This window comes from Marinobacterium aestuarii (genome assembly GCF_001651805.1).
GTDB lineage: Bacteria > Pseudomonadota > Gammaproteobacteria > Pseudomonadales > Balneatricaceae > Marinobacterium_A > Marinobacterium_A aestuarii.
This window is the reverse complement of the sequence record NZ_CP015839.1, coordinates 1,322,937-1,438,279: the sequence shown is the minus strand read 5'-3', so window position 1 is coordinate 1,438,279 and position 115,343 is coordinate 1,322,937. Positions and strand designations below refer to the sequence as shown.

Here is a 115,343-nt window from a genome sequence, read left to right as displayed (position 1 = left end):
CGAAAACAAGGAACTGTTGCGGTTCCTGACCTGCGGCAGCGTGGACGACGGCAAATCCACCCTTATCGGCCGCCTGCTACACGACTCCAAGATGATCTACGAAGATCAGCTGGCCGCCATCACCGCCGACAGCAAGAAATCCGGCACCACGGGCGATGAGATCGACCTGGCACTGCTGGTCGACGGCCTGCAGGCCGAGCGTGAACAGGGCATCACCATTGATGTAGCCTACCGCTATTTTTCGACGTCCAGGCGCAAGTTCATCATCGCCGACACCCCGGGGCATGAGCAGTACACCCGTAACATGGCCACCGGCGCCTCCACCTGCGACCTGGCCATCATCCTGGTCGATGCCCGCCACGGCGTGCAGGTGCAAACCAAGCGCCACAGCTTTATCGTCTCCCTGCTGGGCATCAAGCACACCATCGTCGCCATCAACAAGATGGACCTGGTGGGCTTTAGCGAAGAGCGCTTTGAAGAGATCAAGGCTGAGTACCTGGCATTCGCCAAGGAGCTGGATCTGCCGGATCTGCAGTTCATACCACTGTCGGCCCTCAAGGGCGACAACGTGGTCACCGCATCGGAGCAGTCCCCCTGGTACAAGGGCGAGCCGCTGATGGGCCTGCTGGAATCGGTTGAGCTTGCCAACGACGCCAACTTCGACGACCTGCGCTTCCCGGTGCAGTACGTTAACCGCCCGCACCTGGATTTCCGCGGCTATTGCGGCACCCTGAGCTCCGGTATCGTGCGCCCGGGCGATGCCGTTACCGTGCTGCCGTCCGGCAAGTCGAGCCGCGTCAAATCCATCGTCACCTTCGATGGCGAACTGGCCGAGGCCTACCCGCCGATGTCCGTGACCCTGACGCTGGAAGATGAGATCGACATCTCCCGCGGCGACATCCTGGTGCACAGCGACAAGCTGCCCGACGTCACCAGCCGTTTCGACGCCATGGTGGTATGGATGGCCGAAGCCGAACTGGTGCCGGGCCGCACCTACGACGTCAAGCTCGCAACCCAGACCGTGGCCGGCAGTATCAGCCACATCCGTCACCGTATCGACGTCAACACCCACGAACAGCTTCCGGCTTCCAACCTGAGCCTGAACGAAATCGCCCGCTGCGAACTCAATATCGAGCGCTCCATCATCGCCGATGACTACCGTGACCATCGCGGCACCGGCTCCTTTATTATTGTCGATCGTCTGAGCAACGCCACTGTGGCCGCCGGCATGATTATCAACGAAGGCGACCAGGCACAGCAGGACGACATCGACACCATCAGTGCCGACTCCCGCGTGAGCCGCAGTGACAAGGAACGCCGTTATGGTCAGCGTGCCGGCATCGTCAGCGTCAGCGGCGGTGACGCAACAGCCCGCGACCAGCTGCTGTACAGCACCGAGAAGCGCCTGTTTGACGCCGGGCGCGCCGTCGCCGTACTGACGCCCCGCAATCTGCCAGCTGCTCTGCAGGCAAATCTCGAGGCCACCGCAGCGGTACTGGCCGACAATGGCCTGGTGGTCCTGGTCGACAGCGACAGCGTCCTGCCCGGCGCCCTGAGCGTCAACCTGGATGGCCAGGCCGGTGATCTGCGCCTGAACAGCGATGCCCAGAGCCCGCAGGAACAGGTAAAAGCGCTGCTGGCACTGCTCAAGGCTCACGCTCTGGCCTAACCGCCAGCGCCGACCTGCCGTCATGGCACCCTCGGGCCCGGCACAGATATCTGTGACCGGGCCCGATGCGTTAATAAGATCGCTTAATCCGGACTCAAGCCTGTACCGAGGCGGGGTCAATCCGGTAAAATTCGCCGCTCGATTTCCAGCGGACCCGGGCTATCCGCATAAACCCCGGTAGATTTTTTGGCGGGCGCACAGCGACAAGCGCGCCCCTTGAGCGGTGAAAATGCCGCGCCCCCTGCAACTTGAGCATCGCGATGACGGAATTTCTGCTTATTCTGATCAGCACAGTGCTGGTGAATAACTTCGTACTGGTGCAGTTTCTTGGCCTGTGCCCCTTCATGGGCGTTTCCAACAAGCTGGAAACCGCCATGGGCATGTCCCTGGCGACCACCTTCGTACTGACGCTGTCATCCCTGTGCAGCTACCTGGTCTACACCTACCTGCTGGCACCCCTGGAGATGGCCTTCCTCAAGACCATCGCCTTCATCCTGGTTATCGCCGTGGTGGTGCAGTTCACCGAAATGGTGGTGCGCAAGACCAGCCCGCTGCTGTACCGGGTGCTGGGCATCTTCCTGCCCCTGATCACCACCAACTGCGCCGTGCTCGGCGTGGCGCTGCTCAACATCAAGAAGATGAACGGCTTCATGGAATCCATTGTCTACGGCTTTGGTGCCGCGGTGGGCTTTTCCCTGGCCCTGATCCTGTTTTCAGCGATTCGTGAGCGCGTCGCCGTGGCCGACGTGCCAACCCCCTTCCGGGGGGCTGCCATCGGCATGATCACCGCCGGCTTGATGTCACTGGCTTTCATGGGCTTCACCGGCCTGGTGTCATTCTGAGCGGAGAGTACGCATGAGCGCAGTCATTATCGCCATCCTGGTCCTGCTCGGACTCGCCGTTGTTTTCGGCATAGTGCTGGGGTTCGCCTCGGTGCGCTTCAAGGTTGAAGGCAACCCCATCGTCGAGCAGATCGACGCCCTGCTGCCCCAGACGCAGTGCGGTCAGTGCGGCTATCCGGGCTGCCGCCCCTACGCTGAGGCCATCGCCGGCGGCGACACCATCAACAAGTGCCCGCCCGGTGGCCAGTCCACCATAGAGGCGCTGGCCGATCTGCTGGACGTCGACGTCATTCCGCTGGACGACGAGCACGGCGAAGAAAAACCCCGCTCCATCGCCTATATCCGCGAAGCCGAATGCATCGGCTGCACCAAGTGTATCCAGGCCTGCCCGGTAGACGCCATCCTCGGCGCCGCCAAGCAGATGCATACCGTGATCATGTCCGAGTGCACCGGCTGTGATCTCTGCGTTGAACCCTGCCCGGTTGACTGTATCGACATGATCCCGATTGAAACCACTCTCAGTACCTGGAAATGGCCCGCGCCCACACCCGGCATCCAGCTGATCGCCACCGACGCCGGCCGCGGCAGCGCCCAGCCGGGAGGCCTCGCCTGATGGGTCATGTATTTGCCTTCCACGGCGGTGTACACCCGCCGGAAAACAAGCGCCAGTCGACCCGCACGCCGATTCGCCAGGCGCCGCTACCCGATCAGCTGGTACTGCCACTGTCGCAGCATATAGGCGCGCCGGCAGAACCCCTGGTCAAGGTAGGCGACAAGGTACTCAAGGGACAGCGCATCGCCGACCCTGTAGGCCGCATCAGCGCCGCCCTGCATGCCCCCACCTCGGGCATCGTAACGGCCATAGGCCCGCATCCAATCCCCCATGCCTCTGGCATGCAGGCCAACTGCATCATTATCGGCAGCGACGGTGAAGACCACTGGATCGAGCACGCAGGCCTCGCGGATTACCGCGCCCTGGGCAAGGCGGCGCTGACCGACTATATCCGCAACAGCGGCATTACCGGCATGGGCGGCGCAGGCTTCCCCACCGATGTGAAGCTGCATCTGGGCGACCACCATATTGTCAACACCCTGATTATCAACGCCGCCGAATGCGAGCCCTATATCACCGCCGATGACATGCTGATGCGTGAGCGCGCCGACGATATAGTGGCCGGCATCGAAATCATCGATCATCTGCTCAAGCCCAGTCATATTCTGATCGGCATCGAGGACAACAAGCCCCAGGCCATTCGCGCCCTGGAAAAGGCGCTGGCCGGCTGCAGCCTGAATATTGATCTGCGCGTGGTGCCGACCAAGTACCCGTCCGGTGGCGAAAAGCAGCTGATCAAGCTGCTGACCAATGTCGAGGTTCCCAGTGGCCGCATCCCCGCCGATGTCGGCATCGTCTGCCAGAACGTCGGCACCGCCTACGCCACCGCCCGCGCGGTCCACCAGGGTGAACCGCTGATTTCGCGCATCGTTACCCTGACCGGCGAAGCCGTGGCCCAGCCGCAGAATTTCGAAGCCCTGATCGGTACGCCCTACTCGTTGCTGCTGCGCGCAGCGCGGGTCAGCCCGAACGATCTGTACCGCCTGGTCGTCGGCGGCCCGATGATGGGCTTTAGCGTCGATAATGACCAGATCCCGGTGATCAAAACCACCAACTGCCTTATCGCCGCCAGCCCCGACGAGATGCCAGCAGCCCCGCCGGCACAGGAATGCATTCGCTGCGGCCTGTGCGAGCAGGTCTGCCCGGCCGAGCTGCTGCCCCAGCAGCTGTACTGGTTCGCCAAGGGCCGCGAGCTGGACAAGGCCAAGCACCACAACCTGTTCGATTGCATCGAATGCGGCGCCTGCTCCTATGTCTGTTCCAGCGCCATTCCCCTGGTGCAGTACTACCGCAATGCCAAGGCGGAAATCCGCAGCGACGACGCCGAGCAGCGCAAGGCCGAACATGCCCGCGTGCGCTTCGAAGCGCGTCAGGCACGCCTCGAAGCCGAGCAGGCCGAAAAGGAAGCCCGCCGCAAGGCCCGCGCCGAGGAAGCCGCTCGCAACCAGGCCGCCCGCAAGGACAAGCCCCTGGCAGCGGTATCCCTCGCCAGTACCGCAGCAACTACAACGCCGGCGGCAGAACCCGACCTGAAGCAACTGAAAACCGCAGCATCGGTGGCCCGCACCAAGCTCAAGCAGGCCCAGAAGGCGCTCAAGAACGCCGAAGACAAGGGACAGGAGGGCATCGATGCCCTGCGCGATACCGTCAACGCATTGAACGCCAAGGCCGATGCCGCCCAGCAGGCCTACGACCAGGCCCTGAACGCCGACAGTGCCGCCAGCGCCGCGCCCGATGCCAAGCAGCTAAAAACCAACGCCGCCGTGGCCCGCACCAAGCTCAAGCAGGCCGAGAAGGCCCTGGCCAGCGCCCGTGATGCCGGCAGCGACGATATTGCCGCGCTGGAATCTCGCGTACGCGAACTCGAGCTGCGCGCCCGCGATGCACAACAGGCCTATGGCGGCGCCGACGCCGGTGCCCCGGGCATTGACCCCGCCAAGCTTGCCGAACTGCAGGCCGATATGGATGCCGCCAAAGCCAAGGTCGACAAGGCCCAGACTGCACTGGAGGGCGCCATCGCCTCCGGCAGCCCCGCAGTCGAGAAAATGACCGCAGGCGTCGAGAAGCTGCGTGGCAAGTACCTTGACGCCAAGGCCGCCTTTGACGCCGCCGGCACCCCCGCCGACACCCAGGCCGTGAACCCGGCCAAGCTCGCCGAACTCCAGGCCGACATGGAGGCCGCCAAAGCCAAGGTCGACAAGGCCCAGGCCGCACTGGAGAGCGCCATCGCCTCCGGCAGCCCGGCAGTCGAGAAAATGACCGCCGGCGTCGAGAAGCTTCGCGGCAAGTACCTCGAAGCCAAAACCGCCTTTGACGAAGCCAGCGGCACTGCACCGCACACAGGACAAGATGCAATTCAAGCAGCAGGGCCAGACACTGCCAAAGCAGCCGAGACTGTCGTGGATATCAAGGCACTGAAACAACAGGTATCCATCATGCGTACCAAGCTGAAAAAGGCCGAAAAAGCCCTGCAGGATGCCGATGCCGATAGCCAAGCTAGCCTCAGTACTGAGGTGCAGGAGCTGAGCGGTCGCTTTGAGAACGCCAAAGCCCAGCTCACTACGGCCGAGCAGGCACGCATCGAAGTTGCCGCCGCCGCCGGCGTCGACCTCAAGCAGCTGCAGATCGATGCCGCCCTGGCCCGCGCCCAGGTTACCAAGACCGAGCGCGCCCTGAGCACAGCCGACAGCACCGCTGCCACGGAACTTGAGCAGGCTCTGCTCCAGGCCCGCAGCCACGCCGATGAATTAAGCAAAACGCTGAGCCGTTTTGAATAAGGATTGACCGAAGATGGCACTGATTCGTTCCAGTTCACCCCACCTGCGCCGGGCCGGCAGCTCTGCCCACCTGATGCGCCTGCTGATGTTCGCCACCTTGCCGGGCCTGGCGGCCATGACCTTCTTTTTCGGCTGGGGCACCCTGTTGCAGGTCGGCTGGGCCATGCTGCTGGCGCTGGGCTTTGAAGCCGCGGTCATGAAACTGCGCGGGCGCCCCGCCAGCTTCTACCTGCGCGACTACAGCGCCCTGGTCACCGCCGTACTGCTGGGGCTAGCGCTGCCACCCTTCGCGCCCTGGTGGCTGATGGTGGTGGGCATCTTCGTTGCCATCGTCATTGCCAAGCACCTCTATGGCGGCATGGGCAATAACCCGTTCAATCCGGCGATGGTGGCCTATGCCCTGCTGCTGGTGTCCTTTCCCGTCGACATGACACGCTGGAGCGCCCCCTTCGTGCTGCAGGGCGAGGACGGCTGGCATGTCCTCGGTTTTCTGGACACCTTCAAACTGATTTTCGGCGCGCTCGAACACAGCACCCTGGATGCCTTCACCTCGGCCACACCCCTGGATGAACTGCGCCACCGCGGCGGCCTGACCACGGAAGAAGCCTTTCGCAATTCAACCGTACTGTCCAACGGCGTGGGCGCCTGGCATGCGGTCAGCGCGGCCTACTTTATGGGCGGTGTCTTCCTGCTGTACCGCAAGGTTTTTACCTGGCATACGCCCGTAGCGGTACTCGGCAGCCTGGCGGTATTCTCGACGCTGTTCTACATTTTCTCACCCGATACCTATGCCGATCCGTTCTTTCACCTGACCATGGGTGCCACCATGCTCGGCGCCTTCTTTATTGCCACGGATCCGGTCACCGCCGCCACCAGCAACCGTGGCAAGCTCTATTACGGCGCCGGCATCGGCCTGCTGATCTTCATTATCCGCACCTGGGGCAGCTATCCCGATGCCGTGGCCTTCGCCGTACTGCTGATGAACCTGTGTGCCCCCTTTATTGATCAGTACACCCAACCGCGCACCTACGGCCACGCCAAGCCCAAGCACGGCCAGAAGGAGAGCACCTGATGCAAATGCTCAGCGCCATTAGCCGCAGCACCACCGGCATTGCCATCTTCGCCGTGGTCACCGCCGGCCTGATCGCCATTACCCAGGTCGGCACAGCCGATCGCATCAAGCAAAATGAACGCGAGCAACAGGCCCGGTCGCTATATGAAATCGTGCCCCGCGAGGGTCTGGACAGCGATCTGCTGGAAAACGGCATCGAGTTTGTTGCCCCTGACCTGCTCGGCCACAACCGCCCCGAAACCGCCTACCGCGCCATGCGCAACGGCGAAGCCGTGATGGTCATACTGCCGGTGGTGGCACCCGATGGCTATACCGGAGAAATCAGTATGATCGTGGGCATCAACAGCGATGCAAGCGTTGCCGGCGTGCGCGTACTGGCCCACAAGGAAACCCCGGGCCTGGGCGACAAGGTGGATATCAAGAAATCCCGCTGGGTGCTGGGCTTTGCCAACCAGAGCAAAACCGAAATAGACCCCAGCTGGGGGGTGCGCAAAGATGGCGGACGCTTCGACCAGTTCACCGGGGCTACCATCACCCCCCGCGCGGTCGTTAATGCGGTCGGACGCACGGTAGATTACTTTCGTCTGCACCGCGGCGAACTGCTCGGCCTGAGCGACGACGCGCAACAGGAGACTCGCAACAATGGCTGATTACAAAAAGATCACCCTCGACGGCCTCTGGCACAACAACCCGGCCCTGGTGCAGCTGCTGGGGCTGTGCCCGCTGCTGGCCGTGACGGGCTCTGTCGTCAACGCCATTGGTCTGGGCGTTGCCAGCACCCTGGTGCTGACGGGCTCCAACCTGACCGTGTCTCTGTTTCGCCACTTCGTGCCGGAGTCCGTACGCCTGCCGATCTTCGTCATGATCATCGCCTCCTTCGTGACCTCGATCGAGCTGTTGATGCAGGCCTTTACCTATGAGCTGTATCAGATTCTGGGCATCTTTATCCCGCTGATCGTCACCAACTGCGCCATCATGGGGCGTGCCGATGCCTTCGCCTGCAAGAACCCGGTGGGCGCTTCGGTGCTGGACGGTCTGATGATGGGCCTGGGCTTTACCCTGGTGCTGATGATCCTCGGCGCCATGCGCGAGGTGCTGGGTCTGGGCACACTCTTTGCCGACATGCAGCTGCTGTTTGGCCCCATGGCCGAGAACTGGAAGATCACCCTGATCGGCGACTACTCCGGCTTTCTGTTTGCGATTCTGCCCCCCGGCGCCTTCGTCGGCATGGGACTGCTTATCGCCGTGAAAAACATTGTCGACGCCAGGCTGGAAGAGCGCCGCAAGGCCCGCAAGCCCAAGAGCGACGGCGGCAGCCGGCGCGTACGTGTGACCGGCACCATCAACTAGGCGGATATGTATCGATGAATGCGGCAAAGCGGCTGGAGATTTTCACGCGCCTGCGTGACGACAACCCCCATCCGGTGACCGAGCTGGAGTACAGCTCGCCGTTCGAACTGCTGGTGGCGGTGACGCTTTCGGCACAGGCGACGGATGTGGGTGTCAACAAGGCGACCCGCAAGCTGTTCCCTGTCGCCAACACCCCGGAAGCCATACTGGCGCTGGGCGTCGACGGGCTCAAAAGCTACATCAAGACCATCGGGCTTTATAACAGCAAAGCCGAGAATATTATCAAAGCCTGCCGCATGCTCATTGAACTGCACGGCTCTGAAGTTCCAGAGACTCGCGAGGCACTCGAAGCCCTGCCCGGCGTGGGCCGCAAAACCGCCAATGTGGTGCTCAATACCGCCTTCGGCCAAGCCGTCATGGCGGTCGACACGCACATTTTTCGCGTCTCCAACCGTACCGGCATAGCGCCCGGCAAGACGGTGCTGGACGTCGAAAAAAAGCTGATGCGCTTTATCCCCAAGGAATTCCTGCTGGATGCCCACCACTGGCTGATTCTGCACGGACGCTATGTCTGCATCGCCCGCAAGCCACGCTGCATGTCCTGCCTGATTGAAGACCTGTGCGACTATAGGGACAAGACCGACAGCACCTGAGTCGCCCCCTACAGACTCTGCTATTGTTTAGCCACAGCCCCACAAGACACACGGGAAGACGACTCTGATGCGTAAGCGCGATGAGTGAGAACGCCAGCGATCAGCCAGGCCTGGCTGCCATTAGCCCCGAAGTACGCGCCCTGCACACCGAGCTGCTCTGGTCCGAATACCGTTACCGCCATGACCATATCTGGAAGGTACTGTTCCAGCTCACCGCCGCCACCGTACTGCTGGCCATCGCACCCTATATACAAACGCAGATCACCCGGGTGGTGTCCTACTGGGTGCTGGCACTGCCCATACTCGGCATCTTCCTGCTGCTATTCGGCACCCTGCTGCTGCGCGAAGAGCTGTTGCTGTTCAGTCAGATCAAGGCGCGCTTTCGCGCCGAGCAAAGCGCACTGCTGGGCATTGAGCACCCTCCGGGCTTTGGCTTTGATCGTTTCGTCTATCTCTACCTGGGTGCGCTCTGCGTACTGGGCCAGAGCAATCTCTACGTGCTCTGGCAGGTGTGGATACCAGCCGCCATCAGCGCTGCCTGACACAGCGCCCAACCCCAAACGCTATCCAGCGTTTAGGCCCTGCCCGCCTGGCCCGCCTTGCCCAGCTATACACAGGACCAGCACCAAAGCCCCCCCCAAAAAAACAGGATTACGCAGAGAAAATGATCGCTGGGTCCCAGAGTGCATCAGCACTGCAACACAGGCAGCCGAGCTGTCGAACAAAAAACATACAGCCACGCTTGAAATAACACTGAATATGACCGTCAACACTCTTGATCACTTGGTCAGTTTATGTCCGTTTGATTGAAGAATGTTGATAATTCAGTTACCCCCACTTTCTGTGGATAAAACTGTTGGTAAAGTTTGGGCAGATGCCCCCAGCCCCCACCATTCAAGGGCTCACCTTGGATTGATCAAAATATAACCACATGATATTTATCCTTTAAAAACATATAGTTACTTAAGTCAACAGAGTTTATTCACGAATTATCGGCATCGCTTCAACAACACCAAAGATGCATCTCAGAGGTGTGGATGATCAACAGAGAGGGAGGCTGTCAAGACCGATTTCTCTGCTCTTTTTCATGTCTGCTACTTGTTCTTTATTCATCTTTCTGAAAAGACAGCGCAGGACACTCGCACCTGTGCACAGGCTTGAAAATACCCCCAGGGCTGTGGGTAACTCGGCCCTAACAGGACCAGCCCCCTGCCACAATCATGCCGAACATATACTGCTTTTTTATCCCCTCAGGACGGCGCCGCTAGCCAGGCGGGCAGAGGCAAGCCCTTTGCCTGCAGGAAAGCCGGATTGAACAGCTTGCTTTGATAGCGCGAGCCAACATCACACAGAATCGTCACCACCGTATGACCCGGCCCCAGGGTGCGGGCAATCTGTACCGCACCCGCCACATTGATGGCGCTGGAGCCCCCGAGGCAAAGCCCCTCGTACTGCAACAGGTCATACAGATAGGGCAAGGCTTCGCCATCACTGATCTCCAGCGCATCATCCACTTTCAGCCCTTCCAGGTTAGCGGTAATGCGGCTCTGCCCAATCCCCTCCATCACCGAGGATCCCTGGGCGCGCAGCTCACCCCCGCGATAGTAATTGCACAACGAAGCCCCCTGCGCGTCCGACAGCACAATGCTCACGCTTTTATCCTGCTCGCGCAGCGCTCTGGCGACCCCCGCCAAAGTGCCGCCCGTGCCAACCGCGCAGCAGAAAGCATCGAGCTGCCCGCCACACTGGCGCCAGATTTCAGCCCCTGTGGTCTGATAATGAATCTCGCGATTGGCAGTATTGTCGAACTGATTGGCCCAGATGGCACTGCGACCCTGCTGCTGCATCTCCATTGCGATACGGCTCGAGACACGGGTGTAATGATTTTCATCGGCATAGGGCACCGCGGGCACCAGGCGCAAATCGGCACCATAGAGACGCAAAAGATCCTTCTTCTCCTGGCTCTGGGTCTCTGGCATAACGATGATAGTGCGATACCCCAGCGCATTGGCCACCAGGCAGAGACCGATACCGGTATTGCCGGCGGTGCCCTCGACGACGGTACCGCCGGGCTCAAGCAGGCCTCTGCGTTCTGCATCCCGGATAATGCCCAGTGCTGTACGGTCTTTCACCGAGCCGCCGGGGTTAAGAAACTCGGCCTTGCCAAGAATGGTACAGCCGGTCAGCTCCGACACCTGACGCAACTCGATCAGCGGCGTATTGCCTATCAGGGAGACCAGCGCGGGTTGATGCTCAAACATGACGATTCTCCGAATCCGTTATTGCCAAAAGTATGGCAGTAACGGCTGCGAACCGTCGCTTATACAGGCGCTTATAGGGGTGCATTGATCGCCTGGGGCTTACTCACACAATCTGTGCATAAGTTACTGCATAACTATTGCGTATATAGCTGAAAAGCAGCGCCTGCGCGGCTTTCAGAAAGTCGCACAATATTCGAACAACTCAGGATAAGTGTTATTTTTCAGTAAGTTATACCACACAAAAAACCATAAACTTTAGCTTGGAGAGCCAAAGTCAATATTGACAGATCACTATCTTCAGCTGTGCAAAAGATTTTTATGACGCCGAATTGAGGGATCTAAAAAGCAGAAAAAAGGGCGAGGTGCGACGTGAAAGGTGAAAGGTGAAAGGTGAAAGGTGAAAGGCATGATGTGACCCTACAAAAGTGGACACAGGGTTAGATCGCCTGCTCGAACACCACAGCTTTACCCTGCTTCCCGGAATTCACAGGTTACCCGTAGCGAATTCCGACATCCGCAGCGGACTGTGGAGGACAGTTCAAAGGCGCGAGCGCTGATGCTCGCGACGAATAACGAATAACGAATAACGGCTTTTTAACAGATGCTCAGCGGCGTTGCACCTGCACCTCGCCACTGACGCTCCCTTGTACCTTGCATCTCGCAACTTTCCACTGCCTATTCCGACGGAAGCTCTATCTCGATATGCGTTTTGGGCTTGCAGCAGCAGGTGAGGATTTCATCGTCGTGCAGATCGACCAAACAATCCTGTACCGTTTCCACTTCGCCATCGAGCAGACGCACCTTGCAGGTTCCGCAGTACCCGCCCCTGCAGCTGTACGGCGCCGGGATCGCCTGCGCCTCCAGTGCATCCAGCAGCGAAAACTCGTACTGGAAATAGAAGGTGGGATAGTTGCTGACCTTGATGCGTGGAATCCCGGCCATGGCTTGCTCCTTGTCTGCAGGCATAACGCGGTTAGAAGTCAAAGTCGTCGAAATCGCCGTCTCCCACCTCATTGTCAATCTGACCGACCAGGTAGGAGCTGATTTCCGACTCCTGAGGCGCTACCTGTACGTTGTCACTCACCAGCCAGGCATTCATCCAGGGCAACGGGTTCTGCTGAGTCTTGAACATTTCCTCAAAGCCCAGCGCTTTCATCCGCACATTGGTGATGTACTCGACATAGTCGCTGAGAATCTTGGCGTTCAAACCAATCATGGAACCGTCACGGAACAGATACTGCGCCCAGTCTTTCTCCTGCTGCGCCGCTTCTGCGAAGATTTTCAGCGCTTCTTCACGACACTCGGCCGCCACTATCTTCATTTCCGGATCATCGGCGCCACTGGCCATCAGGTTCAGCATATGCTGAGTGCCTGTCAGGTGCAGCGCCTCATCCCGTGCGATCAGCTTGATGATCTTGGCGTTGCCTTCCATGATAGCCCGCTCGGCAAAGGCGAAGGAGCAGGCAAAGCTGACGTAGAAGCGGATCGCCTCCAGCACGTTGACAGACACCAGTGTCAGGTACAGGGTGCGCTTGAGGTTGCGCAGCGTGGCATCCACCTTCTTGCCGTTGATCTCATGCTCACCTGGGCCATAAATGCCATAGACCTGCACCAGGGCGATGAACTGGTCGTACAGCCGGGTAACAGACTCGGCGCGCTTGACGATCTCCTGGTTGGTGACGATCTGATCGAACACCAGGGACGGCTCGGTGATGATATTACGGATGATATGGGTGTAGGAGCGGCTGTGAATGGTTTCACTGAAGGCCCAGGTTTCGAACCAGGTCTCCAGCTCCGGCAAGGACACCACCGGCAGGAAGGCGATGTTGGGTGAACGCCCCTGTACCGAATCCAGCAGCGTCTGGTATTTCAGGTTACTCAGGAAGATATGCTTCTCATGCTCCGGCATCGCCATGAAGTCCTTGCGGTCAGACGACAGGTCGACTTCCTCGGGACGCCAGAAAAACGACAGCTGCTTCTCAATCAGTTTTTCGAAGATGGGAAACTTCTGCTTGTCGTAACGGGCAACGTTAACACTGCGACCGAAGAACATGGGTTCGAGCGTGGCATCATGGGTAGACGGGTTGAACGTGGAATAAGCCATTAATTCCTTAAAGCTCCGAAAAACTGCAACCGGACAGGCGAAGCCGCCGTCAGGGGACGGCGGCCTTGCAGCCTGTCGGACTTAACACGATCTACTGTGGAAAGCCCGACAGGCTGCTAGCCCGAATTATCTGAACGCTGTTGTTACAGCTTGCAGGCGCCGCCTTCACAGCCATCATCCTGGCCGTCGGAGGCACCATCACGGGTGTTGTGGTAGTAGAGCGTCTTGACGCCGTATTTGTACGCGGTGAGCAGATCCTTGAGCAGCTGTTTCATCGGCACCTTGTCACCCGGGAACTTGCCGGGGTCGTAGTTGGTGTTGGATGAAATCGCCTGGTCGACGAACTTCTGCATGATACCCACCAGCTGCAGGTAGCCTTCGTTGTTCGGGATGGTCCAGAGCAGCTCATAGTGCTGCTTGAGCTCCAGATACTCCGGCACCACCTGCTTCATGATGCCGTCCTTGCTCGCCTTCACCGACACATAGCCACGGGGCGGCTCAATGCCGTTGGTGGAGTTGGTGATCTGTGACGAGGTTTCGCAGGGCATCAGCGCCGTCAGGGTGCTGTTGCGCAGACCGAATTCCTTGATGTCTTCGCGCAGCGTTTCCCAGAAATAGTGCAGCGGCTCGTCGCAGAACTCGTCGATTTCGCGCTTGTAGGTGTCGATCGGCAGCAGACCCTTGGAATAGGTCGTCTCATCGAATTTCGGGCAGGCGCCACGCTCCTTGGCCAGCTGATTGGAAGCCTTGAGCAGGTAGTACTGGATCGCCTCAAAAGTACGGTGTACCAGACCATTGGCCGAGCCATCGGAATAGCGCACACCGTTCTTGGCCAGATAGTAGGCAAAGTTGGTGACGCCCACACCCAGGGTACGGCGCCAGTTGGTGGCATTGTGGGCCGCCAGAATCGGGTAGTCCTGGTAATCCAGCAGGTTATCCAGCGCCCGCACGATCAGATCGGACAGGTTTTCCAGCTCGTCGAGGTTGGCCAGGGCACCGAGGTTGAAGGCCGACAGGGTGCAGAGCGCAATCTCGCCATTCGGATCGTTCACATCACGCAACGGCTTGGTGGGCAGCGCAATTTCCAGACAGAGGTTGGACTGCTTGACAGGGGCAACCTTGGGATCAAACGGGCTGTGGGTATTGCAGTGATCGACGTTCTGGATATAGATGCGGCCGGTGGAGGCACGCTCCGATGCCAGCAGACCAAACAGCTCGACCGCCTTGATGGTCTTCTTGCGGATCGACGGGTCCTGCTCGTACTGCACGTACAGACGTTCAAATTCGACCTGGTCGGCAAAGAAGGCATCGTACAGGCCAGGCACTTCGTGCGGGCTGAACAGGGTCAGATTTTCACCCTTGATCAGGCGCTGATACATCAGCTTGTTGAGCTGCACGCCGTAGTCGATATGACGCACGCGGTTCTCTTCCACGCCACGGTTGTTCTTGAGAACCAGCAGGGACTCCACTTCCAGGTGCCACAGCGGGTAGAACAGCGTCGCCGCGCCGCCGCGGACGCCACCCTGGGAGCAGGACTTCACCGCAGTCTGGAAATGCTTGTAGAACGGAATGCAGCCGGTGTGGAAAGCTTCACCGTTGCGAATCGGGCTGCCAATGGCGCGAATCTGACCGGCGTTGATACCGATCCCGGCACGCTGGGAGACATACTTGACGATGGCACCGGCCGTGGCGTTGATCGAGTCCAGGCTGTCATCGCACTCGATCAGTACACAGGAGCTGAACTGGCGCGTGGGGGTGCGCACACCGGCCATGATCGGCGTCGGCAGGGACAGCTTGAACAGCGAGGTGGCATCATAGAAACGACGCACGTAGTCCAGGCGTGTTTCTGCCGGGTAGTTGGCGAACAGGCAGGCGGCCACCAGCATGTACAGAATCTGCGGGCTTTCGTAGATATCGCCGGTGACACGATTCTGCACCAGGTACTTGCCTTCCAGCTGCTTGACAGCCACGTAGCTGAAGTTCATATCACGGTCGTGCACCAGGTAGCCGTTCAGCGTATCCCAGTCTTCTGCACTGTAGTCTTCCAGCAGGTGACGGTCGTAGCGCTTGCTGTCCACCATGCGGGCAACATGTTCTTGCAGGTGCGGCGGTTCGAAAACGCCAAAGGCGCGCTTGCGCAGATGGAAGATGGCCAGGCGTGCCGCCAGATACTGATAGTCCGGAGCCGTTTCCGAAATAAGATCGGCCGCCGACTTGATCAGCGTCTCGTGAATATCGGAGGTTTTGATGCCATCATAAAACTGCAGATGGGCCTTGAGCTCGACTTCGGACGGAGACACATTGTCCAGGCCCTGGGCAGCCCAGATTACGACACGGTGAATTTTCTCAAGATCGATTTTTTCACGTCGACCATCCCGTTTTGTAACCATCAAATCTTGCTGCATCCGTCGCCTACTCCTGGATGTTATGTCTGTCGTCTGAGCGCCAGTTCGTCGCACAAAAGCCACTGCCAATACAACCTGGAGGACAAGCCTCAAAGGTGAATTCAGGCAACAGCAAAGCCAGTTTCAACTGTGGGATCGCCGCAGATGAAACACTACATATAGTGGACGCTGGATTAATTGGCACTAAATATAGATACAAACCGTTTTTTTTCAACTCTTGATTTAGCCCAGTATTCTGTGTAGCCGGGGCCGCTGAAGGCCCCAAAAGCCGCTACTCCGGGAGCTGTGCTCAAATTGCCGAGTCGGTAAATTTATATAAAAAAACTGCTTTACAATACGGCCAGTTATGCAGCTCACCGGCCCAATGAACGACTGGTCAAATAACACTCAAAGATTACGCATTTGCACAATTCGCGCCGCGGCCAAAACTGTACAAATAACAACCAGAACCCACCCGTTAAAGGTCACCGCCGGCATAAATATTCGCCGTGCCCTCTGTACAAAAAATACAGCCCAAGGCGGTTAGCGCCTGTCCACCTTGCCAGCCAATTGCGAGTGATCCGCCTCGGGCTGTCTGAACGGAATCAGCACCAGCTGCATCAGACCGATCTGGTCTTCTCGCTGATATTCACGCAGACCAATTGTCATGCCCAGGTGCCCGGCAGAGGGTTGACCGCAGTAGCTACCCAGCAGACGATCCCACAGCGATATAAAGAAGCCGTAGTTGCTGTTGGTTTCTGCTGGAATCACCGAATGGTGAACCCGATGCATATCCGGTGTCACCAGCAGCCAGCGCAGAGCCGCATCCAGTTTCGTGGGCAAACGCAGGTTGGCATGATTAAACAGCGCCGCGGCACTAAGCGTCGCCTCGAACACCAGCACCACAACCGGGCTGATCCCCAGCACCGCCACCAGCGCGACCTTGTACAGCAGCGACAGCAGGATTTCCAGCGGGTGGAACCGAAAACCGCTGGACAGGTCAAGGTCCAGATCCGTGTGGTGTACACGGTGCAGGCGCCAGAACAGGGGGACGACATGAAACAGCCTGTGCTGCAGATAGATCGCCAGATCCAGCAACAGGAAGCCCGCCACCGCGCTCAGCCAGGCGGGCCAGGCCTGCAAATTGAACAGCCCGCAGCCCTGGGCCTGGGCGTAGACGGCCATCCCCAGGGCTGCAGCCCCCAGAGTAAGGCGCTGCGCCAGTATATCGATGCCCAGGAGGCCCAGGTTGATGCCCCAGCGTGTACCTCTGGACTGTCGCCGGGCGCGCCTGGGCCAGGCATGTTCACACAGTGCCACCAGCGCAAAGACAGCCACAAAAATCAGCAGACGCAGCCCTGACTCGGGCATAGGGTTTCTCCCTTTAAAGTGATACTCAGCCCCGCAGGCCTGCCACTGAACCGCGCCAGTCTCGCAAACTCACGCACGCCGATGCAACGGCTTGAAAAAATAATTGCGGCCCCTGGGAATAAAAACATCGTTCAGCTGTTTATGAAAGTGAAGACCCAACCACTGAAGGAATCGTTCAACATGCGTAAACTCACACTGGCGACTGTACTCTCCATGCTCATCAGCGCCCCCCTGTTCGCGGCACCTGCCATGACCGGCGACAGCACCAAGGGCGAGATCCTCACCGATGCGCAGGGCATGAGCCTCTATACCTTTGACAAGGACAGCAACGGCCTGTCTGCCTGCTATGACGCCTGCGCCCAGAACTGGCCGCCGCTGCTGGCTGAAGCCGGCGCCGAAGCGGACGGCGACTTCGCCATTAGCGAACGTAGCGACGGCGGCTTGCAGTGGACCTACAAAGGCGCCCCCCTGTATGGTTTCGTCAAGGATCAGCAGGCCGGCGACATCACCGGTGACGGCGTCAAGGATGTCTGGCACCTGGCTCGCCCCTGATCCGTCGGCCTACAGTGCCTGACTGATCGCGCCAGCGGCAGGTTCCGGCGACACTGGCGACCTGCCGCTCCAAGGACCGTACTGCGTGAACAAGAATGACCTTGTAGAACATTTGCCAGACCTGCGCCGCTACGCCCGCTCGCTGCTCTACGCCCCCAGCGATGCCGAGGATCTGGTGCAGGAAACCCTGCTGTCGGCCCTGAGCAACATGCCGCTGTGGCTGCGGCGCAGCAAGCGCCGCCCCTGGCTTTTCAGCATTATGCACAACAATTTCATCAACTTGGTGCAGCAGGGCAAAACCCGTGAGAAGCACTTCCCAAGCCTGGTTTCACTCTATGGCGACCCGGTGGAGCAGCCCCCCGCCGAGCCCTGCGCCGGTCTGCACCGGGCACTGCAATACCTGTCGGTGGATGATCGTTCACTACTGCTGCTCGTGGCCCAGGCGGGCTTCAGTTACGCGCAGGTTGCCCAGATTCTGGACCTGCCGCTGGGCACCCTGATGTCCCGGCTGCATCGGGCACGCCAAAAACTGCGAAAACTGCTCGAGCAGGCCGACGACCACCGTTACCGGGAACAGCAATGAGTACCTCAAATGAAAGCCCGCGCACTGGCCTGCCCTTCGATGCCGATCAAATGGAGCTCTGGCTGACGGCACGCCTGCCAGAGGCACAAAAGCGCAGGATCGATGACTGGCTGAGCCAGCATCCGCAGCAGGCGGCCTACTGGCAGGCACTGCAACAGGATCAACGGCTGCTGGCGCAGCTCGACCCGGTGCACGATGAGCGCAACCTCGACGACTACGCGCTGGCGTCCCGTCACACGCAGCCTGCCCGGCCCTGGCGGCGCTGGCCAGCACTGCCCACCCTGGCAGCCTTTGCCCTGGGTTCACTCTGCAGCGCGCTGCTGATCCCCCTCTGGACGACCGTTCCCACTGAGCCTGCAAATCGGCCCGCCTTTGTGCAGAGCGCCCTGCAGGCCCATGCGCTTTACAGCGTGGAGGTACGCCACCCCGTCGAGGTCGGCGAGCAGGAGCAGGCGCACCTGCTCAAATGGCTTTCCAAACGACTGGACCGCCCGCTGGCAGCACCTGACCTAAGCGGTCTTGGCTTTCAGTTGCTCGGCGGGCGCCTGCTACCCGCCCCGGACGGCCCTGCGGCCCAGTTGATGTATCAGGATACCGGGGGTGAACGCATTACCCTGTACATTGCCGCGGCGGCCGACAGCCAGCCCAGCAGCTTCCTGTTCAGTGAACACCGGGGCGTCTCGACCTTCTACTGGGTGGACGGACACTGGGGCTACAGCCTGAGCGGGCGCATCGATCAGGCTCGCCTGTCACAGCTATCAAGCCAGGTGTACCAGGCACTGGTGCTCTAGCAGCCGGTTGCCGACACTTCTCAAAGCCCCTAAGCTGGCACTTGCCGATGGCGGGGGCAGCCCCCGCCACCTCAACCGCCAACAGCACCGAGTCGTCCCATGATCTTTGACTTCGACACCCTGTCGCCCAACCGCCGCTATCACCTGATAACGCAGAGTCTGGTACCGCGTCCCATCGCCTGGATTCTGAGCCGCAACGACAACGACAGCCTGAACCTGGCCCCGTTTTCGTTTTTCAATGCTGTCTGCTCCGACCCGCCCCTGCTGATGCTGTCGATCGGGCGCAAGGAGGGCGGCGAGATCAAGGACTCGCGCCGCAACATCCTCAGCAAGCGCGATTTTGTCATCCAGATACCGTCCCGCCACCACGCCGCCGCCGTGACCGCCAGCGCAGCCAGCCTCGAGTACGGCGAGTCTGAACTGGCATCGCTGAATCTGGCACTGGCGGACTTTCCCGGCTGCAGCGTGCCGCGCATCAGTGATAGTGGCATTGCCATGCACTGTGAATTCCACGAGGTGCATTATCTGGGCCCGGCCGAACAGGCAATCGTCTACGCCCGCGTACGCCAGTTCTATGTCAGTGACGACATTCTGAGCGAGACCAACGGTCGCCACAGCATCGATGCCGCCGCACTGGATCCGCTGGCACGCCTGGGGGGCGCTCAGTACGCAAGTCTGGGTGAGCTGTTTGCCATAGCCCGCCCATCCTGAACGAGCGCCGGCCAGCCTCCTAGCCTGGCCGGTGCAACAGCCAGCGCCAGCGGTTGATCAGCAGAGACAGAAAGATCAGCGAGCAGCCGATCAGCTGCTGCAGGCTCATCGTCTCATCCAGCCAGAGCATGGCCAGCACAGCGGTCCACACTGGCTCAAGTGTCATGATGATGGCCGCATGACTGGCAGATGCCATGCCCTGGGCCTTGATCTGCAGGAAAAACCGCAGGCTGGTCGCGATCAGAATGCTCGCCAGCAACCAGCCAATCCCGACCCCGCTGATGGGCACAGCCCAGGTCTCGGTCAAGCCGGACGCCAGTAACGCCATCAGGCCAACGACGCCGAGCTGAATCCCGGTCAGCGCCACCGGCGGAATACTCAGCGCATAGCGACTGTTAAGATTGAAATGCAACGCCAGTATCACCGCTGCCGCCGCAAAATAGCCATCGGAGGGTGCAAAATTCAGCCCCGTCTCCAGCGACAAACTGCCAAGGCCCAGGGTCGCCACCAGCAGGGCGATCCAGGTGCTGGTCGAGGGCGTCTGACGAAAAAACAGCCATCCCACCACCGGTACCAGCACCACACTCAAACTGGAAATAAAGGCACCAACCCCCAGCTGAGTGGCCTTGGACAGCCCCAGTATCCAGCACAGCATGGCCAGCCCCATCACCACACCGGTGGCACAGGCGCGCCGCCAGGCCTGCCGATGCAAAGGCCGTACCTGATGCCAGCCCAGAGCTCCCACCAGCAATCCTGCCAGTAGAAATCGCACACCAATAAACCCCAGCGGCGGCATCTCGTTCAACGCTTCGTGGGAAAACATCCAGCCCATGGCTGCCAGAAAGGTGACCAGCAGCATCAGCAGGTCAGCCTGCAGGTTCTTCGCCATCATTGAATGTCCATCCCTGACCCGTTACCTCGTTCACTATATTTAAAGCACTCGCGTCCCGTACCGATAGCGCTATCACTCAAAGTGAGACGCCCGCAACGACACTTGATCCCTTATAATAAGCCCATCGTTCAGGTCACAAGAGTTCGCAGGCATGCAGTTTGAAGTCAATGCTCACAGCGCAGACAAACCCGCCGGTCGCATTCGGCAGCAAAACGAAAAGCTGATTATCAGCGCAGCTGAGCAGGAGTTTTCCTGTCATGGCTTCAAGGGTACCAGCATGCAGCGGGTCGCTGATCGCGCCGGCCTGCCAAAAGCCAATATCCACTACTACTTCAGCAACAAACTTGGCCTCTACTACGCGGTGCTGGCGAACATTATCGACCTCTGGGACAGTACCTTCAATGAGCTAAGCGCAGAAGATGACCCGGCCATCGTATTGCCGCGCTATATCGCCGCCAAAATCGAATTCTCCCGTCAGTACCCCCTGGCCTCACGCATTTTTGCCATGGAAATACTGAGCGGCGGCCCGCATCTGAGCAAATTTTTCAAACAGGATTATCGCAGCTGGTTCAAGCAAAGGGCCGCGGTGTTCGAGCACTGGATTGCCGCTGGCAAGATGAAAGCCGTTGATCCGGCCCATCTGATCTTCCTGCTCTGGGGCTCCACCCAGCACTATGCCGATTTCGCCGTTCAGATTGAAGCCGCTCTCGGGGAAGAATCACTGGGGCAAGAAGTGTACGACACGGCAACCCGAACCCTAACCGACATTATTCTGCGCGGCTGTGGCATCGCCGTCGACTAACCCGGCGCGGCCCCACCGGCAAGCCAGGCATTAAACGGCACCAGCGCTGACCACCTGGTTGCGCCCCTGGTGCTTGGCCCTATAGAGCGCTTCATCCGCGTGGCGCAGTAGCCCCTCGGCCTGGGCCTCCTGACTCGGGATAGTACAGGCCACCCCCATACTGATAGTCACCCGCTCACTGACCTTTGACGCGGCATGCATAATGCCCAGCGCCAATACCGCCTCGCGCATCTGCTCGGCCAGCAGGCACGCCTCCTTCAGCCCAATACCGGGCAGAATGATCGCAAACTCCTCGCCCCCAAACCGGGTCACGGCATCCCCCGCCCGCCGCGCATGCAGATCCAGGGTGCTGGCGACCGCCCGCAGGCAATCGTCGCCCATCAGGTGACCGTAGCTGTCATTAAAATCCTTGAAGTAGTCGATATCACATATGATCAGCGACAGCACCGATTGCGCACGCAGGGCGCGGCTCCACTCTTCGGCAAAGTGCTCATCAAAATAGCGCCGATTCGGGATTTCCGTCAGACCGTCGATCGACGAAAGCGCGTACAGTTTTTCAGCCAGCGACTCTGCGCGCTGCTTTTGCGCCCTTAGCTGCAACTCGGTCTGGCTGCGTATCTCGATGTCCTCACGCAACTGCTCATTCAGCTTGAGCACCTGACGCTGCTCCTGACGCAGTTCACGCAACAGCTGCTCATTGACTACACCACTGGCCACGAAGCCCTCAAAAATATCCGCGATACGGTAAATAGAACGCAATGAAAAGACGAAGAAACCCACGCAGACCAGCCCCATCGCCATCTTCTGTGGCTCAAGCGAAATCAACAGCACCAGCGCCACCGGCAGCAAGGTAATCGCAGAAAAGATCAGAAACATGCGGGGCGATACTGAAGCCGTACTCACCACGCTGCCCGCCACCATTCCGGCCAGGCACACATAGATAAAGGCCGCATCAGCAAAGGGCTGGCTGTATTCAACATAGAGGCCGATCGTCGCCCAGCTCAAGGCTGCGGCAACGAAGCCTGCGACATGCAGGTGTCGCCAGTTGGCAGACTCGAGCGCCTTGCCGTTCTGGCTCCGGCGCCAGGCCGCAAAACACAGATACAGCGACAGACGTGACAGAATCACCAGGGCGGTGACCAGCAACCAATAGACGTAAAACGCCTGCTGCGTTAACCACCAGTAGTAACCGCCGGCACAGGCAGACACAAAAGCCCCCCCGCACAATGCAACCGGCGTTTGCTCATGCTGAGCCTCCAGTAGCTTCCTGCGCAGATAGCGGGCGTCCAGCGGACTCATCGGGTATTAGCCTCCGGATGGGTACGGGCAAAGTCCCAAAACCAAAGTCTAACAATAGATGATCTTCAGGGACCGAGCGCTCTGTTGACCATAGACCTTTATCTATACGGCTGTCAGCTTATTGCGACAAATTGAACGACAAACACTCAGGCCGACTACCTCTGTTGACTTTCATTTACATATATAGATAATACATCTTTAAACATGTAAACAAATAGCACTTTAAAGGAAACCCCTCCCATGCTGCAGCCCCACCACATCGCGACCGTTCAGGCCACTCTGCCACTGCTGGAGTCGGCGGGCCCCGCCCTCACCGAACACTTTTATGCCCGCATGTTCCGCGACAACCCGGAACTCAAGGACGTATTCAACCTCGCCCACCAGACATCGGGCGCCCAGCCCGTCGCGCTGTTCAACGCCATCCTTGCCTATGCGCGTCATCTGAACAACCCGGCGGTCTTGAGCCAGGCGGTTGAGCGCATTGCCCAGAAACATACCGGTTTCCTGATCCGCCCCGAACAGTACAGCATTGTCGGCCATCACCTGCTCGAAACCATCCGTGAACTCGCGCCCGATGCCGCCACCCCCGAAGTGCTCAAAGCCTGGGAGCTCGCCTACGGTCAGCTGGCCCAGATATTCATCGGCCGCGAGGCAGAAATCTATGATCAGGCTGCGAATGCCGATGGCGGATGGCGTGGCACGCGGCGCTTTCGCCTGGCCAGCAAAACCAGGGAAACCGACTTAATTACCTCGTTTGAGTTTGAGCCACTGGACGGTGCGCCTGTCAGCCTGTTCAAGCCCGGCCAGTACCTGACGCTCTCCATCAGCCACCCAAGCCTGGCCCAGCATGAGTATCGACAGTACTCGCTGTCCGATGCCCCCAATGGCTGCAGTTACCGTATCAGCGTCAAGCGTGAAGCTGTGCCCGTCCCCGGAGAGGTGTCCACCTATCTGCACAATGAGCTTCAGGTGGGTGACGAGATTGACCTGCTGCCGCCTGCCGGAGACTTCTACCTGGACGTCACCCGCGACACGCCGGTGGTCCTGCTCAGTGGCGGTGTGGGCCTGACACCCATGCTCAGCATGTTCAACAGCCTGGCAGAGGCCGACCACAGCGCGCCTGTGTACTATCTGCATGGCTGCGAGAATGGTCGCCAGCACGCCTTTGCAGAACACGTGGCTGCACTCTGTGCCAGCCATGAGTCACTGCACAGCTTCAGCTGGTATCAGGCTCCGCTGACAAGCGATATTGCCGACCAGGACTATCAGGCCTCCGGTCTGATGGATCTGGCACCGCTGCGTGCAGCCATTGAGCGGGACAACACGGAATATTACTTCTGTGGTCCCCTGCCCTTTATGCAAGCCATCCACCGCCAGTTAAAAGCCTGGGGTGTGGCCGACAGCCGCCTGCACTACGAACTCTTTGGCCCGCACCAGGCGCTCTGACGCACAGTAGCACTCGACTAGACAGACCCGGCCAGCGGCCGGGTTTGGTTTTTCAGGGATATGAGTTACTCAGCATGCCGAGTCGCGGGTCTTTACGACAAGAAGGACCCGTTCAGGCCCGTACTCTACAAGCCGCACTTTGTTAGCGCGCAGTGGTGCTGGACTGATACGCCTGCCATTCGTTTTTCCAGTGTGCATCCAGCTGCCCCAGAAACGGCCGCAGCACCTGCTTGTCGGCCTCCGATACCTTGGCAACTTCCTGCGCCATCACGCCAATCTGGGCAACCCGGCTCTGAAACTGCGGCGGCATCATGGCCTGCAGGGCAGGGTCCATGGTCTGCATGCTGCGAGCCAGTTCCAGTATCTGCGGGTAGGCAGCCTCGGCCTTGAGCGCCGCGTAGCCTATCAGTACCCGATCCCCCACCCAGGCCCAGGACTGGGCATCAACGAAACGGCCACCGCGCGCCAGCTGATCCAGTTGCTGCAACTGACCCGGCTGCTGCTGTTGCAGAATGCTCAGCCCCCGCGCATGGGGCCGGAAGTCCTCACCGGCCACGGGCTGCAACTCGGTGCGCAGGCGCTGCCCCAGGGCCGGGTCGATCTGGTTGGCGAAGGTCTTCACCTCAGGCATGAGCGCGATATAGGCCTCGACCTGCTGCGTCGACAAATCCTGCGCCTGGGCCGGTACGCCCGGCATCAATAACAAGCCCAGCATCAAAGACGCCAGCGCCGTGAAACCCTTGAGTGAATAGCGGCACAACATAGAATGCAACTCCGGCAGAAAATCAGCAGTATCGGGGCCCCAGTATGAATGGCGCCTGAGCCATCTGTACAGAGGGTCCGCACGCAGCCTGATTGAATCTCTACTGGCCCATCGACCGGCACCCCAGACTTGCCGCCCAGCGCCCGGCATCGCATAATGCGCACCATCAAACTTCTTTTTGTATACAGATATTCTGTGTATTGCAACGCCTCCGAGCGGCGCCTGGCGCCAGCTCCGGGGCAGTGGCGAAGGGTTCACGCCTAAAACAACCCGACCGGACCGACAGCGCAACCGATGCGTGTTGTCGACGATCTAACTGTTTGAGGAAGTCACCATGAACCCGCGTCTCTGGATCAAATCTCCGCTGGCCATCTACACTGGCACCGACAAGGATGCCCGCGGCGGCCTTGTCGTCCAAGGCAATCGCATTGTTGAAATACTGGCCGCCGGGCAGCAACCGGCCCAGCCCTGCCTAAATACCTATGACGCCCGAGAGCATGTCGTCATACCCGGGCTGATCAATACCCACCACCACTTTTACCAGACACTGACCCGCGCCTATCCGGATGCCCTCAACAAGGAGCTGTTTCCCTGGCTCAAGAGCCTGTACGGCGTCTGGGCGCATCTGGAACCGGAAATGCACGCCCTGGCCACCCGGCTGGCCCTCACCGAGCTGCTGCTATCGGGCTGCACCACCGCCGCCGACCACCATTATCTGTTTCCCGCCGGCATGGAACAGGCCATCGATATCCAGGTTGAGGAAGCCCAAACGCTGGGCATCCGTGCCGTGCTGACCCGCGGCTCCATGAGCCTGGGGGAAAAAGACGGCGGCCTGCCGCCCCAGAGCACAGTACAAACCGAAGAACAGATTCTGCTCGACAGCGAACGCCTGATAAACCGCTACCACGAGCGTGGCGAGGGCGCCAAAATCCAGATCGCCCTGGCGCCCTGCTCACCCTTCTCGGTCACGACCGACATCATGCGCGAGAGCGCAGTCCTGGCCGAGCGCCTGGATGTACGGCTGCATACCCACCTGGCCGAAACCCTGGACGAAGAAGCCTTCTGCCAGCAGCGCTTTGGCATGCGCACCGTGGATTACCTCGAAAGCGTCGGCTGGCTGTCGCCGCGCACCTGGCTGGCCCACGGCATTCATTTCGATGACCAGGAAATCCAGCGCCTGGGCCAGGCCGGCGTTGGCATCTGCCACTGCCCCAGCTCCAACATGATGCTGGCCTCGGGTATCTGCCGTAATCGCGAGCTGGAAGCCGCGGGTTCTCCCATTGGTCTGGGCGTCGATGGCTCGGCCTCCAACGATGGCTCCAACATGATCAACGAAGTCCGTCAGGCCCTCTATCTGCAGCGCCTGCGCTACGGCGCATCCAAGGTGACCCACTTTGATGCCTACCGCTGGGCCACCGCCGGGTCGGCCCGGGTGCTGGGGCGGGATGATATAGGCACCCTCGATATCGGCAAGCAGGCCGATGTCGCCCTGTTCCGCCTCGACGAGCTGCGGTTTTCCGGCAGCCATGACCCGCTGGCGGCCCTGCTGCTGTGTGGCGCGCAACAGGCCGATCGTGTGATGGTGGCGGGCGAGTGGAAAGTGATCGACGGCACTCTGCCGGGTCAGGACCTGCAACAGCTGATGGCCCAGCACCGCCAGGCCGCCAAGCGACTGGCAGCAAAGGCCATGGCCAGTCACTAAACCCTCCTTTATCCTGTGACATTGCCTGTAGCATTCGCTGAGGCATCTGGGGGCGGCGCCGCCGCTCCCGACTTAGCAAAGTCTGACTAATCGGTTATGATTCCGCATCGCCGCGTTCACGCAGCCCCGAATCGATCAGGAGAACAGACCCATGGCTTCAGTGCCTTATCGCAAAGACTTTCCGGTTTCCTGGGAGGAATTGCATCGCAATGCCCGCGCCCTGTCCTGGCGCCTGCTTGAACTGGGCCCCTGGAAGGGCATTATTGCCATCACCCGTGGCGGCATGGTGCCGGCGGCCATTCTGGCCCGCGAACTCGATATACGCCTGATTGATACCATCTGCGTCACCAGCTACGACAAGAGCGCAGACAACGACGGTGCCGCCATGGTGCGCGGTGACCTCAACATTATCAAAAGCGTCGAGGGTGACGGCGAGGGCATGATCCTGATCGACGATCTGGTCGATACCGGCAAAACCGCCCAGTGCGTGCGCGACCTGCTGCCCAAGGCCCATTTCGCCACCATCTACGCCAAACCCGCCGGCAAGCCCCTGGTGGATACCTTTATTACCGAAGTCAGCCAGGACACCTGGATCCGCTTCCCCTGGGACATGGACTACGCCTTCGCGCCCCCTATGGCCGACCGCTAAGCCCCCTTCTCCTTCCCGCATTTTGCCCCAACGCCAGTGCGGCGACATCCTTTGGTGTCACCGCACTGGCGTCTCGACTTCTTTTCGGTTTAACTCAGGGAGTGATTCGCTCGCTCATGGCGGCGGATAACCGGACCTGCGCAAAGGAGATCACGGCCATGGAACACTTTCTCAACAGCCTGCCCAAAGCCGAACTGCACATGCACCTGGAGGGCAGCCTCGAGCCCGAGCTCATGTTCGAACTGGCACGGCGCAATAACATTGAACTGCCCTACGATACCGTTGACCAGATCCGCGCGGCCTACAATTTTGGCAATTTGCAGGACTTTCTCGACCTCTACTATCAGGGCGCCGCAGTCCTGCAAACCGAGCAGGACTTCTACGACCTGACCTGGGCCTACCTGAAGCAGTGCGAAACCCAGAATGTGATCCACACCGAGCCCTTTTTCGATCCGCAGACCCACACAGCCCGCGGCATCGATATAGGCACCGTTATCCGCGGCATAGACCAGGCCCTGCAGCATGGCCGTGAACAGCTGGGCATCAGCAGCCGGCTCATCCTGTGCTTCCTGCGCCACCTGAGTGAAGACGATGCCGCTCTCACCCTGGAGCAGGCGCTGCCCTATCGGCAGCACTTCGTCGCCGTCGGCCTGGACAGCTCTGAAGCGGGCCATCCGCCGGCCAAGTTCCAGCGGGTGTTTGACAAGGCCCGCAGCCTGGGGCTGCTCACCGTAGCCCACGCCGGCGAGGAAGGTCCGCCGGAGTACATCTGGCAGGCACTGGACCTGCTGCAGGTGGCACGTATCGATCATGGTGTCAGGGCCAGCGAAGACCCGGCCCTGATTGAGCGCCTGGTGCGCGAGCAGACCCCCCTCACCGTCTGCCCGCTGTCCAATGTACGCCTGCGGGTGTTTGACAAAATGTCGGATCACAATGTACTGGAGCTGCTGCAACAGGGGCTGCGCATCACCATCAACTCCGATGATCCGGCCTACTTTGGCGGCTATATGGGGGAGAATTTCCTGGCGCTGCACCAGGGCCTGTCACTGACCCGCGCCCAGGCGATCCAGCTCAGTCGCAATGCCTTTGACAGTGCCTTCGTCAGCGATGACGAAAAGGCGGCGCTGCAGGCCCGGCTCGACAATTTTGTCGCCCATTACCGCAAGTAGCCCGCGACAGGATAGCCATTAGATCAAGACAGCCGGCGCTTCAGAAGAGCCCGAACTGGGGTGCCACCAGGCCATCGAAGTCCTGCCCCAGAAACGGCAGCAGGGTATCGACCACCGGCTTAAGCTGACGATCAATGTAGTGCTGATAGTCCAGCGGTGAGCGCACCCAGCCCAGCGGCTCCGGGCCGCTCAGCGTAATCAGATACTCCACATGGCTGCCGGGGCGAAACGGACTGCGCCGTCCCTGGCGCTGCATTTCCTGCTCCACCTTCAGCGCCGCCTGTACATGGGGCGGGCGGTTGCGCTGATACTGATCCAGCGGCCGACGCAGCCGCTTGCGATACACCAGCTCCTCATCCAGTTCTCCGGCCAGCACCCTGGCCACGGTATCGTGTATCAGGTCTTCATAGGGCTGATCGTGGAAGACCCGCTCGTACAGCTCCAGCTGCAGTCGCCGCGCCAGCGGCGTCCAGTCGGTGCGCACATTTTCCAGCCCCTTGAACACCAGCTCCTCGCCACCATCCCCCAGGCGCTTGAGGCCGGCGTAACGCTTCTTGCTGCCCTTGTCGGAATGGCGCATGCGCGGCATCAGAAAGCGGTGGTAATGGGTTTCGTATTCAATTTCCAGATGGCACTCAAGGCCAAAACGCTGCATCAGCTGATCCTGCCACCAGCCATTCAGATGCAACGCCAGCGCCTCGCCACTGCGCTGGGCGTCTGCATCGCTGCAGCTGTCACCCAGCCAGACAAACACCGAATCGGTATCACCGTAGATCACCTTGTAGCCAAAGCGCCGCTCGATTTCGTCCCGGGTACGGTTAAGAATTTCGTGGCCGCGCAGGGTAATGGAGCCCGCCAGGCGTTGATCAAAAAAACGACAAACAGTGGACCCCAGCACGCCGTAGAAGGAGTTCATGATGATCTTGATGGCCTGGGACAGGGGCGCGTTGCGCGCCTGCTTCGCCTCATCGCGGGCCTGCCACAGACGCTCGATAATGCGCGGCAGAATGGTCTGGCTGCGGGAAAAAATAGCGCCGTTAAAGCCCGGCACCAGGTCATCCGGCTCGGCACCCTCGCGCAGGCCCCGGGCCATACCGTAGGGATCGACACAGAAGGTACGGATAATGCTGGGATACAGGCTCTTGAAGTCGAGCACCAGCACCTGGCGATAGAGCCCCGGCACCGACTCCATCACAAAGCCGCCGGGAATCGACAGGCCCGACTGGCCCGATGCATATTCGGAAGCAACATAGCCGCGGCGGTGTAACTGCGGCAGATACTGGTTATCAAAAGCCGCCGCCGAGCCACCGATCTTGTCCAGTGGCAGACCGGTAAGACGGGCGCGCTCGACCAGATAATGCAGCAGCTGTGCCTTGGCAAAGATATCCCACACCAGCACGCAGTCTTCCAGGTTATAGCGCGCCAGTGCCTGCGGATCCTCACGGAACAGACGCTGAATCTCCTCCCCCCGCGTATCCACCTTGTCGACCAGCTTGCCGCGCTGCAAAAACACCCGCGCCACATGCTCCAGCGAAAAGCTTTCAAAACTGAAGGTGGCACCGCGCAGGGTATCAATGCCATCGACCACCAACCGTCCAGTGAGGCGTACAAAACCCTTGCCTGCGGCGGAGTCAATCAGCTTTAGCGGGCTGGTGTCGCGTCCCAGGCAGAGCTTTACACCCAGCGCCCGGGCGCGCTGCGACAGCACCTTAAAGTCGAAATCGATAACATTCCAGCCAATAAAAATATCGGGGTCGAATGCCCGCACCAATTCCATCAGCCGTTGCAGCAGAGCGCACTCATCGGGCAAAAACTCGAGCCAGTCGGAATCTTCGCCCTGACCGCGCATCAGCACCCGGCGTATACCCTCGCCATAGAGCCCGATGGAATGAATGCGGTCGGCGTTAAGGGTCGTTTCCAGATCGATGGACAACATGCGCAGCTGCGCACTGTAGTCGGACGGGCGCAGCAGAGGCGTCGCGTCACTGCGGCTCAGCACGCTGACACCGCCCTGAATGAAGCGCTCCATCAGGTAGCGATCCACCGGGCGTATATCCTCCTCCAGCAGTGCAACGCCACCCTGGGTCAGGCGCTCAATCAGGCTGCGCTGCAGTTTCAGGCTCTGGCTGTAGAGCGCCGACACCGCCTCACCGGTAAGGTCCTGCAGCTCAAGCTCGGTCAGGGTCCAGCCCGACAGGTCCTGCAGCAGCTGTTCTACCTGATCGGTCTGGCTGCGACGGACAAAGAAGACGGCCTTTTGCCCGGCAATGCGCACTTCCTGCGCGCCCGTGTCGGTGCTGAGCCAGTAGCTCAGCTCGATACCCTCGCGGGTGTCGCGCTGCTGCCGGCTCAGTACAAAGCCCGTCAGCTCAGGTAGCGCACTCAAGCGCGAAAAGGCGCCACAACTTCAAGCCCCGGGAATGCCTGCTCGATTGACGCCTGATCGGCGGCCTCGAACAGCAGCTTGAGGTTGGGGCCTGCGTCCATGGTGAAATAGACCGCCAGGCCCTGCTGGCGCAACTGCCAGACCTGCTGCATGGCCGCCACCGAATCCGGTGTCCAGTACAGCAGCGGCGGCCAGGAGGCGATCATGGTGGCGTGCATCGATAGCGAGTTTTGCTCGGCCGTCTGGCCCAGCAGCGCAAAATCCTTGTCGCCGATGGCCTGGTGCAGCCGGGTCAGATCGGCGGCGGCCTGCAACGGCCAGCTCTGATAAAGATGGGCCGTTTCGATGGTGCGCTTCATACCGGCGCGGCTGTCGACGGCCTTTGCACCGGTCGCCACCTTCACCAGACCTATGCGCAACTCGGGCCAGGTCGCCTGGAGCCGTACACCGTGGGAATCCATGCCATCATCGCGGACGCCATCATCCCACTGCACAAAGCCCTCGAACAGCGAACGACAGGCACTGCCACTGCCCATGCGGGCAAAGGCCGACAGCACGGCCGGCTCCAGCTGCAGGTCCAGCCACTGATCCAGCGCCAGCGTCAGGGCAGCAAAGCCCGAGGCCGACGACGCCAGGCCGGCGGCCGTGGGGATATTATTCTGCGTCTGTACATGCACCGGCAGGGTGCGGCCAGCGCGAAACAGCTCGACAAAGGCCAGCAGCTTGCGACTGAAGGCCGTGTCCGGCGCCTGTTCGGAGCCGTTCAGCCAGACGCGGTCACGGCCATCGTCGGCGTGGGTCAGGCGAGTGCGGGTGCCCAGGTGTGCCAGCGACACCGACAGGCTCGCATTGATCGGCAGGTTCAATTCGGCATCGCGCTTGCCCCAGTATTTGCACAATGCAATATTGCTCGGCGCAAAGGCCTCGGCTTCGAGCCCTGGCGTCAGCGTTGCCGCAAGATGTGCCTGTACTACCTGTTGTTTACTGATCATCTGCTGCACGTCTCCTGCCGCCATCTCAAAAAATTCTGCTGCCCGCGAATCGCCTCAGTGACGCTCCAGCCGCAGCCCCTGACCGCTGACCGCCACCTCGATGCGCTGAAAATCCCGCTCAAGCTCGGTATCACTGCCCAGTGCCAGTACACAGTCACCGAGTCCGGAGCCGGATATCTTGCAGCCCAGTACGGCGGGGTTGGCACGCAGGCGATAGATCATCTGCGCCAGTGTCGGGTCGTTAACCCCCAGTGCGTCCATCAGGCCCTGATAGACATTCATCAGTCTGCCCAGCTGCGGCCAGTCCTGCTGTCGGATAGCCTCTTCTGCCGCCACCGTGCTGCGGTGCATCAGCTCATAGAGCCCGCGGTGCAAAGACTCAAGGCCGCTGGCTGCCTGTTGCGCCACGCGCGCCAGAACGTCCGGCGTGCGGGTCTTGTAGCCGGCGTAGTACAGACTGATAGGAGGCAGGCCCGGCAAGCGGTCAACGCGCCGTGGTGACACAGTGTAACCAATCAGGCCGCCATAAACGCTGGCGGCAAGATCGGTACCGGAGCCCCGCCCCTGCACCTGGTGAATGATCGCGAGTGCGTGATCAAACACGTAGTCCGGCTCAGTATTCTGGTTACAACAGGCCAGCAATGCTGCCACCAGTGCGGCGGTTACCGCCGCCGAGGAGCCAAGCCCCACGGTATGGGAAAATTCGGATTGGATATCAAGCTCGAAACCGCACGGCAGGCGCTCGGCGAACAGGCCAATGGTGGCCAGTACAAAGCTGAGGTTTTCATCCTGGGGCAGCGCATCGAGAGTACCGCTGACAGTGCCCAGCGCAGAGCGCACATGCACCTGGCGGTCCTTGCGGCGCACCAGCTGCAGGTGCATGAAACGGTTCACCGCACAGGCGATGGCCCGGTGGCCGAACAGCACCGCGTGCTCGCCCATGACCATAATGCTGCCGGGCGCGCTGACCTTGATGGCTGTCCATTCACTCATGTTCGTGCCTCTGTTCCACTGCGGCTCTGCGTTTCTACGGATTTGCGGCGCTCGCCCGATCGTTGTATTCAAGCTCAGGGCAGCCAGCGCACGCCCTGGCGATCTTCCTTCAGTTTGCCCCAGCGCCAGTCTGGCGCCAGATTCAGCCTGTCCGGCGAACCCTCCGGCAACCACAGCAGCATCAGGCCGCCCTGATCCCCGGATACGGAGCCTGCGCCACACACCTTGGCCGCGCCGCCGCGCTGCTCTACCTGCTCGGCGAGTCGCACCAGAGGGGCCGGCACTACGCCAATACGGGTCAGCAAACGGTGATTTTCCCGCACTGGATCAAGCAGCGACGCCCCCTGCAACAGGGCCTGCTCTACATGATCGGTAACAGCGGCAAAATCCTTCCAGATGGCGGAGCCTGCAAAGTTGCGGCGCACGCGGTCAACACAGGCGCCGGTACTGGCAGCCGGCGTGCCGGTAAACAGCCAGAACCAGCCCTCCCCCAGCCCCTGCTCGGCCAGGGGCAGGCGGCTGACAGCCCCCCCGTGCACCTTCACCAGCCCGCCGTGACACACAGTCGCTGCATCAATGGCACTGCCCTGACCATGCTGCAGACGCTCGCAGTGACGCACCTGCTGCACCAGCGCCTCAATATCGTCGAACTCGCCAAAGAGTTTTAACAGCGAGGCAATCAGCGCCGCGGAGGAGCCCATGCCGGCGCCAATGGGAATATCGGAGTCGATATTCACCCGCCCGCCATGCAGATGTTCCAGGCCCGACAGCAGGCGTGCCATATCCACGGCATAGAACACCAGCTCGGCGGGTTTTTTCAGGATCTGACCGATAGACAGCTCGCCACGCAGATAGCGCTCGAAGTAGGAGTCCAGCCGGGTACGCAGGGAATGGAACTTGTCGAAGCCCAGAACATGGGTCTTCTCATGGGTCTGCCAGCTTAACCTGGGCAGGCGGTCGGGCTCGAAGCTGACGCGCATCTGGCGATCTACCGCCAGTGCCAGCGCTGGCGCCCCGTATACGACAGAGTGTTCACCGCTGATGATGATCTTGCCGGGGGCGCAAACCTGCTTTAGCACACAACGTATTCGCGCTTGTGGTTGGAAATGGCCGCCAGACGGAAGCGTCCGGTAGTGGTGGTCGCCGGGATATCGTGGTGTTCACCGTCACGGGGGTCGGGATAACGATACAGCTGCAGGTATTCTTCGTAGCTGAGTTCCTGACGCGCATCCAGCAACTGGCGGTGCTGATCGCGGTGCAGCCAGCGCTCATACCCGTCCATCACCCGACCGGAGAAAAACTCAGCCACACAGCCAGAACCGTAGCTGAAAAAGCCGATGCGCTGACCCGCCAGATTCTGCTGGCAGTTTTCCAGCAGCGATGCCAGACCAATGTACATGGAAGCGGTATAGCTGTTGCCGATGGCACGGTTATACAACAGCGTGTCCTCGATCTGCCTCTCCAGCTGTTCTGCATTGAGCGCACACTTGTTCAATTTGGCCAGATGCTGATGCGCCTTCTGCGCCATGCGCCCAAACGGCAGGTGGTAGCAGAAATGACCGAAGTCGGTGAACATCAGTGAGCTGGCGGTGCGGAAATTCTCCCAGGCCTTTTTCAGCGACTTGAGATAAATCTTGGTCGAATACTTGCCATCGACCAGCGCCGTATTGCGGTAGTTGGGCCGCCAGAAGTCCATCACGTCCTCGGTGTAGTTACCGACTTCCGGATCAATTTCCACCAGCCGCGGATTGGCGCTGACCATCATGGCCACGGCGCCGCAGCCCTGGGTCGCCTCACCCGGCGTATTCAGGTCGTAGCGCGCAACATCGGACGCGACCACCAGCACCTTGGTGTCGGGCCTGCGTGCCACCAGGGCACAGGCCATCTGGATTGCGGCCGTGGCGCTGTAGCAGGCCTGTTTCAGCTCAACCACGCGACAGTTCGACGACAGCCCCAGCAACCGGTGCACATAGACACCTGCGGCCTTGGACTGGTCGATACCGGTTTCTGTGGCAAACAGCAGCGTTGTTACGCGCTCACCGGCGCCTTCAGCAACCAGGGGCATAGCCGCATTGGCCGCCATGGTGACGATATCTTCGTCCGGCGCCGCCATGCCCATTTTTTCCTGTCCTATACCCACATAGTACTTCTCAGGATCCGTCTGCTGGGCCTCGGCCAGAGTGCGCAGATCCAGGAAATAGTTCGAGGTATAGAAACTGATTTCATCAATACCGACTGACATAAGTGGTTGTGTTCCTCAACGCTCTTCAAGAAGCAGACTTTGATTCCTGAACAACGACGCGATATCCGGAGTTCCCAGCAGAAACATGGCAATTCTAAACTCTTTGCGCAGCTGTTCGATGACAGCAACCACGGCATCCGCAGACTCCATGGCAGGGCGCAGAAAGGGCGCGGCCAGGCCGCACAAAGAGCCGCCGAGTATAACAGATTTCACCATATCAATCCCATCCCTCAGACCGCCACTGGCGATCAGCGTGGCACGGTCTGCATAGGGCTGGGCAAGCTGCAATGCCAGCGGCGTGGGCGTCCCCCAGTCCTGAAAGCGCAGCCCGGTTGGATCTTCCCCGCCCGAACAGCGATGGTACTCGATCCGGCTCCATGAAGTACCGCCACTGCCCGCCACATCAAACAGGCTGACGCCGCTGGCAAGTCCTGCTGCGATATCCTCAGGCGCCAGGCCGCAGCCCACTTCCTTCAGAATCAGCGGCACCGACAGCGAAGTCGTCAGGGCCGCTATGCGCTCACCCAGACCTGCAAAGTTGGTATCGCCCTCCGGCTGTATGGCTTCCTGCAGCGGGTTCAGGTGCAGGTAGAGCGCATCGGCTTCCAGGCAATCCACCGCCTGCTGGCACTGGCGCTGATCAAAGCCGTAGTTCAGCTGTACGGCACCGACATTACCCATCAGCAGTGTGGTCGGCGCCAGGTGGCGCAGCTCGAAGCTGGAGCGCGCTTCAGGCTGGGTGAACATCACCCGCTGTGACCCCACCGCCAGCGCAACCTGGCAACGTTCAGCCGCTTCGGCCAGGTTGCGGTTGATGGTGCGTACCAGCGCATGATCACCACCGGTCATGGAGGAAATCAGCAGCGGAAAGCTCAGTGTCTTGCCAAGCAAAGTAGTCGAGCTGTCGATGGCTGCCAGGTCCAGATTCGGCAGCGCCCGGTGGCGCAGATGAATGCGATCAAACCAGGCCCCACCCCGCTCGATCGCCGGATCCTTCTCGATGGCCCTGATATGCTCTATCTTGCGCTCGTTCGTCGGGTCCGACATTATCGCTCCAGCTTGAGATGTGCTTCCATCAGCTCACCCGGGTTGGTTTGTGCTGCCAGCAATGACAGCTCGCCACAAAGTACAGTCGCGCCACAGATGGCCGCAAGCCGGCGGGCATTGGCACCCGGGTCGCGGTCTTCCTTGCAGCCGAGCAGGCGCAGGTTTTCCTCAACAAAATCGAGCCCTTTACCATTGCCCACGGTACCGACAATCAGGTTGGGCAGTGTACAGGAGAAATACAGGTCACCGTCACGCACTTCGGCATGCACCACCCCCTGAGAACCCTCAATGATATTGGCGGCATCCTGACCGGTGGCCAAGTAGAACGCCAGCAGCATATTGGCGTAGTGCGCATTGGCACTGCGCAAGCCACCCGCGAGCAGGGTGCCGATCAGGTTTTTCTTGATATTAAGGTCGACCACTTTTTCCGGCGTTGTGTGCAGCTTGCGCTCGCACAGCTCCCGCGGAATCAGGATCTCGGTCACCACATACTTGCCGCGCCCCAGGATGCCATTGACCGCCGTCGCCTTCTTGTCGGAGCAGTAATTGGCCGAGATCGAGGAATAACGCAGCCCCGGGTACTCGGACAGAATCCAGGGTATCAGCTTGTCGGCGGCATTGGTGACCATATTGTGACCCGAAGCGTCACCGGTGGTGAATTCGAGGCGCAGGTAGATCAGGTTTGCCACGACCTGGGAATGCATGTCGATCAGCTGAGCAAAGCGGCTGGATAAGCCAACCACCTTATTCATGGCATCACGTCGGCTCTTGATCGACAGCAGCGCCTGGTGCGCGGCCCAGGCATCATCCGCTTCCAGCAAGATGGAGCGGCTCATACGCTCATCAATCACCGACGTTTTAATGCCACCTGCCAGTACAGAAATACGCGCACCACGCCCTACCGAGTGCCACAACGGCGTTTCGTAGGTCGCCAGCGGCACCCACACTTTCTCGTCAAGCAGGTGGCCCGTGAGCCGAATGGGCCCTACCGAACGCATCGGTATGGGGGCCTGTTGGATCTTGTGTGCTTTCATAAAGGGGGATGCCGCACCAATTAAAAAGGGTTGCGCCATGCAACCCTTGAGCTCTAAGAATGTTCAGGCAGCGCGGATTTTATCCAGCCACCTGAGCAGATGCAAACCCGTCCGGCTACGGATTGGTGCCCGCCATCTCGGTAGAGTCCATCATGGCCCCATCCTGCGGCAGGGATACATCAAGAGCACTGAGTAACTGACCGGTACCATTGATGACCCGATACTGAGCAATCAGGTAATCGAAGGTGGAGTCTGTGAGGGTGTTCTTGGCCGAGAAAACCTCATTTTCAGTATCCAGCAAATCGAGCAGGGAGCGCTGGCCGATATCAAACTGTTTCTGGTACGAGTCGCGGGTTTTCTCCGCAGAGGCCACGTACTGTTCGAGGAATTTCACCTGCTGACCCAGAATCTCATAGGCGTTCCAGGAGAGACCCAGGCTCTGCACCACCTGACGATCAGCGCTGTTGCGGATCTCTTCGGCTTCGTGGATCTGATACTGGGTCTTGCGGATGCGGGCATCGTCTGAACCACCGTTATAGAGGTTGTAGCGCAGACGCAGCATGGCGGTGAAGTCTTCGTTATCGCCACCGACACCGTCGATGTCGTTAAACAGGGTGCGCTCCATTTCAAAATGGAAAGTGGGCAAACGACGGCTGTAGGCCGCTTCGTACTGTGCCTTGGCCGCTTCGATATCGGATGCCGCCAGCTGCAGCGTGGGCTGATTCGCCGCCGCCTGCTCCAGCGCCTGATCAAGGCTTGCCGGTACATTCACCCCCATAGGCACTTCGAACTGCGCCGGCGGTTCTGCACCCACCACGCGAACGTAGTTGGCTTTGGCATCACGCAGATTATTGTCCGCGGCCAGCACGTTGACTTCGGCCAGCGCCAGACGGCTCTCTGCCTGCTGAATGGAAGACAGGCTGCCAAGGCCGGATTCGGAGCGCTTGCGAATCTGGTCATAGATACGAACGTGGTTGTAGAGGGTTTCCTTGGACAGGCGCAACAGCTCCTGGCGGCGAATCAGCTCTAGATAGGTACGGGTGGTATCCAGCGCAAACTGTTCAGCCACTTCACGCACACGGGCATCGGCCGAACGCAGCCTCGCTTCCTGACGCTGTACTTCGCTCTCGGTGGCCAGCCCGTCGTACAACATCTGACGGAAATTCAGCGTCGCCTCTTTGCGCCACATGTCCTTGTCGCCATCACCTGTCGCGCCTTCGGCGCTACGGGTCGTCGGGCTGTCGGTCCACTCGTAGCCCACACCCAGCAACAGATCGATATCCGGGTAACGCCCACCCACAGCTTCTCGCACTTCCTCGGCCACGGCGCGTTTGGCATTGATCGCCGCCGCCACTTCAGGATTCTGCAGCATGGAATCAGCCACCACCTGTTCAAGCGGAGCCGCCTGGGCCACCTGAATCGCCGAGGCAATTGCCAAACTCAACAATACACCTGTCCTTTTAATCATCTTCCGAATCTCCCTAGCAGCGACTTACGCCTACCGTTCAATGAATTATATGTCGTTCCTGCGCCATCAAAATCAGCGAAACCCGATCTCCGGCTCCGGTTTTCCTTAATATGGCGCTTATATGCGCTTTTACAGTTCGCTCCGTGATCTGTAGTTCCCTGGCGATCTGCTTGTTAGAGGCCCCGGACATAAGTATATCCAACACCTGCTGCTCCCGCTCACTCAAATTAGCGGCCAGGCCCACCTTTTCAGACTGAACCGACAATAAGGCAGAAGGATGACCATTTAACAGGCGTTTTACCAGTTGCTGCATCACAGAAGGCGTGGCCCAGATATCACCACGCCATACAGTTTCAAGCAGCTGCTGTAAAAGGGAGCCGGTCATAAAAGTACTGGCATAGCCGCGGGCGCCCTGGGCCAGCAACCGAATACCTTCATCATTCTGCGGACGGTCCGCCATAATAACGAACAGCTGCTGCATGGATTCAAACCGCTGTATCAGCTCACGGCGCTGATCCGGCGCCACTGAATCCAAATGCAACAATATCAAACCGCCCGACAGCCCTTCTGCCAATTCTGCAGCCTGCAATTGGCGCACCGGATATTCTGAGAGCAGACGCCCCCACCGACTCGCGACATTCGCCTCTACTGAAAAAAAACCAAGATGCATGTCAGCGTTCCGTGAAGGCCCGATCCCGGGCTTTAAGTATCGGCTTCAAAATGTAATCCATTACTGTTTTTTTCCCTGTCAGAATATCAACACTCACGGTCATGCCGGCAATAAGCGGAAGTTTCTTGTCCGCAGGACCCAAATAGGGCTGTTTCGTTTCAAGACGCACCAGATAATACGCCTGTTTTTCCTCATCAAGGATGGTGCTCGGTGAAACAAACTCCACGATGGCATCCAGCCCACCATAAATAGAGAAATCATAGGCCGAAACCTTGACCGTTGCCGGCAGTCCGACGCTAATCTGGGCAATATCGGCCGGACGCACCCGTGCCTCGACCAGCAGGCGATCCTCCCAGGGCACTATATTCAGCAGCTGATCGCCGGGCTGCACCACACCCGCGACTGTATTGACCAGCAGTTGCTTGACCGTACCCTTGACCGGAGAGCGCACCTCGGTTCGGGTAATTCGATCCTGCATGCCCTGCAGCGTTTCCTTCAGACGGGCCAACTCGCCGCTCATCTCATTCAGCTCGGCACGGGCCTTGGAGCGAAACTGCAACTCGCCTTCATTTAAACGGCTGCGATGCTCGGAAATGGCCGCTTCGATACGAGGCACACTGAGGCGAATACCGGCCAGCTCGCCCTTCATGTCATTAACCTGGCGGCGCAGACGCAGATACTCGACTTCAGAAATCACGCCCTCACCCACCAGCGGCTGCATTATATCAAGTTCCTGCAGCATCAGGCTGTAGCTGCTGCGGATCTGCTCTTCCTTGGATCTAGCCTCACGCAGCTCCTGCTGTCGCTGCTCGAGCTGACGCTGCGTCACGGCAAGGTTCGCACGCAGTTCCTGCTCCCGCGCCTGGTACAGGTTGCGCTCACGTTCCAGCTGCAGCGTGAACTGCACCGGATAATTCTCGGGCGCAACAAAGGGCGCACCGTCCGCTTCGGCCTGCAGCCGCACGACCTTGGCAACCAGTTCGAATTCCCGCACCTGACTCTCGTTAAAGGAACTGGCAAAGCGGGTATCATCGATACGCAGCAGTATCTGCCCACGCTCGACCAGGTCGCCTTCACGCACCAGAATTTCGGATACTATACCGCCCTCCAGATTCTGTATCACCTGCAGCTGGCGCGACGGGATAATTTCGCCCTCTCCCCGACTGATCTCATCGAGTTTGGCCCAGTTGGCCCAGAGCACCGCAAGCAGTACGAACAGAGCCATCACCCAGAGCAGAACCCGGGCACTGCGCGGCGTCTGCTCCAGCATGGCCTCACTGATGCTGGTCATGAACTGGGTGTCTTGCTGTTTGGCGATCCTTTTCATGTCAGCTCCCTAGGTCCGGATCTGCAGGCGGCCCTGCTTGAGCGCATCCAGCACAGCCTGCTTGGGCCCGTCTGCCACTACCTTGCCACCGTCAATCACGATCAGCCGATCCACCAGCGTCAGCAGGGACATCTTGTGCGTGACCAGCAGCAGGGTACGCTCGCTGGCATAACTGGCCAGCTGTTTCTTCAGATACTCTTCAGAGGCGTTATCCATCGCATTGGACGGTTCATCAAGCACCAGCACACGAGGGTCATGAATCAGCGCCCGCGCGACAGCCACGGCCTGACGCTGACCGCCGGACAGAGCCGCGCCGCGCTCGCCGACCTGCATGTCAAAGCCCAGCGGATGACGATTGATAAAATGGTCTGCGCCCGAGAGCTCCGCCACCCGTATCACCTGCTCGTCGGTGGCATGGGGTGAGCCCAGGGTAATATTCTCCCGCAGCTTGCCGGCAAACAGCATGATGTCCTGCGGCACATAGCCCAGGTGACGGCGCAGATCGACCGGGTCAATCTGACTGATATCGATACCATCGATGCGGATGGCGCCCTCGGTCGGACTGTAAAGTCCCATCAGCAGCTTCTCGATCGTGGACTTGCCGGAGCCGATGCGACCGATCAGCGCGACTTTTTCGCCCGCCTGCAGGCGAAAGGACACCTGATCCAGCACTTTTTGCTGCTCACCCGGATAGGCAAAAGATACCTGATTGAATTCGATCGAGCCCTTGAGTACCGGGCGATGCACGAAGTGCCGATCATTCTCCCGTTCCTCCGGCATATCCATGATCTGATTCAGTGTTTTTAGCGCCGTGGAAGCCTGGTGGAAATTGGTGATAAGCCCCGCCAACTGCCCCATGGGCGCGATAACCCGACCGGCCAGAATAACACTGGCGATAAGGGCACCGAGGGTCAGCTCATTTCCACTGATCAGGTAGACACCGAAAATTACCAGCGCGGTGGAGGTCAGCTGCTGCACCAGGCCAGCAAAATTGACCACCGACGACGAGAGCATGCGCGAACGCAGACCCCAGCGCGCTATGTAACCGCCCGCCTGCTCCCAGCGCAGCTGCAGCGGTGATGCAGCTCGCTGTGTCTTTACAGTTTCCATGGCCGTCAGGGTTTCGATCAGAATCGAGTTTTTCTGCGATGCCGATTCAAAGGTCTTTTCGACGGACTCTCGCAGGCGCGGGCGCACAATCAGCGAAAAAATATAAATAATGGGAATAGCTACCACCGGCACAATAACCAATGGGCCGCCGATAAGACCGATGACGGCAAGGAATATAAGCGCAAAGGGGATATCGATCAGCACCGTATTCACGGTGGAACTGAGCATCGAGCGAATGCTTTCAAATTCACGCAGATTATTGGCAAAAGAGCCGACAGAGCGCGGCATGGCGCCATACTTGATGGCCTGCACCTTTTCAAACAGCAGTGCCGACAATAGAATATCGGTCTTCTTGCCCGCCACTTCTATAAAGTAGGCACGCAGCATTTTCAGGCCGAAATCGAAGATATAAACCACGAACAGACCGATCGCCAGCACCCACAGGGTTTCGATCGCAGCGTTCGGCACGACCCGGTCATAGACGTTCATCACGAACAGCGGACTGGCCAGCACAAACAGGTTGATCATCAGAGACGCCAGTAGCACATCCCGATATATAGCCATTGAACGCTTCAGCGTACCCCAGAACCAGTGCCCTTCCCGATCGGCCAGCACCCTGGATACGCGTTCACTGTAGCGATATTCCAGCCGCACGAAAATGGCAAAGCCGGTGTAGTGCTGCTTAAGCTCGCTCAAACCGATGCGATGCTTGCCGCCACTTTCGGGCTGAATGATAAAGGCCGAGCCGTCTTCTGCATCCAGTTCCTGCAGGATGCAGGCCTGGCCGTCGTCCAGTATCAGCACCACAGGCAGCACCAGGGGCGTGATTTCAGCCAGAGGGCGACGCAGCACCCGCGCCGCAAGACCCGCACGCTTGGCGGCCTGCACAAACAGCTTGGGCGTCAACCGACTCTCCTCTAGCGGCAGCCCTGCACTGAGCACTGCAGCCGACAACGGATTGTGATTCTGTTTGCTGAGTTCTACTAGACAACTTAGGAGGGGGTCTTGAATTTCATCCATGTCCTTGACCTGCTCGGAACGCGGCCTACATACTAGCATGCAACCTAACTACCTGATATCCCTGACTCTGATGCTCTATGCCATAAGAAACACGGAGGGCCGAATTATTGGCCTGACCGAATCTGCCCGGCCCGGTTTGCAGGCCGTAGACGTAAAAAACAGGGAGGTTCTTGAGTTCCTGTCGATCAACGACGAAGACTTCTCGGCCGAAGACTTTCTCGACCAGTCCGATGTCGGCACCGTCCGCATTATTGAGGACATAATCGACATTCTGATCGCCAAGAACCTGGTTCTGTTTACCGACTTCCCGCTCGCATCGCAGAAAAAGCTGCTCAGCCGCAAACTGGCGCGCAGCATTATCCAGTCAGAGTCGCCGGAGCCGGACGCCCAGACGACGGGCACCCAAAAAGCCCCATCAATCCTTATCGAAGATGACGAGTCCTGGCTCTGAGACTGCGCCAGCCCTTCCAGCGTCACAACCGGGCCACACCAGCAACACAGACAAACAGTCAGGCACAAAAAATCCGGCAACCTTGTGAGGGTACCGGATTCTGTAAAGCCGCCTAAAACAGGCTTGCTCAGTCCTGCTCTTCTATCCAGGCCATCTGTATGGCTTCAAGGATCTTCTCGCCGCAATGATTCGGGTCATCATCGAACCCTTCAAGCTCCATGACCCAGCGATACAAATCCGGAAAGCTGACCGTGATGGGATCTACATCGGGGAACCGCTCACACAGTTCGATGGCTATATCGTTAACATCTACCCACTTTATTCCCACGCTAGCCCCCTGGATCAGTGCCGTTCAGAAACCTGATTGATGGTGTATTTGGGAATTTCGACGACCAGGTCTTCATCCCCCACCAGTGCCTGACAGCTCAGCCGCGACTCCGGCTCCAGCCCCCAGGCCTTGTCGAGCATATCTTCTTCGAGCTCATCAGCCTCATCCAGAGAGACAAAACCTTCGCGCACAATAATATGGCACGTAGTGCAGGCACAGGATTTCTCGCACGCATGCTCGATTTCCAGGCCATTGGCCAGAGCCGCATCACAGACGGTCACACCCGGTTCCACCTGAATAACCTTGCCTTCCGGGCACAGATCCGCGTGGGGCAGGAATATTATCTGCGGCATTAACGACTCTCCTCGATTTCATCAATATTGTGCCCCTGCAGAGCACGCTGAATACTGGCATCCATCCGGCGCGAGGCGAACTCGTCACTGGCGACTGCCAAGGCTTTTACACCACTCTCAATGGCACGGTGATCAGACCCGGCACGCACCTCCTGCAGCTGCATCATGGCGGCCTGCAGAGCCTCACGCTCTGCCTGCGTCAGCAACGCCGCACCGTCTTCGATCAGCGCCTGCTCCAGCGAGTGCAGCAAACGGTCTGCATCCACCTGCTGTTCGCGCAGACTGCGCAACACCAGATCCTCCTGTGCAAAGCTGTAGGATTCCTTCAGCATGCGCTCGATCTCGGTATCACTCAGACCATAGGACGGCTTGACCTGGATTCGGCTCTCGACACCGGTGGAAAGCTCCTTGGCCTCCACATTCAACAGGCCATCGGCGTCCACCTGAAAGGTCACGCGGATTTTGGCAGCACCGGCCGCCATGGGCGGAATGCCGCGCAGCTCAAAACGTGCCAGTGAGCGGCAATCATCAACCAGTTCGCGCTCACCCTGCAGCACATGAATCGCCATGGCCGTCTGGCCATCCTGGTAGGTGGTAAATTCCTGGGCCTTGGCGACCGGAATCGCGGTATTGCGAGGCACCAGCTTTTCAACCAGCCCACCCATGATTTCAAGCCCCAGGGACAGCGGAATAACGTCCAGCAGCAGCATGTCGCTGTCCGGCTTGTTACCGGCCAGCACATCCGCCTGCAGTGCCGCACCCAGCGCCACCACGCGATCCGGATCTATATCGGTCCGCAGCGCCTTGCCAAAAAACTGCTGTGCCGCTTCACGCACCTGGGGTACTCGCGTCGAGCCCCCCACCATGACGATATCCTGTACCTGCGCCACGCTGACACCGGCATCCTTCAGGGCACGACGACAAGCACGAATGGTACGCGCCACCAGGTCATGGATAAGTTCGCCAAACTGGTCTCGATCGATACAGACACGCTTCTCGACACCGGCGACGGCAAGCAGTGTCTCGACCACGGGCTCATCCGTCAGGCGTTCCTTGATGCTGCGCGCCTGTTCGGTCAGGTAGCGCGCATCCGCCGACCCCAGCCCGGCCCCGATGCCCAGCTGATCAACCAGCCAGTTGGCCAGCGCCAGATCCAGGTCATCTCCGCCCAGAGCGCTGTCGCCACCGGTCGCCATGACCTCGAACACGCCCTTGCTGAGGCGCAGAATGGAGATATCGAAGGTACCGCCGCCCAGATCATAAACAGCGATTACACCTTCCGCTGCCTCATCAAGACCGTAGGCCACGGCCGCCGCGGTCGGCTCGCTCAGCAGACGCAGTACGTTCAGCCCCGCCAGGGTTGCCGCATCCTTGGTCGCCTGTCGCTGGGCATCATCGAAATAGGCCGGCACCGTAATTACGGCACCCGTCAGCTCACCACCCAGGGAGTCTTCAGCTCGGCGTTGCAGCGTGCGCAGAATATCCGCGGAGATCTCCACCGGGCTCTTCACACCGGCGGCGGTCGATAGATAGGGCATGCCCTCGTCCAGACGCTCAAACCGGTAGGGCAGCTCATCACCCAGTTTCTTGATATCAGCAACACCGCGCCCCATGAGGCGCTTAACGGACTGGATGGTATTGAAGGGATCGGTAACCGCCTGGGCATGGGCGTCATGACCCACTACGGGCCCACCTTCGGCAAGATAACGCACGACGGATGGCAGCGTATGCCGCCCCTGCTCATCCGGCAGAGTCACGGATTCGCCACTGCGAACCGTCGCGACCAGTGAATTTGTGGTACCCAGATCAATACCCACCGCGAGCTTGCGCTTGTGGGGATCTGGGCTCTGTCCGGGTTCAGCTATTTGCAACAAGGCCATTTGTTCAACTCAGAATCAGTACAAGTCGTCTTCGAGACGCTCTATTTCACGCCTCAGCTTATCCAGGAATTGCATCTTCCTGACGGCCGCAGCAGCGGCATGGAGCGAGGCTTCGGCGGGGATAGCAATCTGACTGCGAAACTCGGCCTGCAAGGGCGCCATCATCTGCTCGACCCCCTCCCCCAGCGCAGCCAGTTCCGACTCGGGATCTGCATGCTGCGGCGCATCTTCGAGCCGCTCGCGCAGCTCCATCTGCTGCATCAGGAACACGGGATCCATGGGTGCACTGCTCTCGTTATGGGTATCAATACCCTGCAACTTGAGCAGGTACTGAGCCCGTAACAAGGACGCACGCAAGGTGGCATAGCCTTCATTGAGATAGGCTGTGTACTGTGCAGACAGTCGGCGTTCCTGGTCGGAAAGGTGGGCGAAGCGATCGGGATGGAGTTTCTTTTGCAGTTCAAGATGACGCTGCGACAGCAGCCCAAGATCTATATCAAAGACCTCGGGCAGGCCGTAAAACTCAAAGAAGTTTTGCTTGATATCCATGCGACTCCGGACGAACTGGATCAGACGTTAAAGCTTTCGCCACAACCGCATTCGTTACGCACGTTCGGGTTATTGAACTGAAAACCTTCGTTCAACCCTTCGCGTACATAATCCAGCTCTGTACCGTCCAGATAAATCAGACTCTTTGGATCCACTACAACCTTGACACCACTGGCCTCGAACACTTCGTCCTGTGCCTCGACGTCATCGACAAATTCAAGCACGTATGCCATGCCTGAACACCCCGTCGTGCGGACGGCCAGACGAACGCCTTCACCGTGCCCACGTTTTTCAAGATAGCCGACCACATGTTTGACAGCGGCCGGTGTCATGGTAATAGCCATAGGTCAATACTTCCCCGCGCCGCATGTTTCGCGGCGCCACAGCTGAATAGATGAAGCCTTACTTGCCCTGCTTCTGCTTGTAATCGGCAACCGCAGCCTTGATGGCGTCTTCAGCCAGAACCGAGCAGTGAATTTTCACCGGCGGCAATGCCAGCTCATCAGCAATCTGGGTGTTTTTCAGTTCAGCCGCCTGATCCAGCGTCATACCCTTGACCCATTCGGTCACCAGGGAGCTGGACGCGATTGCAGAGCCGCAACCGTAGGTCTTGAACTTGGCATCTTCGATAACACCGGTATCGCTGACCTTGATCTGCAGGCGCATTACATCGCCACAGGCCGGAGCGCCGACCATGCCGGTACCCACACTGTGATCCGCAGCGTCCATTTTGCCGACATTACGTGGATTTTCGTAGTGATCTATAACTTTTTCGCTGTAAGCCATGACTATATCCTCTTATTCGTCCGCAGCTGCCTTAGTGGTGAACCCACTCGACCTTGCTCAAATCAACGCCATCTTTAAACATGTCCCACAGAGGAGACAACTCTCGCAGCTTGCCTACCGCTCCGCGGATGTCCTGGATCACATGATCGACATCGTCTTCGGTGGTAAAGCGCCCGATGGAGAAACGGATTGAGCTATGTGCCATTTCGTCGTTCAGACCCAAAGCACGCAGTACATAGGAAGGCTCCAGGCTCGCCGAGGTGCAGGCAGATCCCGAAGACACCGCCAGATCCTTCAGCGACATCAGCAGAGACTCACCTTCAACAAAAGCGAAGCTGATGTTCAGGTTGCCCGGTACACGCTGAGTCAGAGATCCGTTTACATAAACCTCTTCCATATCCTTGACGCCCGCCAGCAGGCGATCACGCAGGGTGATCAGACGCTCGTTTTCAGCCGCCATTTCCAGCTTGGCGATACGAAACGCCTCGCCCATGCCTACGATCTGATGCGTCGCCAGAGTACCGGAGCGCATGCCACGTTCGTGACCGCCACCGTGCATCTGAGCTTCAATGCGAACACGCGGCTTGCGGCTGACGTATAGAGCGCCGATACCTTTGGGGCCGTAGACCTTGTGCGCCGAGAAGGACATCAGGTCGACCTTCAGCTTGCTCATGTCGATATCGACCTTGCCCGCACTCTGAGCGGCATCTACATGAAAGATGATGCCTTTGGCTCGAGTGATTTCACCAATAGCGGCGATATCCGTCAGGGTACCGACTTCATTATTCACATGCATCAGGGACACCAGAATGGTGTCTTCACGGATGGCGTCCGCAACGACCGAAGGCTCAATAATGCCTTCCTTGTTGGGGTCCAGATAGGTGACCTCGAAACCTTCGCGCTCCAGCTGACGGGCCGTATCCAGTACCGCCTTGTGCTCGATGCGCGAGGTGATGATGTGCTTGCCTTTCTTCTGATAGAAATGCACCGCGCCCTTAATAGCCAGATTGTCGGACTCGGTCGCACCGGAGGTCCAGACGATCTCGCGCGGATCGGCATTGATCAGATCAGCCACCTGGCGACGGGCATTTTCAACCGCTTCTTCGGCCTTCCAGCCAAACAGATGAGAGCGGGATGCAGGGTTACCAAAGTTACCCTCCATCGTCAGACACTCAATCATCTTTTCCGCAACCCGCGGGTCAACCGGGGTGGTGGCGGAATAATCCAGATAAATCGGCAACTTCATTCTCTATCTCCGGTACAAATCGGTTACACCGCCGCCTTGCGATCGGCAGGCGTTTTTTCACCCGTACTCATAATCAGCTGATCTACATAACGACGATCCTGCCGTTTGGCAACCTGCTGTACATCTTTGCGCTGAACCAGGTCCAGCAAAGTGATACTGCTCAGGAATGCATGAATCTGTTCGCTCAGGTCGCACCACAGATGGTGCGTCAGACAGGTTTGGCCCGACTGACAGTCACCGCTGCCGTGGCAACCCGTAGCATCAACCGACTCATTCACCGCGTCGATCACTTCGGCCACATTGATGTGTACCTGATCACGACTCAGCTGATAACCACCGCCGGGCCCTCGCACACTGCGCACCAGCTCGTTGCGTCTCAGCTTGGCAAACAGCTGCTCAAGGTAGGACAGCGAGATACCCTGACGCTCGGAAATATCGGCCAGACTGATCGGGCCTTTCCCTGCGTGCAACGCCAAATCAAGCATCGCTGTAACTGCATAACGGCCTTTGGTGGTCAATCGCATAAGCTTCCTCTCGACACCGGGCGACTCGTGCAAGCATTATGCAATAGCCTACAAAAACGGTCAACTATTTAACCTACTAAAACAGTCGGCTAATACGAACCCGACGCCAACAGCAGCACCACGTTTCAGCCACCGCCGACTTTCTTGTTCACCGCCGTCAGAATGCCACGCAGCACATTGACCTCGACCTTGTCCGGCACCGCACGCAACAAAAGGCGACGCAGCCGGGGCATCAACTGACGGGGATTGTCCGGATTCAGGAACTCGATATCAACCAGAGTGCTCTCCAGATGCTGAAACATCCGCTCAATCTCGCCACTGTCGGCCAGATCGATATCCCAGGGCGTACCCCAGCGCGGCTTCTCGACTGCGGCACCCGACAGCGCCATCATGCGCAACTCATAGGCGATAACCTGCACCGCAGCCGCCAGATTAAGCGAACTGAAACCCTCAACCGATGGGATATGTACATGCTGATGACAGCAATGCAGCTCTTCGTTGGTCAAACCCCGATCTTCGCGCCCGAAAACGATGGCAACACGCAGCTGCGGCTGCACTTCGGACACAATCGCCGCCATTTCCCGCGGGTCTATTACCGGCCAGGGTATGTGACGGCCACGGGCACTGGCTCCGATCACCAGATGACAGTCCGCCACAGCATCGGTGAGCTCAGGCACGATGCGGGCATTATCCAGCAGGTCGGTTGCGCCGGACGCACGCACCACCGCCGCCTCACTGGGAAAGTCATTGGGGGCAACCAGACAGAGGTCAGACAACCCCATATTCTTCATCGCCCTCGCCACGCCGCCAACGTTGCCCGGATGGGAGGTATTGACCAGCACAATGCGGATATTCTCGAGCATTTTTCGCGCCTGATAGGTTCAAGGGGGCGATATTTTAACAGAACAGGCCGTTTTAGGTGAATTAGTGTTCTTCCAGCGCCACAGTTTTTGTATAATGCCGGGTTTTGGCTCGCTACATATTAGGTCCCTACTGATGCAACCGATGGTAAACATTGCCCTGCGCGCTGCGCGTCTTGCAGGAGAGCAAATCGCACGTGCTGTAGAGCGCCTTGATTTGATCAAATCCGAGCAGCAAGGCGTCGCTGAATTCCTGAACGAGACCTGTGTACAGGCCGAGCGGACCATGGTGCACACGATCCAGAAGGCTTACCCGAGCCACACTATCGTCGGTGAATATTCAGGGGAACACGCTCCGCTACAGGAAGGCCCGACCTTCACCTGGAACATCAACCCGATCGACAGCATCACCAACTTCGCCAATGGCCTCCCTGTTTTCGCCATCAGCATGTCTGGTCACAGCACTAGCAAAATCGAGCATGCCATAGTCCTGAACCCGATGGCCGGCGAGGAATTCACCTGCAGCCGCGGCTACGGCGCCCACTTCAACGGCAAGCGCCTGCGCGTCAGTAACCGCAAAACCATCCAGGGCTCACTGATCGGCACCGGCTTTATCGGCCGCACCAGCGACAAGCTCTACCTGAACGAATTTCAGGAAATGTTCCGCAACATCATCCTGGCAGACGGCAAGACCTTCAACGGCGGCTCTCCAGCCCTGAACCTGGCCTACACCGCTGCAGGACGCCTGGACGGATTCTTCCAGATCGGCCTGCAGCAGAATGAAATCGAAGCAGGCATGCTGCTACTGCAGGAAGCCGGCGGCCTGGTCGGCGACTTCACCGGCGGCACCGGCTATCGCACCAGCGGCAACCTGGTGGCCGGCAACCCGAAAATGTTCAAGGCCCTGCTGCAAAGCATTCGCCCTACCCTGAACGAATCACTGAAGTAAGGGCGCCCGCCAACACTTAAAGCTCGCAGCTGCAAAAAATGCCAGCCGGTAACATTCACCGGCTGGCATTTTTTTTGCCCACACCCCCACCTCTGCCACAACATCAATACAGAGCCCACCCAGCCAGGACGCATAAAAAATCCGGAACCCACCAAGTGAGTTCCGGATTCTGTCAAAACTCCAGGCGAGCGACAGGCCTCAGATAACGCACACCTGGACCCGGCCGCGGGCTTTTTGAAGCATCAGACGCCGATCAGTCTTCCAGCAGATTGCGACCCTTGCTTGCCGCAATGCGCATACGCAACGCATTCAGCTTGATAAAGCCCTCTGCATCCTTCTGATCATAGGACCCGGCATCGTCCTCGAAGGTCGCAATGCTTTCATCAAACAGGCTATCGACAGAGCGACGACCCACAACTTCGACATTGCCCTTGTACAATTTCAGGCGCACATCACCGTTCACGTGACGCTGGCTGTAATCGATCAACTGCTGCATCATCTTGCGCTCTTCAGACCACCAGAAACCGTTATAGATGGTCTCTGCATAACGCGGCATCAGTTCGTCTTTCAGGTGCGCAGCTTCACGGTCCAGCGTAATGGACTCAATGGCACGGTGAGCACGCAGCATGATGGTGCCACCCGGCGTCTCGTAACAGCCACGGGACTTCATGCCAACAAAGCGGTTCTCGACGATATCCAGACGACCAATGCCGTTTGCACCACCGATCCGGTTCAGCGTTTCCAGCACAGTCGCTGGAGACATAGCCTCGCCATCGATGGCAACGATATCGCCCTTGGCGTAGGTCAGCTCAATGTAGGTCGCCTCATTCGGCGCCTGCTCAGGCGACACCGACCAGCGCCACATATCATCTTCCGCTTCCGCCCAGGGATCTTCCAGCACACCACCTTCATAGGAGATATGCAGCAGATTGGCGTCCATGGAGTACGGAGACTTTTTCTTCTTGCCTGCGAAATCGACCGGAATATTGCGCTCTTCACAATATTTCATCAGGGTTTCGCGGGACGTCAGATCCCACTCACGCCAGGGCGCGATCACCTTGACGCCCGGCTTGAGCGCATAGGCACCCAGCTCAAAACGCACCTGATCATTACCCTTGCCGGTCGCGCCATGGGAAATGGCATCGGCGCCGGTTGAGTTGGCTATTTCAATCAGTCGCTTGGCAATCAGCGGGCGTGCGATGGAGGTACCCAGCAGGTACTCACCCTCGTACACGGTATTGGCACGAAACATCGGGAATACGAAGTCACGCACGAACTCTTCACGCAGGTCTTCGATGTAAATTTCCTTTACACCCAGAGCCTCTGCCTTGGCACGCGCAGGCTCAACCTCTTCCCCCTGCCCCAGATCGGCAGTAAAGGTGACCACTTCGCAATTATAGGTATCCTGCAACCAGCGGACGATAACAGACGTATCAAGTCCGCCGGAGTAGGCCAGCACAACCTTTTTAATATCCGACATCTATTGGCTCCACATGAAATCACCCGACAGCCGGCAGCGAGCACAAGGACCCACAACGACAGCAACCGGGCAAAGAATCTGTTGGCGAAAAAACGCAGTATTATATCAGCAAAGCACGGGACTCAGAAGGCTATTCACGCTCAAGACGGATAGTGACGCGGCGGTTGCGATCCCGATTCGCCGCCGAATTATTGGGCACCACCGGATAACGCTCGCCATGAAAGCGCATGGTGATCATGGATTCATCCATGCCCTTGGCCTTCAGGTACTCGGTCACAGCCTCGGCCCGCTTCTTCGACAGGTCCCGATTCAGCAGACGCCGCCCCAGATTATCGGAATGACCATCCACATAGACCGACTGCACGCTGTCATCATGCTTGACGTAGAGCGCGATCAGGTCGAGTCGCGCCCGGGCCGAATCAGACAGCACATAAGTTGCCGGCGGAAACAGCACCGCCGTGCGCGCCACCTGACGATAGTTCACCGGCAGCAAGCCTTCGACGCAGCCACTGTAGTCCTGATAGGCCGAACCAAAATTCGCCGCCGACACCCCGACCCGCAGCGCCTCCGCGGTCCCCTGCCAGTCGGTACGGGTAAATGTGGGCACCAGCCCCTTGTACAGAAACGCCAGCATCTGACGGGCGTAGTTCGAGGCGACATCAATATCACCACTGGCGGCATCCACCTTGAGCGTCGCAATCATCTGCGGCGCCGCGCCCGGCCGCCAGGGCGGCGCCTCAGCCACCAGCAACGCCTGCGCCGAGGCATTCACCTGCTCAACCGCACGCAGGCTGAAACGCACATCCTCCCCCGCCTCGCGCTCAAACAGCGCCCGCCCGTAAGCCGGCACAGCCTGACTCAGACGGCAACTGAACTTGGAGGACTCCAGCTCCCAGCGCGAATCGTCAATCGCAGCCCGATAGGTGACCGCCAGGGCAGTCTCGGCACCCAGCCAGACGAGCAATAGCAACGAAAGTCTGCACAGCAAATTTATCACCCCAACCAGGAACCAGAACACACTCAAGTGTATCGACCCGAACCCCATTTCCTTTAACACCCAGCCCGACAAAAGGCCTGCGGCGATACAAACATATACCCTTAACTGCCTCGACTCTACGGGAATATGCGTTCAGCAATGGAGGCTGCGCGCCTGGGTTGCTAGAATAGCGCCTTACTCACCGACTGCACGCGCGGCAATTAAGGACTCCTCTTGAGCAACAGCACCATTCCGCAACTGATGGCAGACCGTTTTCGCGGCTTTCTGCCCGTCGTTATTGACGTTGAAACGGCGGGCTTCAACTCCCGCACCGACGCCCTTCTGGAAGTCGCAGCCGTCACTCTGACGATGGACGAAAACGGCTATCTGATGATCGATCAAAGCTTCGACGAGGCGGTTGATCCGTTTGAGGGTGCCAACCTGGAGCAATCCGCACTGGACTTCACCGGCATCGACCCCTTCGACCCTGAACGCAACGCCATTTCCGAAACCCTGGCGCTGGAAAATATTTTCAAGCCCATCCGCAAGTCGATCAAGGCACACAACTGCAAGCGCGCGATTCTGGTTGGCCATAACGCCGCCTTTGACCACAGCTTTATTCAGGCTGCGGCGAGCCGCACCGACGCCAAACGCAACCCCTTCCACCCCTTTTCCACCTTCGACACCGCCACCCTGGCAGGGCTTGCCTATGGACAGACCGTCCTGGCACGGGCCTGCGACGTGGCGGGCATCGATTTCGATGGCAAGAAAGCCCACTCCGCGCTCTACGATACCGTCAAGACCGCCGAATTGTTCTGCGCCATCATCAACCGCTGGAAGGATCTGGGCGGCTGGGACATGGTACTGGAAAGCCGTCAGTACGACGACTAGACCATCAACAGCAACCCGCGCCCAAACGCAAAAAACCCGTCACGAAGACGGGTTTTTCATATCTGCAGAGGCCAACTCCAGGGAGTCGACCCGCACAGCAGGCAGGCTTACAGCTTGCCGGATTCTTCAGCCAGGTAAGCGGCAACGCCTTCCGGAGAAGCGTTCATACCCTTGTCACCCTTGTTCCAGCCAGCCGGGCAAACTTCGCCATGCTCTTCGTGGAACTGCAGCGCGTCAACCAGACGAATCAGCTCGTCGATGTTGCGACCCAGCGGCAGGTCATTGACGATCTGTGCACGTACGTTACCTTCCTGATCGATCAGGAAAGCGCCGCGGAATGCAACACCGTCAGCGTGCTCAACGTCGTACGCCTGGCAGACTTCGTGCTTGATGTCAGCCACCAGAGTGTACTTAACAGGACCGATACCACCCTGATTAACAGGGGTGTTGCGCCATGCGTTGTGCGAGAACTGGGAATCGATGGAAACACCGATAACCTCAACGTTACGCTCTTTGAATGCCGCAACACGGTGATCCAGTGCGATCAGCTCAGACGGGCAAACGAAAGTGAAATCCAGCGGGTAAAAGAAAACCAGGCCGTATTTACCCTTGATGGCTTCTTTCAGGTTGTAGGAATCAACGATTTCGCCAGTGCCCAGAACAGCCGCTGCGGTAAAGTCCGGTGCTTGCTTGCCAACTAGTACGCCCATTACTTCTCTTCTCCGTTAGTCGTCGTATTTCAACGCTTAAAAACTTCGGCGTGACCACTGTGCGCGATCACGCCGAAAGAATAAATGCTGTATTAACTCAGGCTTCTTCTTCAGGAGCCTGGTTCGCTGCGGCCTGCTTGATCAGCGTTTCCAGCTCACCATTGGCAGCCATCTCGCAGACGATATCGCAACCGCCCACCAGCTCACCATTGACCCACAACTGTGGGAAGGTCGGCCAGTTCGCATACTTGGGCAGCTCGGCACGAATTTCAGGGTTTTCCAGGATGTTCACGAACGCGAAGCGCTCGCCACAATTCATCACAGCTTCGACTGTACGGGATGAAAAACCACATTGCGGGAAACGCGGCGTGCCCTTCATATAAAGCAGGATGGTATTTTTCTCGACCTGCTCTTTGATAGTATCGATCACACTCATTGATACACCTTTAAAACTACAGTGAAACTCTAGTCCGCCGTGCGCGAACGCCTTGTATCAGCCTACCATATATCCGAGCAAAAGAGTCAGGCAAAAAACACCCGCACGCCGACTTCTACCCACCTGACACAGGCCAGTATATTGCGCCAAAGGCGCGGTATTTCAACCCCGGCCGTGAGCGTTTTTTACGCATTAGCCCTCGTCCGCCACTGCCGCGAACGTCTGCCCGCACGACATCCATTGCCAAAATGAATGCCAGTCAATAGAATGCCTTTCTTTTGTTTGGCAGCCAGGGCTGCCTTTTTGCGTTGTAGGGAGCACGAACATGGCAGCTACGCCTATCATGAATACATATAACAGGCTCTCGGTTGCCTTCGACCATGGCGCAGGCGCCTGGCTGTATGACACAGACGGCAACAAGTACCTGGATGCACTGTCCGGCATCGCCGTGTGCGGCCTGGGTCACAGCCACCCGGCCGTCACCCACGCCATCAGCGAACAGGCCTCCCGCCTGATTCACACCTCGAATCTGTACACCATTCCGCTGCAGGAGCGCCTGGCCGAACGCCTGTGCGCCATCGCCGGCATGGACAGCGTGTTCTTTGGCAACTCAGGTGCAGAGGCAAACGAAGCCGCCATCAAGCTGGCACGTCGCTTCGGCCACCAGAAAGGCATCGACAACCCGGCCATTATTGTCATGGAAAACTCCTTTCACGGCCGCACCCTTGCCACCCTGAGCGCCACCGGCAACCGGGCTGTGCAGGTGGGTTTCGAACCCCTGGTCAGCGGTTTCGTACGTGCACCCTACGATGATGTCGACGCCATTCGTACCATCGCCGCCAACAACCCCAATGTGGTTGCCATCCTGGTGGAACCGGTACAGGGCGAAGCCGGCATTCGCATTCCCGCCGACAACTACCTCAACCAGCTGCGCGACATCTGCGATGAGCACGAATGGCTGCTGATGCTGGACGAAGTCCAGACCGGCAACGGCCGTACTGGCAAATATTTTGCGTATCAGCACAACGCCATCCTGCCGGACGTGGTAACAACAGCCAAAGGTCTGGGCAATGGCGTGCCAATTGGTGCTTGTCTGGCTGCTGGCAAAGCTGCCACTATCCTGTCTCCGGGCACCCACGGCTCGACCTACGGCGGCAACCCACTGGCCTGCGCTGCGGCCTTGGCTGTGGTTGATACCATTCAGAGCGAAAACCTCTGCCAGCGCGCCGAGCAACTGGGCCAGCGCATCTGCGACGGTTTTCGCGCCCAGCTGGGCGATTCGGACTACATTCGGGAAATCCGCAACAAGGGCCTGATGATCGGCATTGAGCTGACAGAAGCAGGCACCGAACTTGCGGTGCTGGCCAAGGTCAAGGGCATCCTGCTGAATGTAACCGGCGGTGGCCGCGTTGTACGACTGCTGCCCCCCCTGATTTTGAGCGATAGCGAAGCAGACCTGCTGGTTAACACGCTGTCAAAACTGATCCAGATATATGCGGCTGACGAGCGGGAAATTTAACCTCGACCGCCGCTCTCAGAGGACCTGCTTAAGCAGATACTACCTATGAGCACGAGACATTTTTTAACACTTAAAGACCTGTCCTCCGAAGAGCTGAAACAGCTCATCGTACGGGCCGGCGAACTGAAGAAAATGCGCAATGACGGCGTCGTCTACGAGCCGCTGCAGAACCACGTCATGGCCATGATTTTCGAAAAGGCCTCGACGCGTACACGCGTATCTTTCGAAGCCGGCATGGCACAACTGGGTGGCCACGCCATGTTCCTGTCCTCGCGGGATACGCAGCTTGGCCGTGGCGAGCCGGTCGAAGACAGTGCCCGGGTTATCTCCAGCATGGTCGACGTGGTCATGATCCGCACCTTCAGCCATGAAACCGTGGAAACCTTCGCCCAGTACTCCAGGGTGCCGGTCATCAACGCTCTTACGGATGACTATCACCCGTGCCAGCTGCTGGCTGACATGCAGGCGTACCACGAGCATCGCGGCTCGATTCAAGGCAAGACTGCGGTCTGGATCGGCGATGGCAACAACATGTGCAACTCCTATATCAATGCCGCGGCCCTGCTGGATTTCCGCCTGCACATTTGCTGTCCGGAAGGCTTTGAACCCATGCAGTCACTGCTGCAAGAGCATGGTGACCGCATTCAGCTGTTCCGCGACCCCCAGGAAGCGGTGCGCGGCAGCGACCTGATCGCCACTGACGTTTGGGCATCCATGGGTCAGGAAGACGAGCAGCGCATGCGCGAGCGCAAATTTGTCGGTTTCCAGGTGAGCCCCGCACTGATGGACCTGGCCAACCCCGACGCCGTCTTCCTGCACTGCCTGCCGGCCCACCGGGGCGAGGAAATCAGCGAAGACATGCTGGATGATCCCCGCTCCATTGTTTTCGACGAAGCAGAAAACCGCCTGCACGCCCAAAAGGCGCTGCTGGAATTCCTGCTGGTCAAGTAGGTTTCAAGCGCATCAGTGGGCCGCTGTACACTGTGCCCGCCGATGCGCAATTTCGCGTCCGATACCCTCTATTTGGCTCAGGTTCGCTACCGCGACCCGACGGGCCGTCGCGTTTACCGCTATAATTTCGTTTATTTCATTCAGGATGGGTACCAGGCATGGTGGAACTAAGGCATCTCAAGACTCTGGCGGCCCTGCGCGACGCCGGCAGCCTGGTCGAAGCCGCTGAGCGGGTCCACCTGACCCAATCCGCCCTTTCCCACCAGATCAAGGATCTTGAAGAGCGACTGAGCTGTTCACTGTTCATCCGCAAGACCAAGCCCATCTGCTTTACCTCGTCGGGCCAGCGCCTGCTGGCCCTGGCCGATGATGTGCTGCCCATGATTCGCAATGCCGAACGGGATATTGCCCGCCTGGCAGGTGGCGAGGCCGGGCGACTGAACATCTGCATCGAATGTCACAGCTGTTTTGAATGGCTCATGCCCACCATCGATCACTTTCGCCAGCACTGGCCGGAAGTCGAAATGGACCTGTCGAGCGGCTTCAGTTTTCAGCCGCTGCCGGCCCTGGCCCGCGGCGACCTCGACCTGGTCATCACCTCCGACCCCGAAACCCGCAACGGCATCATCTATATTCCGCTGTTCAGCTACGAATCAGTGCTGGCCATCGCCAAGCAGCATCGCCTGGTGGCACGGCGCTACATACATGCCGAAGACCTGAGCCAGGAAACCCTGATCACCTACCCGGTGGATCACGGCAAGCTGGACATCTTCAACCACTTCCTGGATCCGGCCGGCATTGATCCGGCTGAAATTCGCACCGCCGAACTGACCGTGATGATCCTGCAGCTGGTCGCCAGCGGTCGCGGTGTATCGGCATTGCCCAACTGGGCGATACACGAATACCTGGAGCGCGACTACATCGCCGCCCGTCCGCTGGGCGACAAGGGCGTCTGGTGCACCCTCTACGCCGCCATCCGCGAAGACCAGAAATCATCCGAGTTCATGGTGGACTTCCTCAATACCGCCAAGGAAGTCTCGTTCCGCAACCTCAGCGGCATCAAGACCGCCTGAGGCTGAGGCTGCCCCGTGGGCTAGTTGCCGCCGCTCGACTCCCAATCTTCTATCGCCTCGCGGGCCGCACGAAAGGCCTCCTGTGCCGCCGGCGCACCGCAATAGATCAGGGATTGCAGCAGCACTTCCTGTATTTGCGCCACAGTGCAGCCATTGCGCAACGCGCCCCGCACATGCCCCTTCAGCTCAGTGGGCGCCTTTAGCGCCGCCAGCATCGCAATGGTCACCAGGCTGCGGGTCTGGCGCGGCAAACCCTCGCGCTGCCAGGTCGAGCCCCAGGCATGCTCGTTGAGCCAGTCCTGCATCGGCCGGGTAAAATCACTGGCACCCTCCAGCGCCCGGCTGACAAACTCTTCACCCATGACTTCGGTGCGAACCCGCAAGCCATTTTCCCAATCATCCCTAGACACAGCGCTCTCCCCTGACTGTTGTTAACACTCGATAGCAAAGGCCTGAAGATAGGCCTAGCAAGAAACCAACTCAAGCCTGACAGGTACTCTGCCCCGTTAAACTGTCACCCACGTGCGACGGCTACAAGCACAAAAGAAACGCGGAGAAGGCCCCTGAGAATGCCGCACCAGCAGCGCCAGTACAGGCCCCAGAGCCACGGCGGGCCTTGTTTCTTGTCGATGATCCCGTACACTGTTGCCTTCCTCTAAATTGACATCAGACAGAATCCAATACCATGCAAGACTGGAGCCCCAGCAGCTGGCGCGAAAAGCCCATCGTGCAGCAACCGACCTACACAGATCCTCGTGCCGTTAGTGCCGTGGAAGCCGAACTGAACGCGCTGCCGCCGCTGGTTTTTGCCGGTGAAATCCGCTCACTGCACGCACAGCTGGCCAATGTTGCCGAAGGCCGTGCCTTTTTGCTGCAGGGCGGCGACTGTGCCGAGAGCTTTTCCGAGTTCAACGCCAACAAGATTCGGGATACTTTCCAGCTGCTGCTGCAAATGGCGGTGGTACTGACCTTTGCCGGCAGCTGTCCGGTGGTCAAGATCGGTCGCATGGCCGGCCAGTTTGCCAAGCCCCGCTCCACCGATATGGAAACGCGCGGCGGCATCGAACTGCCAAGCTATCGCGGCGATATCATCAATGATATCGAGTTCACCGCCGAAGCCCGCATTCCGGATCCACAACGCCTGCTGCGCGCCTATCACCAGTCGTCCTCCACCCTGAACCTGCTGCGCGCCTTCGCCCAGGGCGGCTTTGCCGACCTGCACCAGGTACATCGCTGGAATCTGGGCTTCGTGGAAAAAAGCCCGCTGGGTGAAAAATACCAGCACCTCGCCGATCAGATCGACCAGACCCTGGCCTTTATGGAAGCCTGCGGCGTCCACGCCCAGAACACTCCCCAGATCAAGGAAACCTCGCTCTACACCTCCCACGAGGCCTTGCTGCTGGGGTACGAACAGGCACTCACCCGGCGCGACAGCCAAACCAACGACTGGTACGACTGTTCAGCTCACATGCTGTGGATCGGCGATCGCACCCGCCAGCCGGATCATGCCCACGTGGAATTCCTGCGCGGCGTGAAAAACCCAATCGGCATCAAGGTGGGCCCCAGCACCAACACCGATGACCTGCTGCGCCTGCTGGATATTCTCAACCCGCTGAACCTGCCAGGACGCATCACGCTGATCGCCCGCATGGGCGCAGACAAGATCGTCGAAAAACTGCCGCCGCTGGTACGTGCCGTACAACTGGCCGGCCGCGCCGTTGTCTGGAGCTCGGATCCGATGCACGGCAACACCACCACGGCATCAAGCGGTTACAAGACCCGCAGCGTCGAGGCCATACTGCGCGAAATCAAGGGCTTCTTCGAGGTGCATAACGCCGAGGGTACCCATGCCGGCGGCGTGCATTTCGAGATGACCGGGCAGAACGTCACCGAGTGTGTTGGCGGTGCCTTTCAGATCACTGAAGAAGGCCTGGCAGATCGCTACCAGACCCAGTGCGACCCACGCCTCAATGGCGAACAGGCACTGGAACTGGCATTCATGATTGCCGATACCCTCAAGCACGCTCGGAGTTCAAACCGGTGACACGCCAGCAGCAACTGAACCTGCTGCTGCGCCAGCTCGAACAGGAGCTGCAGACACTGCAGCTCTGGCAGCAAAGCGCTCCCAGCAGCGAAGCACTGAACAGCATAGAGCCGTTCTGCGTCGACAGTCTGGCCTTCAGCGAATGGCTGCAGTGGGTCATGATTCCACGCTTCGATGCGATGATTCAGCAGCAGCACGCCCTGCCCAGCAACAGTGACATCGCCGCCATGGCCGAAGAAGCCCTCAGCGGCATCAATGCCGATACCGCAGTGCTGCTCGACCTGATCCGTCAGATCGACAGCACCCTGCGCATAGTGCACTAGCAGCCTGTCGGACATACCTCTGATCTACTGCGGAAAAGCCCGACAGGCTGCTAGCCCCCAAGCTCCGATGCTCAATCAGAACCTGCCGTCATATCAGGCCTATCGCCGGCCTGATATGACTCCTATTCGCTTCCAGTGACGGAACTGCCATCCATGGAACAGGGATTTTTCCATCAGTTTCTGACCATCATTGCCGCCGCCGTGGTGGTCATCAGCCTGTTTCGCCGCATCGGCCTGCCCCCCATACTGGCGTACCTCTGCGTCGGCAGCCTATTGGGTCCCTACGCACTGGGGCTGGTCAGCAACGACAACAGCATTGCCCTGCTCAGCGAGCTGGGCGTCGTCTTTCTGCTGTTCATGCTGGGACTGGAGTTTTCCCTGCCCCGCATGATTGCCATGCGCCGCACGGTATTTGGCCTGGGCTCCATCCAGGTACTGGCCACCAGTGCGCTGATCATGGGGCTGGCCATGCTCGCCGGCCTGCCCTTCGCCGCCAGCCTGGTTGTCGCCGGCGCCCTGGCGCTGTCATCCACGGCTATCGTCACCCGCGAACTGATCCGACGCAGCGAAATCAATGCGCCCCACGGCCGATTATCCGTGGCCATACTCATCTTCCAGGACCTGGCGGCGGTCTTTTTCCTTATTCTGGTGCCGACACTGGCCAGCGATCATGCCTCTATCAACCTGCACAGCCTGATACCCACGCTGCTGCAGGGAGGCGCAATTCTCGTCGCCCTGCTCCTGTTTGGCCGCACCCTGCTGCCGCGCCTGCTCAACGAGGTTGCCAGGTCCCGCTCGGACGAGCTCTTTGTGCTGACCACCCTGGTAGCAGCCCTCACCGCCGCCTGGCTCACCCATGCCGCCGGCCTGTCGATGGCGCTCGGCGGCTTCCTCGCCGGCATGATGCTGGGCGAAAGCCGCTACCGTCATCAGCTTGAAGCCGATATACGCCCGTTCCGCGATGTGCTGCTCGGACTCTTCTTTGTCTCGGTGGGCATGCAGCTGAACCTGGCCGCACTGGTGCACAACGGACACTGGGTACTGTTGCTGACGCTGGGCCTTATGCTGCTCAAGGCCAGCCTGATTGCGCTGGCGGCCTGGCTGTTGCAGCGGGACATGAGCAATGCGCTGCGCGCCGGCATCTGCCTGGCCCAGGGGGGAGAATTCGGCTTCGCCCTGCTCACCCTGGCCTCAAGCCACCAGCTGATCAGCAGCGAACTGAACGCCCAGGTGGTCGCCATTATTATTCTCAGCATGCTGTGCACACCCCTGCTGATTCGCTTTAGCGCCACCCTGAGTCGACGTATCCACAGGCCCGCCAAGGACGCCACAGTGCCGGCCCGCAACGCACCGCTGCCGGAAGACCTGGAAGAGCTGTCCGACCACGTTATCCTTTGCGGCTATGGCCGCGTCGGCCAGGTCATCACTCGCTTCCTGCAACCGCTGCAGATCCCCTACATCACCATCGACAGCGACCCGGTGCGTGTGCAGGAGGCCGCGGCGGCGGGCGAGCGCATCTATTATGGTGACGCCAGGCGCACGGACCTGCTGAAGACCCTGGGCTCAAGCCGGGCCCGGCTGCTGATCCTCACCTTCCCCAGCGACAGCGATGCCCTGATCGCCCTGCATGGCCTCAAGCACCACTTCCCCGACCTGCCGGTGCTGGTGCGCACCCAGGATGACAGTCGCCTGCAGGAGCTGCAGGATGCCGGTGCCACCGAGGTCATTCCCGAAGCCCTGGAGGGCAGCCTGATGCTGGTCTCCCACGTACTGACGCTGCTGGACATTCCCCGCGACGCCATAGAGTCACGCATTAACCGTGTGCGCGAGGAACGCTACCGCCTGCTGCATGGCTACTACCATGGCGGCCAGTCCCGCAAGCTTGATCACCGTGGCGCCCAGGCCGAAGTGCTGCACCCGGTGGTACTGTCGCCCGGTTGCCACGGCGCCGGCCACAGCCTGCGTGAACTGCACATCAAGGCCGAGGTGGAATCCATACGCCGGGGCGATGAGCTACTCAGCGCCGTCGATATAGATACACAACTGCAGGACAACGACATCGTAATTCTGCGCGGCAGCGTCAGTGCGGTGGAGCAAGCCGAAGCGACCCTGCTCGCGGGCTGACAACCCGGCTGTCCTCGCCTGCGCCAGACTGGTAAAATCCGCCCCCTTGATGCACCGGACCCGAGGACAGCACTGTGGACCCTATTCAATCGTTACTGGACCTGATTCACCAGACCGGTGCGCGCTGCCGCCTGTTTGACATGGGCCGACGGGTCAGCAAGGTATCTGCCGAGGTCTTTGGCCGTGTTGAACAGGGGCAGATCGCCTACCCCCAGCCCTATCTGCACCACGCCTGGGTCGGTCTGCTGATGTGGCATCCCAAAGAACCCCAGCGCAATGCCGTCTGGTTTCTCAAGCTGCCGCTGGATGAGCAGGGCTTCCTGATTCAGGCCGTGCGGGACGATCTGCTGCAACGCCTGTTGCAGAACATCAGCGGCCTGCTCGATGGTGGCCCAGACGCACTCAAGGATAATCCCTTTTCGTTCAAGCCCGACGCCGAAAAAATGGCCATCTTTCATGCCCATGCCAAGGTCGTACTGGGGCTGCCCGCGTCCCAGCACTACGAATATGCGCAACATTATTTTGCCGGCCAGCTCGGATTTGATCAGTGGCCCAATCTGGGCCTGCAGGGCATCGCCGACATAGTGGTACGCCTTGAACAGGGCAATAACGAGGCCCTGCTGATCGGCGCCCTGGCGCAGCTGCCCGACGCTCCTCTGCAGGCACTGTGCTGTGCACTGGAACATGTTGAGCCGAGCCACCGCCTGATGCAGGCGCTGCAGCCTCGCCTTGATCAGTGCCTGAAACAGCACGGGGGTGATCAGGGAATGCTGGCAGCGCTGGTACGGGCGCTATCCAACAGCACCAGCGACACCTTCAGGCAGGCCTGGCTGAGCCGGATACTGGCCAGTGAGCGTGCACTGGAAACGGAAGTACTGGTGGCGATTGCAACCCGCTGCTGCGAGAGCCTCAAGGATCCTGCGCTGCTGCAGGCATTTCTGGAACGCCTGGCGGCGGGAGATACGGGTCAGAACGGATTTTCGCGCGTTATGGCCGACCTGATGTTCATGCCGGCACTGCGCCGGCCCATCATGCAGGCGTTTCGCAATCCCGAGCGCAGCGAAACCCTGTCGGCGGCGATCGGCGCCATGTTTGGCAGCAATTTTTCCAGCCACTAGGCCATAGGCCAGCGCTGAGCTAGCCAGTCTCAAGGCGTTACTGGTAATCCAGCGGCAGCTCGAGGCTAAGGCCCAGCTGCTGCACCTTCTTCTCGGACGCATCACGGTACAGGTCTCGTACGCGCGAGCCCTTGGGCTTGGTGAGGTAGTACAGCAGTGACGCGGCCACCTCAGGTGCCAGTTCCTGCTCCTCGCCCCAGCGCTGAATAAAGGCCACCAGCGTATTGCTGCGTCCATCGGGCAGACCCACCGCCACCGCCACGCTCAGGTCTTCACCCTCGCGTACCCGGCGCGACATCACCTCGTAGTTGTAGCGAAAATCGGGCAGTACCCGGCGCTGCTCTTCGGAACGCAGCCGAAACCAGCCGGTCGCACGCCCGGCCTGATAGACCGCCGGATGGGACCACGGGTGCCGCGTCGGACGATCGGCATGCATGCACGCCTCCTCGTAGGCCCGCAACACGCCGGGCAGACCGAAATTCCCTTCCTGCTCGTGCAGAATCTTGAGAAATTCCGAGATGGTGGGCATCCAGGCCAGCTGCTCCTTGCAGTGGTCGATAGCCGACACCAGTTCGCGCTCGCCGTACCCCCGCAGGCTCAAGGCCCACTCGCGCTTGGCGATGCGGATCTCATCCTGGGTTTCAAAGCAGCTCTTGAACTTGTGGCCATAGATCGCCATAAAGCGCGCAAACAGCATGTTCACCAGCGCCTTGGTTTCCAGCGGCAAAGGCCCCGCATCCTTCTCACCGGCGCCGCGATTACCAGTCGGTGTCGCGGATGTCCATGATTGCTGCGGTAACCTGTTTGCGTTTTTCCCGAGTATCTCGGCGGGTGTTTTCATTTTTAAAACCTGTCTGTCGCTCTTTGTCGGCGCCGGAATCCCGGCCATCACGGGTTTGCTTGCGTACCCATTCCCGTTTCACCCAGGCGAGAAATTTTTGATCCCAGTTGGTTTCCTTGCGGTCCTTGTCGAGCCAGTAGAGCACAAACTCATCCAGCAGACCCTCGGCGTACTCAACAGTAATATTGTGCCTTGGCAGCAGCGCAAAGAAGGTTTCCGAGGGCTGCCAGCCGAGCTGCATGGGTTTAAGCTGCTGATTGCGTTCTTCATGCTGCTCGAACAGCACCTGCAGTTCATCCTTGTGCCGCCGCCAGCCACTGGCACCGCCAAAGGTTGGCGCAGGCCCGCGCGCCTGAATGGTTTGCGGCGTCGCGCGCAACGCCTGGCGCGTCAACGGGCGGGGCGGCGTATCGTGTACAGCCAGCCGACTGAGCGCATCAGCCTGGGGGCGGGGCGGGGTCTGGCGACTCGGCTCTGGATACCGCTCGGCATAGGATTCTGCAACCTGCTCTTTTACCGGCTCAGTAGTTTGAGCAGGAAGATCCCAGCGTCGCGCCGGATCAGGATGACGATGGGGCCGCGCTGTGGGTACTGGCGCGTATTGCGGCGCAGACTCAGGCCACTGCGACGGGGTCTGTTCCTCAGAATGCCCGCCATGCACAGAGTCTACATCCGCCAGCCCTGCCGCCTTAGTTTTCTCGGTAACAGGCGCGGCCGTTGCAGCCCTGGCGGCGACAGAATCGACTGACTCATCAGCCTCAATAGCACCCTCGGCTGATTGGGGACGGTCCTGGGGCTCCAGGCTGAGCCGCACCAGTGCACTGTCGACCGAGGCCAGGATACAGCCCTGGCGCACCAGACTCTCGGTGATACTGCGCAGGTAGTCCTCATCCCAGAAGTCGGCGATTTTCAGCCAATGAGCACGGCTCAGCACCAGTTCAGAGGGCTCGGCACGCCCGCCATTGCGAGCCCGGTCGTGATAAATGGCCAGCAGCAAGGCCTCATCACTGCCGATGCGCCTTGCCAGGGAGGGATAGAACAGAATCGGTTGTTCCGGGAAGCGATAACCCATGAGACTCCAGTGTAATAAAGGTGGTCAGACTTGAGCCCGCCTGGTGACGACTGCCGTCCCGACACCCACGCAGCCCAGAGCGCCGCTCAGCCATCCAGGGCAAAGACTTCCACGGCGCGCAATACATCGCACCGGCTGATCTGTCCGATCAGCTTGCCGCGCTGAACCACCGGCAGACGGCGCATGCCATTTTTGATAAAGGTCTCGGCGACCTTGATGATATCGGCATCGTACTCGATGGTACAGATATCCTGCGACATGTACTGCGAGACCTTACCGCCAAACTCCTCCTCGTGATAGGTCAGGGTCAGGATAGCCCTCAGGCAGTCGACCTCCGACAGCACCCCCACCAGCGCACCCTCATCGTTCACCACAGGAGCACCGCTGATCTTGCGCGCTAACAGTTGATGTATGGCCTGAAACAGATCGGTGTCCGGCGTAAAGGTCACCAGGTCCCGAGCCATGTAGTCCGATGCCTTGACGGATCTGAGCATAAGCGTATCTCCTGTGCGGGGAATCAAGGCTGCCGCCGCCATTCAACCCAGGCACAGCCGTCCCTTGAATAGTAGCTCAGGCTGTCGCAACGGGCAGACTGGCGCCCCACGATCGGGTGCTCGGAACAGGCCGGATTCTAACAGCTAAGCCGCTCTGATACAGTAGCAGCGCGTCGGCACTGAGCCTTCCGCAAGCACATAAAGAGCCGCAAGCAAGTAAAAAACGCTACAAATGCCACCCAGGAGCACGGGCATGCACGAGGAGGAAAACACGCAAATAATTCAGGCCCCTGGTGCCGACCTGGTGGTAGTGCGCGGCTTTGTCGATACGCAGCAGAGCAAGCAGCTGATCAGGTGCCTGAGCCTGGAAATCGACTGGCGCCAGGACCGCATCCGGCTGTTCGGCCGTGAACATGCCATTCCGCGCCTGCAGCAGTTTCAGGGTGAACCGGGGCTGCACTACCGCTATTCCGGCCTGTTGCTGGAAGCGAGGCCCTGGCACCCGCTGATCGAACAGTTGCGCCGGCGCATCACGGCGGTGGAGCCCGCCCCCTTCAACTGCGCTCTGCTCAACCTCTATCGCGACGGCGAAGACAGCATGGGCTGGCACAGCGATGATGAGCCGGAACTCGGCCTTGATCCGGTCATAGCGTCTTTGAGCCTGGGCCAGCCGCGGCGCTTTGTTCTGCGCCATCGCACAGACCGGCAGCAGCCCAAGATCGAGCTGCTGCTGGATGATGGTTCTCTGCTGCTGATGCGCGGCAGCACCCAGCATCACTGGCAACACGCCCTGCCACGCACCCGCAGGCACTGCACGCCCCGCCTCAACCTGACATTTCGCTGCATTATCGATTGAAACCCTGTTACACGCCTCATACAGTGACGCCAGCGGGGCCAAGGCGCTAGAATGCCCGCTGCAAAGGAGATCCGCTTACATGAATCAGGTTATCGAATTACTTAAATCCCACCGTTCCATCCGCAAATTTACCGCCGAGCCGATCGACCAGAGCACCGTCGACGAACTGGTACGCGCCGGTCAGGCCGCCGCGACGTCCAGCTTCCTGCAAGCCTGCACCGTGATTCAGGTACAGGACCCCGCCAAGCGTGAGCGCCTCGCGGCCTGCGCCGGTAACCAGGCCTATATTGCCGCAGCGCCGACCTTTCTGGTGTTCTGCGCCGATATGAAGCGCCACCAGCTGGCCTGCGACATGCACCAGGCCCAGATGCAGTCCGGCTTCACCGAGCAGTTCATCACCGCCACCGCCGACGCCGCCCTGTTTGCACAGAACGTGGCCATCGCCGCCGAGTCACTGGGGCTGGGCATTGTCTATATAGGGGGTCTGCGCAATGAAATCGCCGAAGTCGCAGAATTGCTGGAACTGCCGGAGCTGGTCTATCCGGTGTTTGGCATGTGCCTGGGTTTCCCCGACCAGAGTCCGGAAACCAAGCCACGGCTGCCGCTGTCAGTGGTACTGAAGCAGGATCGCTATGACGACAGCCAGGATACTGCGGTGATCGCCCGGTATGATGAGGAAGTGCGCGAGTACTACCGCACCCGCACCGGGGCTGCCAAGGTGATGAGCTGGAGCGAACAGATTTCCGGCATGCTGATCAAGGAAGCGCGCCCGCACATGCTGGCATTTCTGCAGCGCTGCGGCTTCCTGAAGAAGTAGCACAACCCTATTCGCGCGAACCGGTGCCTGGGTACCGGTTCCCGCGGGCGCCTGGTCAGATTTTCGCAGCCAACCCCTGAATCCAGGCATCCACCTCGGCTTCCGGATCCATGGTTTCGCAGGCATCCAGAAACAGCGGCGACACCAGTTCGCGCAGCTGCAGCTCGCGCAGCAGGTCAGCCACCTGGCGACCGCCCTCGGCGAAATCATCGTAGGAACTGTCACCCCGGGCAAGCACGGCAAAACCCACCTTGGGCAGCAGCGGAAAACGATCACGCAGTTCCAGGTACAGCGGCAGCAGATTTTCCGGCACTTCACCCTGGCCAATGGTAGCCGAACACACCAGCAACACCTCTGTGTCCTCAGCCACCACATCGTCAAACTGCGCCTGACGCAACACCCTGGCAACATGACCCAGCGCCTGAAGTTGCGCCGCGCAATCCTCGGCTATTTCCTGGGTCGCCCCGAAAGTTGATCCCACCAGAATTTTGATATTCGCCATAACCCGCAAGGTCCCCGTTAATATTTCGCAAGTGCAACATTCTAGAGAAAAGGCCGGATGATATAAACCATGCATCTTGCCGGCAGCAGCAGCCACAGCCTTGGCAAAACCCCTCGCCAAATCCCCGTGACTGGACTAGCTTTTACACTGTAGTCACCAGAGGAGATGCCCCATGCCTGTCAGCCATGTATCCCGCCTGCTCGAAGAGCTTGAACGCAAAGCCCTGCATGAGAGCAGCCTGACCGATCTAAATGTCACCCTTGCCCGCGAGGACCTCGTCAGAATAGAAGCCATGGCCAGCGCTTTCGGCCTGACCCGGGAAGAAGTCTGCACATCGCTTCTGCATACCATTCTGATGGAAGTCGAAGAAAAAATGCCCTATCGCCCGGGCCCCAAGATCATCCGCATCGAAGACGGCGACCCGATTTACGAGGATATAGGCCCCATGCCCCGCTATCTTGATGCCAAACGCAAAATTGAAAAGGAGCTCGATTGCGCCTGAGCAACACCCAGCACAAGCATGCACGGCAAAGATCGCAGGCATATAAGGCTGACTCAAAGGGCAATGACAAAAGACAGCTATAAAAGCTAAATGTAAAAATCCGGAGCCCCTCAACAGGACTCCGGATTTTTTTATGGTCTGATCAGCGCGCCAATGCAGCTCTGTCTGATCTGTGCCGCCAGGATCAGGCGGAACGGGCGATGATTTCTTTCCACTTGGCGGGGCCGGTGTTGTGCACCGACTCGCCGTTCACATCCACCGCCACCGTAACCGGCATGTCCTTGACGTCAAACTCGTAGATCGCTTCCATGCCCATTTCCTCGAAGGCCAGCACCTTGGCGCCGACAATCGCCTTGGACACGAGGTAAGCTGCGCCACCAACAGCCATCAGGTAGACCGCCTTGTAGTCCTTGATCGCTTCGATAGCCACGGGGCCACGCTCGGACTTGCCGATCATGCCCAGCAGACCGGTCTGGTCCAGGATCTGACGGGTGAACTTGTCCATGCGGGTTGCCGTGGTGGGGCCTGCCGGACCCACCACTTCGTCACGCACCGGATCAACCGGGCCTACGTAGTAGATAAAGCGTCCCTTCAGGTCGACCGGCAGCTCTTCACCCCTGTTGAGCATTTCAATCATGCGCTTGTGCGCCGCATCACGTCCGGTCAGCATCTTGCCGTTCAACAGCACAGTTTCACCGACCTTCCAGGTGGCAACGTCTTCAGGCGTAATGCCATCGAGGTTGACCCGGCGCGTGTTGGCACCGACTTCGGCGGTAACCTGCGGCCAGTCTTCCAGGCTCGGCGGCGTCAGAATGGCCGGGCCATTACCATTGAGGGTGAAATGCGTGTGACGAGTGGCGGCACAGTTGGGGATCATGCACACCGGCAGGGAGGCCGCGTGGGTCGGATAATCCTTGATCTTGACGTCCAGCACCGTGGTCAGGCCACCCAGACCCTGGGCACCGATGCCCAGCGCATTGACCGCATCCATGATTTCCAGACGCAGCTCTTCAACCCGGTTCTGCGGGCCACGCTCGCGCAGCTCATGGATGTCGATGGAATCCATCAGTGATTCCTTGGCCAGTACCGCGGCCTTCTCGGCCGTGCCGCCAATGCCCAGACCCAGCATGCCCGGCGGGCACCAGCCAGCCCCCATGGTAGGAACTGTCTTGACGACCCAGTCGACAATGCTGTCGGACGGGTTAAGCATCACCATCTTGGACTTGTTCTCGGAACCACCGCCCTTGGCGGCGATCTGTACATCCACCTCATCGCCTTCAACGATTTCGTAGTGGATAACCGCCGGCGTGTTGTCCTTGGTGTTCTGACGCTTGCCGGCGGGGTCCGCCAGAATGGAAGCGCGCAGCACGTTGTCCGGGTGCGTGTAGGCACGGCGCACGCCTTCGTTGATCATGTCGGTGACGCCCATGGTGGCGTCCCAGGTGACATTCATGCCCACCTTGACGAACACGGTTACAATACCGGTGTCCTGGCAAATCGGCCGACGACCTTCCGCACTCATGCGGGAATTGATCAAAATCTGCGCCATGGCATCTTTGGCGGCCGGGTTTTGTTCCTTCAGATAGGCCTCATGCACGCCCTGAACAAAGTCGATCGGGTGATAGTAGGAGATGAATTGCAGCGCGTCTGCGACGCTGCTGATGAAATCGTCTTGGCGAATCACGCTCATTGAGACTCTCCGTCTGGCTCAGGGTCATTGGTTTGCAGCTCTATTACAGGGCGAATCCCTCTCGGCTGCTTGGGCTCACGGGGTCTGGCCCCGGGCCTGCTTTATCGTATCGCGGCGCGATTATACACCAATTAGCCAAAGACGAGAGTTGTGAGCCGACAAGCGCGTACACCGGGGCGCGGGATCAGGGTGAAGCCCTCTGACCTCCAGCCGACTCCGGGCAGGTCAGGTTAGGAGGCAAGATCATGTCTGGGTGCTATTCAGTACCAGGCGCTCAAACAGCAGCACGCCCCAGCCCAGCATCTGTTCGTCAAAATCAAAGGTGCCGCAGTGGTGACCGCCACCGACCGGCGAACCCAGGATCAGATGGGTCGCCTCGCCGCCCTGCTCGCGTACCTTCTGGATCAGAAATCCCGCATCCTCACTGGCCGAAACCAGAAAACTGTCCTGCAGCAGCGCCTCGGGCAAACCTATTTCCAGCGCCGTCACCGCGACCTCTTCAGCCAGCGCCCGGCTGTTGGGGTAGCTGGAGAATTCAGCAAACACCTGGCGCTCCCAGGTCACGCCGTTCATGCGGGCCGCGCCCTCAAGCACCTGCTCGGCCGCCGCGGCCATAAAGTCGCAGATTTCATTATCGGCGCCTCGCACCTCGTAACGAAAACGCACCTCGTCGGCGATCACATTGTGGGCATTGTCGGAAACAAAGCGCCCGACATTGACCCGCGACATGCCGGCGCTGTGACGCGGCAGTGCATAGAGGCCCTGCACCGCCTGGCACGCCGCCAGCAGCGCATTGCGGCCATCCTGGGGCGCATTACCGGCATGACTGGCGCGGCCGTGGAATACGACATCGTAGATACGCGCCGCAATCCAGGTGGCATCGAAAATGATGCGGTAGCGATCGACAATCCCCAGGTGCAGCGTCAGGAAACGTTCCACCTCGGCCATCTGTGGCAGCCCGGCGAACAGCAGACCACCGCCGGCCACCTCCTCGGCCGGCTGGAAAAAGAAATGCACCTTGCCGGCCCAGCGCGCGCGGCTCGCCGCCAGCCGACGCGCCAGCCCAAGACCGATGGTCAGATGGCCGTCATGCCCGCACGCATGCATAATGCCGGCATGTTCCGAGGCAAAGCCCTCGGCCGCAGGCTGATGCTCGGCGTCCTGGCTTTCCGTGACCGGCAGCGCATCGATATCAAAGCGAAAGCCGAACACAGGCCCTGGTTCCGTTGCCGCCAAGGAGCCTTCAAGCGTCGCAACCAGCCCGGTGCGATTGCCCTGCATCGACGGCAGATAGCGGTTGCCGACGCCGAGTACCTGTTCGGCTCGTGCATAGGCGATACGATCCGTTTCCACATCCGGCGGATTGGGGGGCTGTTGCGTGCCGTAAAGCGCCTGTCCCCATGCCACGGCAAAGCCCAGGGCTTCGAGCTCGGTACAGAGCCGTGCCGTGGTCAGGTATTCGGTCCAGGACAGCTCGGGAATACGGTGAAAACCGCGCCGCGTTTCGCTCAGCTCCCGCATCAGCGCGGTATCCGGGCAGGGGGGTAGTAGTGCCATGTCAGACTCCCGGGGCGCCATCTGCTGACGCCCGCAAACAGTTCTATTTCAGCTGGCTGGGATCCAGATTCACCGATTTGCGCGCACTGAAAGCCTGCAGCCCCTCGGGGGCCAGCGCCAGGGAGCCGTTACCTGAGGCGCGCTGACCGATCCAGCAGAGCCTGGCATCGACAAAATTGCAGCGATTGACATAAACCGTGCCGGTATCGACGGCCGCCACAAAGCGTTCGGCCCGTTCCCGCGACCGGGTGAAAATCGATGCCGTCAGGCCATAGCGGCTGTTGCACACCTGCCGTACCGCTTCCTCGTCATTGGCCACCTGCATGACCGGCAGTACCGGTCCGAAGGTTTCCTCCTGCAGCACCTGCATTGTCGGCGTCACCTCGGCCAGCAGCGTCGGCTTCAGAAAGGTCACACCACCGATCTGCTCGGTCTCGCCGCCGGTGCAGACCCGGGCGCCACCGTGCTGTGCCTGACGCACCATATCGAGCAGCCCTGTAACCGCCCGCTCGCCGCCATGCAGTGGCCCCAGAGTTGTGTCGGGCGCCATTGGGTCACCGCTTTTTTCACTCTCCATGATTGCCTGGGCCCGGGCCAGAAAATCGTCGTAACGGCTGGCGTGGACAAACACCCGCTTTACCGCACAGCAGGACTGTCCGGAGTTATGCAGCCGACCGATCTTCACCGCCCAGAAAGCCGCCTGTTCGAGATCGGCATCCTCGGCGATATAGGCGGCATCGCTGCCACCCAGTTCCAGAGAACACTGAATAAAGGGCTCCGGCACCGCATTAAAAGCACGCTTGGCAACGCTCTGCTGCACCACACGACCGCCCTGCACCGACCCGGTAAAGACCAGATGGTTGATATCAGTTTCTTCGATAATGCGTGCCGAGACCTCATAATCCACCACCGCGTGAATCAGCAAATGATCGATTCCGGCCATCGACCCGAAGGCTTGCTCGAAATGGCCGCCGACCGAGGGCGCTGTGCTGTGCTTGAGCAGCACCGCGTTGCCGCTCAGCAAGGCGCAGACGGTGCCGTTAATGGCGCAGAACAGCGGGTAATTCCAGGGCGTGATGATATAGACCACGCCCTTGGCCCGGCACTCGATGCGCCCTTCGAACCCCTCGTCCTCGTACTCAGGATATCGCCTGGCCTCGAGCGCGCCGTCGGTGGCAAAGCGGCACAGGTACTGGGCCCGTTCCAGCATGAACGTCAGCTCCTCCTTCGCCGCCGCCAGCGGCTTGCCGACTTCCCGCGTGATGCCTGCGGCGATCGCATCGCAGTGGTTACGAAAATAATCCAGCGCTGTCAGTACATGGCGCGCCCGCTCCGCCGGACTGATCACCTGCCAGGCACGGGACGCCCCCTGGGCTGCATCAATATGCATGCTGATAGCCTCGATGCTTTGCGATGGCTGCGAGAACACCTGCTCCCCGGTAAAGGGGTTATGGACTTCGATCTGGCTCATGGACGTGCCTCCTGGTCTGCTATGAATCCTTTGCGGGTAAAGATGGTCTGGTTTGACGGGAGCCTCGCTGACCGATCCCTGTGTCTGTCAGTAATGCGGCATAAGCCCTTAACGACGGGACAAGCGGTCTATGTGATGTACAAATTGATCGATATCCCCGGGACAGGTATCGAAGGAGGTCACCAGGCGCACTTCTGAGACGGCCTCGCCCGGCCACACCAGCAAGGGCGTATGTTGCAGCAGCGGCTCGACCCAGGCGGTCGGCAGCTGCGCAAACACCATATTGACCTCGACCGCTGCGCTCAAGCGGACCTGTTCGAACTGCACCAGCTGTTCGGCCAGGTAGGTCGCCATCGCATTGGCGTTAGCGGCATTGCGCTGCCACAGCCGGTTGTCGAAATAGGCCAGGAACTGGGCCGCCAGAAAGCGCTGCTTCGAAGCCAGCTGCATGCCCTGCTTGCGTATATAGGGATAGGCTTGCTGCAGTGCCGGGTTCAGCACCACCAGCGCCTCGGCCATCATCAGGCCATTCTTGGTACCGCCGAAGGACAGCACATCAATGCCCAGATCCGCCGTCATCTCGGCGAACCCGACGCCAAGCGCCGCCGCGGCATTGGCAAGCCGCGCGCCGTCCATATGCACCAGCAGTGCCCGCTCCCGGGCGAACGCCGTGATGGCCCGCAGCTCTTCAAGGCTGTAGACGGAACCGCGCTCGGTGGCCTGGGCCAACGAGATCACCCGCGGCTGGCTGCGGTGCACCACATCTCGCTCGGCCGCCAGCCGCTGTTCGATTTTGGCCAGGCTCAGTTTGCCCTCAAGGCTCGGTACTGGTAGCAGCTTGCAGCCGACAAAATGTTCCGGCGCCCCGCATTCATCGACCTGCAGGTGCGCCTCCTCGCTGCAAAAGACCGCCTCATGGCTCTGCACCATGCCCTTGAGGGCCAGTACGTTGGCAGCGGTGCCATTGAACAGCAACAGGGTTTCGCTCTGCTCGCCGAACAGCGCCTTGAAACGCGCCAATGCCTGCTGCGTCACTTCATCGGCGCCGTAGCCCGGCACATGACCCTGATTCACTTCAGCCAGCCTGGCCATCACCTCGGGATGAACCCCCGAAGCATTGTCGCTGGCCAGCAGATGCCCTCGCACTGCCTCCATGGGTACCTCCAGAATTGAATACCGGCTGCTATCGAACCAGCACGTCACGATTCGCCAGCGTAAGGAAGGTGCAGCCGTCAGCCGTCACCTCCACGGTATCGGACAGAAAAGCATCGCCGATACCGGAATTCAGCAACCAGCTCATCAGATGAAAGGTCATGCCTTCGCGCAGGCGCATTTGAGAATTACGCCGCAGCCCGACAGGCACGCCGCTGCCGGACCAGCTCGGTGGATAGCCAATACCAATCGAGTAACCGCAGTGATGGCGTGAATAGTGCGACAGGTCATGACGATCGAGCACCGCCTGCCAGGCTTCATAGACATCACCGGCCAGGGCGCCGGGCCGGATGATATCGGCGGCTGCCATCATCGCTTCACGACAAACAGCATTGACGTTCTGTGCCTCTGGCGGTTCTTCGCCAATAAAAACGAAGCGACCGACCGGTGCATGGTAGCGTCGCGCGCAGCCGGCCATTTCGAGAAACAGCAGGTCACCCGACACCAGTGTCATATCCTCCCAGGTGCCGTGCTCGTGGGCCAGGTTACGGGTCGAGCGCACCAGCGGCACGAAGCCGGGATAAGTACCGCCACGCCGGAACATGGCGTCATAGATCGCCGCCATGACCTCGCGGGCATGAACGCCGGGGCCGGCCGCGGCAATGGCCGACAGTATCATGGAATCCGAAATAGCTGCGGCCTGACGCGTCAGCTCCAACTCCGCCGGCGACTGTACGATGCGGACATCGTCGACCAGGCTCTCGAGTTGCTGCCAGTCGGCATCCGGCACGCCATTCATGATCCCTTCGGCAATCGAGTAGGGCAGGAAGGTGCTGTTCATATCGATGCCGATCACCGCTTTCGAAAGCCCCGCGTCGCAGAGCGCCCGCACCGTTTCGCGCACCGCTGCACTGGGCATCAGATAGGGCCGGCGCCGGGGTTCCCGTGTCGGCGCCCCCATGGTCAGCGACCAGGTTTTATCGATCAGCTCATCGCCAGCGTTATTGCCCGGCGGCGGCTCGGTGCCGTCGGTATAGCCGACATGCAGTACATCGGGCGCCTGGTCGCGCACTGTGGCCTTCTCCATCGCCCGGGTGATCAGAACCGGCTGACCACTGGCCGGCAGGATCAGCAGCTGGCAGGCAAAATAGCCCTGGTGATCCAGGCCTGTGAGGTAGTAAATATTTTCGGGGCTGGCGATCAGGCAGGCATCCAGCCCGCGGATAGACATTCCGTCCCGGACCTGGCGACGACGTCGTTCATATTCAGCATCATCAAAATAACGGCCACTGATATCGTTCATCCTTGCGTCTCCCGTTGCTTGAGGGCCTAACCGGCAACTCATCCGCTTCGCAAAACGGCATGGCCACTTCGAAAATTCTTGAGCGAGCTCTGTGCCCCACGCCCTGCACTCCGTCACGGCGACAGGCAGCAGCAAGACAAACGGCGTCCGCCCTGTTTTCACACCACAGGTGCGATCCAAGGTTCAATTCAGCCTACGAGACATAGACGCGGATTAATATGACTATGAGTAAATTTCATGAAGAGGCCAAGCTCAAACTCGAGCTTGTGGTCGGTACGGGATCACTTCGCATAACAGCGCAAAGTGCGTTGCCGAGCGCGGGATAGAAGGAATCACAGAGGGGAAGAAAATGAACTCGCCATGGCACCAGCCCGCGACAGGCTCAGGCTGGAATCAGGCATCAACAGGGCGCATTCAGGCGGAGCGCACCCGAGGCAGCGAATACTGCAGCGGTACTTCGAACAGGGGAGTATAAAGAGAACCGCGCTCGCCGACCTTGCTCATGTAGAGCACCACTGAAGACGCCGGGCTTTGCAGATCAAGCACAGGCCAGCTGGCCGGAGGCTCAAAGCTGTTGTCCGCCGGCAGGCGCCCGAGGGTCACGTGGGGCCGGAAGTCCGTGTCGTCATAATCAAGCCCCGCCGCGACGGCCACCTGCACTATCTGCTGATGCAGCGATTGCAGCTCTTCACTGCCCTCGCTCAGGGCAGCGACCAGCGCAAGCCTGCGACTGACCGGATAGTAGTCGACAGCATTGAGACGGACATGGAAAGGATCAACCTGAGACAGCTGTTCGCGCGTCAGGCGTTCAAGGGTATCGACCTGGGAAATCCCGATATCGCCCAGAAAACAGAGCGTCAGGTGATAACTTTCGGAGTTCGCCCAGTTCACTTCCATGTGGCGGTCGTAGGTGCACAGGGTATCAGCATGATCAGACAATCTACGCACCATCTGATCGTTCAGCTTGAGTGCAAAAAATGCACGTAATTTCTTCACTAGTAGCTATTAGCCTTATAGATAGACGGGTCATTCTGCCCTGCCGACGCCGGCGACGCAATGCCTGATTCAGCAATAGTACAGCAGGGCCCGCTGTATGCAGGACAGAGACGCAACCGCTGCAAATTCGCGGCTGAGTCGAATCAAACGCTTACTGCAGCCGCAACTGCAGATTGTTGAGCTGCTGACGCATTTGCAGCAATTCCTGATTCAGCTGCCGGCGACTGCCATCTATGGCCTGAATCGCCTGCTCATTGACACGCACACGGCGGCTCACATCGGTGTTGCCGGCACCGGCTTCCAGCGTCGCCACCTTGTCACTGAGCTTGCGCAACGCCTGCTGCTGGGCGACCACCTTCTCCGATTGCACTTCTTCACTGATACGCACCTGGGTTTCCAGGGTCGCGAGGGAGCGCCTGAGCTCCTGCACGGTTTTATCCAGATCGCCCTTGAGGCTGGCCTGCCCCTTTTCCAGCCCCGCCAGTGCTACCAGCTGCTTGTCGGTTGCAACACGCGCCTTGTCGCTGGCCGCCAACCCCGCTTGCAGGGATTTAACCTCAGTCGCCAGGGACTCTAGTTGTGCAACCTGAGACTGCAGTTGCGCGGCCTGGGACTCTAGTTGCACGGTCTGAGACTGCTGTTGGGCGGCCTGAGCCTTGAACTGCTCCGCCAGTGGCGCCAGCTGAGTCAGTTGAGCCGCCTGTACCTCAAGCTGCTTGCTCTGCTGTGCCTGTAATTCCGTTTGGGTGGCCAGCAGCTTTTCCTGGGCTTCGAGCTTGGGCTTGTTGCTCTGATAAGCGATGGTCCAGAGCTTGGCGATTTCGGAATCGAAATGCTGATATTTTTCGGCCGCCGTTTTGCCTTGCTGTTCCAGCCGGCCGCTGAGCGTCTGACCCGACTGGCTGGCACTGTCACTGGTGACCTCAAGCAGTTGCTCCAGATCAGTCAGTCGCTGTGCCGCCTGCGCCTGTTGCTCCAGGCTGTCATTCAGCTGCTGCTGCAAGCCGTAACCCCAGTAGCCCAGGCCGCTGGCCGCTGCGGTCAGCAGCACCAGCACCAGGCTGTGCAACAGGTTGCCGCCCTTGGCCGGTGGTGGCGGTACTGGAGCGGCACGGCGAGGCGGTGGCTCGGCCTGACCGCGGCCTGGGGCAGCACCTTCCCGTGCAGGCCCCAGGTCCGGAATATCAAACTCTTGCGAACGACTCATAGTCGCGGTTCAACCTGTTCAGCACAAAAAGAAGGTCACACTAGCAGTTTTGCCAGCCCCGCAAAAGTACGCGAACCTGGGCAGGCTTCAGCCAAGGTTGTAGACAAACACCACCAGCACCGCCGCCGGGCTCAGAAAACGCAGCACGAAATGAAATACCCGAAAAGTAAGACCCTCACCCAGCCCGATACCCTCGCGCAGTGTTTGCGGCTTCATGGCCCAGCCGGCGTAGAGCGCAATCGCCAGCCCCCCCAGCGGCAACGCCAGATTCGACACCAGAAAATCGAACAGGTCGAACAGCGTCTTGCCCTCAAAGCGGGCGAGAAAATCCAGCGGATGAAACTGCGCCCAGATATTGAAGGACAGCACCGTGCAAATGCCCAGCAGCCAGATCATGGCACCGGACATAAGCGCGCCCAGCATGCGGCCAATCCCCTTGTCTTCCAGCCATTCAACCACCGGTTCAATCATGGAGATGGCCGAAGTCACGGCGGCCACCAGCAGCAATACAAAGAACAGGGTGCCAAACACCACACCGCCGGTCATCTGGCCAAAGGCCAGCGGCAGGGTCACGAAAATCAGCCCTGGGCCCGCGCCTGGCTCAAGGCCGTTGGCGAATACCAGCGGAAAGATCGCCAGCCCCGCCAGCAAAGCCACCAGCGTATCCAGCAAACCAATGGTCACCACGGTACGGGCGATATTGACGTTTTTTGGCAGGTAGGAGCCATAGGCCATCATCACGCAAATACCGGTACTGAGGGTAAAGAAAGCATGGCCCAGCGCAGTCAGGACACCTTCGGTGGTCAGCTTGCTGAAATCCGGTGTAAACAGGAAACCCAGTGCCTGAGCAAAGTTGCCGCGCACCGCCGCATAGCCCACCAGCACCAGCAGCAGCACGAACAGCAGCGGCATCAGTAGCCTGATGCTGCGTTCCATACCGGCGCGCACACCGCTACCGGCAATCAGCACCACCAGCAACATGAACAGGCTGTGCCACAGCAGCAGCAATACGGGATCTTCCAGCAACTGGCCAAAGATCCCGCCGATGGTGGCGGCGTCGGCACCGCTGAACGCCCCTTCAGCCGCAAGGCCGACATAAGCCAGGGACCAGCCGCCCACCACCGAATAAAACGACAACAGTACAAAGGCCGCGACAAAACCGATCCAGGCCATCCAGCCCCAGCGCGCCGACACGCCATCGCGCCGGGCCAGCTGTGCCATGCCCTGAATGGGACTGCAGCCACTGCGCCGCCCCAGCAAAATTTCTGCAGCCAGAATCGGCAGACCCACCACCAGGATACACAGCAGGTACACCAGCACAAAGGCGCCGCCGCCGTTTTCACCGGTGATATAGGGAAATTTCCAGATATTGCCCAGCCCAACGGCGGAGCCCGTGGCGGCAAGAATAAATGCCAGCCTGGAGGACCACTGAGGGTGCGTCACAGCACCGCTGCTGGCGGCATCGGAACGCGGAACCGAATCAATTCTGGACATAAAACGTCTCCTGAATCTGCAACGCACCTGGCGGGATAACGCAGGTGTGTCGGGCCAGAGCCGATAGGCTGCAGCCATTTGAATTGCACACACAATGACGGCGGCACCGGACTTGCCGGTACCGCCGTCATTTCGCTACTGATGCGGTGGGCTTGTGGCCTCGGTCCGCAACATTTCGGCGGCAAGAATAGCATAAAAAACAGGCGCTTCACCGCTATCCAGAGCGCCGCCTCTGATGTGCCTGAAGAACCGCCAGCGCAGTCGCTTCAGGCGTCTTGCAGCTGCTCGCGAATCAGCTTCTTGTTGACCTTGCCCACACTGGTTTTGGGGATCTCGTCAACGATGCGGATTTCGTCCGGCACGGCCCACTTGCTGATCTCGCCACTGCCGACAAACTGCTGCAGATGCTGCACCAGCGCGCCCGGCTCAAGCTGCGCATCGGCCGCCAAGACCACCAGCGCCAGCGGACGCTCACCCCAGCGCGCATCCGGCACGCCCACCACCGCGACCTCGGCCACCCCAGTATGCTGGCTAATCAAGTTTTCCAGCCGCAGCGAAGACACCCACTCCCCGCCGGTCTTGATCACATCCTTGATGCGATCCCGAATCTGCAGCACTCCGGCAGGCGTTATAGTGGCCACATCGCCGGTGTGCATCCAGCCGCCCTGCCAAAGTTCGGCCCCCTTTTGCGCATCGAGGTAATAGCCCTGGGTGAGCCAGGGTGCCCGCACCACTATCTCGCCCATACTGCTGCCATCTTCCGGTACCCGCTGCCCGGTTGCATCCACCAGATGCAGATCCACCAACCCCACCGGCACGCCGGTGGATGTGCGCAGTGGCAGTTGCTGCTCCAGCGGCAGATCATGTTGTTGCGGGGTCAGGAAGGAGGCGCTCAGCAACGGGCAGCTCTCGGACAGACCGTAGCCGGTAAAGAACTGGATGCCGCGTTCGGCCATCTGCCGCACCATGCCCTGCGTCGGTGCCGCACCGCCGGTCAGCAGCTTCCAGCCAGTGAGATCGGTTTTGGCCGCTTCCTCAGAGTTCAAAATCATCTGCAGCACGGTCGGCACGCCGTGGGAAAAGGTCACGCCTTCGTCCCGGAACAGCCGCACCAGTCGATCCGGGTCATAGCGCCCCGGATACACCTGCTTTACACCAAGCGCGGTGGCGGCATAGGGCACACCCCAGGCATGCACATGGAACATGGGCGTCATGGGCATATAGACGTCTTCAGAGCGCAGCAGCGCAAAGCCCTCGTAGGCCGCCAGGGTCGTGGTCATGTTTAGCGTATGCAGCACCAGCTGGCGATGGCTGAAACAGACTCCCTTGGGATTGCCAGTGGTTCCGGTGGTATAGAAGGTCGTGGCAATGGAGTTTTCATCAAAATCGGGAAAGTCATACTGGCTGTCGGCTGCCGCCAGCAGGGCCTCGTATTCGCCCAGCGGCGCCAGCGTGCAGGTTGCGACCTTGGCGGCATCACTGAGCTGGATATAGCCGCGCACGCTCGGCAGCGTCGGCGCCAGCGCCTCGATCAGCGGCAGAAAGTCATCATGCACCAGCACCAGATTATCCTCGGCATGGCGCATGGTATAGCCCACCTGATCCGGGCTCAGGCGCACATTGACATGGTGCAGCACGGCACCGATCATCGGCACCGCGAAGTAAGCCTCCAGATAACGATGGCTGTCCCAGTCCATCACCGCTACAGTGTCACCAGCATCGACGCCCGCCGCCCTAAGCACATGGGCCAGACGACAGATGCGTTGATTCAGCTCGCGGTAGCTGTAACGCCTGCTCCCGTGCACGATTTCCCGCTGCTGTGCATAACGCTGCCCCGACAGCAGCAGGCTCTTGATCAAAAGTGGATACTGATAGGCGCCCTCGCAGGGCTCAATTATTTTTGTCGGCATGATTCTTTCCCGCAATGCATCAAAATGACAGTTGCAGTATGGAAGCCCTACCCCCGAGCGCCAGCGCCCTTGCCACCAGACGACAAACAAGACCGCGAACCACACTCCGATGAGGGCCGAAAAAAGCCCCGTCGACACCAAGCCAGACTTCCGAACTGGCCTGATCAATACGGCGAAAAGCCTGTGCAAAGGGACTCGAATTCAGGCAGCCCGGCAACGCAGCAAGGCGCCAGACAGACGGCCAGGAGCTGGCCGAAAAATATTCCTCGCCGGCCTCTGGCGGACAGCCCCGGCGCAATGCTATTGATATACAAGGAAGAAGGCTGCACAGCGCACTGAGCCGCAGCATCGCTGCCGATGCGCACACCCAGCCTGTTCCGCCGCACAAAAAAATTGTTGTCAGTGATGACTATACTGACATCGGTAGTCATGATGTATGAATCAGGGTCACTTGAATGGGGGCGTATTTGCAATCTGATGCAGGCGGGACTGCCAGCACGAAAAAGGGGATTAGCCCCGCGACACTGGCCAGGCAAAAGCCCCACCGCTGGCGGTCTATATTGCTGTTCTGGGTTTCCCCGATGGTCACAGTCGCTGCCGTGGCCGGCCTGCTCGCGACCCACGAGATCCGCACCGCTGAACTGCAGTCCCGGGAGTTAAGCCGGTACGCCCAGACGCTGCAATATACGTTGCAGCCCGGCCCCAGTGACGCCATCCTCTATCCCCAGCACGGCCCGTTTGACCTGCGCATGGGATATGCACGTCTGCCACAGCTGCTGCAGCGCGCGCAGCGGCAAAACTTTGAGATTCTGCAACAGACGCGTTTTTCCGAGCCACTGCTTAGTTACGGCCAACGCGGCCTGCCGGTGCCCTACCCGGAAAAATCCCAGACGGGCCTGGCCATCTATGACTGTCGCAAGGAGCCTTTGTACAACTTCGACTACCCGCAGCAGCATTATCCAAATTTTGCCGTGATACCCCCGCTGGTGGTGCAGAGTCTGCTGTTCATCGAAAACCGTGACCTGCTGGACCCGGCGCAGCCCCGCGCCAACCCTGCCGTCGACTGGCCGCGCTTCGTCAAGGCGGCACTGTCGCAGCTGGGAAAGCGCCTTGACCTGGCCAGCGATTCGGCGGGCGGCAGTACTCTGGCGACCCAGCTGGAAAAATACCGCCACTCCCCCAGAGGCCTGACCGACTCGCCCAATGAAAAGCTGCGCCAGATGTTTTCGGCCAGTGTGCGCGCCTATCAGCAGGGGCCCGATACGCTGGAGTGGCGCCAGCGGGTGGTGCGCGATTATTTGAACACCGTCCCCCTGGCCGCAGCGCCGGGGCATGGCGAAGTGCATGGTCTCGCGGCGGGCCTTAAGGTCTGGTTCAACGCCGACTTCGACCAACTCAACCAGTTGCTCGGCGCGGCCAACGATGCCAAGCCCGCCGATGCCGCCACCCTGGCGGCCCGCGGTCTGGCGCTGCGCCAGGTGCTGTCACTGCTGATCGCCCAGCGCAGACCCTCCTATTACCTCCACCGTGGCCGCTCCGATCTGGCCGAGCTCGCCGACAGCCATGTGCGCCTGCTGGCACGGGCAGGCATGATCGATGATGCCCTGCGCAGCGCGGCACTGGAACAGCAGGTCGAATTCCGCGACTGGATCAACACCCCGATTCAGCATCAGGTCGACAGCAGCAAGGGCATCAATGTCGCCCGCACCCGCCTCTCCAGCCTGCTGGGGCTGCCCCTGTACGACCTCGACCGGCTCGACCTGGTCGCCGGCAGCACCCTCGTCGGGCAGTTGCAACGTGATGTCAGCCAGTATCTGCGCCGCCTTGCAGACCCGGCCTTCGCCACCGAAACAGGCCTGCTGGGCGAGCGGCTGCTGTCGGCCAGCAACACCGACCAGGTGCGCTACAGCTTCACCCTGTTCGAGCGCAGCTCGGATGGCAACCGCGTGCGGGTGCAGACCGACAACACCGACCAGCCATTTGACATCAACGAGGGCAGCAAGCTTGAGCTGGGCTCCACCGCCAAGCTGCGGGTGCTGGCGCACTACCTGGGCGTTATCGCCGAACTGCATCAGCGCTTTGCCGGCCTCAGCCGCACCGAGCTGCTGGCGGTGGAGGTTGCCGCAGACGACTACCTGACCCGTTGGGTGCAGGACTACCTGGCCCGGGGTTTTGACCCCGACCTTGAAACCATGCTTCAGGCCGCCATGGAGCGGCGCTACTCCGCCAGCCCCTACGAGCGCTTTTTCACCGGCGGCGGCCTGCATACCTTCAGCAACTTTCGCAGTGAGGACAACGGCCGCCAGGCCACCGTAAACGATGCTGTGCGCGAGTCCCTCAACCTGCCCTTCGTGCGCCTGCTGCGCGACCTGGTGCGTTACAGCATCTATCAGGCCCCGGGCAATACCGGTGAACTGCTGAAAGACGACCAGGATCCCCGCCGCGAGGGTTACCTGCGTCGCTTCGCCGACAAGGAAGGCCGCGTGTTTTTGCTGCGTTTCTGGCGCAAATACAACAACAAGACACCTCAGGAACAGCTGGACATCTTTCTCGACGGCCTGCGCCAGACCCCGGTGCGCCTCGCCGCCGTGCATCGCTACCTGATGCCGGATGCCGCTCAGGCCAGCTTCGATACTTTTTTGCGCGAACGCCTGCCCGGTGAAAAACTGACCGACAAGGAGCTCACCGGCCTGTACAGCAAATACGGCCCCGGCGCCTTCAACCTCACCGACCAGGGCTATATAGCCCGCGTGCACCCGCTGGAACTCTGGCTGCTGCGCTACCGGCTTGAGCACTCCATCGCCACCTTCAGCGATGCCGTCAATGCCAGCGAAACCCAGCGTCAGGATGTGTACCGCTGGCTGTTCCGCACCCGCCACAAAAGTGCCCGCGACAGTCGCATCCGCACCATGCTGGAGGTTGAAGCCTTCCTTGATATCCATGAGCGCTGGCAGCGTCTGGGCTATCCGTTCGAGCACCTGGTGCCGTCGCTCGCCACGGCGCTGGGCAGCTCCGGCGATCGCCCGGCGGCGCTGGCGGAACTCATGGGTATCATCATGAACGATGGCCTGCGCCTGCCGAGCCTGCGCATCGAGCAGCTCGACTTTGCCACCGACACACCTTATGAAACTCGCCTGGGTCAGCGCCCCAGCGGTGGTGTGCGGGTAATGCAGCCGGAGGTCGCCAGGGTCCTGCGCGCAGCGCTCAACACCGTGGTCGAAGGAGGTACTGCCAGGCGCCTGCAAGGCACCTTTACCGACATCCAGGGCGAGCTGTTACCGCTGGGCGGCAAAACCGGCACCGGTGACAACCGCATCGAGCAGGTGGGCCGTGGCGGCCATGTGATCAATTCCCGCGTGCTCAACCGCACCGCCACCTTCGTGTTCTACCTGGGGCCCAACCACTTCGGCACCCTCACCGCCTTCGTGCCCGGCAGTGACGCCAAGGACTTCAGGTTCACCTCGGCACTGCCGGTACAGGTGCTCAAGGGCATGGCGCCTATCCTGCAACCCTACCTGCAACCCGGCAGCCAGTGTGCAACGCCGCTGCCACTGCAGACCACCTCGTACTGATGTCTAACCTGTTTGCAGGCGCGCAGACTCTACCGCCTGCAAAAGCCTGCAAGCACCCCTGACGCCTTCTTCGCGCCACAAAAACGGAATGTACAAGTAGGTTGCGGTGCAGCGAAGCGAAACCCAACAGCCGTCGCCATAGCACCTGACGGCCAAGCCGCTAAGCACCCAAACGTCGCTCTACAGCTTCAAGCACCTGCTGGAAGGGTTGTGCACTCAGGCTGCCATAGGCCGGATGCTTGCGCAGTCGAAAGGTCGCCGGGCTCGACAGGCCACAGAGGAAACGGGCCAGCTGGCGCGGGTGGCGTAGCGCCTCCTGGCCCTCTGCGATCAGGGAATCGATACTGCGTTGCTGGGCGGCACTCATGGCCGCGTCGGCCAGGGTCGGCAGGCTGCGCGCGCCCGATTCCAGGCAGCTGCTGCACTGACCACAGGCTTCGGTGAGGTTGTCACCGAAATAGCCGCACAACTGGGCCGGCAGGCAATGGGCATCCTCGGCATAGTCCAGCACCTGGCGCAACCTGGAAAGGCTCTGTTCTTCGCGCCTCGCAAAGAGCTGCCCCAGGCGCCCGCAGAGCTGCGCCAGGTCCGGCGTCTGCAGCCTGCGATACTGCTGGCGCACGCCCTTGACCTGAGTGCTAATACTGCCCTGCTGCTCCAGATACTGCAGCGCCTTGAGCAGGCGTTCACGCGGCTCGCCCAACGCCTCGGCGGCATGGGTAACATCCAGCGTCAGCCATATCCGCCCCTGCTTGCCGCTGGCAAACACCCGTTGCAGAAACTCGGCCCGAGCGGCATCAAAGCCCTGCAACAGCTGCGCCTGGGGCAGCTCGAAGCGGATCTGGTAAGTGCTGTAGAAAGGCCCGGTGCCGGCGATCACGCCTTCGAGCTCCAGGTAGGTGAGCACCGTATTGATCACCAGCGGGCGTATATCGAACTGGTTTGACAGGTCATAGACCGCGATATCGAAGGGATTGCCAAGTGACAGCAGATGCCCGATCAGCGCATCCAGATGCTGCGGCACCGGCGTGTCGCCATAGGTGAAGTTTTCCAGTACGCGGATATCGTCCGGGCAGGCGAACAGCTCGCAGCGCGACGCCGCGCCATCACGCCCGGCGCGGCCAATTTCCTGCATGTAGTTTTCCAGCGACTTGGGCAGGTTGTAGTGATACACGGCACGGATGTCGGCCTTGTCGATACCCATGCCAAAGGCGATGGTCGCCACCACAGTGCTGACCTCCCCCGCCATAAAGGCGTTCTGGATGGACTCGCGCACCTCGGGTTTCATGCCAGCGTGGTAGGCCCGGGCGCGGATACCGGCGCCTTGGAGCTGTGCCGCCAGGCTTTCGGCCTGCTGCTGCAGCGTAACGTAAACAATGGAAGCGTCGCCGGGGGCGACCTGCAATGCACGCAGCAACAGCGGCAGCTTGTCAGCATCGCGACAGGGCGTTACCGCCAGGGCCAGATTGGCCCTGTAGAAGCCGGTGTGGATATGATTGCTCGCAGGGATAGCGAACTGGCGGCAGATATCCGCAGCCACGGATGGCGTCGCGGTGGCGGTCAGGGCCAGCACCCGCTGCACGCCTATATCCCGCGCCAGCTGCGCCAGCTTGAGATAGTCGGGACGAAAGTTATGGCCCCACTCGGAAATGCAGTGGGCTTCATCTACCGCCATCATGCCGATATGCAGCCCCTGCAACAGCGCCAGAAAACGCGAATTCTGCAGCCGCTCCGGCGCCACGTACAGCAGCTTGAGCTCACCGCTGCGCAACTGACGGTAGATCTCGCGCACCTCGTCACCGCTGCGACTGGAATCCAGCCGCGCCGCGGCAATACCCCTGGCGTGCAGGGCCGCGACCTGGTCCTGCATCAGCGCGATCAGCGGGGAAACCACCAGCGTCAGACCCTCGATCAGCAGCGCCGGCAGCTGATAACACAGACTCTTGCCGCCGCCGGTGGGAAAGACCGTGAGTACCGACTCACCCTGCAGCAGCTTGTCGATGGCGGCCTGCTGGCCGTCACGAAAGGCCGTCAGACCGAATGTGGATTGAAGCGTTTCAAATGCCCTGGTCATCAGTGCATTTGTAACGGGTGCAGTGGTCATAAGCCGGTCTCCCTGGTGCTGCTCAATGAGCGGTATTAGAACCCTTCCCGCCCCGCCGCTGCAAACGCATCGCGGGTAAAGTTCTCGCAGCCCTGTGCAGTCACGGCGACATTGTCCTCGATACGGATACCACCGAAGGGCATCAGGGCTTTCAGCTGTGCCCAGTTCACGGCGCGACCGCCCGGAGACTCTCGCAGCTTGCCAAGCAGCGACGGAATGAAATAGAGCCCCGGTTCGATGGTGATGACGAATCCCGGTTGCAGCGTTCGGGTCAGGCGCAGGAACGGGTGCTCCGCAGGCGGCTCGCGCAGGCTGCCGGCGGCGTCCTGCTGCCAGCCGCCCACATCGTGCACCTGCAGGCCCAGCAAATGGCCGAGACCATGGGGGAAGAACGCACGGGTGATGCCCTGCGCGATCTGCGCTTCCACGCTGGCGCTGACCAGCCCGGCGTCGCGCAGTACACCTGCGAGCAGCTCGTGCATCTGCTGGTGCAGTTCAATGAAGCTGGCACCGGGGGCGACGGAGCGCAGCAAGGATTTTTGTGCACTGTCGAGCGCCGCGATCAGGCCGGCGAACGCCGAGGCCGGATCGGCGGCATGGGTGCGGGTAATATCGGCGGCGTAGCCATGATGGCTGGCACCGGCGTCGATCAGCAGCGTGTGTCGCTCAGCCGGCGCCTCGCGCTGCTGAAACTGGTAGTGCAGCACCGCCGCATGACAGTTCAGCGCCACGATATTGTCGTAGGGCAGGTCCCGCTCGTTGTGATCGATGGCAGCCAGGTAGCCCTGGTGGATAGCGTATTCACTGGCGCCGGCCTGGAACAGCTGCTCGGCGGCAAGATGCCCCCGCACCGCGATACGGTTGGCCTGTCGCAGGCAATGCAGCTCCCAGTCGGTCTTCAGCGCCCGTTCGAAATCCAGCCGTGCCATCAGCCCAGCAGGATTGTGCACCCAGTCCTCACGGGCAAAATCCGGCTGCGCCGCAGCAATCACGGCGGTGCGGCCAAGGCCCTTTAAGAGCGCTTTCAGTGCGCCGACATCGGTGAAGCACTCGATCTCGAACAGAGCGGTCCAGTCGCCGCTCGGTGCTTCGGGGGCCTGGTGCCAGAAATCGTCCGGGCAGTAGAGGTAAAGCACGGGCTTATACCCCGGACGCAGCAGCAGCCAGCTGCCGGGCTGCTCGGTCAGGTACGGCAGCCACTGCACGAAAGGCGGATGGGCCCGAAAGGGATACTGGGTATCGTCGAGAAAGCGCCGCGGTGCGGTGCCGGAACCGAGCAACAGCGCGTCGAATGCAGACTCTGACAAGATCCGGTCAAAGCGTGCCCTGAGCGTTTCGATATGGTGTGCAAAGAATTTGTGCATAGGGTTTACTCCGGCCCCTGGGGCCTGAATCAGGGTAAGACGCTGGAAGGCCGCTCGAAACGCTCGGCCAGCAGCGACCAGAACGCTTCGAGGTTGGCATTGTGGTCGTGTCGACGCCGATAAAGACGGATCTGTAGCGGAATATGCCAGTGTTCGTCACCGGCCAGGCCCAGCTGGCTGTATCGCAGGCTATCGTCGATCAGGCGGCGCGGCACCCAGCCCAGGCCGAAGCCCTCCTTGACCATGGCCTTGACGCTGATGGCATGCACGTTTTCGTTCATGGTGACCAGCTGCGGCGGCCGTAATTGCTGCTGCATGAACTGCTGAATCACCGGGCGGGCAAAAGCGCCCTCATGGTAGCCGATATAGGGCAGCGGTTCGCGGCCGCTGCCCGGCAGGGAATAGATCGGCTGCTGTTGATCGTCCAGCGCGGTGATCGGTACCAGCACCTCGTCGGTCACGGTCAGGTATTCAAAGCGGTCCTCATCCAGCGCCCCCATGAACTCGATGGCCGGGTGCCAGTAACAGAGCACCAGATCGCAATCCCCCTGGGCCAGGGCATTAACGAAGTCGGCACCGACCCAGGCAGTGGATTTGAGGTTCAGCTCGATGTCGAAACCCGGCTGGTTGGAGAATGGCTGGATCCAGTCGTTGTAAAAGCACAGGTAGAGCGTCTGGGTGGTGGCGAAGTAGAGCCGATTGCTTTCCTGCTCACGTATTTCGTTACAGCGCGCCTTGGTCTCGCGGGCGATACGGCTAATCTGTTCGACGCCGGCCAGAAAAACCTCGCCGGCCGGCGTCAGCGACAGCGGCAGGGTGTTACGGTCAATCAGGGTCACGCCCATCTCGTCTTCGAGCAGCTTGATACGCCGGCTCAGGGTCGGTTGCGTCACGTTACGCTCGTCAGCGGCACGGGAAAAGTGCCGCGTCTTTGCCAGTGCGATGAAATCATCCAGCCATCTGACTTCCATCCAACGTTCCTCAGATCTGGCGTGCGAGCCAGGCCAGCAGCGGGTCCAGTAGGGATGCGCCCAGGCGCGCCGAGCGCTCGGGCGACCAGCCCTGCAGCGGGTCTGGCCGCAGATCGTAGTCCTTGAACGGCATCTCCAGTGTCATCGCCGGGCACTGAAAGCGCTTGCCAACCCAGTTGCTGGCAATGGTGATGGACTCGGGCCCGTACTTGCCGGGCGGATAACCGCGCTCGAGCTGAAAATCCGCATTGGCCGCCGCCAGGTCCTGCTCGAACTGCAGTTCCTGTTGCAGCAACGACGCCTCGGCCCAGGGCAAGCCGTCCTGCCCGTCGATGAAGTTGCACGGCAGTCCTTCATCGCCATGCAGGTCGAGGTGCAGATCGACCCCGGTCTGCTCCATCCGCGCCCGCACCAGGAAGACCTCGGGGCTGCGCACGAGACTGGGCCTATCCCATTCCCGGTTCAGGTTCACGCCCAGCGCATTGGTGCGCAGATGACCGCGCACCGCTCCATCGGGATTCATGTTGGGCACCAGGTAGATAACCGCCTCCTCCAGCAGTCGGCCCGCCTGGGCATCGTGCCGGTCCAGCAGCCGCTCGATCAGCCCCTGGGCACACCACTGGGCCATGGTTTCGCCCGGATGCTGGCGCGCGGTGATCCAGATCGTTTTGCATCCCGCTGCCGGCGTACCGATGCGCAGCAGATCCAGGTCGCGGCCGTCCAGGGTAGTGCCCAGATGTTCGATGCGCACCCGCTCCGACTGGCCGGCCCAGGCGATCAGGTCCAGATGCTGCTCGAAGCTGTAGGGCGCGAAATAAGCATAGTAGAGGCTGTCCTGCTCAGGCTCGTGTTCGATCACCAGTTCGCCGCCGCTGTAGCAGGTCGGCACCCGGAACCAGTGCTTGCGATCGTAGGACGCCACCGCCCGGTAGTCGTCCCAGCCGTCCGGGTAGGAGGCACCGGCGGCGTTGAGCAGGCGCATGCGCAGCGCCAGGCCGCGGCCGCCCTGTACGCGGTAATGGAACCACTGGTAGAAGTCCGAGCCGCTGTCCTTGCGGATTTTCAGCTGTATATCGTCCGCCCGGCTGGCGTCTAGAACGTCAATATTGCCGCTGTCGAAGTTTGCACTGATATGTAGTTTGCTCATCTCAGAACCGGCCCTCTTGCACCGCGTGACAGGCCACCTGGCCACCTTCACTGGTGGCAATCAGTGTGGGAATTTCCCGCGAGCAGCGCTCGTTGGCATGGGGACAGCGGCCATGGAACACGCAGCCCGACGGCAGGTTAACCGGCGTCGACACCTCGCCCTGCAACCGGATATGGGCCGGCCTGCCGTCTTCCAGACGCGGGATCGCCGACAGCAGCGCCTGGGAATACGGGTGACGCGGCGTTGCGAACAGCGCCTTGGTCGGGGCCAGCTCGCACAGGCTGCCGAGGTACATGACGGCCACCCGGGTGCCGAAATGCTCGACCACCGACAGATCGTGGGTAATGAACAGATAGGTCAGGTTGCGGCTTTCCTGGGCGTCCATCATCAGGTTCAGCACCTGGGCCTGGATCGAGACATCGAGGGCCGAGATCGGCTCGTCCGCGACGATGAATTCCGGATCTACCGCCAGCGCCCGGGCGATGCTGATGCGCTGGCGCTGGCCGCCGGAAAACTCGTGGGAAAAACGCTTGCCCCAGCTCGGGTCTATACCGACCGACTGCATCACCTCGTGCACCTTGTCGCGCACCTCGGTGGTCGACGCCCCGGGGTTGTGAAAGCGCACCGGTTCTTCCAGCGTCTGGGCGATGGTCATGCGCGGATTCAGCGACGCATAGGGGTTCTGGAAGATCATCTGCATCTTGCGCCGGTACGGCAGTATCTGACGGTCACTGAGATGATCGATACGCTCGCCACCATAGCTGATGGAGCCAGCGCTGGGCTTGAGCAGCCCCATCACGGTACGGGCGATGGTCGACTTGCCGCAGCCGGACTCGCCGACCACGCAGAGCGCCTCACCGCGCTGCACGTCGAGGTTCACACCGTTGATCGCGTGCACATGCTGCTGTTCGCGCACGAGCTTGCCGCCGCGAAATTTCAGCTGATCGAGGAAATCGCCGGAGATGGAAAAGCGCTTGTACAGGTCCCTGATCTGAACCAGGGATTTGGCTTGGGCATTCATCTTAGTTGACCTCCAGGGCGCGTGCGGCCGCCTCTTCCTCGAGTTTCATCTGCGCCACCATATGGCAGGCAACCCTGCAGCCACCGGAACGGGTGAAGCCTGGCAGCTCATGGCGACAGGCATCCATCACATAGTCGCAGCGCGGATTAAAGGCACAACCGGTGGGGATATGCTGCAGCGGCGGCATGGAACCGCGAATCTGGTTCAGACGCTGTCCCGGCAGCGCCATCTGCGGCAGCGCGTTCATCAGCCCCTGGGTGTAAGGATGCTGGGCATCATTGATGATTTCCTTGGTGGGTCCCTGCTCGATGATGCGACCGGCGTACATCACCATCGCCTGGCGGGTCATCTGGGACACTATGCCCAGATCATGGGTGATCAGCATCAGCGCCACGCTGTTGCGCTCGCACAGATCCAGCATCAGGTCCATGATCTCGGCCTGAATGGTCACGTCCAGCGCCGTGGTCGGCTCGTCGGCAATGATGATGTCCGGGTCCATCAGCAGGCCGATGGCGATGACGATGCGCTGGCGCATGCCACCGGACAGTTCGTGCGGGTACTGATCGATACGCGTCTCGGGTGACGGAATCTGCACCTGCTTGAGCTTCTGCACCGCAATGCGCCTGGCATCAGCGCGGCTGATCTTGCGATGGGCGAGCAGGCACTCGACCATCTGCTGGCCGATGGTCAGCACCGGATTGAGCGTCATCATCGGATCCTGGAAGATCATCGAGATGCGGTTGCCGCGAATCGAGCGCAGCTGTTTGGGTGACATCGCGGCAAGGTTCTGTCCCTCGAACAGGATCTCGCCGCCGGCGATATAACCGGGTTTGGACAGCAGGTTGAGGATCGAGAAACCCAGCACCGACTTGCCGGCACCGGACTCGCCCACCACGCCGAGCCGCTCGCCCCGCTCCAGGCTGAAATTAATGTCCCGCAGGGCCGTCACTTCGCCGCTGCGCAGGCCGAAACGGACTTCAAGGTTATTGACTTCCAACAGTGCCATCGGCTTATCCCTTGTAGAGTTTCGGGTTGAGGACGTCGCGCAGCCAGTCGCCCAGCAGGTTCATCACCAGTACCAGGCTGATCAGCACCGCGCCCGGGATCACGGTGATCCACCAGGAGCCGGAAAAGATATATTCGAAGCCGCTGGAGATCAGCGAGCCCAGCGACGGCTCGGACACCGGCATGCCCAGGCCCAGGAACGACAGCGAGGCCTCGGCGATAATGGCGTTGGCCACCTGCACCGTCGAGATCACCAGAATGGGCGACAGCGTATTGGGCAGAATGTGGCGGAACATGATGCGCGGCGCCCTGAGGCCAATGACCCGGGCCGCGTCGACATATTCCTTCTTCTTCTCGGCCAGCACAGAGGCGCGGATGGTACGGGCATACTGGGGCCATTCGGCGATGCCGATCACCAGGATCAGCATCACCATGGCCAGCTCCTGGTACAGCTCGGTGCCGAAGGTCGCCTGGAACACCGCCAGCACCACGATCGCCACCATCATGGTCGAGAACGACAGCTGCACATCGGCTATACGCATCAGCAGACTGTCAATGCGCCCGCCCCGGTAACCGGCCAGCAGGCCAACGACGATACCGATCAGCGCCTGCAGTACCACGGCGCACAGACCGATGGCCAGCGACACCCGGGTGCCGTAGAGAATGGTCGACCAGAGGTCGCGGCCCTGGGCATCGGTGCCGAGCCAGAAGGCCGGGTCCGACCCCGGCTCCCAGCTGGGCGGCATTTCGGCATTGAGGATGTCGATCTGGGCCGGGTCGTAGGGATTGTAAGGCGCAATCAGCGGCGCCAGCAGCGCCAGGATGGCATAGGCGACGAAAATCAGCAGACTGAACTGCGCCACCCGGTCCTTGGTGAAACTGTGCCACAGGTGGCTGTCGAGGAAACGCTGCCAGGCGCTCGGCGGTGTATCCAGGGTCTGTACGTGATCGTTCATGACGTTTTACCTGCCAGCTGCACTGTCGGATTCACGAGGCCGTAGATCAGGTCGACGAGGGTATTGGTCACCACGAAGATGGCACCGACGACAATCAGATAGGCCACGATCAGTGGCGTATCGACCCGGTTGACCGCCTCGAGGAACAGGAAGCCCATACCCGGCCACTGGAATACCGTTTCCGTCAGGATGGTGTAGGCCACCATGGTGCCGATCTGCACACCGCCGACGGTAATAACCGGCAGCATGGTGTTTTTCAGCGCATGGAGAAAATAGATACGCCGCGGCGCCAGGCCCTTGGCCCAGGCAAACTTGACGTATTCGGACTGCAGCACTTCCATCATCTCGGCGCGGATCAGACGAATGAACAGCGGCAGCATGATCGACGCCAGCGAAATGCACGGCAGCACCAGGTGCGCCAGACCATCGGTGGTAAAGAAACCGCTGTTCCAGAAACCGAACACCAGCGCCGTGTCGCCGCGGCCGAACGAGGGCATCCAGCCGAGTTCGATGGAAAACAGATAGATCAGGCCGATGGCGGTCAGGAACACGGGCACCGAAATGCCAATGATACTGAACCCCATGACGGCCCGGGAAAACAGGCTGTAGGGTTTGAGCGCCGAATAGACCCCCAGCGGCACCGACAATAGCATGATGATCAGGGTGGCACCGAACACCAGCTCCAGCGTGGCCGGCAACTTGTTCAGAATCACCTGCAGTGCTGGCTCCTTGAAGAAATAGGAGGTGCCCAGATCACCCTGCAGGGCATTTTTGGCAAAGCGCGCATACTGCACCAGGAAGGGGTCATTGAGCCCCATGTCGTCGCGCAGCGCCTGGCGTTCCGCTTCCGATACCGACTGACCCACCAGCTCTCGCAGCGGATCGCCGAGGTTGTCCTGTATCGAGAAGCTGACCAGGCTGATGACAAACATCACGATAATCGCCTGAACGACGCGTTTGATCAAAAAAGCAATCATGGTTTCACAGCCTCGAGTCTCGCTCCAATCCCTGGGGCAGACGTCGGTTTGACAGCGGGAACAGGCAGCCGGACTGGCTACCCATCTGGAAAACAGCGGACATTGGCGGTGCCGGCCGCACGTGCTGCGCCGGCACCGACCGCATTACTCCTTGATGACCAGGTCGCCCAGGTAGGGGAAGTTCATCACATTGAGCACCGGCGCTATATCGACGTTCTTGTTCACCGCCCACGCCAGGTTCTGCCAGTGCAGCGGTACGAAGGCGGCATCGTCGTAGAGCATCTGCTCAATGGTCTGCATGATTTCGGCGCGCGTCTGAACGTCGGTCTCGCTGTTCGCCTGCAGTACCAGCTTGTCGATCGCCGGGTTGCAATAGTTACCGCTGTTGTACTGGCCGGCACCTGTGTCCTTGTTTGGACACTGGGTCAGGAACTCGAAGAAGTTGTTGGAATCCTCGGTATCGGCATGCCAGCCGATCATCATGATATCGGCTTCACGCACATCGAAGGCCGGCCAGTACTGCGCCTTGGGTACGGTTTTCAGATCGACCGTGATATTGATGCGGGCCAGCATGGAGGCCACCGCCTGGGCGATCTTGGCATCGTTCACATAACGGTTGTTCGGCGCCATCATGGTCACGGTGAAGCCCTTTTCATACCCCGCCTCCTGCATCAGCTGCTTGGCTTTTTCCAGGTCATAGCGCGGCTTCAGGGCCGGGTTGTGGCCCAGGTAACCTTCGGGGCTCAGCTGCGCCGCAGTGGTGGCGAAGCCCTTCATGATCTTGTCGACGATGCCCTGCTGGTTGATCGCATAGTTCACCGCCTGACGGACACGCACATCCTTGAAGGCTTCGACCCGCGCCTGGTTCAGCTGGAAGGTGATGATGCGGGTACCGCCCATGGCCACCAGGTTCGTCCGGTCGCTCTTTTCGATACGATCCAGGTCAGTGGGCGGCACCGGCGCGATGAAATCGACATCACCGGACAGCAGCGCGGCGACGCGGGTCGGTGCCTCCTTGATCGGAGTCAGTACTATATGGTCGACGTTGCCCGGCGACTGCGTATCCCAGTAATCCGGGTTGCGGTCAAACTCTACCTTCACGCCCTGCTCGCGGCTGCTGATGGTATAGGGACCGGTGCCAGACAGGTGGCTGGATGCAAAGGAATCGCCGTGCTTGACCAGCAGGTCCTTGGGCTTGCCGTTTTCGTCGGTACCGCTGTAAAAGGCGCTGTCCATTGGGAACAGGTAGGTGGCGTTGTTCAGCACCAGCGGGAAAGGCTTGTGGGTCACCAGGTCGATGGTGTAGTCGTCAACCGCCTTCACTTCCTTGAACGGCCCGAAGATGCTCTTGAAGTCGGCGGACTCCTTCAGACGATTGAAGGTAAAGACCACGTCCTTGGCAGTCATCGCGTTGCCGCTGTGGAATTTCACGCCCTGGCGCAGGTGAAAGCGCATCGTCAGGTCATCCACGCGTTCCCAGCTTTCAGCCAGACGGGCCTCGAAGCCCAGATCCCTGGACCAGCGCACCAGCGGGTCGAACGTCATGTGGGACAGCTGCAGGGTACCGCCGGAGAGCTGCTCGTGCGGATCCAGCGATACCGGGTCGGCATCGTAGGCCATTTTGAGGGTCGCGGCCTGAGCGCTCATCAGCCCCAGGCTCAGCATGGCGCCGGCCAGAATCGAAACGGTCTTATTCATCGTGTATTCCGTATTTATTGTTGTGTCGTAAAGCTGTTAAACGCGTTCAAGACTAGACGATAGGCTGCGCAGCACCAATCGAAATACCGACTAGGCCTATACGCCATACGCATACTCATGCGTATGGCGTATCAGGGTCCAATGAGTGAACCGATAGCACTAAAAGCAGGAGACATCGAAGTGACACTTGACCAGGGTGCAATATCACCGATCATGCCTGTTCCTGGGTTTTGGCATCCTGCGTCGCTCAACCTCCTGCCTCCCTGCAATCGTGCACATCAGCGTGCGCGCTGGATGACCAACCCCGCGGGTTGACAGCCATTGCCCTAAACGCAAAAACCCCGACATAAGTCGGGGTTTTAGCGTGCGACCCGCCTGGCGGCGGGTCAAGGGAGCCTGGGCAGGCTGCTTACATCATGCCGCCCATGCCACCCATTCCACCCATGCCACCCATATCAGGCATGGACGGCTTGTCTTCCGGGTGATCAGCGATCATGGCTTCGGTGGTGATCATCAGACCGGCAACAGATGCCGCCGCCTGCAGCGCAGAACGTGTCACCTTGGCCGGATCCAGGATACCCATTTCCAGCATGTCGCCGTATTCGCCAGTACCCGCGTTGTAACCGAAGGCGCCAGTACCTGCACGAACCTTGGAGACAACCACGGAACCTTCTTCGCCGGCGTTCTCAACGATCTGGCGCAGCGGAGCTTCCATGGCGCGGAAGGCCAGTTCGATACCGACAGTCTGGTCGTGGTTGATGCCTTCCAGGCCCTGTACGTTGGACAGAGCGCGGATCAGTGCAACACCGCCGCCAGGAACCACGCCTTCTTCAACGGCCGCACGGGTTGCGTGCAGGGCGTCTTCAACGCGGGCTTTCTTCTCTTTCATTTCAGTTTCGGTGGCAGCACCGACCTTGATAACGGCTACGCCGCCGGCCAGCTTGGCAACACGTTCCTGCAGTTTTTCGCGGTCGTAATCAGAAGACGTTTCTTCGATCTGAGCGCGGATCTGCTGTACGCGAGCCTGGATATCAGTGGCTTCACCAATACCGTCAACGATGACGGTGTTTTCCTTGGTGATGTTGATGCGCTTGGCCTGACCCAGCTGTTCCAGCGTGGCGGTTTCAAGGCTCAGACCCACTTCTTCAGCGATCACGGTGGCGCCGGTCAGGACAGCGATGTCTTCCAGCATGGCCTTGCGACGGTCACCAAAGCCCGGTGCCTTGACGGCAGCAACCTTGACGATACCGCGCATGTTGTTGACAACCAGAGTTGCCAGCGCTTCGCCTTCAACGTCTTCTGCAATAATCAGCAGCGGACGGGAAGACTTGGCAACCTGCTCCAGAGTCGGCAGCAGATCACGGATGTTGGAGATTTTCTTGTCGAACAGCAGGATGTAAGGGTGATCCAGGTCGATCGACATGTTTTCCTGGTTGTTGATGAAGTACGGCGACAGGTAACCGCGGTCAAACTGCATGCCTTCAACAACGTCCAGCTCGTTCTGCAGGCTGGTGCCTTCTTCAACGGTGATGACGCCTTCCTTGCCAACGCGCTCCATTGCCTTGGCAATCAGCTCGCCAACATCGGTGTCGGAGTTGGCAGAGATGGAACCGACCTGGGAGATGGCCTTGGAGTCTGTGCAGGGCACAGCCATTTTGCGCAGTTCTTCAACAACGGCAATAGTGGCCTTGTCGATACCGCGTTTCAGGTCCATCGGGTTCATGCCGGCAGCAACGGATTTCAGACCTTCGTTGACGATCGCCTGAGCCAGAACAGTTGCAGTGGTAGTACCGTCACCGGCAACGTCGCTGGCCTGGGAAGCGACTTCCTTGACCATCTGCGCGCCCATGTTTTCGAAGCGGTCTTTCAGCTCGATTTCCTTGGCAACGGATACACCGTCTTTGGTGACCAGCGGCGAGCCAAAGGATTTTTCCAGTACCACGTTGCGGCCTTTAGGGCCCAGGGTCGTTTTTACAGCGTCAGCCAGGATGTTGACACCCTTGAGCATGCGTTTGCGTGCATCATCACCAAAACGTACGTCTTTTGCAGCCATTGTCTGTTAATCCTATACAAAGCGTTATAAATCGGAAATCAACGGGGTCAAGCAGGCCAATCAGCCTTCGACCACACCAAAGATTTCGCTTTCGTTCATGATCAGCAGCTCTTCGCCGTCAAGCTTGACAACGTTGCTACCGGAGTACTGGCCAAACAGAACGACGTCACCTTCTTTAACGGTCAGTGCTTTCACATCACCGTTGTTCAGCGTGCGCCCTTCACCCACTGCAATTACAGTTCCACGGTTCGGCTTTTCTGCAGCAGAACCCGGCAGAACGATACCGCCAGCGCTGGTGGTTTCTTCTTCACTGCGACGAACTACAACTCGGTCGTGAAGCGGACGAATTTTCATCTGTTCTACTCTCCTGATCTTATTAGGATCCAAAGCTATTGTTTACAGAGAAAGGACAACAGGCCATCTGCTGCCCCAGATACTGGATGTTCAGGATAATGGGGGCGGGGAAATGCATTTCAACAGCACCAGCAAAAAAATTTGAAAAATTTCTGCCCTGCATCCTCTGCCCTGCAGCCCAAAGCCCCGCACTCACCAGCCCCCGAAAGCAGGGGCCAGAGCCCCAACGACAACAGGCGCCAGCGGCGCCTGTATAAGGAAGGACGAAAACATGGGGTCACCCGTAGTGACTGGAGAGCCGCTGTGCTGGAGTCGCTTAGTCGTCTTCGCGGCGGTACTCGCCATCGATGGTATCACCCTTGCCATCGACACGGGGGTCGGGCCGGGAGTTGCCCGGCCCCGGTGGAACCTCGGGGCCCTCAAAGGGAGAACGACGGTGGGACGCCGCCACCAGGGTAAAACGACTCACCAGCGCTTTTGACAGCAGCTGGCGGGTAAAGGGAATCAGGCAGCAGAAGCCGATAACATCGGTAAAAAAGCCCGGCGTGATCAGCAGCGCACCGCCCACGGCCAGCACCAGCCCCTCGATCATTTCACCGGCGGGCATCTCGCCGGCGTTGATCTTCTGCTGCGCCCGCGCCAGCGTCGACAGCCCCTGATAGCGCAGCATATTGACGCCGATAAAGGCCGACAGCAGCACCAGCCCCACGGTATACCAGGCACCGATGGCCTGACCGACGTTAATCAGCAGGGTAATTTCGATAATTGGGATGATGATAAAAAGCAGAAAAAGAAACCGCATTGCCATAGTCCGAAATGATTTTCCTCATCACACCAGATGATGGCTGGATCCGCAACTTAAATGCCCTCGCGCGGGTATTTGTGTCGCCAAGGCAAAATGCTGCAGCCAAATTAGACCAAAGTATAAGAAAATTTTTCCCACAAATAGGGATAAAAATAAAATCCTTATAAATCATCAAGTTGAAATCGGAAAAAGTGGAAACGCGGAACGCTTTATATCAACCGCCGGCAACAGTTTGATGACAGTTGTGTGAACCCGGTAGACATTTGTGCACAAGCGATATAGCTTTGTGCAATGCAACATACTGCAGCGCACAATAATAAAACTACACAAGAATCATACTTGGAATCAGGTGAACACAATGGACATTAAAGACAAGGTAATCGTAATCACGGGTGGCGGTCGCGGTCTGGGTCGCGCCATGGCACTGGAACTGGCCGGCAAGGGCGCACGCCTGGCTCTGGTCGACATGAATGGTCCGGATCTGGATGAAACCTCCGGCCTGTGCATGGAAAAAGGCGTGGAAGCACGCTCCTACCTCTGCAACGTCACCGACGAAGCGGCAGTCGAGCAACTGTTCATTGATATCGCCACGGACTTTGGCGCCATCAACGGCCTGATCAACAATGCCGGCGTTACCCGCGATGCGCTGCTGGTAAAAGCCAAAGACGGCAAGGTTGTCTCCAAAATGACCCTGGACAACTGGAACATGGTCATGAACGTCAACCTTACTGGCACCTTCCTCTGTGCCCGCGAGGCGGCGTGCAAAATGATCGAGCTGGGCAACCCCGGCTGCATCATCAACATTTCTTCCATCTCCCGCTCCGGCAACATGGGCCAGACCAACTACACCGCCACCAAGGCCGGTGCACAGGCCATGGCCGTGACCTGGGCGAAGGAACTGGCGCGTTACGGTATCCGCGCAGCCTCAATCGCTCCGGGCTTTATTGCCACCGACATGGTCATGGCCATGAAACCCGAAGCGCTGGAAAAAATGGCCGCCGGTATTCCTGCCAAGCGCCTTGGCCAGCCGGAAGAAATCGCCCGTACCGTTACCTTTATTCTTGAAAACGACTACATCAGCGGCCGCTGCATCGAAGTCGACGGCGCGCTGCGCATCTGATTACCCTGAACAAGCCTTGATTCACCTTTAAAACCGGCGCCTGAGCCGGTTTTTTTATGCCTTTTTTATACCCGCCCGACCAGCCTAAGGCACGCCCGGGTGACACATACGCCGCCCCCGCCTCTTTGCGGGCGTTTACAAGCCTGCGACCGATGGACACAATGCGTGTTCACGGACCTCCAGGAAACTGAACCCCACCATGCAAACCGAACACGCCGAGCACACCCTGAGCTGGAAAGAATGGCTGCACAGCGCCCGTGTCTACCTGCAACCTCGCCCCATCACCTTGTTATTTCTTGGATTTTCCGCCGGCCTGCCGCTGATGCTGGTCTTTTCCACCCTGTCCTACTGGTTGCGTGAAGCCGGTATTGATCGCGGCACCATTACCTACTTTTCCTGGGTCGCCCTGGCCTACGCCTTCAAGTGGGTGTGGTCGCCGATTATCGACCGCCTGCCCATTCCGCTGCTTTCTGCCTGGCTGGGACGGCGGCGCAGCTGGATGTTGACCGCACAGCTGCTCATCGCCCTGTGCCTGCTTGGACTGGCCGATTCCGATCCGCAGCAAAACCTGGAGCTGATGGCCTGGTTCGCCCTCGCGGTCGCCTTTTGCTCCGCCACCCAGGACATCGCCATCGACGCCTACCGCATCGAATCAGCCGAGCCGCGCATTCAGGCCGCCATGGCCGCCACCTACATGCTCGGTTACCGCCTGGCCATGATACTGGCGACCACCGGCGCCCTGCTGATCGCCGCCTGGCACGATCCAGGCGCCGACAGCTATAGCCGTGAGTCCTGGCAGATGGCGTACTGGGCCATGGCGGCCCTGATGAGCGTCGGCATTGTCACCACCCTGTGCGCGCCTGAACCCGTACCCGATGGCGCCGCAGCAGAGCAAAAAAGGCAGGAGATAGAGGCCTTTATGGAACAGCGCCAGCATTTGCCCCACGCCCTGGCACGGTTGCTGGGCTGGTTTTATGTCGCGGCCTACTGCCCCTTCGCCGATTTTATCAGCCGCTATGGCAAACCTGCGCTACTGATTCTGGCGCTGATCGGCAGCTACCGTATCGCCGACGTCGTCATGGGCATCATCGCCAACGTGTTTTACGTCGACATGGGTTTTACCAAGATTGAAGTGGCTGAAATCACCAAGCTGTTCGGCACCCTGATGACGATTGTCGGCTCCCTGGTGGGCGGGCTGCTGGTGTACCGCTTTGGCGTGATGCGAATACTGTTTATTGGCGCTGTGCTGGCGGCGGCCACCAATCTGCTGTTCTCGGCCTTGGCGCTGACCGGCCACAGCGTCGGCTTTTTGATAGTGACGGTATCGCTGGACAACTTCAGTGCCGGCATCGCCACGGCGGCCTTTATCGCCTATCTGTCGAGCCTGACCAGCATCAGCTATACCGCGACGCAATATGCGCTTTTCAGCTCGGTCATGCTGCTGATGCCAAAGTTTCTGGCGGGTTTCTCCGGCGACGCGGTAAATCTGATGGGCTATCCACTGTTCTTCGCCGGTACCGCTGTGCTTGGTCTGCCGGTACTGATCCTTGTCTGGCTGGCGGCACGCCATGCACCGGTTCAGGCAGAAGCCACTCACAAATAACAACGATTATCATTTACAAATGATAATCGATATCATAAAGTCCCAGAACCACTCAAGGGAAGGGACTGTTATGAGCTATATCATCGACGCCTGGCTGGAACGGCCAGATCCATACCTTCGTATCACCCATCGCCATACCGGCATCCGCGTTATTGAATGGCGCAACGAGAAGGTAACCACCTTGCTGGAGCAGGGCGTGATTTGCCCACAGGATCTGCAGCAATCGCAATGCTGCAGCAAGGAACTGGTTCAGGAATTGTTTTTACTGGCCTGCCTGGAAGGCGGCCGCTGTCACTGCAACGATGGCGAGCCGCACTGACGACGCTGCGCTGCTAAACAGAGCGCCAGGCATAAGCACGGCACTACAGGCACCGGCCCGTTGCAGGCCGGTATCTTGAGTCCGACTAGTCGCGGAAGTTGTTGAACTGCAGCGGCAGCTCCAGATCAGCCGCCCGCAGCAGGGCCATCGCGCCCTGCAGGTCGTCACGCTTCTTGCCCGTCACCCGTACCTGCTCACCCTGCACCTGGGTCTGGACCTTGAGCTTGGCATCCTTGATCAGCTTGATAATTTTCTTGGCCAGCGCCTGATCCAGCCCCTGCTTGAGATCCACCTGCTGGCGCGCGCGCATATTGGCCTTTTCCGCATCCTTGACTTCCATGCAGCGAATATCAATCTTGCGGCTGGTCAGCTTGGCACGCAGTACTTCCTGCAGCTGCTGCAACTGGAAGTCCACCTCGGCCCAGAGCACCACATGACCATCGCCCAGCTCGAAGCGCGCATCAATACCCTTGAAGTCGAAGCGGTTCTGAATTTCACGATTGGCCTGATCCACCGCGTTGGTGACTTCATGCATGTCCAGCTCGGACACTATGTCAAATGACGGCATTACCCGATCTCCTCTAAATTGAAGCGGCCCGCAGACTCCACAGCACACAGCACCGGGTCGAGCCGAAGTGGAGGCATTTTAGCGAAGGCCCGTAACCATTTCACCCATTGCGCACTCTGGTTATCATAAGCACTGCGATTAACCGGCAGAGTTGCGACATAAAGCACGCATGCTTCATCATCAGGCCATGCATGGGAACAATGTTCCAATGCGAATCCCGCAAACGCCAGCTCTCGTGCTCGCCTTGCAGAACAAGGGGCGTACAACCCGGTACGGCGCCCGAGCGTTCGCACAATGAATACACAACTAATGACGCAGTGACGGACTTATCATGCACTGGACAATCCTTGGAGCCGGCGCCATCGGCTGCCTCTGGGCTGCGCATCTGCAGCGCGCCGGAGTTTCGGTCAGCCTGGTGCTGCGCAGCCCCGAACGCCTGGCACAGTTTCAGGCTCGCGGCGGCGTTAGCCTGATTGACGATAGCGGCGAAACTTTCTGCCCCCTGAGCGCCACTCTGGCGGCAACACCCCAGCCCATTGCGCAACTGCTGCTCTGTACCAAGGCGTATGACAGCCAGGTGGCGCTGGAGTCGGTGTGGCATCGCCTCACTGTCGACAGTCGCATTCTGGTACTGCAAAATGGCATGGGCAGCCAGCAACAGGTCATTGAGCGTGCAGGCAATGATCGCGTGCTGATCGGCTCCAGCACCGATGGTGCCTACCTGCGCGCGCCCTTCGAAGTCGTTCATGCCGGCCACGGCGAAACCGCCATTGGCCGCTTCGACAGCACCGATGCCACACTGCCGGATTGCGGCCCGCATTTTAAGCTGCAGCTGCGCCAGGATCCTGCGATTGAAACCACGCTGTGGCGCAAGCTGGCGATCAACTGCGCCATTAACCCGCTGACGGCGCTCTACGGCTGTCGCAACGGCGAGCTGACAACAGTACCGGCCTACACCCGTGCACTCGAAGCCCTGTGCGAAGAATTCGATGCCGTGGCCCGCGCCCGCGGCATCCCTCTATTTGACGGCCCCTTGCGAGACCAGGCCCTGATGGTGGCCCACACAACCGCAAACAACTATTCGTCGATGCTGCAGGATATTCGCCACCAGCGCCCCACCGAGATCGAACAGATCACCGGTTTCCTGTGCAATGAAGCCCGTCTGGCTGGCATTGATGTGCCCCGCAACCGCGCAGCGCTGCAGCAGGTACGCCAGTTGCAGCACGACAGCGGTACAACCTCATCCCCGAAGACTCTACCAAACTAACCCCCGAACCAACCCACGACAGGGAACCCGCACAATGTCGGATCGTCTCAATCGCATTTACACCCGCAGCGGCGACAAGGGGACCACCGGCCTTGCCGATGGTCGCCGGGTCGAAAAATATCATCCGCGTATCGAGGCCCTGGGCGATATTGACGAGTTGAACTCGAGCCTGGGCGTACTGATCGCAGAACTTGGTCCCGATGATGCCCTGCAAAGCTTTCTGCCAGGCCTGCAGCACGATTTGTTTGATCTTGGCGGCGAGCTGGCCATGGTCGATGCGCAGTACTGGGTGCTGGACGCCGCCGCCACCCGCACGCTGGAGCAACAGCTGGACAACCTGAACGCCGAGTTGCCCGCCCTGCGCGAATTTATCCTGCCAGGGGGCAACCGCGTCAGCGCCCTGTGCCAGCAAAGCCGCAGCCTGTGCCGACGTGCCGAACGGCGCCTGGTGGAACTGGCACAGCTTGAGTCGGTCAACCCCCATGCTCTGAGCTACATTAATCGCCTGTCCGATCTGCTGTTTGTCTGCGCCAGGGTGCTGGCACGCCGTGACGGCGGCCAGGAGCTTTACTGGCAGGCGCGCAACAAACGCTGAGCGCCGTCATCCCTGCGCTCTAGCGGCGGCGCCAGCGGCGGATCGGTTATACTTCATTCGAGCCAAGGAGGATAAAAATGAAAAGAGTTGTGCCCGTACTGATACTCGCCTGGCTGCCCCAGCTGGCGTTCGCTAACTGCGCCCTGGATCAGCAGTTTTGTCGTACCGAATGTGAAGTCAGGCATTTCACTGACGACGCTGCTGTCACCGGATGCAAGGCCCGCTGCGCCGTGCAGCGCGCCATCTGCTCAACGGGCAAGGGCGCCGAAACCGCGGTCGAACTCGGCAAGGAAGGTGCCGATGCCGCGGTGGAGGCCAGCAAGGACGCCTGGGAAGGGACCAAGTCCTTTATCAAGGGTATCAGCGAACCCTGAAGCAGTGGCAGGCCTCGCCGCCTTTTCTGCCACGAAGAGCCCCACTAACAGCGCCCTCCCCTGCGGAGAGCGCTGTGCCATGGCCAACTTCCGCGCCGAACCAAAAAGAGCGGCTTTCAACGGATACCCCTAACCCGGTTCATAAACGACAGTTCACACCAGCCATGGGCGCCATCCCGCCCCAGCCGAAGCCGGCTCAGGGACGCGGTATCAATACGCAGCTGCGACCAGTGGCTGGCCTCCAGCCCCAGTGCCGTACCGAGAAGCCCCCGGATAACGCCGGCGTGGGTCAGCAGCAGCAGGTGGGTATCGCCCTCAGCCGTTGCAATACTCTCAGCCTTTAATTCATGCTGCAGTGAGGCCAGGCGTGCACAGAAGGCCGCTATGGCTTCCCCTCCTGGCGGCGGATGCGCTTGCGGATCTCGCCAGAATGCCAACACAGCCGCCTGCTCCTGCTGCCAGACGTCCGCATAGGGGCGACCGTCCCAGCGGCCAAAATCCAGCTCCAGCAGGCGCGCATCTGTAGCGCACTCAAGCTGCAAGCCCTGGGCGAGTTCTGCTGCGGGCTGCGCACAACGGCGCAGCGGCGAGCAGAGAATGCGCTGCCAGCCAGGATTTTCGGCGCCATAAGCCTGCATCTGGCGCCTGCCCAGCGCCGTCAGGGCAGAATCGGTACGCCCGCGGTAACAACCGGCATCTTCGGCATCACCGTGGCGCAGCAGATCCAGCGTCAGTACGCTCACCCGCCGGGACCCGCCACACCGGCCTGGGCGAAGGTCGCCATGCCACTGTGTAACTCACAGGCACTGCGTACTATCTGCAGCGCCAGCGCCGCGCCACTGCCCTCTCCAAGTCGCATATCCAGCATCAGCAAAGGCCTGGCCTGAAGTGCCTCCAGCATAAGCCCGTGGCCGGGCTCAGCCGAACGGTGACCATAGAGCAGCCAGGGCGCCAAAGCCGGATTGAGCCTTACCGCCACCAGTGCCGCCAGGGTACTGATAAAACCATCCACCAGCACCGGCACGCCGCACTGGCCGGCATGCAGGTAAGCCCCCACCATGGCGACGATTTCAAAGCCCCCCAGGCGGCGCAGCAACTCAAGCACCCTGGGGTTATCGCCAGTATGCAGGCTGAGCCCCTGGCGAAGCAGCGCCACCTTGTGGGCCAGCACAGTGGCATTAACGCCAGTCCCCGGGCCCGCCAGCTGCGCTGGATCCAGTTCAAGCAGCACAGCGCCAAGCGCCGTCGCCGCACTGGTATTGCCAATGCCCATCTCGCCGGCGACAAACAGCTCGCAGCCGGCCTTCTGCGCCTCAGCCAGACGCTCGGCACCGGCCAGCAAGGCGGCATCCCGTTGTGCCACCGTCATCGCGGCCTGCTGAGTGAAATCCGCCGTGCCCGGCCCCAGCCAGCGATCAACCACTCTTGGGTCTGGCTCAGGTCGTTGCAGCGTTCCCAGATTCACCACATCGAAACGGGCACCGGCAAGTTTGGCCAATACCGCAACGGCTGCGCCACCGGATACAAAGTTGGCCAGCATCTGCGCGGTTACAGCCTGGGGGTAGGCCGAAACCCCGGCGGCAGCGATGCCGTGATCGGCGGCGAACAGGCTGATATGACAGGAATCCACACGGGGATAGACCCGCCCCTGCAAGCCGGCAAGGCGAATCGCCAGCTGCTCGAGCTCGCCCAGAGCCCCGGCGGGCTTGGTCAGCTGCAACTGGTGGGCTCTGGCCTGGTCCTCTGCCTCGGCATTGGGCTGTTGCATCGGCTGCTCAAGCCAGTTGGCGGCCAGGGAAAAAGGCATCATTTCACCTCCAGCGGCAAACCCGCCACGCTCAGGGTCACGCGGTCACAAATGGCCGCCATGCGCTGGTGCAGCCAGCCGGTCTGATCCTGAAAGCGCCGACTGAGCGCCCCCATGGGCACAATGCCCAGACCCACTTCATTGCTCACCATGATCAGGCTGCCATCGACGCGTGCCAGTAGCGCATCCAGCGCATCCAGCTCAGCCTGCAGAGTCTCATCGCACTCCAGCAGCAACAGGTTAGTCAGCCACAGGGTCAGGCAGTCCACCAGTACGCAATAGCCCGCCTGCAGCAGCGGATCAAGCGCAGCGGCGAGTGCGATGGGCGCTTCCACCAGGCGCCAGTCGGCCGGGCGATCCGCCTGATGGCGGCGAACGCGCTCGGCAAGTTCTGTATCATTCCCCGGTACCATGGTGACCACCAGCGCCACTGGCAAGCCTGTAGCCTGGGCGCGCTGTTCCGCCAGCCGGCTCTTGCCGGAGCGGGCACCGCCGAGTATCAGTTGTTTCACGCACTTCTCCGTTATCGATTAATACAGCTTGCCGCGCCCCAGTTTCAGCCGGGCATCATCAAGATGAAGGCACAGTTGCTCGGCCCCGGACAGCGCCCGCAGCGTGGCACGGTGCATCCAGTCGGCATTGAGCTGATAGAACAGCTTGTGCTGCACCGCCGGCAGTTCGGGCCAGCGCTGCCAGCGTTCGATCCAGTCGTGGGGGGCTTCTTCGGTGGTGGTCAGTATGACCTCGGGGCGCACCGCCAGCACTGATTCCACGCCAAGCTGGGGCACGGCCTCTGGCCTAGCGGCGAAGGGATTCTCGCCACCGCACAGGCGCAACATCTGATCCACCAGCAGAGTATGGTTCACCGTCATCAGGGGTTCATGCCAGAGCTGATAGAACACCCGTACCGGCGCAGCATCCTGGTGCTGCAGGCGCAGGCGTTCCACGCGCGATTCCAGCTCAGAGGCTACGGTATCGGCCTGGGCCTGCAGCCCTGTAAGCTCGCCGTACAGGCGCAGGTTGGCGGCGATGGCGGCAAAGCTGTGTGGATCCGATTCGAAAACGGGAATGCCAAACTGGCGCAAGCGCTCCAGCTGTGCCGGCGGGTTGCCACCCGGCCAGGCAATGACCAGATCCGGCTGCAACGCCAGCACCTGCTCCAGATTCAGCTGGCCATAGCTCCCCACGCGGGGGATTGCCTGTGCCTGTGCTGGATAATCACTATGCGCCACGGCGCCAACGATGCGATCACCTGCGCCTATGCTGAAGAGATTTTCAGTGATATGGGGCGCCAGGGCGAGAATGCGCCTGGCGGGTTGTTCCAGAGTGACACTGCGCCCCCCGTTGTCCACCAGGGTGATCGCAGCCAGTGCAGGCCAGGTTAGCACCAGGCACAGCAGAGGCAGACACAGCCGAACAAACTGTAAACGAAGATGTTCCATAATGGCCCGCCGCGAAAAAGGCGCCATTATACCTCGGTGCAGGCCTGCACGCAGACCTGGAAACGATCCCTGCGTTCAGGCCTGTCACTAACAGACTAGCGCGACATATCGACGATCACGCGGCCTCGCACCTGACCCTCGACAATACGCTGGGCATAGTCCGGCACCTCATCCAACCCGATGCTGTGACCGATTTCCCCCAGCGCCGCGGCGGGCAGCTCCCGTGCCAGACGCTGCCATGCCTGCTGGCGCCGTGACAGCGGGCACATGACCGAATCCACGCCCTGCAGGCGCACATTGCGCAGAATAAACGGCATCACCGTCGTCGGCAGGCTGAAGCCCGCAGCCAGACCGCAGGCCGCCACTGTGCCGCCATAGTGCGTCTCAGCCAACACCCGCGCCAGGATGGTATCGCCCACGGTATCAATGGCGCCAGCCCAGCGCTGTGCTTCCAGCGCCCGCGGTTTGGACGCCATGCTTTCACGACTGACCAGCGCATGGGCACCCAGCCCCTTGAGATAGGCTTCTGTTTCCGGCCGTCCGGTGACGGCATGAACCTCATAACCAAGCGCCGCCAGAATCACGACCGACACGCTGCCTACCCCCCCGGCGGCACCGGTCACCAGGACCGGACCGGCCGCAGGCGTCAGGCCGCCTTCCTCCAGCGCCATGACGCACAGCATGGCGGTGAGACCTGCGGTACCTATCATCATCGCCGTGCGGGCATCCATGTCCTGGGGCATGGGCACCAGCCAGTCAGCCTTTAGACGAGCCTTCTCGGCCATGCCACCCCAGTGACGTTCTCCCACACCCCAGCCGGTGAGCACCACCGCATCACCGGGGGAAAAGGCATCATCCGCAGACTCCAGCACCCGCCCGGCCAGATCGACCCCCGGCACCATCGGAAACTGACTGACGATCTTGCCGCTTCCGGTAATCGCCAGGCCGTCCTTGAAGTTAAGCGACGAATAGTCCACCGCCACCAGTACCTCCCCCTCGGGAAGCTGTGATTCCTGCAGTGTTCTGACCTGCGCCTGCGTCTTGCCGTCCTGCTGATCCAGTACCAGAGCTCTGAACATGTCGCCTCCAATTTTCTGTAGTGCCTATTTGTAAGACGAATTAACATTAAGAGTAATTCGGCTATTTGTAAAGCAAATTAACAAATAGCCGATTCTATGAAATACTGAGCGCCACAACCGGGAGCACAGATGACGAACTCAGCCTTCGAGCCGATAAAACGGGACAACCTTTCACGCCAGATCGCCGATCAGCTGCGCCGCGCCATTGTCGATGGCGAACTGCGCGCCGACGACCGCCTGCCCACCGAAGACGAGCTGGCACTGCGCTTTAGCGTTTCGCGTCCGACCATTCGTGAAGCCCTGAAGATTCTGGCCGCCCAGAATCTGATCCGTTCAAAACGCGGCCCCACCGGCGGCACCTTTATCAACTGCCCGAGTGTCAACGACCTGAGCGAATCCCTCACCTGCGCCACTACCCTGCTGGTCGGCATGGATGCCTTCAATATGGACGAGGTATTGCAGGCCCGCGAGCTACTGGGGCTGCAATGCTGTCGGCTGGCGGCACACAACAGGACCGAGGCCCAGCTTGAGCGCATGCGTCAGCAACTGGATATCCAGCGTGACAGCAGCCTTAGCGCAGAAGACTTTTGTGCCTCAGATGTCGCCCTGCATCGCACCCTGGCCGATGCCAGCGGCAACCGTCTGCTGGGATTTGTCATGTTCTCGGTGATCGAGGCACTGCAGCCGGTCACCAACATGGTGGCGCACCGCTTTCGTGATCGAGCCCTGGTCAGCACCCAGCATCAGCGCCTGATCGAGGCCCTCGAAAAGCAGGATGCCGACAGCGCCTGCGCCATTGTCACCGAGCAGATCAACGACCTGCGCCAGCACCTTTGCGCCGATTCCTGAACTGCGTAGCCTGAGCGCCACTGAAGCCTTGCATCCAACGCCTCGCTGCCGGTAGGCTTTGGCCAACGATTGTTTTATTCTTTAATACCGGTATGACTTCCAGGTGAGGATTGACTGTGGAACAGAACAGCATATGGATCATTGGCGCAGTAGCGCTGGCGGTAGGCGGCCTGATCGGTTACCTGCTGGGGCGCTCGGGTTCTGATGCAGGACAGCGCCAGACACTGAACAATCAGCTCGATGAAGCCAAGGCAGAACTGGCGACCTACAAGCAGGATGTAACCGACCACTTCGAGAAAACCGCCGCCCTGGTTAACCAGCTCACCAACACCTACAAGGATGTGCACCAGCATCTGGCCAGTGGTGCCCAAACGCTCTGCGACGACGACGCCGCAAGTCTGGCACTGAATGAAAGCATGCAGGCCAAACTGACGGCCGCACCGGACGCACCCATTCCGGTCGTCACCGATGTAGTGCCCAACGCAGAAGCTGAAAAGGTGCCTGAGCCTCCGCGGGATTACGCCGCCAAGTCGAGCAACGAAAAAGGCACACTGTCCGAGACTTTCGGCCTTGAAGATGAAGACGAGGAAGAAGAACTTCTCACCGACCCCGCCCACCTGGCTGCGCTAAAAGCCAAGGAAAAGGAAAAGACCAAAGAGAAGGAACCGGCGAAAAAAGACGAAAAAGCACAGGAAAGCCCCAAAGCCAAAACCGCTGACGCGCACGACTGAGCCTGACGCCGAACTGCGCGGCGCAATGCCGCGCAGCTATGAGTGATTCACATCACCTTGAAATAGCCACCGCCAGCGCGCTAAAGACGTCCGTCAGACCGGATTGTCGATATCAGCAAAGCGCCACTCCAGCCCAAAGTGCTGCGCCAGATGTTCCCCCAGCGACTGCACGCCGTAACGCTCGGTGGCGTGATGGCCGGCGGCGATATAATGCACACCATGCTCCCGCGCGCTGTGTACCGTAGGCTCAGAAATCTCCCCCGACAGATAGGCATCCAGCCCCAGCTCCGCCGCCTGCTCGATATAGCCCTGAGCCGCTCCGGTACACCAGCCAATGCGTTCAATCTGCTGCTGTGCGCCCACAATACACAAGGGCTCACGGCCCAGTACTTTAGCAACCTTGGCGGCAAAATCAGCCAGCGACATTGGGGTTTTCAGGCGCCCGGCCAGCCCGACTGAGCGCGGGTTGCCGGGTTCCAGCGAACCTTCGATCTCCAGCCCCAGGCGCGCCGCCAGCTGCACATTGTTGCCGTACAGCGGATGCACATCCAGCGGCAAATGGTAGGCCAGCAGGCTGATATCATGCTGTAGCAGAGTCGCAAGGCGACGCTTTTTGATCCCGCGAATACGGCTGTCCTCCCCCTTCCAGAAATAGCCGTGGTGCACCAGCACAAGGTCGGCCTGCCAGGCGACAGCTTCATCCAGTAACGCCTGGCTGGCGGTAACGCCACAGAGAATTCGTTGCACCCGACCACGCCCCTCGACCTGGAGCCCATTGGGGCAGTAATCGGAAATGCTGTTGCTTTGCAGCAACGTATCGCAGTAACGCACCAACTCATTCAGTTCGATAGACATAGACTTATGATTCCGTATTTCACAACAGCTAACCACTAGCCGTATAATTGCATGATTTCATAGCACAATCACCCGAGCTGCCCATGCGAAAGTCTACCTATCTAATATGGCCGATCATTACCGGCGTGCTGGCAGCGCTGGTGATACTGCAGCTCTTTCCCGATTTGCTCAGCCCCACGATAACGACGGTCGAGATCCACGAAGCCCTGCCCCGCCCGGCTGCGGGCCGCGACAGCGGCCCGGTGTCCTACGCCAGCGCGGTGGAAACGGCAGCGCCTGCGGTCGTCAATATTTACACCCGCACCCTGGTCAAGCCACAGGAAAATTCGCTGCGTGACGACCCTGTCTTTCGCAACTTCTTTGGTTCCGGCAACCGCCCAGAGCGCGAACGTATAGAGTCGAGCCTGGGCTCAGGCGTTATCCTCAGCGCCCAGGGTTATATAGTCACCAACAACCATGTCATCGCCAATGCCGACAGCGTGCTGGTCGCCCTGCGTGATGGCCGTGAAACCCAGGCCAAGGTCATAGGCACAGACCCGGAAACGGATCTGGCAATTCTCAAGATCCAGCTACCAGACCTGCCGAGCATCTCCCTCACCTCATCCGAAGCCCTGCGCGTCGGTGATGTGGTGCTCGCCATTGGCAATCCCTTTGGCGTCGGCCAGACCGTCACCATGGGCATTATCAGTGCAACCGGGCGCAATAGCCTGGGACTCAACACCTATGAAGACTTTATTCAGACCGATGCTGCCATCAACCCCGGCAACTCCGGCGGTGCGCTAATAGACGCCTACGGCAATCTGATTGGTATCAACTCGGCGATCTTTTCGAAGTCCGGCGGCTCCCAGGGCATCGGCTTTGCCATTCCGTCCAATCTGGCGCGCCAGGTCATGCAGGATCTGATCGAACATCAGCGGGTTATTCGAGGCTGGATAGGCGTGGAAGTACAGGAACTCACCCCGCGTCTGGCCGAAAGCTTCGGCCTTGATAAAGCCCAGGGGCTGATCATCGCCGGTATCTTTCGCAATGGCCCCGCTCACCTCGCCGGTCTGCAACCAGGGGATATCATGACCGCCATCAATGGCGACTCCATCAGCGACAGCCGTGCCTCGATGAGCCGCATTGCGACCTTCAAGCCCGGCCAGACGGCCAGCATAGACATACTGCGCAACGGTACTGCGATGCAGCTCAAGGTGCAGATTGGGGAACGCCCGCAGGAAAGCGAACGCTAGGAGTTCGCCGGGTAGTCAGTGAAACCAGGGAAGGATAAGCGGCTGCGGCACCCGGGGTGACGCAGCCGCTTGCGTATCAGTCTTGCTTGATACGGTATTCGGCTGAGCGGGCGTGGGCCGTCAGGCCTTCACCGCGGGCCAGAATAGAGGCCACCGGGCCCAGCTTTGAAGCGCCATCGGCCGAAAACTGAATCAGCGACGAGCGTTTCTGAAAGTCATACACACCCAGAGGCGACGAGAAACGCGCCGTGCCGGATGTCGGCAGCACATGGTTCGGCCCCGCGCAGTAATCACCCAGGGCTTCGGCCGTGTAGTGTCCCATGAAGATGGCACCGGCATGGCGAATATCAGGCACCAGCGCTTGCGGATTCTCCACCGCCAGCTCAAGGTGTTCCGGCGCAATGCGGTTGGCCACATCGACGGCCTGAGCCATATCCTTGACATGAATAAAGGCAGCGCGGTTACGCAGCGAAACTTCTATAATTCCGCGCCTTTCCATGGTAGGCAGCAAGCGCAGGATGCTCTGCTCGACCCTGTCCAGGTAGTCGGCATCCGGGCTCACCAGAATCGACTGGGCATCTTCATCATGCTCGGCCTGGGAGAACAGATCCATGGCGATCCAGTCGGGATCGGTGCTGCCATCGCTGAGCACCAGAATCTCGGACGGGCCGGCGATCATATCGATACCGACAACACCAAAGACCGCACGCTTGGCCGTGGCGACATAAATATTGCCAGGACCCACTATCTTGTCGACCCGTGGCACAGTTTCAGTACCGTAGGCCAGAGCCGCAACGGCCTGGGCACCACCGATACAGAAAACCCGGTCAACCCCGGCCAGGGCCGCCGCGGCCAGTACCAGCTCGTTCAGCTCGCCACCGGGGGTCGGTACCACCATGATGATTTCGCCCACACCGGCGACCTTGGCCGGTAGCGCGTTCATCAGCACCGATGACGGATAGGACGCCTTGCCGCCGGGCACATAGATACCCACGCGGTCCATGGGCGTGACTTTCTGGCCCAGCATGGTGCCGTCGGCCTCGGTGTAGCTCCAGGAGTCGCTTTTCTGCCGCTCGTGGTAGTCGCGTACACGCACCGCAGCTTCTTCCAGCGCGCTGCGCTGCGCCTGGGGCAACTCTTCCAGCGCCTGCTCCAGGCGCTCACGGCTGATTTCCAGTTCGGCCATGGATGAAACACCCACGCGATCGAAGCGGTTGCTGTACTCCACCACAGCGGCATCGCCCTGGGTGCGCACCCGCCCGAGGATTTCATCCACAGTGGCGTTAACGCCGCTAT

The 115,343-nt window shown here is 59.9% G+C and carries 107 protein-coding genes (2 of these 107 cut by a window edge); 41 read left to right on the top strand and 66 right to left on the bottom strand.

The window, feature by feature from the left end; translation table 11 throughout:
• From cysN to A8C75_RS06350, 9 genes are all read left to right on the top strand, one after another.
• Positions 1-1,669 carry the 3' portion of a sulfate adenylyltransferase subunit CysN gene (cysN, locus tag A8C75_RS06390; protein ID WP_067379636.1) on the top strand. It extends 56 nt beyond the left edge of the window, so the window shows 1,669 of its 1,725 coding nt (coding positions 57-1,725); the start codon falls outside the window, past its left edge; the stop codon is at positions 1,667-1,669.
• A gap of 260 nt (positions 1,670-1,929) precedes the next feature.
• Positions 1,930-2,511 (top strand): electron transport complex subunit RsxA, encoded by a 582-nt coding sequence (gene rsxA, locus A8C75_RS06385; RefSeq protein WP_067379633.1) that lies wholly within the window; start codon positions 1,930-1,932, stop codon positions 2,509-2,511.
• 13 nt (positions 2,512-2,524) lie between these two features.
• Positions 2,525-3,124: an electron transport complex subunit RsxB gene (rsxB, locus tag A8C75_RS06380; RefSeq protein WP_067379630.1), complete on the top strand. Its 600-nt coding sequence runs from the start codon at positions 2,525-2,527 to the stop codon at positions 3,122-3,124.
• Entirely contained in the window at positions 3,124-5,901 is a 2,778-nt protein-coding gene (rsxC, locus tag A8C75_RS06375) for an electron transport complex subunit RsxC (protein WP_067379627.1), read from the top strand. The genes rsxB and rsxC overlap by 1 nt, the downstream gene beginning before the upstream one ends.
• Before the next feature lie 13 nt (positions 5,902-5,914).
• The gene (gene rsxD, locus A8C75_RS06370) at positions 5,915-6,973 is read left to right on the top strand and encodes an electron transport complex subunit RsxD (RefSeq protein ID WP_067379624.1); all 1,059 of its coding nucleotides are present in this window, start codon (positions 5,915-5,917) and stop codon (positions 6,971-6,973) included.
• The gene (gene rsxG / locus A8C75_RS06365) at positions 6,973-7,623 is read left to right on the top strand and encodes an electron transport complex subunit RsxG (RefSeq protein ID WP_084783799.1); all 651 of its coding nucleotides are present in this window, start codon (positions 6,973-6,975) and stop codon (positions 7,621-7,623) included. The genes rsxD and rsxG overlap by 1 nt, the downstream gene beginning before the upstream one ends.
• Positions 7,616-8,323 (top strand): electron transport complex subunit E, encoded by a 708-nt coding sequence (locus A8C75_RS06360; RefSeq protein WP_067379621.1) that lies wholly within the window; start codon positions 7,616-7,618, stop codon positions 8,321-8,323. Before rsxG ends, A8C75_RS06360 begins: the two co-directional genes overlap by 8 nt.
• A 14-nt stretch (positions 8,324-8,337) precedes the next feature.
• Entirely contained in the window at positions 8,338-8,976 is a 639-nt protein-coding gene (gene nth / locus A8C75_RS06355; RefSeq protein ID WP_067379618.1) for an endonuclease III, read from the top strand.
• A gap of 80 nt (positions 8,977-9,056) precedes the next feature.
• A complete protein-coding gene (locus A8C75_RS06350) occupies positions 9,057-9,518 on the top strand; it encodes a hypothetical protein (protein WP_084783796.1) in 462 nt (153 codons plus the stop codon).
• A gap of 708 nt (positions 9,519-10,226) precedes the next feature.
• Here the strand turns inward: A8C75_RS06350 and A8C75_RS06345 are convergent.
• From A8C75_RS06345 to A8C75_RS06325, 5 genes are all read right to left on the bottom strand, one after another.
• Positions 10,227-11,237, bottom strand: coding sequence for a cysteine synthase A (locus A8C75_RS06345; protein ID WP_067379615.1), 1,011 nt, complete (start codon positions 11,235-11,237; stop codon positions 10,227-10,229).
• Positions 11,238-11,912: 675 nt separating this feature from the next.
• Complete coding sequence (gene yfaE, locus A8C75_RS06340) at positions 11,913-12,179, bottom strand: class I ribonucleotide reductase maintenance protein YfaE (protein ID WP_067379612.1); 267 nt, start codon at positions 12,177-12,179, stop codon at positions 11,913-11,915.
• A gap of 31 nt (positions 12,180-12,210) precedes the next feature.
• Complete coding sequence (nrdB, locus tag A8C75_RS06335) at positions 12,211-13,341, bottom strand: class Ia ribonucleoside-diphosphate reductase subunit beta (RefSeq protein ID WP_067379609.1); 1,131 nt, start codon at positions 13,339-13,341, stop codon at positions 12,211-12,213.
• Between the two features lie 143 nt (positions 13,342-13,484).
• Positions 13,485-15,746 carry a class 1a ribonucleoside-diphosphate reductase subunit alpha gene (nrdA, locus tag A8C75_RS06330; protein ID WP_067379606.1) on the bottom strand — a complete coding sequence of 754 codons (2,262 nt, stop codon included), beginning with the start codon at positions 15,744-15,746 and terminating at the stop codon, positions 13,485-13,487.
• A gap of 522 nt (positions 15,747-16,268) precedes the next feature.
• The gene (locus A8C75_RS06325; protein WP_067379603.1) at positions 16,269-17,096 is read right to left on the bottom strand and encodes a sterol desaturase family protein; all 828 of its coding nucleotides are present in this window, start codon (positions 17,094-17,096) and stop codon (positions 16,269-16,271) included.
• Between the two features lie 180 nt (positions 17,097-17,276).
• Between A8C75_RS06325 and A8C75_RS06320 the strand changes: the two genes are divergently transcribed.
• From A8C75_RS06320 to A8C75_RS06305, 4 genes are all read left to right on the top strand, one after another.
• Positions 17,277-17,648 carry a COG4315 family predicted lipoprotein gene (locus A8C75_RS06320; protein WP_067387033.1) on the top strand — a complete coding sequence of 124 codons (372 nt, stop codon included), beginning with the start codon at positions 17,277-17,279 and terminating at the stop codon, positions 17,646-17,648.
• An 85-nt stretch (positions 17,649-17,733) separates the two neighbouring features.
• Positions 17,734-18,231: an RNA polymerase sigma factor gene (locus tag A8C75_RS06315; RefSeq protein ID WP_067379600.1), complete on the top strand. Its 498-nt coding sequence runs from the start codon at positions 17,734-17,736 to the stop codon at positions 18,229-18,231.
• Complete coding sequence (locus A8C75_RS06310) at positions 18,228-19,022, top strand: anti-sigma factor family protein (protein WP_084783793.1); 795 nt, start codon at positions 18,228-18,230, stop codon at positions 19,020-19,022. The genes A8C75_RS06315 and A8C75_RS06310 overlap by 4 nt, the downstream gene beginning before the upstream one ends.
• A 99-nt stretch (positions 19,023-19,121) precedes the next feature.
• Positions 19,122-19,733, top strand: a complete 612-nt coding sequence (locus A8C75_RS06305) for a flavin reductase family protein (RefSeq protein ID WP_067379598.1) — start codon at positions 19,122-19,124, stop codon at positions 19,731-19,733.
• 19 nt (positions 19,734-19,752) lie between these two features.
• Here A8C75_RS06305 and A8C75_RS06300 read toward each other — a convergent pair whose 3' ends face one another.
• Complete coding sequence (locus A8C75_RS06300) at positions 19,753-20,625, bottom strand: DMT family transporter (RefSeq protein WP_067379595.1); 873 nt, start codon at positions 20,623-20,625, stop codon at positions 19,753-19,755.
• Positions 20,626-20,776: 151 nt separating this feature from the next.
• On the opposite strand from A8C75_RS06300, the gene A8C75_RS06295 reads away from it, so the two are divergent.
• On the top strand, positions 20,777-21,427 hold the full coding sequence (locus A8C75_RS06295; RefSeq protein ID WP_067379593.1) for a TetR/AcrR family transcriptional regulator: 651 nt from the start codon (positions 20,777-20,779) through the stop codon (positions 21,425-21,427).
• 30 nt (positions 21,428-21,457) lie between these two features.
• Here A8C75_RS06295 and A8C75_RS06290 read toward each other — a convergent pair whose 3' ends face one another.
• Positions 21,458-22,726 carry a GGDEF domain-containing protein gene (locus A8C75_RS06290; protein WP_067379590.1) on the bottom strand — a complete coding sequence of 423 codons (1,269 nt, stop codon included), beginning with the start codon at positions 22,724-22,726 and terminating at the stop codon, positions 21,458-21,460.
• Between the two features lie 240 nt (positions 22,727-22,966).
• On the opposite strand from A8C75_RS06290, the gene hmpA reads away from it, so the two are divergent.
• Complete coding sequence (hmpA, locus tag A8C75_RS06285) at positions 22,967-24,172, top strand: NO-inducible flavohemoprotein (protein WP_067379588.1); 1,206 nt, start codon at positions 22,967-22,969, stop codon at positions 24,170-24,172.
• Positions 24,173-24,314: 142 nt separating this feature from the next.
• Here hmpA and A8C75_RS06280 read toward each other — a convergent pair whose 3' ends face one another.
• Positions 24,315-24,935 (bottom strand): hypothetical protein, encoded by a 621-nt coding sequence (locus tag A8C75_RS06280; protein WP_067379585.1) that lies wholly within the window; start codon positions 24,933-24,935, stop codon positions 24,315-24,317.
• A gap of 334 nt (positions 24,936-25,269) precedes the next feature.
• On the opposite strand from A8C75_RS06280, the gene A8C75_RS06275 reads away from it, so the two are divergent.
• The 3 genes from A8C75_RS06275 (at position 25,270) to A8C75_RS06265 (ending at position 28,455) form a co-directional block, all read left to right on the top strand.
• The gene (locus A8C75_RS06275; RefSeq protein WP_067379582.1) at positions 25,270-26,637 is read left to right on the top strand and encodes an 8-oxoguanine deaminase; all 1,368 of its coding nucleotides are present in this window, start codon (positions 25,270-25,272) and stop codon (positions 26,635-26,637) included.
• 151 nt (positions 26,638-26,788) lie between these two features.
• Positions 26,789-27,286, top strand: a complete 498-nt coding sequence (gene gpt / locus A8C75_RS06270; protein ID WP_067379579.1) for a xanthine phosphoribosyltransferase — start codon at positions 26,789-26,791, stop codon at positions 27,284-27,286.
• Positions 27,287-27,444: 158 nt separating this feature from the next.
• On the top strand, positions 27,445-28,455 hold the full coding sequence (locus tag A8C75_RS06265) for an adenosine deaminase (RefSeq protein ID WP_067379577.1): 1,011 nt from the start codon (positions 27,445-27,447) through the stop codon (positions 28,453-28,455).
• A 40-nt stretch (positions 28,456-28,495) separates the two neighbouring features.
• On the opposite strand, the gene A8C75_RS06260 is transcribed toward A8C75_RS06265, so the two are convergent.
• The 11 genes from A8C75_RS06260 to A8C75_RS06210 all read right to left on the bottom strand — a co-directional run bounded on the left by A8C75_RS06260 (position 28,496) and on the right by A8C75_RS06210 (position 42,744).
• Entirely contained in the window at positions 28,496-30,841 is a 2,346-nt protein-coding gene (locus tag A8C75_RS06260; RefSeq protein ID WP_067379574.1) for a DNA polymerase II, read from the bottom strand.
• Positions 30,838-31,833 (bottom strand): diphosphomevalonate decarboxylase, encoded by a 996-nt coding sequence (mvaD, locus tag A8C75_RS06255; protein WP_067379571.1) that lies wholly within the window; start codon positions 31,831-31,833, stop codon positions 30,838-30,840. Before mvaD ends, A8C75_RS06260 begins: the two co-directional genes overlap by 4 nt.
• 54 nt (positions 31,834-31,887) lie before the next feature.
• Positions 31,888-32,826, bottom strand: a complete 939-nt coding sequence (mvk, locus tag A8C75_RS06250) for a mevalonate kinase (RefSeq protein WP_067379568.1) — start codon at positions 32,824-32,826, stop codon at positions 31,888-31,890.
• 74 nt (positions 32,827-32,900) lie between these two features.
• Complete coding sequence (locus A8C75_RS06245) at positions 32,901-33,905, bottom strand: mevalonate kinase family protein (RefSeq protein ID WP_067379565.1); 1,005 nt, start codon at positions 33,903-33,905, stop codon at positions 32,901-32,903.
• Positions 33,899-35,068: a hydroxymethylglutaryl-CoA synthase gene (locus tag A8C75_RS06240; RefSeq protein WP_067379563.1), complete on the bottom strand. Its 1,170-nt coding sequence runs from the start codon at positions 35,066-35,068 to the stop codon at positions 33,899-33,901. The genes A8C75_RS06245 and A8C75_RS06240 overlap by 7 nt, the downstream gene beginning before the upstream one ends.
• A gap of 15 nt (positions 35,069-35,083) precedes the next feature.
• Positions 35,084-36,115 carry a type 2 isopentenyl-diphosphate Delta-isomerase gene (fni, locus tag A8C75_RS06235; RefSeq protein WP_067379560.1) on the bottom strand — a complete coding sequence of 344 codons (1,032 nt, stop codon included), beginning with the start codon at positions 36,113-36,115 and terminating at the stop codon, positions 35,084-35,086.
• Positions 36,115-37,149 (bottom strand): hydroxymethylglutaryl-CoA reductase, encoded by a 1,035-nt coding sequence (locus A8C75_RS06230; protein WP_067379557.1) that lies wholly within the window; start codon positions 37,147-37,149, stop codon positions 36,115-36,117. The genes fni and A8C75_RS06230 overlap by 1 nt, the downstream gene beginning before the upstream one ends.
• A gap of 115 nt (positions 37,150-37,264) precedes the next feature.
• The gene (locus A8C75_RS06225) at positions 37,265-38,593 is read right to left on the bottom strand and encodes a TolC family outer membrane protein (RefSeq protein ID WP_084784221.1); all 1,329 of its coding nucleotides are present in this window, start codon (positions 38,591-38,593) and stop codon (positions 37,265-37,267) included.
• 61 nt (positions 38,594-38,654) lie between these two features.
• A complete protein-coding gene (locus A8C75_RS06220) occupies positions 38,655-39,287 on the bottom strand; it encodes a response regulator transcription factor (RefSeq protein WP_067379551.1) in 633 nt (210 codons plus the stop codon).
• 1 nt (position 39,288) lies between these two features.
• The gene (locus A8C75_RS06215) at positions 39,289-40,614 is read right to left on the bottom strand and encodes an HlyD family type I secretion periplasmic adaptor subunit (RefSeq protein ID WP_067379548.1); all 1,326 of its coding nucleotides are present in this window, start codon (positions 40,612-40,614) and stop codon (positions 39,289-39,291) included.
• 9 nt (positions 40,615-40,623) lie between these two features.
• Positions 40,624-42,744, bottom strand: a complete 2,121-nt coding sequence (locus A8C75_RS06210) for a type I secretion system permease/ATPase (RefSeq protein WP_193788189.1) — start codon at positions 42,742-42,744, stop codon at positions 40,624-40,626.
• Positions 42,745-42,781: 37 nt separating this feature from the next.
• On the opposite strand from A8C75_RS06210, the gene A8C75_RS06205 reads away from it, so the two are divergent.
• The gene (locus A8C75_RS06205) at positions 42,782-43,195 is read left to right on the top strand and encodes a hypothetical protein (protein ID WP_227819847.1); all 414 of its coding nucleotides are present in this window, start codon (positions 42,782-42,784) and stop codon (positions 43,193-43,195) included.
• 127 nt (positions 43,196-43,322) lie between these two features.
• On the opposite strand, the gene iscX is transcribed toward A8C75_RS06205, so the two are convergent.
• The 9 genes from iscX to A8C75_RS06160 all read right to left on the bottom strand — a co-directional run bounded on the left by iscX (position 43,323) and on the right by A8C75_RS06160 (position 49,724).
• Positions 43,323-43,523, bottom strand: a complete 201-nt coding sequence (gene iscX / locus A8C75_RS06200) for a Fe-S cluster assembly protein IscX (RefSeq protein ID WP_067379542.1) — start codon at positions 43,521-43,523, stop codon at positions 43,323-43,325.
• Positions 43,524-43,537: 14 nt separating this feature from the next.
• Positions 43,538-43,876: an ISC system 2Fe-2S type ferredoxin gene (gene fdx, locus A8C75_RS06195; RefSeq protein ID WP_067379539.1), complete on the bottom strand. Its 339-nt coding sequence runs from the start codon at positions 43,874-43,876 to the stop codon at positions 43,538-43,540.
• Positions 43,876-45,756, bottom strand: a complete 1,881-nt coding sequence (gene hscA / locus A8C75_RS06190) for a Fe-S protein assembly chaperone HscA (RefSeq protein WP_067379536.1) — start codon at positions 45,754-45,756, stop codon at positions 43,876-43,878. The genes fdx and hscA overlap by 1 nt, the downstream gene beginning before the upstream one ends.
• 15 nt (positions 45,757-45,771) lie before the next feature.
• A complete protein-coding gene (hscB, locus tag A8C75_RS06185; RefSeq protein ID WP_067379533.1) occupies positions 45,772-46,305 on the bottom strand; it encodes a Fe-S protein assembly co-chaperone HscB in 534 nt (177 codons plus the stop codon).
• Positions 46,306-46,325: 20 nt separating this feature from the next.
• The gene (gene iscA, locus A8C75_RS06180; protein WP_472387576.1) at positions 46,326-46,637 is read right to left on the bottom strand and encodes an iron-sulfur cluster assembly protein IscA; all 312 of its coding nucleotides are present in this window, start codon (positions 46,635-46,637) and stop codon (positions 46,326-46,328) included.
• A gap of 70 nt (positions 46,638-46,707) precedes the next feature.
• On the bottom strand, positions 46,708-47,091 hold the full coding sequence (gene iscU / locus A8C75_RS06175; RefSeq protein WP_020683723.1) for a Fe-S cluster assembly scaffold IscU: 384 nt from the start codon (positions 47,089-47,091) through the stop codon (positions 46,708-46,710).
• 31 nt (positions 47,092-47,122) lie between these two features.
• Positions 47,123-48,337, bottom strand: a complete 1,215-nt coding sequence (locus A8C75_RS06170) for an IscS subfamily cysteine desulfurase (RefSeq protein WP_067379530.1) — start codon at positions 48,335-48,337, stop codon at positions 47,123-47,125.
• Between the two features lie 23 nt (positions 48,338-48,360).
• Positions 48,361-48,861, bottom strand: coding sequence for a Fe-S cluster assembly transcriptional regulator IscR (gene iscR / locus A8C75_RS06165; protein WP_067298599.1), 501 nt, complete (start codon positions 48,859-48,861; stop codon positions 48,361-48,363).
• Positions 48,862-48,986: 125 nt separating this feature from the next.
• Entirely contained in the window at positions 48,987-49,724 is a 738-nt protein-coding gene (locus A8C75_RS06160; protein ID WP_067379527.1) for an RNA methyltransferase, read from the bottom strand.
• A 133-nt stretch (positions 49,725-49,857) separates the two neighbouring features.
• Here A8C75_RS06160 and A8C75_RS06155 point away from each other — a divergent pair, with 133 nt between their 5' ends.
• On the top strand, positions 49,858-50,670 hold the full coding sequence (locus tag A8C75_RS06155; RefSeq protein ID WP_067379522.1) for an inositol monophosphatase family protein: 813 nt from the start codon (positions 49,858-49,860) through the stop codon (positions 50,668-50,670).
• A gap of 253 nt (positions 50,671-50,923) precedes the next feature.
• Here the strand turns inward: A8C75_RS06155 and A8C75_RS06150 are convergent, their stop codons facing one another.
• Entirely contained in the window at positions 50,924-52,150 is a 1,227-nt protein-coding gene (locus A8C75_RS06150) for an argininosuccinate synthase (RefSeq protein ID WP_067379519.1), read from the bottom strand.
• A 130-nt stretch (positions 52,151-52,280) separates the two neighbouring features.
• Positions 52,281-53,120, bottom strand: coding sequence for a flagellar protein MotY (locus tag A8C75_RS06145; protein ID WP_227819846.1), 840 nt, complete (start codon positions 53,118-53,120; stop codon positions 52,281-52,283).
• Positions 53,121-53,360: 240 nt separating this feature from the next.
• Between A8C75_RS06145 and rnt the strand changes: the two genes are divergently transcribed.
• Positions 53,361-54,017, top strand: coding sequence for a ribonuclease T (gene rnt / locus A8C75_RS06140; protein WP_418287454.1), 657 nt, complete (start codon positions 53,361-53,363; stop codon positions 54,015-54,017).
• A 107-nt stretch (positions 54,018-54,124) separates the two neighbouring features.
• On the opposite strand, the gene A8C75_RS06135 is transcribed toward rnt, so the two are convergent.
• Positions 54,125-54,727, bottom strand: coding sequence for a peroxiredoxin (locus A8C75_RS06135; RefSeq protein WP_067379516.1), 603 nt, complete (start codon positions 54,725-54,727; stop codon positions 54,125-54,127).
• A 97-nt stretch (positions 54,728-54,824) separates the two neighbouring features.
• Complete coding sequence (grxD, locus tag A8C75_RS06130; protein WP_067298604.1) at positions 54,825-55,163, bottom strand: Grx4 family monothiol glutaredoxin; 339 nt, start codon at positions 55,161-55,163, stop codon at positions 54,825-54,827.
• Positions 55,164-55,488: 325 nt separating this feature from the next.
• Here grxD and A8C75_RS06125 point away from each other — a divergent pair, with 325 nt between their 5' ends.
• The 3 genes from A8C75_RS06125 (at position 55,489) to A8C75_RS06115 (ending at position 58,706) form a co-directional block, all read left to right on the top strand.
• Positions 55,489-56,682: an aspartate aminotransferase family protein gene (locus A8C75_RS06125; RefSeq protein ID WP_067379513.1), complete on the top strand. Its 1,194-nt coding sequence runs from the start codon at positions 55,489-55,491 to the stop codon at positions 56,680-56,682.
• Positions 56,683-56,727: 45 nt separating this feature from the next.
• Complete coding sequence (gene argF, locus A8C75_RS06120; RefSeq protein WP_067379511.1) at positions 56,728-57,633, top strand: ornithine carbamoyltransferase; 906 nt, start codon at positions 56,728-56,730, stop codon at positions 57,631-57,633.
• A gap of 158 nt (positions 57,634-57,791) precedes the next feature.
• Positions 57,792-58,706, top strand: coding sequence for a LysR family transcriptional regulator (locus A8C75_RS06115; RefSeq protein ID WP_067379508.1), 915 nt, complete (start codon positions 57,792-57,794; stop codon positions 58,704-58,706).
• Positions 58,707-58,726: 20 nt separating this feature from the next.
• Here A8C75_RS06115 and A8C75_RS06110 read toward each other — a convergent pair whose 3' ends face one another.
• Complete coding sequence (locus A8C75_RS06110; protein ID WP_067379505.1) at positions 58,727-59,116, bottom strand: carboxymuconolactone decarboxylase family protein; 390 nt, start codon at positions 59,114-59,116, stop codon at positions 58,727-58,729.
• A 275-nt stretch (positions 59,117-59,391) separates the two neighbouring features.
• On the opposite strand from A8C75_RS06110, the gene A8C75_RS06105 reads away from it, so the two are divergent.
• From A8C75_RS06105 to A8C75_RS06090, 4 genes are all read left to right on the top strand, one after another.
• Positions 59,392-60,750 carry a class II 3-deoxy-7-phosphoheptulonate synthase gene (locus A8C75_RS06105; protein ID WP_067379502.1) on the top strand — a complete coding sequence of 453 codons (1,359 nt, stop codon included), beginning with the start codon at positions 59,392-59,394 and terminating at the stop codon, positions 60,748-60,750.
• The gene (locus tag A8C75_RS06100) at positions 60,747-61,073 is read left to right on the top strand and encodes a YqcC family protein (protein WP_067379499.1); all 327 of its coding nucleotides are present in this window, start codon (positions 60,747-60,749) and stop codon (positions 61,071-61,073) included. The genes A8C75_RS06105 and A8C75_RS06100 overlap by 4 nt, the downstream gene beginning before the upstream one ends.
• Positions 61,074-61,226: 153 nt before the next feature.
• Entirely contained in the window at positions 61,227-63,197 is a 1,971-nt protein-coding gene (locus A8C75_RS06095) for a monovalent cation:proton antiporter family protein (protein WP_067379496.1), read from the top strand.
• Positions 63,198-63,271: 74 nt separating this feature from the next.
• Positions 63,272-64,315 carry a DUF3549 family protein gene (locus A8C75_RS06090; RefSeq protein ID WP_067379493.1) on the top strand — a complete coding sequence of 348 codons (1,044 nt, stop codon included), beginning with the start codon at positions 63,272-63,274 and terminating at the stop codon, positions 64,313-64,315.
• Between the two features lie 37 nt (positions 64,316-64,352).
• On the opposite strand, the gene A8C75_RS06085 is transcribed toward A8C75_RS06090, so the two are convergent.
• The 3 genes from A8C75_RS06085 to A8C75_RS06075 form a co-directional block, all read right to left on the bottom strand.
• The gene (locus tag A8C75_RS06085; protein ID WP_227819845.1) at positions 64,353-65,042 is read right to left on the bottom strand and encodes a replication protein P; all 690 of its coding nucleotides are present in this window, start codon (positions 65,040-65,042) and stop codon (positions 64,353-64,355) included.
• A gap of 31 nt (positions 65,043-65,073) precedes the next feature.
• Positions 65,074-66,228, bottom strand: a complete 1,155-nt coding sequence (locus tag A8C75_RS06080) for a DnaT-like ssDNA-binding domain-containing protein (protein WP_067379490.1) — start codon at positions 66,226-66,228, stop codon at positions 65,074-65,076.
• A gap of 86 nt (positions 66,229-66,314) precedes the next feature.
• Positions 66,315-66,722: a CBS domain-containing protein gene (locus A8C75_RS06075; protein ID WP_067379487.1), complete on the bottom strand. Its 408-nt coding sequence runs from the start codon at positions 66,720-66,722 to the stop codon at positions 66,315-66,317.
• 253 nt (positions 66,723-66,975) lie between these two features.
• Between A8C75_RS06075 and A8C75_RS06070 the strand changes: the two genes are divergently transcribed.
• On the top strand, positions 66,976-67,578 hold the full coding sequence (locus tag A8C75_RS06070; protein ID WP_067379484.1) for an alpha-ketoglutarate-dependent dioxygenase AlkB family protein: 603 nt from the start codon (positions 66,976-66,978) through the stop codon (positions 67,576-67,578).
• Positions 67,579-67,657: 79 nt separating this feature from the next.
• On the top strand, positions 67,658-68,395 hold the full coding sequence (gene nfsA / locus A8C75_RS06065) for an oxygen-insensitive NADPH nitroreductase (RefSeq protein WP_067379481.1): 738 nt from the start codon (positions 67,658-67,660) through the stop codon (positions 68,393-68,395).
• 55 nt (positions 68,396-68,450) lie between these two features.
• On the opposite strand, the gene A8C75_RS06060 is transcribed toward nfsA, so the two are convergent.
• A complete protein-coding gene (locus A8C75_RS06060; protein WP_067379478.1) occupies positions 68,451-68,897 on the bottom strand; it encodes a flavodoxin domain-containing protein in 447 nt (148 codons plus the stop codon).
• A 172-nt stretch (positions 68,898-69,069) separates the two neighbouring features.
• Between A8C75_RS06060 and A8C75_RS06055 the strand changes: the two genes are divergently transcribed.
• A complete protein-coding gene (locus tag A8C75_RS06055) occupies positions 69,070-69,399 on the top strand; it encodes a hypothetical protein (protein ID WP_067379476.1) in 330 nt (109 codons plus the stop codon).
• Positions 69,400-69,583: 184 nt separating this feature from the next.
• On the opposite strand, the gene A8C75_RS06050 is transcribed toward A8C75_RS06055, so the two are convergent.
• The 9 genes from A8C75_RS06050 to A8C75_RS06010 form a co-directional block, all read right to left on the bottom strand.
• Positions 69,584-71,089, bottom strand: coding sequence for a fumarate hydratase (locus A8C75_RS06050; protein WP_067379473.1), 1,506 nt, complete (start codon positions 71,087-71,089; stop codon positions 69,584-69,586).
• Positions 71,090-71,332: 243 nt separating this feature from the next.
• Entirely contained in the window at positions 71,333-72,646 is a 1,314-nt protein-coding gene (locus tag A8C75_RS06045; protein ID WP_067379470.1) for an amidohydrolase, read from the bottom strand.
• A gap of 43 nt (positions 72,647-72,689) precedes the next feature.
• On the bottom strand, positions 72,690-74,117 hold the full coding sequence (locus A8C75_RS06040; protein WP_067379467.1) for an aldehyde dehydrogenase family protein: 1,428 nt from the start codon (positions 74,115-74,117) through the stop codon (positions 72,690-72,692).
• A gap of 108 nt (positions 74,118-74,225) precedes the next feature.
• Positions 74,226-75,272 (bottom strand): threonine aldolase family protein, encoded by a 1,047-nt coding sequence (locus tag A8C75_RS06035; protein WP_067379464.1) that lies wholly within the window; start codon positions 75,270-75,272, stop codon positions 74,226-74,228.
• Positions 75,273-75,300: 28 nt separating this feature from the next.
• Positions 75,301-76,572, bottom strand: coding sequence for a M24 family metallopeptidase (locus A8C75_RS06030; protein WP_067379461.1), 1,272 nt, complete (start codon positions 76,570-76,572; stop codon positions 75,301-75,303).
• 414 nt (positions 76,573-76,986) lie between these two features.
• Positions 76,987-77,568 carry an RNA 2',3'-cyclic phosphodiesterase gene (gene thpR, locus A8C75_RS06025; protein ID WP_227819844.1) on the bottom strand — a complete coding sequence of 194 codons (582 nt, stop codon included), beginning with the start codon at positions 77,566-77,568 and terminating at the stop codon, positions 76,987-76,989.
• Between the two features lie 151 nt (positions 77,569-77,719).
• Positions 77,720-78,775 (bottom strand): coiled-coil domain-containing protein, encoded by a 1,056-nt coding sequence (locus A8C75_RS06020; protein WP_067379458.1) that lies wholly within the window; start codon positions 78,773-78,775, stop codon positions 77,720-77,722.
• Between the two features lie 87 nt (positions 78,776-78,862).
• The gene (locus A8C75_RS06015) at positions 78,863-80,269 is read right to left on the bottom strand and encodes a sodium-dependent transporter (RefSeq protein ID WP_067379455.1); all 1,407 of its coding nucleotides are present in this window, start codon (positions 80,267-80,269) and stop codon (positions 78,863-78,865) included.
• 266 nt (positions 80,270-80,535) lie between these two features.
• On the bottom strand, positions 80,536-82,179 hold the full coding sequence (locus A8C75_RS06010; protein WP_227819843.1) for a fatty acid--CoA ligase: 1,644 nt from the start codon (positions 82,177-82,179) through the stop codon (positions 80,536-80,538).
• A 581-nt stretch (positions 82,180-82,760) separates the two neighbouring features.
• Between A8C75_RS06010 and A8C75_RS06000 the strand changes: the two genes are divergently transcribed.
• A complete protein-coding gene (locus tag A8C75_RS06000) occupies positions 82,761-85,751 on the top strand; it encodes a transglycosylase domain-containing protein (RefSeq protein WP_227819842.1) in 2,991 nt (996 codons plus the stop codon).
• A gap of 160 nt (positions 85,752-85,911) precedes the next feature.
• On the opposite strand, the gene A8C75_RS05995 is transcribed toward A8C75_RS06000, so the two are convergent.
• The 12 genes from A8C75_RS05995 to A8C75_RS05940 form a co-directional block, all read right to left on the bottom strand.
• A complete protein-coding gene (locus tag A8C75_RS05995; RefSeq protein ID WP_227819841.1) occupies positions 85,912-87,855 on the bottom strand; it encodes a RecQ family ATP-dependent DNA helicase in 1,944 nt (647 codons plus the stop codon).
• A 35-nt stretch (positions 87,856-87,890) separates the two neighbouring features.
• Positions 87,891-89,219: a Xaa-Pro dipeptidase gene (pepQ, locus tag A8C75_RS05990; RefSeq protein WP_067379449.1), complete on the bottom strand. Its 1,329-nt coding sequence runs from the start codon at positions 89,217-89,219 to the stop codon at positions 87,891-87,893.
• Positions 89,220-89,248: 29 nt separating this feature from the next.
• Complete coding sequence (locus A8C75_RS05985; protein WP_067379446.1) at positions 89,249-90,190, bottom strand: LysR family transcriptional regulator; 942 nt, start codon at positions 90,188-90,190, stop codon at positions 89,249-89,251.
• Positions 90,191-90,200: 10 nt separating this feature from the next.
• Positions 90,201-91,337 carry a M14 family metallopeptidase gene (locus A8C75_RS05980; RefSeq protein WP_067379443.1) on the bottom strand — a complete coding sequence of 379 codons (1,137 nt, stop codon included), beginning with the start codon at positions 91,335-91,337 and terminating at the stop codon, positions 90,201-90,203.
• Between the two features lies 1 nt (position 91,338).
• Positions 91,339-92,358: an ABC transporter ATP-binding protein gene (locus tag A8C75_RS05975; RefSeq protein ID WP_067379440.1), complete on the bottom strand. Its 1,020-nt coding sequence runs from the start codon at positions 92,356-92,358 to the stop codon at positions 91,339-91,341.
• Between the two features lies 1 nt (position 92,359).
• Positions 92,360-93,364, bottom strand: coding sequence for an ABC transporter ATP-binding protein (locus tag A8C75_RS05970; protein WP_067379438.1), 1,005 nt, complete (start codon positions 93,362-93,364; stop codon positions 92,360-92,362).
• Between the two features lie 4 nt (positions 93,365-93,368).
• Entirely contained in the window at positions 93,369-94,319 is a 951-nt protein-coding gene (locus A8C75_RS05965) for an ABC transporter permease (protein ID WP_067379434.1), read from the bottom strand.
• Positions 94,316-95,296: an ABC transporter permease gene (locus tag A8C75_RS05960; RefSeq protein ID WP_067379431.1), complete on the bottom strand. Its 981-nt coding sequence runs from the start codon at positions 95,294-95,296 to the stop codon at positions 94,316-94,318. The genes A8C75_RS05965 and A8C75_RS05960 overlap by 4 nt, the downstream gene beginning before the upstream one ends.
• Positions 95,297-95,440: 144 nt before the next feature.
• On the bottom strand, positions 95,441-96,994 hold the full coding sequence (locus tag A8C75_RS05955) for an ABC transporter substrate-binding protein (RefSeq protein WP_067379428.1): 1,554 nt from the start codon (positions 96,992-96,994) through the stop codon (positions 95,441-95,443).
• 409 nt (positions 96,995-97,403) lie between these two features.
• Complete coding sequence (groL, locus tag A8C75_RS05950) at positions 97,404-99,047, bottom strand: chaperonin GroEL (RefSeq protein ID WP_067379425.1); 1,644 nt, start codon at positions 99,045-99,047, stop codon at positions 97,404-97,406.
• A gap of 60 nt (positions 99,048-99,107) precedes the next feature.
• Complete coding sequence (locus tag A8C75_RS05945; protein ID WP_067298629.1) at positions 99,108-99,401, bottom strand: co-chaperone GroES; 294 nt, start codon at positions 99,399-99,401, stop codon at positions 99,108-99,110.
• 316 nt (positions 99,402-99,717) lie between these two features.
• On the bottom strand, positions 99,718-100,203 hold the full coding sequence (locus A8C75_RS05940) for an FxsA family protein (RefSeq protein WP_067379423.1): 486 nt from the start codon (positions 100,201-100,203) through the stop codon (positions 99,718-99,720).
• A 361-nt stretch (positions 100,204-100,564) separates the two neighbouring features.
• Between A8C75_RS05940 and A8C75_RS05935 the strand changes: the two genes are divergently transcribed.
• From A8C75_RS05935 to A8C75_RS05925, 3 genes are all read left to right on the top strand, one after another.
• Complete coding sequence (locus A8C75_RS05935; RefSeq protein ID WP_067379414.1) at positions 100,565-101,326, top strand: SDR family oxidoreductase; 762 nt, start codon at positions 100,565-100,567, stop codon at positions 101,324-101,326.
• Between the two features lie 199 nt (positions 101,327-101,525).
• Positions 101,526-102,929, top strand: a complete 1,404-nt coding sequence (locus A8C75_RS05930; RefSeq protein ID WP_067379413.1) for an AmpG family muropeptide MFS transporter — start codon at positions 101,526-101,528, stop codon at positions 102,927-102,929.
• Between the two features lie 70 nt (positions 102,930-102,999).
• Positions 103,000-103,248, top strand: a complete 249-nt coding sequence (locus A8C75_RS05925) for a PA4570 family protein (RefSeq protein ID WP_067379411.1) — start codon at positions 103,000-103,002, stop codon at positions 103,246-103,248.
• Positions 103,249-103,333: 85 nt separating this feature from the next.
• On the opposite strand, the gene A8C75_RS05920 is transcribed toward A8C75_RS05925, so the two are convergent.
• Entirely contained in the window at positions 103,334-103,816 is a 483-nt protein-coding gene (locus A8C75_RS05920) for a YajQ family cyclic di-GMP-binding protein (protein ID WP_067379408.1), read from the bottom strand.
• A 331-nt stretch (positions 103,817-104,147) separates the two neighbouring features.
• Here A8C75_RS05920 and A8C75_RS05915 point away from each other — a divergent pair, with 331 nt between their 5' ends.
• From A8C75_RS05915 to A8C75_RS05905, 3 genes are all read left to right on the top strand, one after another.
• Positions 104,148-105,083: a ketopantoate reductase family protein gene (locus tag A8C75_RS05915; RefSeq protein WP_067379404.1), complete on the top strand. Its 936-nt coding sequence runs from the start codon at positions 104,148-104,150 to the stop codon at positions 105,081-105,083.
• Between the two features lie 34 nt (positions 105,084-105,117).
• The gene (locus A8C75_RS05910; RefSeq protein WP_067379401.1) at positions 105,118-105,678 is read left to right on the top strand and encodes a cob(I)yrinic acid a,c-diamide adenosyltransferase; all 561 of its coding nucleotides are present in this window, start codon (positions 105,118-105,120) and stop codon (positions 105,676-105,678) included.
• Positions 105,679-105,755: 77 nt separating this feature from the next.
• The gene (locus tag A8C75_RS05905; RefSeq protein WP_067379398.1) at positions 105,756-106,052 is read left to right on the top strand and encodes a hypothetical protein; all 297 of its coding nucleotides are present in this window, start codon (positions 105,756-105,758) and stop codon (positions 106,050-106,052) included.
• A gap of 116 nt (positions 106,053-106,168) precedes the next feature.
• Here the strand turns inward: A8C75_RS05905 and A8C75_RS05900 are convergent, their stop codons facing one another.
• The 5 genes from A8C75_RS05900 to acuI form a co-directional block, all read right to left on the bottom strand.
• Complete coding sequence (locus A8C75_RS05900; protein ID WP_067379395.1) at positions 106,169-106,795, bottom strand: histidine phosphatase family protein; 627 nt, start codon at positions 106,793-106,795, stop codon at positions 106,169-106,171.
• On the bottom strand, positions 106,792-107,862 hold the full coding sequence (gene cobT, locus A8C75_RS05895; protein WP_120785170.1) for a nicotinate-nucleotide--dimethylbenzimidazole phosphoribosyltransferase: 1,071 nt from the start codon (positions 107,860-107,862) through the stop codon (positions 106,792-106,794). The genes A8C75_RS05900 and cobT overlap by 4 nt, the downstream gene beginning before the upstream one ends.
• Positions 107,859-108,371 (bottom strand): bifunctional adenosylcobinamide kinase/adenosylcobinamide-phosphate guanylyltransferase, encoded by a 513-nt coding sequence (gene cobU, locus A8C75_RS05890; RefSeq protein ID WP_067379392.1) that lies wholly within the window; start codon positions 108,369-108,371, stop codon positions 107,859-107,861. The genes cobT and cobU overlap by 4 nt, the downstream gene beginning before the upstream one ends.
• Before the next feature lie 18 nt (positions 108,372-108,389).
• The gene (locus tag A8C75_RS05885) at positions 108,390-109,301 is read right to left on the bottom strand and encodes a cobalamin-binding protein (protein ID WP_157890228.1); all 912 of its coding nucleotides are present in this window, start codon (positions 109,299-109,301) and stop codon (positions 108,390-108,392) included.
• Positions 109,302-109,396: 95 nt separating this feature from the next.
• Complete coding sequence (gene acuI, locus A8C75_RS05880; protein WP_067379390.1) at positions 109,397-110,380, bottom strand: acrylyl-CoA reductase (NADPH); 984 nt, start codon at positions 110,378-110,380, stop codon at positions 109,397-109,399.
• Between the two features lie 129 nt (positions 110,381-110,509).
• Between acuI and A8C75_RS05875 the strand changes: the two genes are divergently transcribed.
• Together A8C75_RS05875 and A8C75_RS05870 are read left to right on the top strand one after the other, a co-directional pair.
• Positions 110,510-111,229, top strand: a complete 720-nt coding sequence (locus A8C75_RS05875) for a FadR/GntR family transcriptional regulator (RefSeq protein WP_067379387.1) — start codon at positions 110,510-110,512, stop codon at positions 111,227-111,229.
• A gap of 116 nt (positions 111,230-111,345) precedes the next feature.
• Entirely contained in the window at positions 111,346-111,960 is a 615-nt protein-coding gene (locus A8C75_RS05870) for a Z-ring associated ZapG family protein (RefSeq protein ID WP_067379384.1), read from the top strand.
• Between the two features lie 93 nt (positions 111,961-112,053).
• Here the strand turns inward: A8C75_RS05870 and A8C75_RS05865 are convergent, their stop codons facing one another.
• Entirely contained in the window at positions 112,054-112,815 is a 762-nt protein-coding gene (locus A8C75_RS05865; protein WP_067379380.1) for a Nif3-like dinuclear metal center hexameric protein, read from the bottom strand.
• Between the two features lie 83 nt (positions 112,816-112,898).
• Here A8C75_RS05865 and A8C75_RS05860 point away from each other — a divergent pair, with 83 nt between their 5' ends.
• Positions 112,899-114,047 (top strand): Do family serine endopeptidase, encoded by a 1,149-nt coding sequence (locus A8C75_RS05860; RefSeq protein ID WP_084783781.1) that lies wholly within the window; start codon positions 112,899-112,901, stop codon positions 114,045-114,047.
• 76 nt (positions 114,048-114,123) lie between these two features.
• Here A8C75_RS05860 and hisD read toward each other — a convergent pair whose 3' ends face one another.
• Positions 114,124-115,343: the 3' portion of a histidinol dehydrogenase gene (hisD, locus tag A8C75_RS05855; RefSeq protein WP_067379377.1), read on the bottom strand. It continues 91 nt past the right edge of the window; 1,220 of the gene's 1,311 nt are visible here — the last part of the coding sequence; its start codon lies beyond the right edge, outside the window; its stop codon occupies positions 114,124-114,126.

Excerpts from the sequence above, each read along its gene's own strand:
- hscB (WP_067379533.1), bottom strand. The coding sequence starts at position 46,305 with ATGGATATCAAGCAAAACTTCTTTGAGTTTTACGGCCTGCCCGAGGTC.
- acuI (WP_067379390.1), bottom strand. The coding sequence starts at position 110,380 with ATGTTCAGAGCTCTGGTACTGGATCAGCAGGACGGCAAGACGCAGGCG.
- A8C75_RS06240 (WP_067379563.1), bottom strand. The coding sequence starts at position 35,068 with ATGTCAGTCGGTATTGATGAAATCAGTTTCTATACCTCGAACTATTTC.
- rsxC (WP_067379627.1), top strand. The coding sequence starts at position 3,124 with ATGGGTCATGTATTTGCCTTCCACGGCGGTGTACACCCGCCGGAAAAC.
- fdx (WP_067379539.1), bottom strand. The coding sequence starts at position 43,876 with ATGCCGCAGATAATATTCCTGCCCCACGCGGATCTGTGCCCGGAAGGC.
- mvk (WP_067379568.1), bottom strand. The coding sequence starts at position 32,826 with ATGAGTGAATGGACAGCCATCAAGGTCAGCGCGCCCGGCAGCATTATG.
- mvaD (WP_067379571.1), bottom strand. The coding sequence starts at position 31,833 with ATGATCAGTAAACAACAGGTAGTACAGGCACATCTTGCGGCAACGCTG.
- A8C75_RS06325 (WP_067379603.1), bottom strand. The coding sequence starts at position 17,096 with ATGCCCGAGTCAGGGCTGCGTCTGCTGATTTTTGTGGCTGTCTTTGCG.
- A8C75_RS05860 (WP_084783781.1), top strand. The coding sequence starts at position 112,899 with ATGCGAAAGTCTACCTATCTAATATGGCCGATCATTACCGGCGTGCTG.
- A8C75_RS06135 (WP_067379516.1), bottom strand. The coding sequence starts at position 54,727 with ATGGGCGTACTAGTTGGCAAGCAAGCACCGGACTTTACCGCAGCGGCT.
- A8C75_RS06265 (WP_067379577.1), top strand. The coding sequence starts at position 27,445 with ATGGAACACTTTCTCAACAGCCTGCCCAAAGCCGAACTGCACATGCAC.
- A8C75_RS05995 (WP_227819841.1), bottom strand. The coding sequence starts at position 87,855 with ATGACCACTGCACCCGTTACAAATGCACTGATGACCAGGGCATTTGAA.
- A8C75_RS06075 (WP_067379487.1), bottom strand. The coding sequence starts at position 66,722 with ATGCTCAGATCCGTCAAGGCATCGGACTACATGGCTCGGGACCTGGTG.
- grxD (WP_067298604.1), bottom strand. The coding sequence starts at position 55,163 with ATGAGTGTGATCGATACTATCAAAGAGCAGGTCGAGAAAAATACCATC.
- A8C75_RS06155 (WP_067379522.1), top strand. The coding sequence starts at position 49,858 with ATGCAACCGATGGTAAACATTGCCCTGCGCGCTGCGCGTCTTGCAGGA.
- A8C75_RS05965 (WP_067379434.1), bottom strand. The coding sequence starts at position 94,319 with ATGAACGATCACGTACAGACCCTGGATACACCGCCGAGCGCCTGGCAG.
- A8C75_RS06300 (WP_067379595.1), bottom strand. The coding sequence starts at position 20,625 with ATGATGGCGAAGAACCTGCAGGCTGACCTGCTGATGCTGCTGGTCACC.
- A8C75_RS06205 (WP_227819847.1), top strand. The coding sequence starts at position 42,782 with ATGCAACCTAACTACCTGATATCCCTGACTCTGATGCTCTATGCCATA.
- argF (WP_067379511.1), top strand. The coding sequence starts at position 56,728 with ATGAGCACGAGACATTTTTTAACACTTAAAGACCTGTCCTCCGAAGAG.
- nrdB (WP_067379609.1), bottom strand. The coding sequence starts at position 13,341 with ATGGCTTATTCCACGTTCAACCCGTCTACCCATGATGCCACGCTCGAA.
- A8C75_RS05925 (WP_067379411.1), top strand. The coding sequence starts at position 103,000 with ATGAGCTATATCATCGACGCCTGGCTGGAACGGCCAGATCCATACCTT.
- groL (WP_067379425.1), bottom strand. The coding sequence starts at position 99,047 with ATGGCTGCAAAAGACGTACGTTTTGGTGATGATGCACGCAAACGCATG.
- A8C75_RS06275 (WP_067379582.1), top strand. The coding sequence starts at position 25,270 with ATGAACCCGCGTCTCTGGATCAAATCTCCGCTGGCCATCTACACTGGC.
- A8C75_RS06020 (WP_067379458.1), bottom strand. The coding sequence starts at position 78,775 with ATGAGTCGTTCGCAAGAGTTTGATATTCCGGACCTGGGGCCTGCACGG.
- A8C75_RS05910 (WP_067379401.1), top strand. The coding sequence starts at position 105,118 with ATGTCGGATCGTCTCAATCGCATTTACACCCGCAGCGGCGACAAGGGG.
- A8C75_RS06095 (WP_067379496.1), top strand. The coding sequence starts at position 61,227 with ATGGAACAGGGATTTTTCCATCAGTTTCTGACCATCATTGCCGCCGCC.
- A8C75_RS05905 (WP_067379398.1), top strand. The coding sequence starts at position 105,756 with ATGAAAAGAGTTGTGCCCGTACTGATACTCGCCTGGCTGCCCCAGCTG.
- A8C75_RS05980 (WP_067379443.1), bottom strand. The coding sequence starts at position 91,337 with ATGAGCAAACTACATATCAGTGCAAACTTCGACAGCGGCAATATTGAC.
- yfaE (WP_067379612.1), bottom strand. The coding sequence starts at position 12,179 with ATGGCCGGGATTCCACGCATCAAGGTCAGCAACTATCCCACCTTCTAT.
- rsxB (WP_067379630.1), top strand. The coding sequence starts at position 2,525 with ATGAGCGCAGTCATTATCGCCATCCTGGTCCTGCTCGGACTCGCCGTT.
- A8C75_RS06040 (WP_067379467.1), bottom strand. The coding sequence starts at position 74,117 with ATGAGCCAGATCGAAGTCCATAACCCCTTTACCGGGGAGCAGGTGTTC.
- A8C75_RS06045 (WP_067379470.1), bottom strand. The coding sequence starts at position 72,646 with ATGGCACTACTACCCCCCTGCCCGGATACCGCGCTGATGCGGGAGCTG.
- A8C75_RS06070 (WP_067379484.1), top strand. The coding sequence starts at position 66,976 with ATGCACGAGGAGGAAAACACGCAAATAATTCAGGCCCCTGGTGCCGAC.
- hmpA (WP_067379588.1), top strand. The coding sequence starts at position 22,967 with ATGCTGCAGCCCCACCACATCGCGACCGTTCAGGCCACTCTGCCACTG.
- A8C75_RS05875 (WP_067379387.1), top strand. The coding sequence starts at position 110,510 with ATGACGAACTCAGCCTTCGAGCCGATAAAACGGGACAACCTTTCACGC.
- hscA (WP_067379536.1), bottom strand. The coding sequence starts at position 45,756 with ATGGCCTTGTTGCAAATAGCTGAACCCGGACAGAGCCCAGATCCCCAC.
- nth (WP_067379618.1), top strand. The coding sequence starts at position 8,338 with ATGAATGCGGCAAAGCGGCTGGAGATTTTCACGCGCCTGCGTGACGAC.
- A8C75_RS06010 (WP_227819843.1), bottom strand. The coding sequence starts at position 82,179 with ATGCCGACAAAAATAATTGAGCCCTGCGAGGGCGCCTATCAGTATCCA.
- A8C75_RS06030 (WP_067379461.1), bottom strand. The coding sequence starts at position 76,572 with ATGAACGATATCAGTGGCCGTTATTTTGATGATGCTGAATATGAACGA.
- A8C75_RS05940 (WP_067379423.1), bottom strand. The coding sequence starts at position 100,203 with ATGCGGTTTCTTTTTCTGCTTTTTATCATCATCCCAATTATCGAAATT.
- fni (WP_067379560.1), bottom strand. The coding sequence starts at position 36,115 with ATGTCGGACCCGACGAACGAGCGCAAGATAGAGCATATCAGGGCCATC.
- A8C75_RS06125 (WP_067379513.1), top strand. The coding sequence starts at position 55,489 with ATGGCAGCTACGCCTATCATGAATACATATAACAGGCTCTCGGTTGCC.
- A8C75_RS06360 (WP_067379621.1), top strand. The coding sequence starts at position 7,616 with ATGGCTGATTACAAAAAGATCACCCTCGACGGCCTCTGGCACAACAAC.
- A8C75_RS06035 (WP_067379464.1), bottom strand. The coding sequence starts at position 75,272 with ATGGAGGCAGTGCGAGGGCATCTGCTGGCCAGCGACAATGCTTCGGGG.
- A8C75_RS06295 (WP_067379593.1), top strand. The coding sequence starts at position 20,777 with ATGCAGTTTGAAGTCAATGCTCACAGCGCAGACAAACCCGCCGGTCGC.
- A8C75_RS06220 (WP_067379551.1), bottom strand. The coding sequence starts at position 39,287 with ATGCATCTTGGTTTTTTTTCAGTAGAGGCGAATGTCGCGAGTCGGTGG.
- A8C75_RS06115 (WP_067379508.1), top strand. The coding sequence starts at position 57,792 with ATGGTGGAACTAAGGCATCTCAAGACTCTGGCGGCCCTGCGCGACGCC.
- gpt (WP_067379579.1), top strand. The coding sequence starts at position 26,789 with ATGGCTTCAGTGCCTTATCGCAAAGACTTTCCGGTTTCCTGGGAGGAA.
- cobT (WP_120785170.1), bottom strand. The coding sequence starts at position 107,862 with ATGATGCCTTTTTCCCTGGCCGCCAACTGGCTTGAGCAGCCGATGCAA.
- A8C75_RS05920 (WP_067379408.1), bottom strand. The coding sequence starts at position 103,816 with ATGCCGTCATTTGACATAGTGTCCGAGCTGGACATGCATGAAGTCACC.
- A8C75_RS06230 (WP_067379557.1), bottom strand. The coding sequence starts at position 37,149 with ATGAAAGCACACAAGATCCAACAGGCCCCCATACCGATGCGTTCGGTA.
- A8C75_RS05960 (WP_067379431.1), bottom strand. The coding sequence starts at position 95,296 with ATGATTGCTTTTTTGATCAAACGCGTCGTTCAGGCGATTATCGTGATG.
- A8C75_RS05865 (WP_067379380.1), bottom strand. The coding sequence starts at position 112,815 with ATGTCTATCGAACTGAATGAGTTGGTGCGTTACTGCGATACGTTGCTG.
- A8C75_RS05970 (WP_067379438.1), bottom strand. The coding sequence starts at position 93,364 with ATGGCACTGTTGGAAGTCAATAACCTTGAAGTCCGTTTCGGCCTGCGC.
- A8C75_RS06210 (WP_193788189.1), bottom strand. The coding sequence starts at position 42,744 with ATGGATGAAATTCAAGACCCCCTCCTAAGTTGTCTAGTAGAACTCAGC.
- pepQ (WP_067379449.1), bottom strand. The coding sequence starts at position 89,219 with ATGCACAAATTCTTTGCACACCATATCGAAACGCTCAGGGCACGCTTT.
- A8C75_RS06055 (WP_067379476.1), top strand. The coding sequence starts at position 69,070 with ATGCCTGTCAGCCATGTATCCCGCCTGCTCGAAGAGCTTGAACGCAAA.
- A8C75_RS05955 (WP_067379428.1), bottom strand. The coding sequence starts at position 96,994 with ATGAATAAGACCGTTTCGATTCTGGCCGGCGCCATGCTGAGCCTGGGG.
- A8C75_RS06000 (WP_227819842.1), top strand. The coding sequence starts at position 82,761 with ATGGTCACAGTCGCTGCCGTGGCCGGCCTGCTCGCGACCCACGAGATC.
- A8C75_RS06290 (WP_067379590.1), bottom strand. The coding sequence starts at position 22,726 with ATGAGTCCGCTGGACGCCCGCTATCTGCGCAGGAAGCTACTGGAGGCT.
- A8C75_RS06050 (WP_067379473.1), bottom strand. The coding sequence starts at position 71,089 with ATGAGCGTGATTCGCCAAGACGATTTCATCAGCAGCGTCGCAGACGCG.
- iscU (WP_020683723.1), bottom strand. The coding sequence starts at position 47,091 with ATGGCTTACAGCGAAAAAGTTATAGATCACTACGAAAATCCACGTAAT.
- A8C75_RS06170 (WP_067379530.1), bottom strand. The coding sequence starts at position 48,337 with ATGAAGTTGCCGATTTATCTGGATTATTCCGCCACCACCCCGGTTGAC.
- iscR (WP_067298599.1), bottom strand. The coding sequence starts at position 48,861 with ATGCGATTGACCACCAAAGGCCGTTATGCAGTTACAGCGATGCTTGAT.
- A8C75_RS06310 (WP_084783793.1), top strand. The coding sequence starts at position 18,228 with ATGAGTACCTCAAATGAAAGCCCGCGCACTGGCCTGCCCTTCGATGCC.
- A8C75_RS06160 (WP_067379527.1), bottom strand. The coding sequence starts at position 49,724 with ATGCTCGAGAATATCCGCATTGTGCTGGTCAATACCTCCCATCCGGGC.
- rsxD (WP_067379624.1), top strand. The coding sequence starts at position 5,915 with ATGGCACTGATTCGTTCCAGTTCACCCCACCTGCGCCGGGCCGGCAGC.
- nfsA (WP_067379481.1), top strand. The coding sequence starts at position 67,658 with ATGAATCAGGTTATCGAATTACTTAAATCCCACCGTTCCATCCGCAAA.
- A8C75_RS06345 (WP_067379615.1), bottom strand. The coding sequence starts at position 11,237 with ATGTTTGAGCATCAACCCGCGCTGGTCTCCCTGATAGGCAATACGCCG.
- A8C75_RS06215 (WP_067379548.1), bottom strand. The coding sequence starts at position 40,614 with ATGAAAAGGATCGCCAAACAGCAAGACACCCAGTTCATGACCAGCATC.
- A8C75_RS06105 (WP_067379502.1), top strand. The coding sequence starts at position 59,392 with ATGCAAGACTGGAGCCCCAGCAGCTGGCGCGAAAAGCCCATCGTGCAG.
- A8C75_RS05945 (WP_067298629.1), bottom strand. The coding sequence starts at position 99,401 with ATGAAAATTCGTCCGCTTCACGACCGAGTTGTAGTTCGTCGCAGTGAA.
- A8C75_RS06305 (WP_067379598.1), top strand. The coding sequence starts at position 19,122 with ATGATCTTTGACTTCGACACCCTGTCGCCCAACCGCCGCTATCACCTG.
- A8C75_RS06015 (WP_067379455.1), bottom strand. The coding sequence starts at position 80,269 with ATGTCCAGAATTGATTCGGTTCCGCGTTCCGATGCCGCCAGCAGCGGT.
- rsxA (WP_067379633.1), top strand. The coding sequence starts at position 1,930 with ATGACGGAATTTCTGCTTATTCTGATCAGCACAGTGCTGGTGAATAAC.
- A8C75_RS06060 (WP_067379478.1), bottom strand. The coding sequence starts at position 68,897 with ATGGCGAATATCAAAATTCTGGTGGGATCAACTTTCGGGGCGACCCAG.
- A8C75_RS05985 (WP_067379446.1), bottom strand. The coding sequence starts at position 90,190 with ATGGAAGTCAGATGGCTGGATGATTTCATCGCACTGGCAAAGACGCGG.
- A8C75_RS05915 (WP_067379404.1), top strand. The coding sequence starts at position 104,148 with ATGCACTGGACAATCCTTGGAGCCGGCGCCATCGGCTGCCTCTGGGCT.
- A8C75_RS05885 (WP_157890228.1), bottom strand. The coding sequence starts at position 109,301 with ATGGAACATCTTCGTTTACAGTTTGTTCGGCTGTGTCTGCCTCTGCTG.
- iscA (WP_472387576.1), bottom strand. The coding sequence starts at position 46,637 with ATGACACCGGCCGCTGTCAAACATGTGGTCGGCTATCTTGAAAAACGT.
- A8C75_RS05975 (WP_067379440.1), bottom strand. The coding sequence starts at position 92,358 with ATGAATGCCCAAGCCAAATCCCTGGTTCAGATCAGGGACCTGTACAAG.
- nrdA (WP_067379606.1), bottom strand. The coding sequence starts at position 15,746 with ATGCAGCAAGATTTGATGGTTACAAAACGGGATGGTCGACGTGAAAAA.
- A8C75_RS06280 (WP_067379585.1), bottom strand. The coding sequence starts at position 24,935 with ATGTTGTGCCGCTATTCACTCAAGGGTTTCACGGCGCTGGCGTCTTTG.
- A8C75_RS06350 (WP_084783796.1), top strand. The coding sequence starts at position 9,057 with ATGAGTGAGAACGCCAGCGATCAGCCAGGCCTGGCTGCCATTAGCCCC.
- A8C75_RS06150 (WP_067379519.1), bottom strand. The coding sequence starts at position 52,150 with ATGTCGGATATTAAAAAGGTTGTGCTGGCCTACTCCGGCGGACTTGAT.
- A8C75_RS05935 (WP_067379414.1), top strand. The coding sequence starts at position 100,565 with ATGGACATTAAAGACAAGGTAATCGTAATCACGGGTGGCGGTCGCGGT.
- A8C75_RS06320 (WP_067387033.1), top strand. The coding sequence starts at position 17,277 with ATGCGTAAACTCACACTGGCGACTGTACTCTCCATGCTCATCAGCGCC.
- A8C75_RS06080 (WP_067379490.1), bottom strand. The coding sequence starts at position 66,228 with ATGGGTTATCGCTTCCCGGAACAACCGATTCTGTTCTATCCCTCCCTG.
- A8C75_RS05930 (WP_067379413.1), top strand. The coding sequence starts at position 101,526 with ATGCAAACCGAACACGCCGAGCACACCCTGAGCTGGAAAGAATGGCTG.
- rsxG (WP_084783799.1), top strand. The coding sequence starts at position 6,973 with ATGCAAATGCTCAGCGCCATTAGCCGCAGCACCACCGGCATTGCCATC.